Source organism: Mesorhizobium sp. WSM4810, from assembly GCF_055811235.1.
The window spans coordinates 224,457-339,799 of sequence record NZ_JBVVQV010000002.1 but is presented as its reverse complement, the minus strand read 5'-3'; the positions used below and the strand labels follow the sequence as shown (position 1 = coordinate 339,799).

The 115,343-nt window shown below is 63.6% G+C and carries 94 protein-coding genes and 5 pseudogenes (2 of these 99 cut by a window edge); 41 read left to right on the top strand and 58 right to left on the bottom strand.

The window, feature by feature from the left end:
• Window positions 1-133: the start of an Lrp/AsnC family transcriptional regulator gene (locus AC0L3O_RS04355; protein ID WP_023800168.1), read on the bottom strand. 407 nt of this gene lie to the left of the window's left edge; 133 of the gene's 540 nt are visible here — the first part of the coding sequence; it begins with the start codon at window positions 131-133; the stop codon falls past the left edge of the window.
• A gap of 48 nt (window positions 134-181) precedes the next feature.
• Here AC0L3O_RS04355 and AC0L3O_RS04350 point away from each other — a divergent pair, with 48 nt between their 5' ends.
• Together AC0L3O_RS04350 and AC0L3O_RS04345 are read left to right on the top strand one after the other, a co-directional pair.
• Complete coding sequence (locus AC0L3O_RS04350; protein WP_473534892.1) at window positions 182-1,360, top strand: MFS transporter; 1,179 nt, start codon at window positions 182-184, stop codon at window positions 1,358-1,360.
• A 119-nt stretch (window positions 1,361-1,479) separates the two neighbouring features.
• The gene (locus AC0L3O_RS04345) at window positions 1,480-1,905 is read left to right on the top strand and encodes a GNAT family N-acetyltransferase (protein WP_236370212.1); all 426 of its coding nucleotides are present in this window, start codon (window positions 1,480-1,482) and stop codon (window positions 1,903-1,905) included.
• Here AC0L3O_RS04345 and AC0L3O_RS04340 read toward each other — a convergent pair whose 3' ends face one another.
• From AC0L3O_RS04340 to murQ, 3 genes and pseudogenes are all read right to left on the bottom strand, one after another.
• The gene (locus tag AC0L3O_RS04340) at window positions 1,906-3,021 is read right to left on the bottom strand and encodes an anhydro-N-acetylmuramic acid kinase (protein WP_473615018.1); all 1,116 of its coding nucleotides are present in this window, start codon (window positions 3,019-3,021) and stop codon (window positions 1,906-1,908) included. It abuts the gene before it with no gap.
• A gap of 9 nt (window positions 3,022-3,030) precedes the next feature.
• Window positions 3,031-3,160: pseudogene (locus tag AC0L3O_RS04335) on the bottom strand (esterase); the annotation flags it as partial.
• A 33-nt stretch (window positions 3,161-3,193) separates the two neighbouring features.
• On the bottom strand, window positions 3,194-4,117 hold the full coding sequence (gene murQ, locus AC0L3O_RS04330) for an N-acetylmuramic acid 6-phosphate etherase (RefSeq protein WP_473534891.1): 924 nt from the start codon (window positions 4,115-4,117) through the stop codon (window positions 3,194-3,196).
• 170 nt (window positions 4,118-4,287) lie between these two features.
• On the opposite strand from murQ, the gene AC0L3O_RS04325 reads away from it, so the two are divergent.
• Window positions 4,288-5,397, top strand: a complete 1,110-nt coding sequence (locus AC0L3O_RS04325) for a carbohydrate kinase (RefSeq protein WP_023800173.1) — start codon at window positions 4,288-4,290, stop codon at window positions 5,395-5,397.
• Between the two features lie 31 nt (window positions 5,398-5,428).
• Window positions 5,429-6,355 (top strand): pseudouridine-5'-phosphate glycosidase, encoded by a 927-nt coding sequence (locus AC0L3O_RS04320; protein ID WP_473614898.1) that lies wholly within the window; start codon window positions 5,429-5,431, stop codon window positions 6,353-6,355.
• A gap of 84 nt (window positions 6,356-6,439) precedes the next feature.
• Here the strand turns inward: AC0L3O_RS04320 and AC0L3O_RS04315 are convergent, their stop codons facing one another.
• The 5 genes from AC0L3O_RS04315 to AC0L3O_RS04295 are packed head-to-tail and all read right to left on the bottom strand — an operon-like array spanning window position 6,440 to window position 13,867.
• The gene (locus AC0L3O_RS04315; RefSeq protein WP_473534889.1) at window positions 6,440-7,681 is read right to left on the bottom strand and encodes a VWA domain-containing protein; all 1,242 of its coding nucleotides are present in this window, start codon (window positions 7,679-7,681) and stop codon (window positions 6,440-6,442) included.
• Complete coding sequence (locus AC0L3O_RS04310) at window positions 7,674-9,932, bottom strand: DUF5682 family protein (protein ID WP_473614896.1); 2,259 nt, start codon at window positions 9,930-9,932, stop codon at window positions 7,674-7,676. The genes AC0L3O_RS04315 and AC0L3O_RS04310 overlap by 8 nt, the downstream gene beginning before the upstream one ends.
• 6 nt (window positions 9,933-9,938) lie before the next feature.
• Window positions 9,939-11,018 (bottom strand): ATP-binding protein, encoded by a 1,080-nt coding sequence (locus AC0L3O_RS04305; protein ID WP_473534887.1) that lies wholly within the window; start codon window positions 11,016-11,018, stop codon window positions 9,939-9,941.
• An 18-nt stretch (window positions 11,019-11,036) separates the two neighbouring features.
• Entirely contained in the window at window positions 11,037-12,482 is a 1,446-nt protein-coding gene (locus AC0L3O_RS04300; protein WP_473614895.1) for a DUF5691 domain-containing protein, read from the bottom strand.
• Window positions 12,479-13,867 (bottom strand): SWIM zinc finger family protein, encoded by a 1,389-nt coding sequence (locus AC0L3O_RS04295; protein ID WP_473614894.1) that lies wholly within the window; start codon window positions 13,865-13,867, stop codon window positions 12,479-12,481. Before AC0L3O_RS04295 ends, AC0L3O_RS04300 begins: the two co-directional genes overlap by 4 nt.
• A gap of 467 nt (window positions 13,868-14,334) precedes the next feature.
• Between AC0L3O_RS04295 and AC0L3O_RS04290 the strand changes: the two genes are divergently transcribed.
• From AC0L3O_RS04290 to AC0L3O_RS04245, 10 genes are all read left to right on the top strand, one after another.
• Window positions 14,335-15,309 (top strand): sugar-binding transcriptional regulator, encoded by a 975-nt coding sequence (locus tag AC0L3O_RS04290; RefSeq protein ID WP_027152561.1) that lies wholly within the window; start codon window positions 14,335-14,337, stop codon window positions 15,307-15,309.
• A 44-nt stretch (window positions 15,310-15,353) separates the two neighbouring features.
• A complete protein-coding gene (locus AC0L3O_RS04285) occupies window positions 15,354-16,799 on the top strand; it encodes an ABC transporter substrate-binding protein (RefSeq protein ID WP_128167495.1) in 1,446 nt (481 codons plus the stop codon).
• A gap of 198 nt (window positions 16,800-16,997) precedes the next feature.
• Entirely contained in the window at window positions 16,998-17,921 is a 924-nt protein-coding gene (locus AC0L3O_RS04280; RefSeq protein ID WP_473534882.1) for a carbohydrate ABC transporter permease, read from the top strand.
• Window positions 17,922-17,930: 9 nt separating this feature from the next.
• Window positions 17,931-18,788, top strand: a complete 858-nt coding sequence (locus tag AC0L3O_RS04275) for a carbohydrate ABC transporter permease (protein ID WP_023800184.1) — start codon at window positions 17,931-17,933, stop codon at window positions 18,786-18,788.
• Window positions 18,789-18,793: 5 nt separating this feature from the next.
• The gene (locus AC0L3O_RS04270) at window positions 18,794-19,912 is read left to right on the top strand and encodes an ABC transporter ATP-binding protein (RefSeq protein ID WP_027152564.1); all 1,119 of its coding nucleotides are present in this window, start codon (window positions 18,794-18,796) and stop codon (window positions 19,910-19,912) included.
• Window positions 19,909-21,033: an ABC transporter ATP-binding protein gene (locus tag AC0L3O_RS04265; RefSeq protein WP_473534881.1), complete on the top strand. Its 1,125-nt coding sequence runs from the start codon at window positions 19,909-19,911 to the stop codon at window positions 21,031-21,033. The genes AC0L3O_RS04270 and AC0L3O_RS04265 overlap by 4 nt, the downstream gene beginning before the upstream one ends.
• Window positions 21,033-22,586: an FGGY family carbohydrate kinase gene (locus tag AC0L3O_RS04260; protein ID WP_473534880.1), complete on the top strand. Its 1,554-nt coding sequence runs from the start codon at window positions 21,033-21,035 to the stop codon at window positions 22,584-22,586. Before AC0L3O_RS04265 ends, AC0L3O_RS04260 begins: the two co-directional genes overlap by 1 nt.
• Before the next feature lie 10 nt (window positions 22,587-22,596).
• On the top strand, window positions 22,597-23,637 hold the full coding sequence (locus AC0L3O_RS04255) for a 2-hydroxyacid dehydrogenase (RefSeq protein WP_473534879.1): 1,041 nt from the start codon (window positions 22,597-22,599) through the stop codon (window positions 23,635-23,637).
• Between the two features lie 49 nt (window positions 23,638-23,686).
• Complete coding sequence (locus AC0L3O_RS04250; RefSeq protein ID WP_473534878.1) at window positions 23,687-25,204, top strand: glycerol-3-phosphate dehydrogenase; 1,518 nt, start codon at window positions 23,687-23,689, stop codon at window positions 25,202-25,204.
• Window positions 25,204-26,157, top strand: coding sequence for a sugar phosphate isomerase/epimerase family protein (locus tag AC0L3O_RS04245; protein WP_473534877.1), 954 nt, complete (start codon window positions 25,204-25,206; stop codon window positions 26,155-26,157). Before AC0L3O_RS04250 ends, AC0L3O_RS04245 begins: the two co-directional genes overlap by 1 nt.
• A gap of 285 nt (window positions 26,158-26,442) precedes the next feature.
• Here AC0L3O_RS04245 and fba read toward each other — a convergent pair whose 3' ends face one another.
• Window positions 26,443-27,507, bottom strand: a complete 1,065-nt coding sequence (gene fba, locus AC0L3O_RS04240) for a class II fructose-bisphosphate aldolase (protein ID WP_473534876.1) — start codon at window positions 27,505-27,507, stop codon at window positions 26,443-26,445.
• 291 nt (window positions 27,508-27,798) lie between these two features.
• On the opposite strand from fba, the gene AC0L3O_RS04235 reads away from it, so the two are divergent.
• The 4 genes from AC0L3O_RS04235 to derI all read left to right on the top strand — a co-directional run bounded on the left by AC0L3O_RS04235 (window position 27,799) and on the right by derI (window position 30,063).
• Complete coding sequence (locus AC0L3O_RS04235; protein ID WP_473534875.1) at window positions 27,799-28,566, top strand: DeoR/GlpR family DNA-binding transcription regulator; 768 nt, start codon at window positions 27,799-27,801, stop codon at window positions 28,564-28,566.
• Window positions 28,567-28,645: 79 nt separating this feature from the next.
• Window positions 28,646-29,431: a triose-phosphate isomerase gene (locus AC0L3O_RS04230; RefSeq protein ID WP_473478680.1), complete on the top strand. Its 786-nt coding sequence runs from the start codon at window positions 28,646-28,648 to the stop codon at window positions 29,429-29,431.
• Between the two features lie 3 nt (window positions 29,432-29,434).
• The gene (locus tag AC0L3O_RS04225) at window positions 29,435-29,623 is read left to right on the top strand and encodes a hypothetical protein (protein ID WP_473614892.1); all 189 of its coding nucleotides are present in this window, start codon (window positions 29,435-29,437) and stop codon (window positions 29,621-29,623) included.
• On the top strand, window positions 29,620-30,063 hold the full coding sequence (derI, locus tag AC0L3O_RS04220; RefSeq protein ID WP_473614891.1) for a D-erythrulose-4-phosphate isomerase: 444 nt from the start codon (window positions 29,620-29,622) through the stop codon (window positions 30,061-30,063). Before AC0L3O_RS04225 ends, derI begins: the two co-directional genes overlap by 4 nt.
• 112 nt (window positions 30,064-30,175) lie before the next feature.
• Here derI and dhaL read toward each other — a convergent pair whose 3' ends face one another.
• From dhaL to oiaX, 8 genes and pseudogenes are all read right to left on the bottom strand, one after another.
• Window positions 30,176-30,814 carry a dihydroxyacetone kinase subunit DhaL gene (gene dhaL, locus AC0L3O_RS04215; RefSeq protein ID WP_473614889.1) on the bottom strand — a complete coding sequence of 213 codons (639 nt, stop codon included), beginning with the start codon at window positions 30,812-30,814 and terminating at the stop codon, window positions 30,176-30,178.
• A gap of 12 nt (window positions 30,815-30,826) precedes the next feature.
• Window positions 30,827-31,834 carry a dihydroxyacetone kinase subunit DhaK gene (locus AC0L3O_RS04210; protein WP_473614888.1) on the bottom strand — a complete coding sequence of 336 codons (1,008 nt, stop codon included), beginning with the start codon at window positions 31,832-31,834 and terminating at the stop codon, window positions 30,827-30,829.
• A 173-nt stretch (window positions 31,835-32,007) separates the two neighbouring features.
• On the bottom strand, window positions 32,008-34,293 hold the full coding sequence (locus AC0L3O_RS04205) for a xanthine dehydrogenase family protein molybdopterin-binding subunit (RefSeq protein ID WP_473615016.1): 2,286 nt from the start codon (window positions 34,291-34,293) through the stop codon (window positions 32,008-32,010).
• A 9-nt stretch (window positions 34,294-34,302) separates the two neighbouring features.
• Complete coding sequence (locus AC0L3O_RS04200; protein ID WP_473614887.1) at window positions 34,303-35,289, bottom strand: FAD binding domain-containing protein; 987 nt, start codon at window positions 35,287-35,289, stop codon at window positions 34,303-34,305.
• Window positions 35,290-35,292: 3 nt separating this feature from the next.
• Window positions 35,293-35,944 (bottom strand): annotated as a pseudogene (locus tag AC0L3O_RS04195) (2Fe-2S iron-sulfur cluster-binding protein).
• Window positions 35,945-36,034: 90 nt separating this feature from the next.
• Window positions 36,035-36,919: a helix-turn-helix domain-containing protein gene (locus AC0L3O_RS04190; RefSeq protein ID WP_473614885.1), complete on the bottom strand. Its 885-nt coding sequence runs from the start codon at window positions 36,917-36,919 to the stop codon at window positions 36,035-36,037.
• Between the two features lie 168 nt (window positions 36,920-37,087).
• Entirely contained in the window at window positions 37,088-38,422 is a 1,335-nt protein-coding gene (locus AC0L3O_RS04185; protein ID WP_473614884.1) for a four-carbon acid sugar kinase family protein, read from the bottom strand.
• A 4-nt stretch (window positions 38,423-38,426) separates the two neighbouring features.
• Window positions 38,427-39,677 (bottom strand): 3-oxo-isoapionate-4-phosphate decarboxylase OiaX, encoded by a 1,251-nt coding sequence (oiaX, locus tag AC0L3O_RS04180; RefSeq protein ID WP_473614883.1) that lies wholly within the window; start codon window positions 39,675-39,677, stop codon window positions 38,427-38,429.
• Between the two features lie 141 nt (window positions 39,678-39,818).
• Between oiaX and AC0L3O_RS04175 the strand changes: the two genes are divergently transcribed.
• Complete coding sequence (locus tag AC0L3O_RS04175) at window positions 39,819-40,532, top strand: transcriptional regulator NanR (protein ID WP_473614881.1); 714 nt, start codon at window positions 39,819-39,821, stop codon at window positions 40,530-40,532.
• A 1-nt stretch (window position 40,533) separates the two neighbouring features.
• On the opposite strand, the gene apnL is transcribed toward AC0L3O_RS04175, so the two are convergent.
• The 6 genes from apnL to AC0L3O_RS04145 all read right to left on the bottom strand — a co-directional run bounded on the left by apnL (window position 40,534) and on the right by AC0L3O_RS04145 (window position 47,725).
• Window positions 40,534-42,372 carry a D-apionate lactonase gene (gene apnL, locus AC0L3O_RS04170; protein ID WP_473614880.1) on the bottom strand — a complete coding sequence of 613 codons (1,839 nt, stop codon included), beginning with the start codon at window positions 42,370-42,372 and terminating at the stop codon, window positions 40,534-40,536.
• On the bottom strand, window positions 42,369-43,403 hold the full coding sequence (locus tag AC0L3O_RS04165; protein WP_473614879.1) for a Gfo/Idh/MocA family protein: 1,035 nt from the start codon (window positions 43,401-43,403) through the stop codon (window positions 42,369-42,371). The genes apnL and AC0L3O_RS04165 overlap by 4 nt, the downstream gene beginning before the upstream one ends.
• A 3-nt stretch (window positions 43,404-43,406) precedes the next feature.
• The gene (locus AC0L3O_RS04160) at window positions 43,407-44,471 is read right to left on the bottom strand and encodes an ABC transporter permease (RefSeq protein ID WP_473530867.1); all 1,065 of its coding nucleotides are present in this window, start codon (window positions 44,469-44,471) and stop codon (window positions 43,407-43,409) included.
• On the bottom strand, window positions 44,464-46,020 hold the full coding sequence (locus tag AC0L3O_RS04155; protein WP_473614877.1) for a sugar ABC transporter ATP-binding protein: 1,557 nt from the start codon (window positions 46,018-46,020) through the stop codon (window positions 44,464-44,466). Before AC0L3O_RS04155 ends, AC0L3O_RS04160 begins: the two co-directional genes overlap by 8 nt.
• Window positions 46,017-46,691, bottom strand: a complete 675-nt coding sequence (locus AC0L3O_RS04150) for a DUF2291 family protein (RefSeq protein ID WP_473614876.1) — start codon at window positions 46,689-46,691, stop codon at window positions 46,017-46,019. The genes AC0L3O_RS04155 and AC0L3O_RS04150 overlap by 4 nt, the downstream gene beginning before the upstream one ends.
• 92 nt (window positions 46,692-46,783) lie before the next feature.
• Window positions 46,784-47,725 (bottom strand): D-ribose ABC transporter substrate-binding protein, encoded by a 942-nt coding sequence (locus tag AC0L3O_RS04145; RefSeq protein WP_128167474.1) that lies wholly within the window; start codon window positions 47,723-47,725, stop codon window positions 46,784-46,786.
• A gap of 519 nt (window positions 47,726-48,244) precedes the next feature.
• Here AC0L3O_RS04145 and AC0L3O_RS04140 point away from each other — a divergent pair.
• The 3 genes and pseudogenes from AC0L3O_RS04140 to AC0L3O_RS04130 form a co-directional block, all read left to right on the top strand.
• Window positions 48,245-48,610 (top strand): annotated as a pseudogene (locus AC0L3O_RS04140) (polysaccharide biosynthesis/export family protein); the annotation flags it as partial.
• A 606-nt stretch (window positions 48,611-49,216) separates the two neighbouring features.
• Window positions 49,217-49,996 (top strand): hypothetical protein, encoded by a 780-nt coding sequence (locus AC0L3O_RS04135; protein WP_473615022.1) that lies wholly within the window; start codon window positions 49,217-49,219, stop codon window positions 49,994-49,996.
• Window positions 49,997-50,057: 61 nt separating this feature from the next.
• Entirely contained in the window at window positions 50,058-50,816 is a 759-nt protein-coding gene (locus tag AC0L3O_RS04130) for a hypothetical protein (protein ID WP_473614874.1), read from the top strand.
• Between the two features lie 52 nt (window positions 50,817-50,868).
• Here AC0L3O_RS04130 and AC0L3O_RS04125 read toward each other — a convergent pair whose 3' ends face one another.
• The 3 genes from AC0L3O_RS04125 to mtnK all read right to left on the bottom strand — a co-directional run bounded on the left by AC0L3O_RS04125 (window position 50,869) and on the right by mtnK (window position 54,286).
• Window positions 50,869-51,696 (bottom strand): phosphogluconate dehydrogenase C-terminal domain-containing protein, encoded by an 828-nt coding sequence (locus tag AC0L3O_RS04125; protein WP_023800214.1) that lies wholly within the window; start codon window positions 51,694-51,696, stop codon window positions 50,869-50,871.
• Between the two features lie 227 nt (window positions 51,697-51,923).
• A complete protein-coding gene (mtnA, locus tag AC0L3O_RS04120; protein ID WP_473614873.1) occupies window positions 51,924-53,018 on the bottom strand; it encodes an S-methyl-5-thioribose-1-phosphate isomerase in 1,095 nt (364 codons plus the stop codon).
• Window positions 53,015-54,286, bottom strand: a complete 1,272-nt coding sequence (mtnK, locus tag AC0L3O_RS04115; protein WP_473614872.1) for an S-methyl-5-thioribose kinase — start codon at window positions 54,284-54,286, stop codon at window positions 53,015-53,017. Before mtnK ends, mtnA begins: the two co-directional genes overlap by 4 nt.
• A 135-nt stretch (window positions 54,287-54,421) precedes the next feature.
• On the opposite strand from mtnK, the gene AC0L3O_RS04110 reads away from it, so the two are divergent.
• From AC0L3O_RS04110 to AC0L3O_RS04100, 3 genes are all read left to right on the top strand, one after another.
• Window positions 54,422-55,948 (top strand): sugar ABC transporter ATP-binding protein, encoded by a 1,527-nt coding sequence (locus AC0L3O_RS04110; protein ID WP_473614871.1) that lies wholly within the window; start codon window positions 54,422-54,424, stop codon window positions 55,946-55,948.
• A gap of 22 nt (window positions 55,949-55,970) precedes the next feature.
• Entirely contained in the window at window positions 55,971-56,990 is a 1,020-nt protein-coding gene (locus AC0L3O_RS04105) for an ABC transporter permease (RefSeq protein ID WP_419696149.1), read from the top strand.
• 61 nt (window positions 56,991-57,051) lie between these two features.
• Entirely contained in the window at window positions 57,052-58,107 is a 1,056-nt protein-coding gene (locus AC0L3O_RS04100; RefSeq protein ID WP_123146924.1) for a substrate-binding domain-containing protein, read from the top strand.
• An 87-nt stretch (window positions 58,108-58,194) separates the two neighbouring features.
• Here AC0L3O_RS04100 and AC0L3O_RS04095 read toward each other — a convergent pair whose 3' ends face one another.
• From AC0L3O_RS04095 to AC0L3O_RS04080, 4 genes are all read right to left on the bottom strand, one after another.
• Window positions 58,195-58,338, bottom strand: a complete 144-nt coding sequence (locus AC0L3O_RS04095; protein WP_473614869.1) for a type II toxin-antitoxin system RelE/ParE family toxin — start codon at window positions 58,336-58,338, stop codon at window positions 58,195-58,197.
• A 137-nt stretch (window positions 58,339-58,475) separates the two neighbouring features.
• Window positions 58,476-58,736 (bottom strand): type II toxin-antitoxin system ParD family antitoxin, encoded by a 261-nt coding sequence (locus AC0L3O_RS04090; protein ID WP_413468400.1) that lies wholly within the window; start codon window positions 58,734-58,736, stop codon window positions 58,476-58,478.
• A 104-nt stretch (window positions 58,737-58,840) separates the two neighbouring features.
• Complete coding sequence (locus AC0L3O_RS04085) at window positions 58,841-60,895, bottom strand: bifunctional aldolase/short-chain dehydrogenase (protein ID WP_473614868.1); 2,055 nt, start codon at window positions 60,893-60,895, stop codon at window positions 58,841-58,843.
• A gap of 80 nt (window positions 60,896-60,975) precedes the next feature.
• Window positions 60,976-61,941, bottom strand: a complete 966-nt coding sequence (locus AC0L3O_RS04080) for a sugar-binding transcriptional regulator (protein ID WP_287182949.1) — start codon at window positions 61,939-61,941, stop codon at window positions 60,976-60,978.
• Between the two features lie 281 nt (window positions 61,942-62,222).
• Here AC0L3O_RS04080 and AC0L3O_RS04075 point away from each other — a divergent pair, with 281 nt between their 5' ends.
• Entirely contained in the window at window positions 62,223-63,860 is a 1,638-nt protein-coding gene (locus tag AC0L3O_RS04075; RefSeq protein ID WP_473614866.1) for an acyl-CoA synthetase, read from the top strand.
• 158 nt (window positions 63,861-64,018) lie between these two features.
• Here the strand turns inward: AC0L3O_RS04075 and AC0L3O_RS04070 are convergent.
• Window positions 64,019-64,209 (bottom strand): annotated as a pseudogene (locus tag AC0L3O_RS04070) (VOC family protein); the annotation flags it as partial.
• Between the two features lie 134 nt (window positions 64,210-64,343).
• On the opposite strand from AC0L3O_RS04070, the gene AC0L3O_RS04065 reads away from it, so the two are divergent.
• Together AC0L3O_RS04065 and AC0L3O_RS04060 are read left to right on the top strand one after the other, a co-directional pair.
• Window positions 64,344-65,912: an MFS transporter gene (locus tag AC0L3O_RS04065; protein WP_473614865.1), complete on the top strand. Its 1,569-nt coding sequence runs from the start codon at window positions 64,344-64,346 to the stop codon at window positions 65,910-65,912.
• 37 nt (window positions 65,913-65,949) lie between these two features.
• A pseudogene (locus AC0L3O_RS04060) lies at window positions 65,950-66,375 on the top strand (DUF417 family protein); the annotation flags it as partial.
• 210 nt (window positions 66,376-66,585) lie between these two features.
• Here AC0L3O_RS04060 and AC0L3O_RS04055 read toward each other — a convergent pair.
• Both AC0L3O_RS04055 and AC0L3O_RS04050 read right to left on the bottom strand, forming a co-directional pair.
• A complete protein-coding gene (locus AC0L3O_RS04055; protein WP_473614864.1) occupies window positions 66,586-67,479 on the bottom strand; it encodes a PhzF family phenazine biosynthesis protein in 894 nt (297 codons plus the stop codon).
• Between the two features lie 70 nt (window positions 67,480-67,549).
• The gene (locus tag AC0L3O_RS04050; RefSeq protein WP_473614863.1) at window positions 67,550-67,903 is read right to left on the bottom strand and encodes a VOC family protein; all 354 of its coding nucleotides are present in this window, start codon (window positions 67,901-67,903) and stop codon (window positions 67,550-67,552) included.
• 227 nt (window positions 67,904-68,130) lie between these two features.
• Here AC0L3O_RS04050 and AC0L3O_RS04045 point away from each other — a divergent pair, with 227 nt between their 5' ends.
• From AC0L3O_RS04045 to AC0L3O_RS04030, 4 genes are all read left to right on the top strand, one after another.
• Window positions 68,131-68,739, top strand: a complete 609-nt coding sequence (locus tag AC0L3O_RS04045; RefSeq protein WP_128167597.1) for a TetR/AcrR family transcriptional regulator — start codon at window positions 68,131-68,133, stop codon at window positions 68,737-68,739.
• 73 nt (window positions 68,740-68,812) lie between these two features.
• Entirely contained in the window at window positions 68,813-69,952 is a 1,140-nt protein-coding gene (locus AC0L3O_RS04040; protein WP_473615015.1) for an efflux RND transporter periplasmic adaptor subunit, read from the top strand.
• Window positions 69,953-70,200: 248 nt separating this feature from the next.
• Entirely contained in the window at window positions 70,201-73,368 is a 3,168-nt protein-coding gene (locus AC0L3O_RS04035) for an efflux RND transporter permease subunit (RefSeq protein WP_473614861.1), read from the top strand.
• A 256-nt stretch (window positions 73,369-73,624) separates the two neighbouring features.
• Window positions 73,625-75,118 (top strand): aldehyde dehydrogenase family protein, encoded by a 1,494-nt coding sequence (locus AC0L3O_RS04030; protein WP_473614860.1) that lies wholly within the window; start codon window positions 73,625-73,627, stop codon window positions 75,116-75,118.
• A gap of 113 nt (window positions 75,119-75,231) precedes the next feature.
• Here the strand turns inward: AC0L3O_RS04030 and AC0L3O_RS04025 are convergent, their stop codons facing one another.
• From AC0L3O_RS04025 to AC0L3O_RS03970, 12 genes are all read right to left on the bottom strand, one after another.
• Window positions 75,232-76,941 carry an APC family permease gene (locus AC0L3O_RS04025; RefSeq protein ID WP_473534861.1) on the bottom strand — a complete coding sequence of 570 codons (1,710 nt, stop codon included), beginning with the start codon at window positions 76,939-76,941 and terminating at the stop codon, window positions 75,232-75,234.
• A 362-nt stretch (window positions 76,942-77,303) separates the two neighbouring features.
• Window positions 77,304-79,673, bottom strand: coding sequence for a DUF1989 domain-containing protein (locus AC0L3O_RS04020; RefSeq protein ID WP_473615013.1), 2,370 nt, complete (start codon window positions 79,671-79,673; stop codon window positions 77,304-77,306).
• A 264-nt stretch (window positions 79,674-79,937) separates the two neighbouring features.
• On the bottom strand, window positions 79,938-80,567 hold the full coding sequence (locus tag AC0L3O_RS04015) for a sarcosine oxidase subunit gamma (RefSeq protein WP_128167458.1): 630 nt from the start codon (window positions 80,565-80,567) through the stop codon (window positions 79,938-79,940).
• Window positions 80,560-83,538, bottom strand: coding sequence for a sarcosine oxidase subunit alpha (locus AC0L3O_RS04010; protein WP_473615012.1), 2,979 nt, complete (start codon window positions 83,536-83,538; stop codon window positions 80,560-80,562). The genes AC0L3O_RS04015 and AC0L3O_RS04010 overlap by 8 nt, the downstream gene beginning before the upstream one ends.
• Before the next feature lie 354 nt (window positions 83,539-83,892).
• Window positions 83,893-84,168: a sarcosine oxidase subunit delta gene (locus tag AC0L3O_RS04005; protein ID WP_128167769.1), complete on the bottom strand. Its 276-nt coding sequence runs from the start codon at window positions 84,166-84,168 to the stop codon at window positions 83,893-83,895.
• 16 nt (window positions 84,169-84,184) lie between these two features.
• The gene (locus tag AC0L3O_RS04000) at window positions 84,185-85,438 is read right to left on the bottom strand and encodes a sarcosine oxidase subunit beta family protein (protein ID WP_128167768.1); all 1,254 of its coding nucleotides are present in this window, start codon (window positions 85,436-85,438) and stop codon (window positions 84,185-84,187) included.
• Window positions 85,439-85,530: 92 nt separating this feature from the next.
• The gene (gene glnT, locus AC0L3O_RS03995; protein ID WP_128167767.1) at window positions 85,531-86,838 is read right to left on the bottom strand and encodes a type III glutamate--ammonia ligase; all 1,308 of its coding nucleotides are present in this window, start codon (window positions 86,836-86,838) and stop codon (window positions 85,531-85,533) included.
• 37 nt (window positions 86,839-86,875) lie between these two features.
• The gene (locus AC0L3O_RS03990; protein WP_128171957.1) at window positions 86,876-88,204 is read right to left on the bottom strand and encodes an FMN-binding glutamate synthase family protein; all 1,329 of its coding nucleotides are present in this window, start codon (window positions 88,202-88,204) and stop codon (window positions 86,876-86,878) included.
• A gap of 6 nt (window positions 88,205-88,210) precedes the next feature.
• Window positions 88,211-88,942 carry a GltB/FmdC/FwdC-like GXGXG domain-containing protein gene (locus AC0L3O_RS03985; RefSeq protein WP_287226137.1) on the bottom strand — a complete coding sequence of 244 codons (732 nt, stop codon included), beginning with the start codon at window positions 88,940-88,942 and terminating at the stop codon, window positions 88,211-88,213.
• Window positions 88,943-88,946: 4 nt separating this feature from the next.
• Window positions 88,947-89,843, bottom strand: coding sequence for a class II glutamine amidotransferase (locus AC0L3O_RS03980; protein WP_287226135.1), 897 nt, complete (start codon window positions 89,841-89,843; stop codon window positions 88,947-88,949).
• 132 nt (window positions 89,844-89,975) lie between these two features.
• Window positions 89,976-90,194 (bottom strand): hypothetical protein, encoded by a 219-nt coding sequence (locus tag AC0L3O_RS03975; RefSeq protein WP_473533938.1) that lies wholly within the window; start codon window positions 90,192-90,194, stop codon window positions 89,976-89,978.
• A gap of 37 nt (window positions 90,195-90,231) precedes the next feature.
• Entirely contained in the window at window positions 90,232-91,629 is a 1,398-nt protein-coding gene (locus tag AC0L3O_RS03970; RefSeq protein WP_287226131.1) for an ammonium transporter, read from the bottom strand.
• A gap of 165 nt (window positions 91,630-91,794) precedes the next feature.
• Between AC0L3O_RS03970 and AC0L3O_RS03965 the strand changes: the two genes are divergently transcribed.
• From AC0L3O_RS03965 to AC0L3O_RS03940, 6 genes are all read left to right on the top strand, one after another.
• Window positions 91,795-92,928, top strand: a complete 1,134-nt coding sequence (locus tag AC0L3O_RS03965) for an aminomethyl transferase family protein (protein ID WP_287226129.1) — start codon at window positions 91,795-91,797, stop codon at window positions 92,926-92,928.
• 14 nt (window positions 92,929-92,942) lie between these two features.
• A complete protein-coding gene (locus AC0L3O_RS03960) occupies window positions 92,943-93,539 on the top strand; it encodes a dimethylamine monooxygenase subunit DmmA family protein (protein WP_287226126.1) in 597 nt (198 codons plus the stop codon).
• Window positions 93,536-94,501 carry a PDR/VanB family oxidoreductase gene (locus AC0L3O_RS03955; protein WP_473614858.1) on the top strand — a complete coding sequence of 322 codons (966 nt, stop codon included), beginning with the start codon at window positions 93,536-93,538 and terminating at the stop codon, window positions 94,499-94,501. Before AC0L3O_RS03960 ends, AC0L3O_RS03955 begins: the two co-directional genes overlap by 4 nt.
• A 9-nt stretch (window positions 94,502-94,510) precedes the next feature.
• Window positions 94,511-95,551: a heme-dependent oxidative N-demethylase family protein gene (locus AC0L3O_RS03950; RefSeq protein WP_287226122.1), complete on the top strand. Its 1,041-nt coding sequence runs from the start codon at window positions 94,511-94,513 to the stop codon at window positions 95,549-95,551.
• Between the two features lie 133 nt (window positions 95,552-95,684).
• Window positions 95,685-96,431, top strand: a complete 747-nt coding sequence (locus tag AC0L3O_RS03945) for an SDR family oxidoreductase (protein ID WP_128167759.1) — start codon at window positions 95,685-95,687, stop codon at window positions 96,429-96,431.
• A 37-nt stretch (window positions 96,432-96,468) separates the two neighbouring features.
• A complete protein-coding gene (locus AC0L3O_RS03940) occupies window positions 96,469-97,503 on the top strand; it encodes an RNA polymerase subunit sigma-70 (protein WP_287226120.1) in 1,035 nt (344 codons plus the stop codon).
• Window positions 97,504-97,809: 306 nt separating this feature from the next.
• Here AC0L3O_RS03940 and AC0L3O_RS03935 read toward each other — a convergent pair whose 3' ends face one another.
• The gene (locus tag AC0L3O_RS03935) at window positions 97,810-98,520 is read right to left on the bottom strand and encodes a helix-turn-helix domain-containing protein (RefSeq protein ID WP_473533937.1); all 711 of its coding nucleotides are present in this window, start codon (window positions 98,518-98,520) and stop codon (window positions 97,810-97,812) included.
• Window positions 98,521-98,771: 251 nt separating this feature from the next.
• On the opposite strand from AC0L3O_RS03935, the gene AC0L3O_RS03930 reads away from it, so the two are divergent.
• Complete coding sequence (locus tag AC0L3O_RS03930) at window positions 98,772-100,130, top strand: NAD(P)-binding domain-containing protein (protein ID WP_287226114.1); 1,359 nt, start codon at window positions 98,772-98,774, stop codon at window positions 100,128-100,130.
• Window positions 100,131-100,165: 35 nt separating this feature from the next.
• Here AC0L3O_RS03930 and AC0L3O_RS03925 read toward each other — a convergent pair whose 3' ends face one another.
• The 5 genes from AC0L3O_RS03925 to AC0L3O_RS03905 all read right to left on the bottom strand — a co-directional run bounded on the left by AC0L3O_RS03925 (window position 100,166) and on the right by AC0L3O_RS03905 (window position 106,655).
• Window positions 100,166-101,191, bottom strand: coding sequence for a serine hydrolase domain-containing protein (locus tag AC0L3O_RS03925; RefSeq protein WP_287226112.1), 1,026 nt, complete (start codon window positions 101,189-101,191; stop codon window positions 100,166-100,168).
• 307 nt (window positions 101,192-101,498) lie between these two features.
• Complete coding sequence (locus tag AC0L3O_RS03920; RefSeq protein WP_473614857.1) at window positions 101,499-102,401, bottom strand: dienelactone hydrolase family protein; 903 nt, start codon at window positions 102,399-102,401, stop codon at window positions 101,499-101,501.
• 139 nt (window positions 102,402-102,540) lie between these two features.
• Window positions 102,541-104,523: an ABC transporter permease gene (locus tag AC0L3O_RS03915; RefSeq protein WP_287226108.1), complete on the bottom strand. Its 1,983-nt coding sequence runs from the start codon at window positions 104,521-104,523 to the stop codon at window positions 102,541-102,543.
• Window positions 104,520-105,605 (bottom strand): quaternary amine ABC transporter ATP-binding protein, encoded by a 1,086-nt coding sequence (locus tag AC0L3O_RS03910; RefSeq protein WP_287226105.1) that lies wholly within the window; start codon window positions 105,603-105,605, stop codon window positions 104,520-104,522. The genes AC0L3O_RS03915 and AC0L3O_RS03910 overlap by 4 nt, the downstream gene beginning before the upstream one ends.
• Window positions 105,606-105,680: 75 nt before the next feature.
• A complete protein-coding gene (locus AC0L3O_RS03905) occupies window positions 105,681-106,655 on the bottom strand; it encodes an ABC transporter substrate-binding protein (RefSeq protein WP_128167754.1) in 975 nt (324 codons plus the stop codon).
• Between the two features lie 83 nt (window positions 106,656-106,738).
• Between AC0L3O_RS03905 and AC0L3O_RS03900 the strand changes: the two genes are divergently transcribed.
• Entirely contained in the window at window positions 106,739-106,861 is a 123-nt protein-coding gene (locus AC0L3O_RS03900; RefSeq protein ID WP_268931792.1) for a hypothetical protein, read from the top strand.
• Between the two features lie 226 nt (window positions 106,862-107,087).
• Here the strand turns inward: AC0L3O_RS03900 and AC0L3O_RS03895 are convergent, their stop codons facing one another.
• The 5 genes from AC0L3O_RS03895 to AC0L3O_RS03875 all read right to left on the bottom strand — a co-directional run bounded on the left by AC0L3O_RS03895 (window position 107,088) and on the right by AC0L3O_RS03875 (window position 112,419).
• A complete protein-coding gene (locus tag AC0L3O_RS03895; RefSeq protein ID WP_473533934.1) occupies window positions 107,088-107,870 on the bottom strand; it encodes an SDR family oxidoreductase in 783 nt (260 codons plus the stop codon).
• 8 nt (window positions 107,871-107,878) lie between these two features.
• Window positions 107,879-108,643, bottom strand: a complete 765-nt coding sequence (locus AC0L3O_RS03890; protein ID WP_473533933.1) for an SDR family oxidoreductase — start codon at window positions 108,641-108,643, stop codon at window positions 107,879-107,881.
• Window positions 108,644-108,778: 135 nt separating this feature from the next.
• Complete coding sequence (locus tag AC0L3O_RS03885) at window positions 108,779-110,287, bottom strand: sugar ABC transporter ATP-binding protein (RefSeq protein ID WP_473614856.1); 1,509 nt, start codon at window positions 110,285-110,287, stop codon at window positions 108,779-108,781.
• Between the two features lie 50 nt (window positions 110,288-110,337).
• Entirely contained in the window at window positions 110,338-111,276 is a 939-nt protein-coding gene (locus AC0L3O_RS03880) for a sugar ABC transporter substrate-binding protein (RefSeq protein ID WP_128171972.1), read from the bottom strand.
• A gap of 132 nt (window positions 111,277-111,408) precedes the next feature.
• Window positions 111,409-112,419, bottom strand: a complete 1,011-nt coding sequence (locus tag AC0L3O_RS03875; RefSeq protein ID WP_128171973.1) for an ABC transporter permease — start codon at window positions 112,417-112,419, stop codon at window positions 111,409-111,411.
• Window positions 112,420-112,852: 433 nt separating this feature from the next.
• On the opposite strand from AC0L3O_RS03875, the gene AC0L3O_RS03870 reads away from it, so the two are divergent.
• The gene (locus tag AC0L3O_RS03870; RefSeq protein ID WP_473533931.1) at window positions 112,853-113,815 is read left to right on the top strand and encodes a sugar-binding transcriptional regulator; all 963 of its coding nucleotides are present in this window, start codon (window positions 112,853-112,855) and stop codon (window positions 113,813-113,815) included.
• Here the strand turns inward: AC0L3O_RS03870 and AC0L3O_RS03865 are convergent.
• Window positions 113,812-115,343, bottom strand: partial view of a xylulokinase gene (locus AC0L3O_RS03865; protein ID WP_473614854.1) — the 3' portion only. The gene runs 10 nt beyond the window's last position; only the last 1,532 of its 1,542 coding nucleotides appear in the window; its start codon lies beyond the right edge, outside the window; its stop codon occupies window positions 113,812-113,814. The two genes, AC0L3O_RS03870 and AC0L3O_RS03865, sit on opposite strands and share 4 nt — an antisense overlap.

The window sequence follows — 115,343 nt, the reverse complement described above, 5'->3', positions numbered from 1 at the left end:
CGACACGATCACCGAGCTCGGCATAGCTGACCGTGGCGTCGTCGACCAGAACGCCTAATATCTTTCGGTCGGTTGCGTCGACATCGCGGGCAGCAGGCCTGTTCTGCAGAATGCCATCTGTTTCTTCATCCATGGTGAAATTCCTTATTGATACAGAATTTAATACGGCGATTATTGCCATATGTCGAACAGTGATCAAGTCGCAACATTCACGGCAAGGCCGCCTATCCCGGCGCTCGCCTATCTCTTGACCGGATGCATCGCGGTGATCGGCTCGAACTCGCTGGTTCTCGGTCCGATAGCGCCGGCGGTGGCCGCATCGTTTGCGACGAGCGTGCCGGCCGTCATGATCGCGTCCGCTGCGTTCGGGCTTGGAACGTCGGCAAGCGCCCTGTTCCTGGCCCGCCATATCGATCGGCTCGGCGCCCGCCCCATGCTGCAAGGGGCGTTGCTGCTGCTGGCGGTCGCGCTTCTCGCCAGCGCCGCCGCGCCGACGGTAACGACGCTGGTTGCAGCCCAGCTTCTCGCCGGCATCGCCGCCGGTATCGCCATGCCGGCAATCTACGCCAGCGCCGCTGCGATCGCGCCGCCTGGCCGCGAAAGTGGAACTATCGGTGTCGTGCTGACCGGATGGACCCTGAGCATGGTCGCCGGCGTCTCATTGTCGGCGGTGCTTGCCGATCTGGTGCATTGGCGCGCCGTTTTCGCAGCGGTTGCGGTGCTTGCGGCGCTCGCGTTGACCGGCCTTACGCTGACGTCGTTGAGCGATGTCAGGAAAAGCGGCCCGGCGCCGACGCCGCTCGGCGCCTTGGCCGTTCCCGGCATAGTGCCGCTCCTGGTCGCCTGCGGCGCCTTCATGACCGCATTCTACGGCGTCTATGGGTATCTTGGCGATCACCTTCACAATGGCTTGGGACGGCCGGTCAGCGCCAACGGCTTGGCGGCGCTCGCTTATGGCGCCGGCTTTGGCATGGCGGCACTGCTTGACGGCGTGATCGATCGGCTTGGCGCGCGACGTGTCATGCCGTTCGCCTATCTCCTCGTCGCGGCCGTCTATGTCGCGCTGGCCGCGGCAGGCAGTAGTTTCCATCTGACCATCGCGATGGTCGCGCTCTGGGGCCTTGCCAATCATTTCGGGCTGAACGTCCTGGTGATGCGCCTCTCGGCGCTCGATCCGGCGCGGCGCGGCACGATCATGGGCCTGAACAGCGCAGTGACCTATCTCGCGGTGTTTGTCGGCACCACCGCCTTCGGACCGCTCTATTCCAGCTTCGGCTTTGCGGCATCGGCAATGGTCGCCGCGCTGCTCATGCTGGTTGCCGCTGCGGCGGCGGCGTGGCATTCGCCGCGGCCCGTGTAGTCGCGGAGCCACGCGGCGGCAGCGCTTGCGCTCCCCGCCTTTCCTTCGATAAATGCAAAATGAAAGTGCCACAAAGCTCTGTATACGGGTATCCGGCTGTGAGCCTGTCTGGACAAGCGATGAACATGACGCTTGAAACCACCGCCGACCCTTCGCCGAAAGAACTCGCTTTTCTCGGGGAGCGGCTCAGCGCGTTCAACGACAGCGAAGTCGGTCCGGCCAACAGGAAGGTGCTCGCCGTGTTCGTGCGCGATGAGCACCGAGCGGTTGTCGGCGGCATCTCGGGATACACCGCCTGGGGCTGGCTCTATGTGCAGTGGCTGTGGGTTGATGAGCGGCTGCGCGGCCAGCGCATGGCCGGCAGGATGCTGGACGCAGCCGAACAGGAGGCCGTCGCACGCGGCTGTCATGGCGCCTTGATCGACACCTTCAATCCCCAGGCGGCCAAGGCCTATGAGCGTCAGGGATATCGGCCGTTCGGCGTGCTTCCCGATTTTCCCGCCGGTCGCAGCCGCGTCTTCCTGCAGAAGAAACTGCTGGCTTGATCAGCCGGCAAGGCGTCCGCCGCGCATCGGCTGCGGCACACCGGTGGTGGTCGGAAAACTGATCGGCAGGCCCCTGAGCACGCGAACCGCCAGGAAGGCAAAGCACTCCGCCTCGACCGCGTCACCCTTCCAGCCGAGCGCCTCCGCCGGCACCGCTTCGACGCCGGCGCGGCTGGCGAGCATGGCCATGATCGTCGGGTTGTGGCGGCCGCCGCCGCTGACCACCAGCCGCTTCGGCCGGTGCGGCAGGAGGTCGAGCGCCTTGCCGACGGCCGCAGCGGTGAAGGCCGTCAGCAGTGCGGCACCATCCTCAGCGTTCATCCCGTCCGCCATGGCTGCGCCGAAATCGAACCGGTCAAGCGACTTTGGATAGGGCTTGGCCAGGTAGGGATGCTGCAGGAGCTTGGCCAGCCGGTCTTCGTCGACGGTGCCGGTCCGCGCCAGCGCGCCGTCGCGATCCATGTCGCCCAGCCCTTTCGCCTTGATGAAATCGTTAAGCGGCGCATTGGCCGGTCCGGTGTCGAAGGCGACGACATTGTCCTTGCCGTCCCACCAGGTGATGTTGGCGACGCCGCCGAGATTGAGCACCGCCGTGTCGCCGCTGATATCGGCATCGCGCAGCAGCGCGGCGTGATAGGCGGCCGACAGCGGCGCCCCCTGCCCGCCGGCGCGCATGTCGGCCGAACGGAAATCATAGGCGACCTTGGTCCCCAGTATGGCATGCATCAAAGCCCCATCGCCGAGCTGGCGGGTCTGGCCGAGCCGGCCGGTTTGCGGGGCGCGATGCAGCACGGTCTGGCCATGGAAGCCGACGACGCCAATATCGGCCATCGTCAGCCCGTAGCTTTCGACCAGATCCCTGACGGCTGCCGACTGGGCGCGCGTCAGCGCTTCTTCGGCTTCGCGAAAGATCGCCGGTTCCGGTCCGGCAAAATTCCACGCCCTGGCCTGATCCAGCGTCTCCTCCAGCAGCGTCCGGATCGATCCGGGGTAGGGCGCCAGTGTGTAGGTGCCGAAATCCGCGATCCGCTCGCCGTCGGTCTTGATCAGCGCAACATCGATATTGCCGTCCAGCACGGTGCCGGTCATCAACCCGACGGCCCAGATTTTCGCAATCATCATTTGTTAGGCTCCGTTGGCGCGATCGCCTACCGGTGGGCGAATCTCGATAATCCCGCTGTCGAAATGATGTGTCGGATGGATCCGTTTGGGGAGCAAGGTCTCCCATGCCCCTGCCTTTGTCGAAGTCGATCCATCCTGGATACTGGTATACCGGTATCCAGACAGCTCACGCCGTCTTTTCGCCGATCGCCTTTCGCAAAAACCCGCCCGCATTGTCGAGCGCCTTGCGCGCCTCTTCGATGCCCAGCCCGGTGATTGTCACCAGTATCGCCAGCTTGACGTCTTTGCCGGTCTGGTCGAGCGCCCGTCGTGCCTGCTGCGCTGTGCAGCCGGTGGTCTGCATCACGATCCCGACCGCCCTGGCGACGAGCTTCTTGTTGCTGGGATTGAGGTCGACCATCAGGTTCTGGTAGCTCTTGCCGCTCCGGATCATGCTGGCTGTCGTCAGCATGTTGAGAACCAGCTTTTGCGCGGTTCCCGACTTCAACCGGGTCGAGCCGGCGAGAACCTCGGGGCCGACAAGCGGAGAGATGGCAATGTCGGCAATGCCGGCAATGACTGACCTGGGGTTGCAGGAAAGTGCCACCGTCGTTGCTCCCACCTGCCTTGCATAGGTCAAGCCGCCAATGACGTAGGGTGTGCGGCCGCTGACCGCGATGCCGACCACCACATCGTCGGCGGTCAACTTGATGCCCTGCAGTGCCTTGATGCCTTGTTGCGGATCATCCTCGGCGCCTTCCACAGCCCGCACCAGCGCATTCGGGCCGCCGGCGATCAGGCCGAGCACCATGCCCTCGGGCACGCCAAATGTCGGCGGACACTCCGAGGCGTCGAGAACCCCCAGCCGGCCGCTCGTGCCGGCGCCCATATAGACAAGCCGCGCGCCTTTTTGAAACGCACCAACGATCCGGTCTACCGCGGCAGCAATTTGCGGAATGACCTTCTCGACGGCGGCCGGAACGCCGCTGTCCTCGTCATTGATCATGCGCAGGATATCGATGGTCGGCAGCAGGTCGATATCCATCGTCCTCGGGTTCCGATCCTCGGAAACCAGCCGCTCCAGCTCCGCCATCAACTCCTGTTCGTTCATCCGCCTGCTTTCAAACTTCTTGCCATCGGCAACAAGTAATGTGATGCGGCGCCGGGCGTTGACCAGTACCAGAGACTGGCATCGACAGGCTCGTCAGCCAAACAAATGTTGACAACATCATCTGTTGTTGATCAAAGTTCAGCATGAATTGCGCGGACCGGGGTGAGGCGATGGACGACCTTGGAGCACAGGAACAGGCAGTGCTGGATCTCATTGCGGCGAACCCGTTCGCCGGCCAGCAGGATATAGCGACCGCGCTCGGCATTGCCCGCTCGACCGTCGCGGCCCACATCGTGCAGCTCGTCAACAAGGGCTACATTCTTGGCCGCGGCTATGTCTTGCCGGCGTCCAAGCGCATGATCTGCATCGGCGGCGCCGTCCTCGACCGCAAGTACCACGCCAGGAAGGATCTGATCTTCGGGACGTCGAACCCGGTCGCCGGCTACCGCAGCTTCGGCGGCGTCGCCCGCAACGTCGCCGAGAACCTTGTCCGCCTCGGCGTCGACATAAGCTTCGTTTCGATTGTCGGCGACGACGAGACCGGCCGCTCGCTGGTGCGGCATCTGCGCGACCTCGGCGCCGACGTCAGCCAGGTCATCACCACCACGGAGCGGCCGACGGCGGAATATGCGGCTATCCTCGATCTCAACAACGATCTCGTGCTCGGCATCGCCGACATGGAGATCTTCGATCTGTTTTCGCCCTCCTGTCTCGACCGTTTCTGGCCGCATCTGGCTTCGGCGAATTGGGTGTTCATCGACTGCAACCTGCCGGCCGCGACGATCGCGGCGCTGATGTCACGCAAGCAGGGCGCACGCTTCAAGCTCGCCGTCGACACGGTGTCGTCGCCGAAATCGGCGCGCCTGCCGAAGGACCTGACCGGCATCGACCTTTTATTCACCAACCATGACGAGGCCAATACGATGCTTGGCATCACCGATGCCGACAAGCGGCTGAAGCCGAAAGAGGCAGCGGCGGCGCTGCGCGCGGCCGGCGCCAGCGGGGTGATCGTGACCATGGGCGCGCACGGATTTGCGGTCGCGACCGAAGGCGGCGTGGCAACGATGCGTTCCGTCCCGGCCCGCGCCGTCGACATCACCGGAGCCGGCGACGCAATGATTGCCGGCACCCTGTACAAGGTGCTTTCGGGCGATCCCGTGCTCGACTCGGCGCGCACCGGGGCGTTGCTCGCCACGCTGACCACCGAGAGCGAATCCAGCGTCCATCCCGATCTGTCGCCGCGCTTCCTCACCGCCGGCATGTACCGCATTCCCGCCTGAAAGCCAGACGACCCCTGAAAGCGAAATGACGATGAAACCTTCCCTTCTCCACCTGAACGACGAAGTCGCGGCAGCACTTCGTGAAGGCCGCGCGGTGGTGGCGCTGGAATCGACGATCATCACCCACGGCATGCCCTATCCAGCCAATCTGGAGACTGCCCGCGGCGTCGAGACCGTGGTGCGCGAGAATGGCGCCGTGCCCGCCACCATCGCGGTGGTCGCCGGCAAGATCAAGGTCGGGCTCGACGACCGCGAGCTGGAGCAGCTGGCAGCGGCAAAGGACGTGGTCAAGGCGTCCGGGCGCGACCTCGCCGCCATTATGGTGGGCGGCGGCTCGGCCGGAACCACGGTTTCGGCGACGATGCGGATCGCTGCATTGGCGGGCATCGGTATTTTCGCGACCGGCGGCGTCGGCGGCGTGCATCGCGGCGCCGAAGCCAGTTTCGATATCTCGGCCGACCTGACCGAACTCGGCCAGACCGGCACGACCGTCGTCTGCGCCGGCGTGAAATCGATCCTCGATATTGCAAAAACGCTGGAATATCTGGAGACCCAGCGCGTGCCGGTGATTGCCTACCAGAGCGACGACTTTCCGGCTTTTTATACGCGCTCCAGCGGACTTAAAGCCGATCACCGCCTCGATACGCCGCAGGACATTGCGCAGGCCATGCTGCTGCACGAGCAGATCGGCTCGGGCACAGGCATCCTCGTCGCCAATCCAATTCCGCAACTGGATGCGCTCGATCCAGCCTTCATCGATGACACGATCGCCGCGGCGGTGGCGGAAGCCGAAAAACGCGGCATCGGTCGCAAGGAACTGACGCCGTTCCTGCTCGCCCGCATCAACGAGCTTTCGCAGGGCCGCAGCCTGAAGGCCAACATCGCGCTGGTCCGCAACAACGCGGCGCTCGCTGCCCGCATTGCCGTGGCGCATGCGGGATTGAAGGACATGAAATAGCGGAACTGCCGGCCACAATCGCTGACCTGTCCAGCCGCTTTCCAGCCGCGACAGGGAGTTCGGCAACCCTCTGGAACATGGGGCTCAGTCGTCCGCCCTGGGCGCCTCGGTCTCGGCGCGAACCAGCTTGATGTCGGCTCCCGCCGCCCAGGCGCCGATATCCTCGCGGCGCAATGCCGCCGCCATCATGTCTGGAAACAAATCCGGCGTGCAGGCGAAGACCGGAATGCCAAGTGCGGCAACCGAACCTGCCATTGCCGGATCATAGCCGGGCCGGCCTTGGTCGGTCAGTGCCAGAAGCACGACGACATTGACGCCGGATCGAACCAGCGCCGCCAGCCGCCGCAGCAATTCCTGGCCATTGCCGCCCTCGTAGAGGTCGGTGACCAGCACCAGATGCGACTTGGTTGGCCGCTCGATACGGTCGGCGCAATAGGCGACGGCCTGGTTGATATCGGTGCCGCCGCCGAGCTGCACGCCGAACAGCACTTCGACGGGATCGCTGAGTTCTTCGGTAAGGTCGACGATGGCCGTATCGAAACAGACGAGCTTGGTGCGCACGACCGGCAGCGAGGCCATCACTGCCGCGAAGATCGAGGCGTAGACGACCGAGCTTGCCATCGAGCCGGACTGGTCGACGCAGAGAACGACTTCGTCAAGGTCGACTAGCCGACGCTGCTTGCGCATGAAACCAACCAGCTTCTCCGGCACGATAGTTTTGTGCTCGGGCTGGTAGTGGCGAAGGTTCGCCGAGATGGTGCGCTGCCAGTTGATATCGCGCGCACGCGGACGTTTGGTGCGCTTCGATCGGTCGAGCGCGCCGCGTATCGCCTCGGCGGTCTTCTGCTCCAGCTTCTGCATCAGCTTGGCGACGATGTCGGCGATGATCGTGCGGGCGATGTCCTTGGTCTTGGCCGGCATGACTGAACGCAGTGAAATCAGGTCGGCGACCAGGTTGACGTCCGCCTCGATCGCCTTGAGGAACTCCGGCTCCATCAGCATCTGCTTCAGGTCCAGCCGTTCGAAAGCGTCCTTCTGGACGATCTGAACGACCTGCGCGGGAAAGAAGGAGCGAATGTCCCCCATCCATTGCGCAACGCGCGGTGCCGAGCGGCCAAGCCCGCCACGCCGCTTGCGCGGGTCACTGGCCGCCGCGCTGGCACCATCGCCGTAGAGAGCATCGAGTGCCGCCGAAAGTCGTTTGTCGTCGCTGGAAAGTGCCGCCGACGCCTCGTCATCGGCGCCGATCGCCAGGCGCCAGCGGCGCTCCCCTCCGGCATCGGCCGTGCGTGGGCCGGGCCCGTTCATTTCGCCCTCGTCATCCATTGCCGTTTCCTCCCATGAGCAATGGTCCAAGCCGTTCCAGGTGTCGGCGCCATGCCTCGCCGCCGTCCGGCGTCGGCGTCAGGCCAGCCGGCAAGCGCGCGGCGCGGCCGAGAATCGCTTCGATCAGCCGCCGGCGCTCCATGCTGTCCAGATTGGAAAAGACGCGGCGCAGCAACGGCAGGTGCGCGATGAAAGCATCTTCGTCGAGAGATTTGAGCCAGGAATCGACCGCGCTGCGGAGACCTTCGTCATAGATCAGCCGTTGACCAGCTGTGCTGAAGAAGCCCTCGAAGAACCCCGCCGCCTCGGCGACTGGCGTGCCCGGCGACAGGCGTCGCCCGAGCAGCTCGGCTGCGGCTTCGGCGGACAGGCGGCCGGCCTCGTAGAGCAGGTGCGCGGCGCATCCGGCCAATAGCGCCGTCGCCCGCGACCCCTCGAGAACGGCAGCCAGCCCGTTGCGCCATCCGTTCAGCACGTCTTCCCCCGGCTCCACCAGCCTGATCGCCTCATCGGCCTTGCGCATCGCTCTTACCAGCGTCGCGGCGGCCTGCTCATCCAGGTCGCGTGCCGCATAGGGAAGTGCGATCGCACCTTCGACGATCAGCCGCTCCATGAGGCCGGAAAGCCGGTTCGTCTCGGTTTTGCGCGCCTCGCCGTAGCGGATGATGTCGGCGAGCGGCGGCACCGAGGCCAGAATCTCCAGGCATTCGCTGCTGCGCGCCGCGCGCGCCTCCAGGGCCGCGAGACCGGCGGTCGATGCTTCCGACAGGCCTGCCGTGATGGCGCCCTGGACCAGTGCCGCAAGCGTATCGAGGGTTGCTGCGGCTTGGATGATCTGTATCAGGCGGCCGTTGGCAGCCTTTTCGATGGTCGGCCCGTAGATCAGGTTCTCCACCAGGCGAACGGCATATTCCGGCTCCCAGGCCAGGGTCCACCGCTCGCGGAACGTGCCACGGCTGCGACCGGCGTCCGTCAACTTGCCCCAATGCACACCAAGCACGTTCAGCCGATGCAGCAATGTCGAACGAAACAGCCCGCTGTCGCTTCGCAGGTCGACGGATAGTTCCCGCTCCAGCGCTTCAGGTTTCAGCCGCGCCGCCTTCTGGTTGCGCTGCAGATCCTCGATCAACGGCGCCAACGGCGTGTCGGGTGGAATTTCGCCGACGTCCGCACCTAGAAGCAGCTCGGCCTCGACCACGGCCCACAGCAACGCTTCGCCGTTGAACAGAGCCGCAATTGCGGCGTCGCGCAATTCCTCAAACCCGGGTTTCGGCCGCTCGCGAATCGCGGCGAGCGTGCGGGCGAGCCGCTCCGCTTCGATCAGCGAAGCGGTCGAGACCAGGTGACCCTTCACCCGCAGCACCGCTGCAATCATTGCAAGCCACAAGGTTGCTGCATCGCGCCGGCCGCGCGTGCGCCAGAGATGCTTGCACCAGCCGGGTGCGACGACGCCCGCGCCATAGCCGTAGCCCAGCGCCAGACGCGGTCCCGTCCACGGCGCCCATGTCATCGTGCTCTTGCGTCTCGCAATCCCCTTAAGCAGGGCTTGATCGTTTTTCTGCATGTGTGTCGCCTGCAGTGCCGGCACATGCCACGCCCCGCAGACGACGGCGATAGGTCCGTCGAATTCCTTGCGCGCCGCAGCGATTTCGAGCCGCATATGCGCTTCGCGCTGGGCCTCGAACTGCGCGATCGAGCCTTCACCATCCCTCAGCGTTATCATCGCGTCGGAGATGGCGGCGAATATGGGGCCTGGTTCCGGATTCTGCTCGATGATGTCCGACCACCAGCTTTCGCCATCCTCATAGCCGGCGGCGCGGGCCAGCGTGCCTATCGGATCACGCCGATGCGGAGCCACATCATCACGCTTGCTTGACTCCTTCGCATCGTCAGCATCGACTTTTTCCGCGCCGTCGACCGCCGCTTCCGAGAAGCGCGCCGACGACGGCAGGTCGATGAAGCGCAACGCCGCCTTGTTGTCCACGGCCCAAAGGACCGCCTGATATTCCGGCGAGAACTCGGCGAATGGCCAGAAGCTTGTCGAAGCCGGATCCTCCTCCGAATAGCAAAGCAGTGCTACCGGCGGCTGCATCTCCGGGCGGGCCAGCAACGGCAGCAGCGCGGAGGCATCGATAGGCCCCTCGATCAGCACGGCGACCGGCTGCAAATCCTGCAATGCCTGCACAAGGCTGTCGGCGGAGCCCGGCCCGTGATGGCGTATGCCGAAATAGGCGACGTCGCTGTGCCCCATGACGCGTCAGATCGCTGCGTTCAAGGCCGCATAGTAGCCCGCATAGTCAGGCCGCTTCTTGAGCACTGTTTCCAGATATTCCTCAAGCACTGCCTTGTCCTGTACCGGGTCTTTAACGATCGCGCCGACAAGGCTGGCGGCGAGACCTTCGGCGCCGAGCTTGCCGCTGTCGAACCACGCCGCTTGGCTCAGCCCGCCAACCATCGTCGCGATCGCCTCGGCGGTCGACAGCGAGCCCGAGGGCGTCTTCAGCGTCACCTTGCCGTCGGCGGTCGCACCGGACCGCAATTCACGGAAGATGGTCAATACCCGGGCTATCTCCTCGCCGACATTTTTCGGCACCGGCAGGTCGAGCCCGCCGGCCATCTCGTCGACCCGCTTGGAGACGATCGCCACCTCTTCAGCCATGTCTTCCGGCAATGGCAGCACCACGACATTGAAGCGACGCTTGAGTGCCGAGGAGAGTTCATTCACACCCTTGTCCCGATTGTTTGCCGTGGCAATGACGTTGAAGCCGCGCTGGGCATAGATCGATGTGTTCAATTCCGGGATCGGCATCATCTTTTCGGAAAGTACGGTGATCAGCGTGTCCTGCACATCCGAGCCCATGCGCGTCAGTTCCTCGAGCCGGCAGAGCTTGCCGGTCTGCATGGCGCGGTACAGCGGCGTCGGCACCAATGCTTCCTGGCTCGGGCCCTTTGCCAGAAGTTGCGCATAGTTCCAGCCATAGCGGATCTGGTTCTCGTCGGTGCCGGCCGTGCACTGCACGATCAGCGTCGAGTCGCCCATGATGGCGGCGGCCAGATGTTCCGACACCCAGGATTTGGCCGTGCCGGGAACGCCGAGCAGCAACAATGCGCGGTCGGTGGCGAGCGTTGCCACCGCGGTCTCCATCAGTCGGCGGCGACCGACATATTTTGGCGTTACCGGCGTGCCGTCACCGGCCTTCCCGCCCAGCAGATAAGTCAGCACAGCTTGTGGCGAGAGGCTCCAGCCGGCAGGCTTTTGCCTGTCGTCACCGCGCGCCAGCGCCTGCAATTCAGAGGCATAGGCCTGCTCGACCGGGAGACGGATGGCAGCGTTCATGTGAATTCTCCGGATTGATCATGTGTCGGTTCTAGACTGATGTTCGGCCAGCGCCGCGTTGAGACGCAGGACACTGAGTGATGGGGCTGCGGGCGGCATGCCGGCTGCGACGACCTCGTCGATCAATTTTGCTGCCGTGGTCGCCGTGGCAAGGAAGCCGATCGTTTCCAGTATATCGTCGGCGCCTCGGCGCATGGCGTCGTCGTTTCCCGCAACGGCGGACCCCAGCGCCGCAACAGCCGACCCATTCGAAAGATCGCCCCATTCCAGCCAGCCAGCATCAATGCCTTCCGCCAGATTGATCGCGTTGAGGTAATTCGCTTGCTTGAGGATCAGCCGGACGAGGGCTCGTTTTCTGCGACTGTCCAGGCGCGGCGTGAGGTGCAGTACGAACAGCGCTGGCTTGCCGCCATCGGCGACAAGTGCGTCGGCCATATGCGTCACCGCGGCGTCGCTCCCCGAAGCGGCGACCATTCGTGCGATCAGGATGTCGGCATTGTTGTCGGCGCCGAATTGCCAGGCGCCTATGAACTCAGGTTCGGTAGCACTGAACCGCGCGGCCAGGTCGACGAGATTGCAGGTCTCGAACAATTCGGCGCGACGCGTTTCCTGCGCCGGCGATTTCAACTTCGCCGGCGTGTAGATGCTGCGGCGGCGGATGAAGCCGGATTTGCCTTCGCTGATGAAAGCGGCGAGTTCAGCTGCGGGATCACCCGGTCCGCCATCGTCTGAACGGCCGTGCTCTCCCAACCTTGCCAGCAGCCGGCCAGCCAGTTCGCGCACCTTGCCGGACCTGTCGGCGGAAAGGCTTTTAAGGAACGGCGCGTCCTCAGGATTCAGGCCGAAGCGCATGAGTTCGACGAGCGCAAGCCTGACCTCGGCGGGCTCGCCCGACGCCTTGGCCTCGATCAGCAGTCGAGCCGAAGCCGGTTCACTGCGGCGCATGTCTGCCAGCGCGATGCGTCGCGCGGCGGGATAGAACTCATCCCAATTTTCCGCCGTCAGTTTCTCTTGCGGGGCATGTCTCTCCCCGTCCACGCTTGCTTGCCAGTCGATCCAGGGGGCGTAGACGTCCGGACTGTTCTGATCCGACGCGACGGGCATCCAGTCCATCGGATGGAGCACAAAGCCGCGGCTGGCGACAAGCGTCACCACGCGCGTCTTGCGTCGCGCGTCGACCGCATGTTTCAGAGCGGCTCTCAACAGCGGCCGCAACCGCTCCGGCAGCATCGGGAGCGCAAGCCTGGGCAGCGGCGGCCGGCGCTTGAGCGTCTTCGGCGCCGCCGGCCGCAGGGCGACGTCGAGCGCTTGTGCTGCGATTGCCAGGAGCCGGCGCTCCTGCTCGTCGGGACTTGCACCGCCGGCGATCGTCTTCCAGGCGGTCGGAGCCAGATCGAAGGTGGCTCCGCCGGTGATCCAGCAATCGCGCATTGTCGCCAGGCCTGTTTGCTCGCCCTCGTTCACGACAGGTCAAGCCTCCCGAATCCGCTTTGAGCCGCCAGAAGGTCAAGCCGGGCGCCATCCCAGAGCGCTGCCGTGGCCGCAAGGTCGAGGCCGAGCAATGTTTGATTGACAGCGCCTGCGATCGGCAAGGCGATCCCTTGCGGATCATCCGCGGCCTGCCACCAGCCTGTGCCGCGGTCATCGACCAGGATCGCACCAGGCGGCAGTATGAGAGGACAATCGGTAATCCAAGGCGCAGCATCCTGATAGGAAGCATGCGTGGCGAGTGGGTCCTTTGCAGCGCCAAAGCTGAAATCAGGCCACGCGCCGGACGTCACTTCACCCATGCGTTCTGCCACCAGTGCGCGCAGCGGCTTGCGTGATGGATAGAAGACCAGCCGGGCATCGAAACGATCGCCCGGCGCAAAAGCGTTGGACCGGCGTCCGGCAGAAGCCGGAAAATAATCGAGCAGCACGGCAAATTGCGGGGTAGCGCACTTCAGATCGAGCAGCCAGGTCGAATGGCTGACGAGACCGTCACGGCGGCTCTCGATCTTCTCGCCCAGAACCTCCCAGAAGCTTTCGACCTGTCTTGCATCCGGATTGGCCAGAACCTGTTCGCGGGTTTCAGAGGTCGATACGAGGCGCTTCAGCTCTGGGTCGTCGGGCGACGCCCGCCATGCCTTGGCCAGCAGCACAAGCTTGCCAAGCTCACGGATCGCCGCATCCGGTTTTTCTTCGCTGCGCAGCGCCATCAGCCGCGAAGGGATCTCGTCGATGCGACCGGCAAGCGCGGTTGCCTTCATGTCGACCAGCCGCGCGGCAATCCGGCGGCAACGGTCGCCGCTGCCGTCGACAAACCCGGAAAGACCAAGCCGCAACTGGTCGGCGATCCATTGATCGAGTTCATCGAGCGCCGCCGACACTGCTTGTCGTGTGTCTTCCGCCCGCTTGCGCTGCGCAGCCTCACGACGCTCCACCGCCGCACCGTCTTCGACGGCGGCGCTGTCGTCCGTCCGTGCAGCCTCATCAATGCTTTTGGCTGCCACACCTTCTATCGGTTGCGCTGGCGGTGGCGTCGTCTTCCTGCGCCGGCCAAGCCAGTCATTCACCCATTCAGGCGAGGATTCAGCGGCTGCAAAACTGGCTGGCGCGGTGGCGGCAATCCACATCAGCGCCAGCGTGTGCTTGCACGGGAATTTTCGCGACGGGCAGGTGCATTTGTAGCCGTGATCGCCGGTGTCGACCACCACCCGATATGGATTGGAGCCGGAGCCCTGGCATTCACCCCAGATGAGCGCCTGGGGCTCATGCTTTTCGAGCCGCGGCCAGTTCGATCGTTTGGTCAGCTTGGAGGCGGCGCTCAGCGACGCCTGATCGGGAGCAAGCGCCTCAATGGTCTTCAAATCGAATTCCAAGCCGCGCCCCTCGTGACTCGAACCAAACACCTGTCGCCAGGATAGATAGCCGTTCGTGAAGAATTATTGTAGCTCTCGCAATGTGAAGATCGATACTTCTCGGCCCCTGTCCTCCTTGCCCGAATTCGCCTGATCCGCAAGCGAGCTCCACCGCCATTCGGCGGGCAGAGCATTTTCAGCAAATCGGCGGTTGGCGTCGGTCAGCCCAGTTATGCGCTCATTGAACGGGAGCAGGCCTTTGCGGCCATGCAACTGGTTCGCTTGGAGCGAGCCGTTCAGCCTTTGCCCTTCAGGTCGACAGGCATGGCATTTCAGACTGGCACCGCCCTGCACGATGGCTGCTTCAGCAGGCCTTTTTTTGCCCTCTCAAGGTGATTTGAACGCTGCGACGCTTGACTCCTGCGACACCTTGTGAAAAATTTTGCATCACCTGATAAAAATATCTTAGGGCGGAAATGGTTGGTTTTGGAAACGGCCTCCTGCGCGACGATGAAACCAGTATGGCGACGCGCGCCGCCTGGCTCCATTATGCTGGCGGGCTGACCCAGTCGGAGGTTGCCAAGCGGCTTGGCCTGACCAGCCTCAAGGCGCATCGCCTTATCACCAAGGCCAATCAGGAAGGGCTGGTCAAAGTCTATATCGACGGCGAAGTGTCGGAATGCGTCGCGCTTGAAGACGATTTGTCCAGCCGCTACGGCCTCGATTATTGCGAGGTCGTTCCCGACTTCGATGGCGAGGACTTGCCGCTCAAGGCGCTCGGCATCGCCGGCGCGCAGTTCCTCAAGCGTGAGATCGAACGCGGCGAGGATACGCTGATCGGCGTCGGCCATGGCCGCACGCTCGCCGCCTGCGTCGAATATCTGCCGCGCATATCGGCCGAAAAGACCCGATTCGTCTCATTGCTCGGCGGCCTGACGCGCAAGTTCTCGGCCAATCCGCACGACGTCATTCACCGCCTGGCCGAACGGACCGGCGCCGAAGCCTATGTGATGCCGGTGCCGATGTTCGCCAACACGGTCGAGGATCGAACCGTGCTGCTTGGGCAGAAGGGCATCAGCGAGGTTTTTGATCTCGGCAAGGCCGCCGACCTGCTCATCGCCGGCATCGGCACTGCCGAGCGCGAGGCCTCGCTGGTCGCTACCGGAATGATCGAGAAGGGCGAAATGGAGGAGATCCGACGCAACGGCGGTGTCGGCGAACTGCTCGGCCATTTCTTCGACGATGCTGGAAAGGCGGTCGAGACGACGCTTTCCAACCGCGCGCTGGCGCTGGCGCGCGAAGACATCAGCAATCGCAGGATTGTCGCCGTTGCCGGCGGCAAGGTGAAGGTTCGTGCCATCAAATCGGTGTTGGAGGGCCGCTATCTCAAGGGCCTGGTCACCGATGAGCGGACGGCGCGAAAACTCGTGGAGCAGACGCCGGTCGGGTAGCCGGCAGCCATTCGATTGAAACTACCCTGTGGAGGAGAAGACAAATGCATGAGAAAGAAAAAGACCTGATCGACGCGTTCCTGCGCGGACAAGTCGATCGTCGTGGGCTGATCAAGGGCCTTGGCGCGATGGGCCTTGCCGCCGGCACGGCCGGAACGCTGCTCAACCTGGGGCAGACCCGTGCGCTGGCGGCGGATTTCGACTGGCAGGCGCACAAGGGCAAGACCATCAAGCTCTTGCTCAACAAGCATCCTTACGCGGATGCGATGATCGCCAACCTTGAAAACTTCAAGAAGTTGACCGGCATGGAAGTCGTCTACGACGTCTTCCCGGAGGATGTCTATTTCGACAAGGTCACCGCTGCGCTGTCGGCCAGCTCGCCTGAATACGATGCCTTCATGACCGGCGCCTACATGACCTGGACCTATGGCCCGGCCGGCTGGATCACCGACCTTAACGAGTGGATCAAGGATCCGACCAAGACCAACGTGAACTATGCCTGGGACGACTTCCTGCCCGGTGTCAGGAAGTCCTGTGCCTGGAACGGTCAGCCCGGCGGCGTGCTCGGTTCCGACGACGCCAAGCAGTGGTGCATTCCGTGGGGCTTCGAACAGAACAACATCACCTACAACAAGGGCATGTTCGACAAGGTCGGGGTCAGCGTTCCCGGCAATATGGACGAGATGGTCGCTACGGCGGCCAAGCTCACCAAGGATGTCGGCGGCGGCGTCTACGGCATCGGCGTGCGCGGCTCGCGCTCCTGGGCGACGATCCATCCCGGCTTCCTGTCGGCCTATGCCAACTTTGACCAGAAGGACCTGAACGTCTCGGCTGACGGCAAATTGTCGGCCGCGATGAACACCGCCGAATCCAAGGCCTTCCACAAGCAGTGGGTCCAGATGATCCAGGAGAGCGGCCCCAAGGACTGGTCGACCTACACCTGGTATCAGGTCGGCACCGACCTTGGCGCCGGCGCCTCGGCGATGATCTTCGACGCCGACATCCTCGGCTACTTCATGAACGGCGGCGACAACAAGATGGCCGGCAAGCTCGCCTTCTCTGCCTTCAAGGCCAATCCCGCCGCCAAGGCTCCGACGCCCAACATCTGGATCTGGTCGCTGTCGATGTCCAATTTCTCGAAGGACAAGGACGCCACTTGGTACTTCATGCAATGGGCATCAGGGCCCGAGCATGCACTGTTCGGTGCGACTGAGATGGACTTCGTCAATCCGGTGCGTCAGTCGGTCTGGAACGACCAGATGTTCCGCGAGAAGCTGAACAAGAGCTATCCGGGTTATGTCGAGATGTTCGACGTTTCGGCGCCCGGCGCCAGCATCAAGTTCACCCCGCAGCCGCTGTTCTTCGATCTGACCACCGAATGGGCGGCGACGCTGCAGAAGATGGTGGCCAAGGAAGTGCCGGTCGACGAAGGCCTCGACATGCTGGCCAGCAGCGTCGACGGCCAGCTCAAGGAAGCCGGGCTCGGCTGAGTCCTGGCGGCCGGCCGGCCCGCTGCTGCGGGCCAGCCGGCCATTCCACTGCGAAGCGGCGCCTGGAGCATCGGACCCAAATCGGTTTTGGGAAATTCCGATGTTCAAACAACGGCGGTGCCGCCACTCGCCCAACCGGCCGCCTAGCTCCCTGGGCGGCCGGCAGGGCGAAGCAACAGAGATGACGGGTGAGCCACGATGACTACGGCGACAATGCAAAGAAACAGGCCTTCCGGCTTCAGGATCAGCAAGAAAGTGCTGCCCTATGTGCTCAGCCTGCCGGCCTTGCTCGTCTGCATCGGCATCCTGATCCCGTTCTTCACGTCGGTCGTCTACTCGTTCCAGCGCTACCGGCTGAGCCAGCCCTGGGCGCGGCAGTTCAACTGGGGCGACAACTACATCTCGTTTTTCACCGACCCGAGGTTCTGGAACACGCTGGAGATATCGCTGCTCTATGCCGGCATCACCGTGCTGCTTGAACTGCTTCTCGGTCTCGGCATCGCCATGCTGCTGCAGAAGCGCTCGACGCTGAACAACTTCATCTCGATCATGCTGTTGATGCCGCTGATGACGGCGCCGGCGCTTGCCGCGCTGATGTGGAAGCTGATGACCAATCCCGGCTTTGGCGTGCTGAGCTACCTCGCCAGCCTGATCGGATTGCAGGATTTCCGCTGGGCTTCGTCGCCGTCGACCGCGCTTTTCACGGTGGTGCTTGTCGATGTCTGGGTCTACACGCCCTTCATCATGATCCTGCTGCTTGCCGGCCTGCGCAGCCTGCCAACGCAGCCCTTCGAGGCGGCGGCACTTGACGGCGTGCCGCGGAGTTTTGTGTTCTTCCGCATCACCTTGCCGATGCTGACGCCCTACATCCTGACGGCGACGCTGTTTCGCCTGCTGGATTCCATCCAGCAGTTCGACATCATCTATGCCATGACCCAGGGCGGTCCGGGCGACACGCTGACCGTCTTCCAGGTCGAGGCCTATCTCAATTTCTTCCAGTCGACCAATGTCGGCCGCTCGGCGGCGCTGATGATCATCCTGTGGGCGATCACCTATTTCCTCTCCAACATCTTCATCAAGAACTGGCTGCGGCTGCGCGAACGCGCCCGCGGCCTGGCATAGGAGGCCGGGATGGAACACACCTCGCTTCTCGAACGCATCCTGCGTGGCATAGCGCTGACGCTGGTCGTGATCTTCTTCATGTTCCCGATCGTCTGGATCCTCATGATGTCCTTCCAGACCAACGAGACCATCCTGCGGATTCCGCCGCAGCTTGTCTTCAAGCCGACGCTGGCCAACTACACCGCGCTGATCACCGGCAAGCTGACCACGGCGGCCGGCACGCTCGACATCGCCTTCATGCGCAACCTGTGGAATTCGGTGTTCCTGTCGGTCACCTCGGTCGCCGTCGCGCTGCTGCTCGGCGTCCCCGCCGCTTACGCCTTTGCCCGGCACAAATTCCGCGGCTCGGAGGACATCGCCTTCACGCTGCTGTCGTTCCGGTTCGCGCCGGCGCTGCTGGTGCTGCTGCCGCTCACCCTCTATTTCCAGAAGCTTGGACTGGCCAACACCTATATCGGGCTGATCTGGGTCTATCAGCTGATCTGCCTGCCGCTGATCCTGTGGATCGTGCGCGGCTATTTTGAGGACATCCCGGCCGATATCGAATATGCCTATCGCATCGCTGGCCATTCCTGGTTCGCCACCTTCCGCAAGATCGCGCTGCCGCTCGCCGGCCCCGGCATCGCGGCTGCCGGCCTGCTCGCCTTCATCTTCGCCTGGAACAATTTCATCTTCGCGCTCGTGCTCGCTTCGGCCGACAAGCAGCCGGTGACGGTCGGCGCGCTCGCCTTCATCACCTCCTCCGGCATCCAGTACGGCCAGATCTCGGCAGCGATCGTGCTGTCGATCACGCCGACGCTGGCGCTCGCCCTTTACGCGCAGCGCTATCTCGTCGAAGGCCTGTCGCTCGGCGCGGTGAAAGGATAGCTTCGATGGCCAGCCTCGAATTGCGAAATGTCGTCAAGCGCTACAAGAGCCAGACTGTGCTCGACAATCTGTCGTTGAGCGTCGCGGACGGCGAAACCCTGGTCCTGTTCGGACCGTCCGGCGCCGGCAAGACGGTGCTGCTGCGGCTCGTCGCCGGCGTCATCGACCCTGATGAGGGAAAAATCTTCATCGGCGGCGAGGACATGACCGATCTTGACGCCGAGTTCCGCGGCGTCGGCATGGCATTCCAGAATTTCGCGCTGTTTCCGCACATGACCGCCTTCGACAACATCGCCACGCCGCTTCAGGCCAAGCGATCGTCGCAAAGCGCGATGAAGGCGGGTGTCGAGAGCGTCGCCAAGCTGCTGAAGATCGGCCACGTGCTCAGCCATAAGCCACGGGCGCTGTCCAACGGCCAGAAGCAACGCACCGCGCTCGCCCGCGCTCTGGTCGGCTCGCCGCCGGTGCTGCTACTCGACGACCCGCTGCGCAACGTCGATGCCAAACTGCGCTTCGAAATGCGGCTCGAACTGCCGAGGCTGCTGGCAGATCGCGGTGCGACCGTCGTCTACGTCACCCAGGACTACAAGGAGGCCATGGCGCTCGGCGATCGCATCGCGGTGATGTCGCAAGGCGTCATCAAGCAGCTCGGCACGCCCGAGCAGATCTATCGCGAGCCGGCCAACATCGAGATCGCGCGGCTGTTCGGCGATCCGACAATCAACCTGCTCGACGTCAAGCCGTCGCGCGATGCCAAGGGCATCTATGTCGGTCTGTCGAATGTCCAGGTCCATCTGACCGGCGCCTATGACGCCACGGTCGGCCGCGATTGCGTGATCGGCTTGCGGCCCGAAGCGCTGCGCTTCGTCGACGAAGGAACACCCGCGGCCATTCCGGTGACCGTCGAGGCGGAGACGCCGCTCAACGAAAAGATCGTCACGCTGGTGCGCACCGTGCGCGGTCGCGAAATCCTGGTCTCCCGGCCGGCCGGAACAGCGGGTCAAACCGAGGGCAGGGCCCATATCGCCGTCGACGGCAAAAGCGCCCTGCTGTTCGATCGTGCCAGTGGCGACCGTATCGGCTCGAAAAACGTCGTCAATTTGCGCAGCGGAGAAGCGGCATGAGCCAGAGCGCACTCACCATTTCCGGCGTCGACAAATTCTACGGCCCGATCGACCGAGGTGTGCACGCCGTTCAGAATCTGACGATGGAAATCGACAAGGGCGAGATCGTCGCACTGCTCGGCTCGTCTGGCTGCGGCAAGACTTCGACATTGCGCATGATCGCCGGCTTCGAAGAGGTCTCGCGCGGCAGCATTTCGGTTGCCGGCCGCAAGGTGCACACGCTGCCGCCGGTCAGGCGCAATGTGGCGATGGCGTTCGAGGGCTATTCGCTGTATCCGCCGCTGACCGTGCGCGAGAACATGGCGTTTGCACTGAAGGCGGCCAGGCTGCCGAAAAGTCAGGTCGACGCGAAAGTTGCCAGCATCGCCAAGCTGCTCGAGATCGAGGACATTCTTGAGCGCTATCCGAGTTCCATCTCCGGCGGCCAGCAGCAGCGCGCCAGCCTCGGCCGGGCACTGATCCGCGAGGCCGACCTGCATCTGCTGGACGAACCGATGGGCCAGCTCGAGCCGCAGCTTCGCGCGGTGCTGCGCGGCCGCATCAAGCACTTCATCAAGGAGCGCGGCTTGACCGCGATCCTGGTCACTCACGACCAGACCGAGGCCAATGCATTGGCCGACCGGATCGCGGTGATGGAAGGCGGCGTGCTGCAGCAGTTCGATACGCCCAATATGCTCAAGCAGCGGCCGGCCAACCTGTTCACCGGCACGTTCGTCGGCGAGCCGCCGATGAATGTCTTCGAGGCCTATGTCGGCACGGCCGCCGACAAGATCAATCTGCGGCTGCCCGACGGGCTTTCACTCGACTATGACAAGGACGCGTTCAGCGGCTCGGTTCGCGACGAATTGCTCAAACGGCAGCGGGTCGTCATCGGTGTCAGGCCCTATGCGGTTCGCCGCTCGAAGGACGGCGTGCCGGCGACGGTTTCGGCCAACCAATGGCTCGGCGACCAGACCCATATCGCGGCGGATTTCGCCGGCGGCTCGCTGGTCCTGGTCGAACATGACCGGACCCGGCTGGAGCTTGGCGCGCCGATCAACATCAGCATCGATCCGAAAAATCTGCACGTCTTCGATCAGTCCAGCGGCATGGCCATTTCGCACGGCATGGAGCTTGCCTGATGCGGGATGTGCTAATCGGCATCGACGCCGGCACGTCTGTCATCAAATCCGTCGCCTTCGACACGGCGGGCCGGCAGCTCGCGGCCGCGGCGGTACCGAACCGGTACGAGACCTTGCCGGGCGGCGGCGCCGAGCAGGATCTGGCACGCACCTGGACCGATACGGCGACCACATTGCGACAGCTTGCCGACAAGGTGCCGGACCTCGCCAGCCGCATCATTGCGATCGCGGTGACCGGGCAGGGCGACGGCACCTGGCTGATCGACAAGGACGGTGAGCCGGTCGCCAAGGGCTGGCTGTGGCTCGACGCGCGCGCTGCCGCCATCGTCGAGGAGATCCGCGCGCGCCCCGATGACCGGCTTCGTTTCGAAAAGACCGGCAGCGGGCTCGCGGCCTGCCAGCAGGGGCCGCAGCTTGCCTTCATGAAGCGCAACGCGCCTGACAGGCTTGCCGGCGCCGCGACAGCGTTCCATTGCAAGGACTGGCTCTATTTCAACCTGACCGGCGAACGCGCCACCGATCCTTCCGAGGGCACCTTCACCTTTGGCGACTTTCGCACCCGCGGCTATTGCGACGAGGTGCTTGAGGTGCTCGGCGTCGCCGACCTCAGGCATCTGCTGCCGCCGATCGTCGACGGCACCAGGCATAGCGCCGGCCTGTCGGCGGCGGCTGCCAAAGCGACCGGGCTGCTTTCCGGTACGCCGGTGGTACTGGCCTATGTCGACGTGGCCTGCACCGCGCTCGGCGCCGGCCTGCTCGACCGCGAGCGCAAGCCTGGCTGCTCGATCATCGGCTCCACCGGCATGCATATGCGGCTTGCTCAGACGCCGGACGAGGTGCTGCTCAACGAGGCCAGGACCGGCTACACGATGACGATGCCGGCGCCCGGCGTCTTTGCGCAGATGCAGTCGAACATGGCAGCGACGCTCAACATCGATTGGATCCTTAGCCTCGCCTCCGGCATACTCGCCTCGCAAGGCATCACCCGCAGCAATGGCGAGATGATCGCGCTGGTCGACGAATGGATATCGTCATCGGAGCCGGCCTCGCTGCTCTATCAGCCCTATGTGTCGGAGGCCGGCGAGCGCGGGCCGTTCGTCGATGCCAATGCCAGGGCCGGTTTCGTCGGCATTTCGTCGCGGCACGGTTATGCCGATATGGTTCGCGCTGTTTTTGAGGGGCTGGCATTCGCGTCGCGCGATTGCTACGCCGCCATGGGGCCGTTGCCGAGCGAAATCCGGCTGACCGGCGGCGCGGCCAGAAGCCCGGCTCTGCGCAAGATCCTCGGCGCTGTCGTCGGCGCCGACATTCGCACCAGCCAACGCGAGGAAGCCGGTGCGGCGGGCGCCGCGATGATCGCTGCGGTCTGCGTCGGCCAATACAGTTCGATGGACGAATGCGTCGGCGAATGGGTCACGCCGCTGCTGGGCGCGACGGAACCGAGCGACCGAAAACTTGCCGCGATCTATGAGCGGGCGGTTCCGTCCTACACATTGGCGCATGAGGCGCTGCGGCCGGTCTGGCGGTCGATGGCCGCGTCCAGGGCAAACTGAGAAGTCGAGCATGCGTAAGAAGATTGCAATCATTGGCGACCGCTTCATGCTTCCCGAGGTCTTTCGCGAGAAAATCGAGAAGGCCTGCGGCGACAATCTCGACATCCGCACCCTTGAGGCGGCCTGGCCCGACGAGCCGATGGAATTCGGCAATGCGGCGCTCGGCCTCGACAAGGTGAAGGAGTATTTTGGCGATCCGGACGAGGTGGTCGATTTCATTGGCGACGCCGAGATATTCGTCACCCAGCTTGCGCCGCTGTCCGAGACCATGATGCAGCGTCTGCCTGCGCTGAAGCTGGTTGCGGTCTCGCGCGGCGGCCCGATCAACATCGACATGGTTGCCGCCAGGGCCCACGGCATCACCGTCGTCAATGTGCCCGGCCGCAATGCAAGTGCTGTGGCCGAATTCACCATCGGTGCGATCCTTGCCGAGACGCGGCTGATCCGGGTCGGGCACGAGGCCTTGCGCAAAGGGGAATGGCGCGGCGATCTCTACCGGGCCGACCGTACCGGCCGCGAGCTCAACGAAATGAGCGTCGGCGTCATCGGCTACGGCAATATCGGCACCAAGGTTGTCCGCCTGCTGCGCGCCTTCGGCTGCCGCATCCTGGTCACCGATCCCTATGTGCAACTGAGCGCCGAAGACCGCAATGACGGCGTCGAACTGGTCGCGCTCGAAGATCTCCTGTCCCGCTCCGATGTGGTCACGCTTCATCCCCGGGTGACCGAGGAAACCCGCGGCCTCATCAACAAGGACATCATCGCTCGGATGAAGCCGGGGGTGATCTTCGTCAACACCGCGCGCGGGCCGCTGGTCGATTACGACGCGCTTTACGATGCGCTGGTCTCAGGCCATATCGGCAGCGCCATGCTGGAGACGTTCGCGGTCGAGCCGGTGCCTGCCGACTGGCCGCTGCTGCAGCTTCCGAATGTCACCTTGACGCCGCATATCGCCGGCGCTTCCGTGCGCACGGTGACCTATGCGGCCGAGCAAGCGGCCGAAGAGGTGCGCCGCTTCATCGTCGGGCTCCCGCCGGTCAACCCGTGCTGAAGGTCGCGGCAGCCATGAAACGCAATCCAGGCATAGAGGATCCGGCGAGATGAGCGGCGCCACTGAAATCGTCGATCTGTTCGTCATCGGCGGTGGCGTCAATGGCGCCGGCATCGCGCGCGACGCAGTCGGCCGCGGGCTTTCCGTCATCCTGTGCGAAAAAGACGATCTCGCCGAAGGCACCAGTTCGCGATCGGGAAAGCTCGTCCATGGCGGCCTGCGCTATCTCGAATACTACGAATTCCGGCTGGTGCGCGAGGCGCTGATCGAACGCGAAGTGCTGCTTGAATCGGCGCCGCATATCATCTGGCCGATGCGCTTCGTGCTGCCGCACAGCCCGGACGACCGGCCGGCCTGGCTGGTCCGGCTCGGTCTGTTCCTCTACGATCATCTTGGCGGCCGCAAGCGGCTGCCGGGCACCCGCACGCTCAACCTGCGCACCGCGCCCGAAGGCGCACCGATCAAGGATGCGTTCAAGCGCGGTTTCGAATATTCCGATTGCTGGGTCGACGACGCCCGTCTCGTCGTCATCAATGCGCTCGACGCTGCGGAACAGGGAGCCAGGATCTTCACCCGGACCGCCTGCACCGCCGCCCACCGTGAAAACGGCCTGTGGTCGGTCGAGATGCGCGACAGCCGAACCGGCGTCAGGACCACGGTTCGGGCGCGTGCGCTGATCAACGCCGCCGGTCCCTGGGTCAACGACATCATCAACCGCGTGGCTGGCCAGAACTCCAAGCGGAATGTCCGGCTGGTCAAGGGCAGCCACATCGTCGTGCCGAAATTCTGGGAAGGGCGGCAGGCCTATCTGGTCCAGAACAGCGACAAGCGCGTGATCTTCATCAATCCCTACCAGAACGATCTGGCCCTGATCGGCACCACCGATATTCCCTATGAGGGGCGGCCGGAAGACGTGGCGGCGGATGCCAGCGAGGTCGACTACCTGATCAAGGTGGTCAACCGCTACTTCAAGCGCGAACTTGCCCGCGACGATGTCATCTACTCGTTCTCGGGCGTCAGGCCGCTCTATGACGACAACTCCGACAATCCGAGCGCGGTGACGCGCGACTATATTTTCGAACTCGACGCATCATCCGGGCAGGCGCCGCTGCTCTCCGTCTTCGGCGGCAAGATCACCACCTTCCGCAAGCTGGCCGAGCATGCGCTGGACCGGATCGCACCTTTCTTTCCGAAAATGGGCAAGCCGTGGACGTCGAAAGGCTACCTGCCGGGTGGTGATATCGCCAACGCCGATTTCGAGCAGTTCCTCGGCGATCTCGGCCGTGAATTTCCCTGGATGCCGGCATCGCTGGTCAAACACTATGGCCGGCTCTACGGCACTAGGACGCGCGTTGTGGTCGGTGCGTCCAGGTCGCTCACCGAACTGGGCCGGTGCTTCGGCAAGGATTTTTTCGAACGCGAAGCCAGTTATTTGTTCGAGCATGAATGGGCGCTGACCGCTGCCGATATTCTCGAACGGCGCACCAAGCACGGCCTGCATCTGTCCGCCGCGGAAAGAGCCGCCTTCGAGGACTGGTGCGTTGGCCGACTGGTGAGGGCAGGCTGATGACTTTTACGCTTTCCCTAAACACCAATCCGCTGGTCAACCGTTTTGCCGAACCGGACGATCTGATCGACGCGATCGCCTACGACATCGGCATCCGGGACGTGCAGCTCACGCATGAATTCGTCAATCCCGGCTGGCCGGCGGCGACGATCTCGAAATTCGTCCGCCTGTTCCGCACGGCGCTCGACCGCACCGGCGTGCGCGTGACGTCCGGGATGACCGGCCCTTACGGGCGGCTCAACCATTTCGGCCATCCCGACGCCGACGTGCGCCGCTACTACGTCGATTGGTTCAAGACCTTTGCCGACATTTCGGCCGAGCTCGGCGCCAGCGGCATGGGCACGCAGTTCGCGATCTTCACGCACCGGGATTTTGACGATCCCGAGCGTCGCGCGCGGCTTTTCGACATCGCGCTGGAATGCTGGCGCGACGTCGCCGAGCACGCCAGGGCGGCCGGTTTGACCTATCTGTTCTGGGAGCCGATGTCGGTCGGCCGCGAATTCGGCCATACGATCGAGTGCTGCCGGTCCCTGCACAACGAGATCGAAGCGGCCGGCATGGCCATCCCGCTGAAGATGATGGTCGATATCGACCATGGCGACGTCACCTCGAGCAATCCGGACGACATCAACCCCTATGCCTGGGCCGAAGCCTTTCCCACGGTATCGCCGATCATCCACATCAAGCAGTCGTCGATGAACAAGGGCGGCCATTGGCCGTTCATCGCCGCCTACAACAAGGACGGCCGCATCACACCGGAAAAATTGTTGGAGACGGTTCGCCGCGGCGGCGGCGTCGACAACGAGATCTGCCTCGAACTGTCGTTCCGCGAACGCGAGCCGGTCGACCACCAGGTCGTCGCGATGATCCGCGAGTCGGTCGATTATTGGGCGCCGTTTATCGAGACCGGCAGGGCGGCGATTTTGCCGCGAACAGGATCGCTTCAGGTTTGAAGCCGTCCTCGACTGGATTATCCACGTTCGCGCTGCCCCTCACCTGCCTGCCGGCATCCTCTCCCCGTATAGGGACGGGGAGAGGGGAGCTGTCGTCGCCGGTTTCGCCAATCGCCGGCGCAGCAAGCACAGCGCCGACGTTGCGGCCAGCCCCTTCTCCCCGTCACTATACGGGGAGAAGTGCCCGGCAGGGCGATGAGGGGCAGCGCCGACTCCGACAATTGGTCGTCTCCAGCACTGTAGAAGCCTCAACGACTATACTGTGCTCATGCCTGCCTCAACACGTCAGCCGAACTTCGGGTCGAGACTGCCCGACTTGTAGCGCTTGGCCATTTCCGAGACCGGCAGCGGCTTGATCTTGGGGGCGTTGCCGGCGGTGCCGAACTGCTCGAAGCGCTCTTTGCACAGCTTCCTCATCGCGGCCATTGCCGGCATCAGATATTTGCGCGGGTCGAACTCGCTCGGGTTCTCGGTCAGCACCTTGCGGATCGCTCCGGTCAGCGCCATGCGGTTGTCGGTGTCGATGTTGATCTTGCGCACGCCGTGCTTGATGCCGCGCTGGATCTCCTCGACCGGCACACCCCATGTCGGCTTCATCTGGCCGCCATATTTGTTGATGATCTCCTGCAGTTCTTCCGGCACCGAGGATGAGCCGTGCATAACCAGGTGCATGTTCGGCAGGCGGCGGTGGATCTCCTCGATCACGTTCATGGCGAGCACCGCGCCGTCCGGCTTGCGCGAGAACTTGTAGGCGCCGTGGCTGGTGCCCATGGCGACGGCCAGCGCATCGACATGCGTGTCCTTGACGAACTGCACCGCCTGCTCCGGATCGGTCAGCAGTTGGTCGTGGCTGACGGTGCCCTCGACGCCGTGGCCGTCTTCCTGTTCGCCGCCGCCCATCTCCAGGGATCCGAGAACGCCGATCTCGCCTTCCACCGACACGCCGCCCCAATGCGCCATGTCGACGACGCGCCGCGTGATGCCGGAATTATAGTCGTAATCGGCCGGCGACTTGCCGTCCTCCTTCAGCGATCCGTCCATCATCACCGAGGTGAAGCCGTGCTGGATCGCGGTCACGCAGGTGGCTTCGTTGTTGCCATGGTCGAGATGCATGCAGACCGGGATATCGGGATGGATCTCGACCAGCGCGTCGATCAGCTTGGCCAGCACGACGTCGTTGGCATAGGCGCGGGCGCCGCGGCTCGCCTGCAGGATGACAGGCGATTTGGTCTCCTTGGCCGCCTCCATGATGGCAAGGCCCTGTTCCATATTGTTCATGTTGAAGGCAGGCACGCCATAGCCGTGTTCGGCGGCATGGTCGAGCAATTGTCTCAATGTGATGCGAGCCACCCAATGGTCTCCCGTATTTGGTTTCAAGCCTATGGTTTGCGAGCTGTCCGGTCGTCATTCAGCCCATTGATGCTTCTGGCCGGATTTCCGGAGAACCGCAACCTCTGGCCATGCCGGCGAGAGCAATTCTTGTTACAAGGCAGCGATCAGAAGCAAGGAATATCCCAAGGAAATGTAACACCATCACAAAAAACTTGGCATGTATGCGATTTTATCTGCTATAATAGCTTCTATCAGCCGTTTCTGCCACGGCGGACGCGGCGACGCGAATTAAAGGAAACAGGCTGGACGATGAAGAGCGACGGCCGGCGGCAAGGCATCATGGATTTTCTGATGGACACCGGCACGGCCAGTGTCGATGACCTTGCCTCGCGCTTCGGCGTGTCGAAGATGACCGTCCATCGCGACCTCGACGAGCTCGAGGAAAGCGGCTTCCTGCGCAAGATACGCGGCGGCGCCTCGATTCAGCCGAGCGGCCTGTTCGAAAGTGATTTCCGCTACCGTCAGAAGCAGGCCGCCGAGGAGAAGCAGCGCCTGGCGGTTGCCGCCGTGGCTGTCATCGAACCGGGCCAGACGGTGATCATCGACGACGGCTCGACGGCGGGCGGCATTGCGCGCCACCTTGCGGATCTGCGCCCGATGACCGTGATCTCCAACAATCTGGCCGTGATACAGGATCTGGCCGGCGTTGCCGGTATCACCCTGATCGCGCTCGGCGGCCAGTACAGCAAGAAATTCCACGGTTTCTTCGGCCTGCTTGCCGAGGACACGCTGAGATCGTTGCGCGCCGATGTCGCCTTCCTGTCGTCGTCCGCCATCCACGGCGTTTCCGCCTTCCACCAGGACCAGGAAGTGGTCCATACCAAGCGGTTGATGATGGCCGCGGCCGCCCGCAAATATCTGCTGGTCGATCACGGCAAGTTCGGCCGCACCGCCCTGCATTTCCTGACCGATCTCAAGGCGTTCGACGCCGTCTTCACCGGTCGAGAACTGGGACCGCAGATGCGCGAGGCGCTGGATGGCGCCGGCGTTTCGCTGACACTGGTCGAGAAGGACTAGACCATGATCCCGAAAAGTGGGAACCGGTTTTCGGGATCATGGTCAAAGAAGAAGATAGAGCCCCATCCCGCCTCGCGGGATGGAACAGGCTCTAGAAGGAGGACGCGTGGCTTACTGGGTCGGCACAAGCTGGAAAATGAACAAGACGCTTGCAGAAGCGACTGACTTTGCCAGGGCGCTGGCGGGGTTCGTCCCCGGTTTCAACGACCGTATCCAGCCCTTCGTCATCCCGCCCTTCACGGCGGTCCGCGAGGTCAAGAAAGCGCTGGCATCGACGCGGATCAAGGTCGGTGCCCAGAACATGCACTGGGCCGACGCCGGCGCCTGGACCGGCGAGATCTCGCCGGTGATGCTGACGGACTGCGGGCTCGATCTCGTCGAGCTCGGCCATAGCGAACGGCGCGAGCATTTCGGCGAGACCGACAATACGGTTGGTCTCAAGACCGCAGCGGCGGTGAAGCACGGGTTGGTGCCGCTCATTTGCGTCGGCGAGACATTGGCGCAACGCAACAGCGGCCAGGCCGATGCGGTGCTGGCCTTGCAGGTGCACGGCGCGCTGCAATACCTCGAAGGCCAGGCCAAGGCGGCGACGATCCTGTTTGCTTACGAACCGGTCTGGGCGATCGGCGACAAGGGCATTCCGGCAAGTGCCGACTACGCCGACAGGCAGCAGGCGCTGATCAAGAAGATCGCCGGCGATCTTCTGCCGGCCATGCCGCCGGTGCTTTATGGCGGCAGCGTCAATCCGCAAAATGCCGCCGAGCTGATCGGCCAGCCTCATATCGACGGACTGTTCATCGGCCGCTCCGCCTGGCAGGCGGAAGGCTATATCGACATCCTCGAACGCGCCTCGGCGGCGATCTAGAGCATGATCCCGAAAAGTGGAATCCGGTTTTTCGGAAAAGATCATGCTCAAACAAAAGATAGCATGATCCCGAAAAGGGGAATCCGGTTTTCGGAAAAAGATCATGCCCAACAAAAGTTAGAGCCCCATCCCGATGCCATCGGGATGGAACAGGCTCCAGAGCAATCGAACAGGAAAGGACAGAAAAAATGAAAATAGCCATTGGGGCCGACAGCGCCGGCAAGCCGCTGCTCGACGTCATTGCCGCTCACCTGGCCACCAAGCCCGGCCTCTCCGTCAGCGACATCAGCCAGGCCGGCTACTATGCCGACCTGTCGCAGAAGCTCGCCCAGACCATCCTCGACGGCGAAAACGATCGCGGCATCTTGTTTTGCGGCACCGGCATCGGCGTTTCCATCTCGGCCAACAAGGTGCCCGGCATTCGCGCCGCACTCACCCATGACACCTATTCGGCGGAGCGCGCGGCGAAATCCAACAATGCCCAGATCATCACCATGGGCGCCCGCGTTATCGGCCCGGAACTGGCCAAGTCGATCGTCGATGCCTGGCTCGCATCGGAGTTCGACGAAAACGGGCCATCGGCCGGTAATGTCCAGGCGATCGACAGGCTCGACGCGGCGAAGCTGGGCTAATGCATGTCGCCCAAAAGCATGCCCTCGGGCGTGAACCGAGGGTGCGCAGCGGTTTTGGGATAACGACATGTATAAAACAGGAGCTTAAGCGCGTCGCATTGATGCGATGCGCTTAAGCCAGGCTTTTTCGCATCGCGGCGATAACGGTGACCGCCGACGCCGCGCCGGGGTCGATGTGTCCGAGCGACCGCTCGCCGAGCCGCGACGAGCGGCCCTTCGCGGCGATCATGTCCTTGGTCGCCTCGGCGCCCCGTCCGGCTGCTTCGAGGGCGGCTGCCAGGCTTTCGGACAGGGTCTTGCCGGCGACATGGGCAGCGGCCGCGGCTTGCGCCGCCGGCAGCCAGGCGTCGACCATCGTCTTTTCGCCGATCTCCGCCTTGCCGCGATCCTGGATGCCTTGCGCCATCGCCTGGAACAGGGCGACGACATCGGCGCCCGCCAAGGTCGCCTTGCCCTTGACGGCAGCCGCACCACGCATGAAGGCCGTCGCGTAGAGCGGGCCCGACGAGGCGCCGACGGCGTTGAGGAACGACTTCGCCGCAGTGTTGAGGAGAACAGTCGGCTCGGTCGCCGTGAGCTCCAGCGGCGCCAGCGCATCGCGCACCGCCCCAAAGCCGAGCGCCATGGCGATGCCATGATCGGCGTCGCCGATGACCCCGTCGAGCTGACAGAGCCTGTCCTTGTCGGCTTCGATCGCCACCGCGATCGCATCGAACATTCTTTTCAGATCGGCTGCATCGATGGATGTCATGGATGCACCCTTTCAGCCGGCGCGGAACATGGCGCAGTCGCAAGGATGGTCGAGCATCGTCTGCAATTCGGCGTCGAGATGCATCAGCGTCACCGAGGAGCCGGCCATTTCGAGCGAGGTGCAATAATTGCCGACCCAGGTCGCGTGAACTGACACGCCGATGTCATCGAGCCGCTGTTTGACGCGCCGGTTCATGATGTAGAGCTCCATCAGCGGCGTCGAGCCGAGCGAATTGATGAGCACGGCGACCTTGTCGCCGCGTGCCGGCGCCATCTCGTCGACGATCTTGTCCAGCATCTCGTCGGTGATCTCGTCGGCGGTTTTCAATTTTCCGCGGGCGATGCCCGGCTCGCCATGGATGCCCATGCCGATCTCCATCTCATCCGGTCCGATCTCAAAATTCGGCCGGCGGGTCTGCGGCAGCGAACAGGGCGACAGCGCCACGCCCATGGTGAAGGTGTGATCATTGGCCTTCCTGGCGATACGCTCGCATTCGTCGAATGACAGCATCCGCTCGCAGGCGGCACCGGCGGCCTTGAAGATGAAGAAATTGCCGGCGACACCACGGCGCTTTTGCCTCTGGTCGCGCGGCGCCGATGCCACGTCGTCGGTGGTCAGCACGGTGCGCACTTCGATGTCATCCATCGCCGCCATCTCTGCGGCCATGTCGAAGTTCATCACGTCGCCGGCATAGTTGCCATACATGAACAGCACGCCGGCGCCGCCACTGGCCGCCTTGGCGCATTCAAGGATCGGGTCCGGCGGCGGCGAGGCAAAGACATTGCCGATCGCCGCCGCGTCGGCCAGCCCCTTGCCGACGAAACCGAGGAAGGTCGGCTCGTGGCCGGAGCCGCCGCCGATGACGAGGCCGACCTTGCCCTGGCGAGGTCCATCGCGGGCGATGATCGAGCGTGGGCTGCCCTCCATGCTTTTGAGATGGCGGGGATGCGCGGCCAGAATGCCCTCCAGCATCTCGTCGACAGTGCGGTTGCCGTCGTTGATGATCTTCTTGGTCTGCACCGGCAGCCTCCCGATTTCGGTAATTTCGCAGATAGTACAGCGTGTTACCGGAATTTCCACCCGGGGAGGGAGATTTCACGCGGCAATATGTTCCGGCGCGGCCAGTACCTGCACGCAGGGATTGGCAGCCGCTTTGTCCTTGAGCTTGAAATGCCCGAACAAGACTTGCCGCGTCAAATGGCGATCACCGGCAAGGCAGGCAGCAGCTTGTCCAGGGTGATGGGAAAGTCACGCACCCGCACGCCGGTCGCGTTATAGATGGCGTTGGCAACAGCTGCCCCCGCACCGCAGACGCCGAGTTCGCCGATCCCCTTCGCGCCGAATGGATTGGCCTTGTCGTCATGTTCCTCGAGGAAGACGACCTCCATCTCGGGGACGTCGCCGTTGATCGGGACGTGATACTCGGCAAGATCGTGATTGACGAAGTGGCCGTAGCGCCGGTCGAGCACCGTCTGCTCCATCAGCGCCGCACCGATCCCCCAGGTCATGCCGCCGATGATTTGCGAGCGCGCGGTCTTGGGGTTGAGGATACGGCCGGCGCCCATCACCGCCAGCATCCGGCGCATGCGGATCTCACCGGTATCGCAATCGACAGCGACCTCGGCGAAATGCGCGCCATATGAATGCTGCGAGTAAGCCTTGTATGACGGGGTGGCAGCGCCGGCGGCCACGGAACCCTCGGCCTCGAACCCGTCGGGAGCGATCCGTCGGACGAGGTCGGCCAGGCTTGCCGACCGCTGGCCGACGCTGATCTCGCCGTCAGCAAAGCTCGCCTCGGCGGCATTGGCGCCGCGCAACGGTGAGGCTTCGCTCGACTGCGCCGCCTCCAATATCCGTTCCCTAAGGACGTTGCAGGCGTTGTGCAGCGCCGACCCTGCGCTGGCCGCACCCCAGGACCCTCCGGAGCCGGCGGTACGCGGGAAGCGGCTGTCGCCAAGCTCCACTTTGATGGACGAGATCGGCACGCCGAGGCTGTCCGCGGCGATCTGGGTCAGGATCGTATAAGTGCCCGTCCCGATATCGGTCATGTCGAGCCGCGCCGTCACCCGACCGTCGCCGTCGATCGCAACCCGCGCCGTCGCCGCGCCGATGTAGTTCGGACGGATCGCCGCCGCCATGCCGTAGCCGATGAGCTTGCGGCCCTCTCGGGCGCGGCCCGGCGTCGGGTTTCTCCGTTCCCAACCGAAACGGCGGGCGCCTTCCTCCATGCAGGCGACGAGGTTGCGGGTGGAGAACGGCACACCGCGCTCGGGATCCTGGACCGGCTCATTGCGGATCCTGAGCTCGATCGGGTCCAGTCCGAGCCGCTCGGCGAGTTCATCCATGGCGCATTCGAAGGCCAGCATGCCGGGCGCTTCGCCGGGCGAGCGCATCCATTCGCCGCGGTTGATATCCAGCGGAACCAGGCGATGCCGAGTGACACGGTTCGGCGCCGCATAGAGCGAGCGGCCAAAAACTGCCGTTTGCTCGCAGTACTCCTCGAAGCTGGACGTTGCCGACCAGACGTCGTGCGCGATCCCGGTGAGCCGCCCGTCAGTGTCCGCGCTGAGACGCACCTGTTGGATCATCTCTGCGCGATGACCGGCATTGGCGAACATCTGTTGTCGCGTCAGCGCGATCTTGACGGGACGCTGCAGGACCTGCGCTGCAAGCGCGGCCAGGATCGTATCGGCATGGGCAATCAGCTTGGAGCCGAAGCCGCCGCCGATGAACGGGCTGATGATGCGCACGCGCTCGGGCGGGATGCGAAGCGTGCTGGCGACCCCCGCCCGGAAATTCGCCAGGGTTTGCGCCGATGTATGGATCGTCAGCTCGTTGCCTGACCAGGCGGCGAGCGTCGCATGGGGCTCCATCGGATTGTGATGTTCGAAGGGCGTCCGGTAAGTGGCATCGACCTTGACCGGAGCCGCGGCAAAGGCGCTCTCGAAGTCGCCGATCACGCTGTCGGTCTCAAAGCCGGCATTGGTCCGCTTTGGTGCGTAGGCGTCGGCCACATGTCCCGACAGATCGTAGAGGCCCGGCTCCTCGTCGTAGCGCACTTTGATGAGGCCGGCGGCAGCACGTGCCGCCTCGAACGTCTCCTCAACGACCAGCGCGACGGGCTCGTCGTAATAGCGCACCCGCTCGCTGTTGAGCGCGGGCCGGGCGCGCGTGAAGACCTCCGGCACCGTCGGCGTGACCGCCGGGCCGAAATCCGGCTGTGCCGGCGCATTCCGGTGCGTCATGACGAGCAGCACTGCCGGCGCCCGTTCGGCTTCGGCCGTGTCGATCTCGGCAATGCGCCCCTTGGCGACGGCAGCGCCGAGAATATAGCCAAAGGCTGTACCCTCCAGCGTATTCTCGTAGGCGTAGGTGGCATCGCCTCTCACCTTGAGCGGACCATCGATGCGATCGAATGGACGCCCGATGATGCCGCTGCGTGTTTCGCGAGGACGGTTTGAGGTCTTCGTCTCTGTCATCATGTCACCTCATGCACTCTCGGCGGCAGCAGCGAGCGTGTGCCGCATCGTCCGTTTCGCCAGCGGGATCTTGAAATCATTGCCGCCATATCCGACGGCTCCGGCGAGCGCGGCTTCGGCCGAGTCGGTAAAGGCGCCGTCGGACGCCGCCGCTCCAGCGAGGGTGCGCTCTGCCTCCGTCGCGCGCCAGGGCTTGGCGGCCACGCCGCCCATGGCGATCCGAGCGCTTTGGATACGATCGCCGCTTTTCTCGACGACTGCCGCCACCGATACCAGCGCGAAGGCGTAGGAGGCACGGTCGCGCACCTTGCGGTAAACCTGCCGGCCGGGCGGTGGCGGCGGCAGGGTGACGGCGGCGATCATCTCGCCGTGGTCGAGCACGGTTTCCACATGCGGCGTCGCCTCGGGCAATCGATGGAGATCGCCAATCGGGATCGTGCGGGTCCCGCCGCCGGGCGATATGGTCTCGATCCTGGCGTCGAGCCCGGCCATGGCGACCGCCATGTCGGAGGGATGGACCGCGATGCAGGCCTGGCTGGCGCCGAGCACGGCGTGCATGCGATTGAAGCCCTGCAGCGCCGCGCAGCCCGAACCTTGCTCGCGCTTGTTGCAAGGCATGCTGCGGTCGTAGAAGTAGGGGCAGCGCGTGCGCTGCAGGAGATTGCCGCTGGTCGAGGCCTTGTTGCGTATCTGGCCGGATGCTCCCGCCAGCAGCGCTTGCGTGAGCATCGGGTAGCGCGATCTCACCCGCGGATCGGCGGCAAGATCGCTGTTGCGGACCTGGGCGCCGACCCGCAGCCCACCCGCCGCCGTCTCCTCGATTCGATCGAGCGGCAGCCGGCTGATGTCGACGAGATGCGCAGGGCGCTCGATCTCGAGCTTCATCAGGTCGAGCAGGTTGGTGCCACCGCTGATGAACTTGGCGCCCGGCCGCTCCGCGACCGCGGCGGCTGCCTGCTCGGCACTTGCCGCACGTTCATAAGTGAAGGACTGCATTGCTCACGCCCCCTCTGCCGCGTCGCGGATTGCAGCGACAATGTTCGGATAAGCGGCACAACGGCAGATGTTGCCGCTCATCCGCTCGCGGATCTCGGCATCGGTGAGGGCGACGGAAACCGCTGCCACGTCGGCGCTCGCATGGCTCGGCCAGCCGGCCCTGGCCTCGCCCAGCATAGCGACCGCCGAGCAGATCTGGCCCGGCGTGCAGTAGCCGCACTGGAAGCCGTCGCGGGCAACGAAGGCGGCCTGCACCGGATGCAGCCGGTCGCCCTCGGCCAGGCCCTCGACCGTGGTGATCTCGTCGCCTTCATGCATTGCCGCAAGCGTCAGGCAGGAATTGATCCGGCGCCCATCGACCAGCACCGTGCATGCGCCGCACTGGCCGTGGTCGCAGCCCTTCTTCGAGCCGGTGAGGCCGAGATGGTTGCGCAGCGCGTCGAGCAGCGTCGTCCGCGGGTCGAGTTCGACGGCAAAATCCTTCGCGTTGATCCGCAGGGACATCGGCATCGTCGGCGCCGGCGTCGGCGATGCGGCCGCCGCAACGGCGCCGGCCGGCTCCGCGTATACCGGTAGCCAGCAGCACGCCGGTCGCCACCCCGCCCTCCAGAACCGTTCGACGAGTCGGCCCGCTCCTTGTGTCTGTTTTGGCCATGCATGATCTCCCAGTCGCAGTTCTGTCACTCATCGACCTTGGAGGTGGGAAGGCGCGCGGCGGCTTTCTTTCAAGAAACCGGCGGCAATATCAGGATTCCGGAGAAGAATTCACCCGATAGGCCCGAGGCGTCATGCCCCTGAGACGCCGGAAGGTCGTGGTGAAGTGGCTCTGGCTTGAAAAGCCGAGCCGAAAGGCAATGCTGCCGATCGACAAACCCGTTTCGCGCAGCAGTATCTCGGCTCGCCGCACGCGTTCCTCGATCACATAGGCATAGGGTGCAAGCCCGGTCGTCGCCTTGAATCGGCGTGCAAAACTGTCGACGGCCATGCCCGCGACGGCTGCCAACTCGCTTAGCGAAACGTCGGCATTCATATGGGCATCGATGTAAGCCTGAACTCGACCAAGCGCGCGACGGCTGAGACAGCCGTGACGCACTGACGGGTGTTGCTCCCGGTTCAGGGTGGCCACGCGGAGGCTGACCAGGGCGACCAGATGCTCGATATAGGCGGTGTCCGGCTTGTGGCCGAGTGCCATCTCGTCGCGAAGCGAACTCAGCAGCGTGGCGATCACCACGTCTTTCCTGTTCACCAGGATCGGCAGGTCTCTCAGGCGTTCGCAGCCGGGAAGCCTGATATCGGGATCGATCCACAGGGCTGAGTAGGAGAGGTCTACATCGCGATAGAAGCCCTGCCGCTCGGCGCCTGCGGGGACGAAGGTGAGGGCTCCGGGACGGTCCATTCCGTCGTACAGCGATTTTGCCTCGTGCCGGATAGATATATGGGAAGTTCCGCCTTCTTCGGTCAGCACGATCAGATGATGAGGGGCTGTCCAGCGCAGCTCCGCCTCGCGGCACGCCCACCGCCGGTTGTCGAAAACGATCGAGGAGCTTCCCCATGACGCGGTTTGCAGGGGCTCCGACTTCTCCCCCTGGCTGCGAACCCGTCCGTCTCCAAGCAATGGTCTGAATGACATCGCGGCATCCCGCTGGTTCATTCGCGGAGCCGTGATCCAGCCCCGCTTGAGCGTTTACGCCGCCCCGCCGCTGCGCGTACGGCGCCTTATGTGGGGCAGGCATCTGGCGTTGGTAACCGCGCCGTGTTCAAGAAGTCGTGAGATCAGCCAAATCCAGCGCGCCTGCTGTCACCCGCTGAGCCCATCGCGGATGGCGCAGAAATAGCGATCGGTACCGACTTGCCCGCCCTTGAGTGCAATCTCCAGTCCGTCGATCGCCTTGACGCGCGAGTGGGCGACGCAAAGCGGCGAGCCCGGCGAGGCGGGCAGCGGCATCCTGACTGTCAGCGCATCGACGCCCATCTGGCCGAGCGCATGGCTCGACGTATCGCCGCCGGCAATGACCACGCGCTGCAATTTCTGTTCGATCGTCAGCTCGCGAAGAAGTTCGCCGAGGCCGCGGCCAAGCTTGTGGCGGGCGCCTTCCTGCCGATCGATTTCGGCGCCCCGATCGGCTGCGGGACCGAGGGCGGTGTAGAGGACGACGCTGCGACCGGCTTCGAGGCTGGCACGCCCGCTTGCTGCCGCGCGCGCAATCGCATCGCTGGAGGCCTCGGAAACCAGTTCGACAGGGTCCACCGCGACGCCGTCGAAACCGTCCGTCAAAGCATGCCGGATCTGTCGTTCCGTCGTCGGCGAGCAGCTGCCCGATACCACTGCGATCCGGTCGGCCGCACCCGGCGGCGAAAAGCTGGGCTCGGCACGGACGGTCCGGTTGGCGGCCCATTCGGCCAGCAGCGCATATTCGATGCCCGAAGAGCCGACGACGAATGTGCGGCCCGGCCGGCGAACGCGCCATATCTCCTTGCCGGCAAGCGCCTGACTTTCGGGGCTGTCGACATCCAACAGCACGATGTTGGTGCCATCGGCGAGCAAGCGATCGAACGCTTTCGACCGGGACGCCGACTGCAGCGTCGCCAGGTCGACCAGTCCCGAGGTGAGGTCCGTCTGGCGCGACAGATGGATCAGCAGGTCGCATTCATCCATCGGCGTGGTCGGGTGGCGGCTCATTACGGGATGGCGGTCGATACGGAAATATTGTTCGCGGTAGGCAGCAAACAGATGGCCGAAGGCAGTATAGCGCTTGAGCTGCGGCGCGCCGACCACCAGCGGCACGCTGTCCTGGCTGAAAACCGAGCGGCCGATCTCGATGGCCCGGCCGATGCTGCCGATCGTCGGGCTGGAATCGAAGGTCGAGCAGACCTTGTAGTGGCAGATCTCGGCGTTCAGGGTCTTCAGCCAGGCGAAGGCGCGGTTGAGGTGCATGTCCATCCACTGCGGCGTCTCGCTTCGGCTGGTGCCGGCCAGGCCGATGGCACGGCAATGACCGAACTGCGAAAGCATGGCCTCGTCCGGCTGACGCATGAACAGCACGGTCGGCACACCGCCGAGCTCGAGCGCCTCCATGACGTCGGTCGAGCCGGTGAGATCATCGCCATAATAGCTCAGAAGCAGGCTTTGCATGGCGTCAGGCCGCTTTGCCGTCGCCGAATTTCTCGATCGACCGCGCCAGTTCCGGGTGGCTCAGGGCGAAGTCCGCCAACGGTACGCCATCGACGGCCGCCTGCCAGGCTTGCTGCACGGCGCGTACGCCGGCGCCCGGTCCGTCAGGATGGCTGACGATGCCGCCGCCGCAGAGATACAGAAGATCGACCGTTCGGCCGGTTCGCCGGTAGGTTTCGGGGGCTTGTCCACCCCATTGGCCGGAGCCGGCGACCGGCAGCGCGCAATCCTCCGGCGAAAAGATCGGCGTGGTCACCGCCTCGAAGGAACTGATGAAGGACCAGTCCGGCTCCCAGTATTTCGAGGCGATGCCGTTGATCTGGAACTGGTCGACGCCGAGCAGCCGCCAGAACTGCTGCCAGACCTTGAAGTCCATGCCCAGACCGGGGTGGCGGGTGAGGATATCCCAGCCGTTGCGGTGGGCATGGAGCACCAGGCTGGAGCGCTTTCTCAGGTAAGCCATGCCGCCGAAGCCGACGGAATTGATGTTGACCACGGCGCAATTGCCGCCGGCCTTCGCCACCAGATCATGGTTGCGCATCATCTCGTCCGGATCGGCGTGCGAGATGCCAAAGGCATACATCACCTTTTTGCCGGTCTTCTGCTCATGGTCGAGGACGAGCGGCATGATCGCCTTCACCCGTTCCGACAGCGGCGAATAGGCCGGGCTCATCAACTTCTCGTCGTCCTTGATGAAATCGACGCCGGCGTCGATCAGCTCACCGACCATTTCGGCCGTCTCGTGCGGGCGCAGCCCAAGCGCCGGCTTGACGATCGTTCCGATGATCGGGCGATCCCTGACGCCGGTCAGCCTGCGACTGCCGGCGACACCGAATTGCGGACCCGGATGCGCACCCCGGTATTCCTCTGGCAGCTTCATATCGACGACGCGAATGCCGGACAGGCCCTTGATCGAAAAGGCGCCGCCAATGGCGATGGTCATCAATGCCGAAAGATCGGTGCCGATGGCATCAAGCGGAAATGCGATGTCGACATCCGCCCGCTTGAAGGGCCCGTCGCCGGCTTCGGGAAGGGACGGGCGATCGGCGTCCGGCAGAGGCCGTATCGCCAATACGCGCGCCGCCACCCGGGCCTTGAGCTCCTCGGTCTCGCCGGCCAGCGCGACGAAGGTTCCGGTCGACTGGTCGCTGGCGATCCTGGCCGCCAGCGCCTCGATGCTGCCTGGGGTTTCGATGCGATAGGTGAGGGTGATCATAGTCCGAAAAAAGTTCCCTGATCTTCGAAATCTGGTATAATGAGTACATAAGTATTGCAAGCGATATCCTGCTCGGCCGAGCATTCCGAGATTCGTGATGACGATGCTAAACAGAACCGGTCAAGGGAGTGATTCGCGACGATGAACCGTTCGGAGCCGATCGTCCGGCGCAAACTTTCCGACGAAGTGTTTTTGCGACTGAAGCGCTTGATCACCAGCGGCGAATTGCAGCCGGGCGACGACATGCCGTCGGAGCGCGAGTTGATGGAGCGCTTCGCGGTCGGCAGGCCGGCGATCCGCGAGGCGATGCAGGCGTTGAGCAATATGGGCCTTGTCGCGATCTCGCATGGCGAGCGGGCGAAGGTGCTTCAGCTGACCGCCAAGTCGATCATCAAGCAGGTCGACGGCGCCGCCAAGATCATCCTGTCGTCATCGAAGGACACGCTGGAGCACCTCAAGAGCGCCCGCATCTTCTTCGAGCGCGGCATGGTCAGGGAAGCCGCCGAAAAGGCCACCGCCGCGGACGTGCAGCGGTTGCGGGCAACCGTTGCCGAACAGCGGAGCTTTCGCGGCGATTCCGAAGCCTTCATATCCGCCGATATGAAGTTTCATACCCAGATCGCGGCCATATCCGGCAACCCGATCTATGTCGCGGTCAGCGAAGCGATGCTTGGCTGGCTGAAGGAATATCACACCGAGATGCTGATCTGGAGCGGCAAGGAAAATTTCACGCTGACCGAGCACGAAGAGATCATCGGCCGCATCGAGCAGAAGGACGCGGACGGCGCCGAGAAGGCGATGATCAAGCACCTTGAGCGTTCACGCGCGCTCTATGTGATGAATTCCGGCAGCTGATTCACCCGATCCGGGTGACCGCGTAAGGCGTCATCACAAGGCGGCGTCGTTCGAACCCGGAAATATCAACCGTCACTTCGCTCGCCGTCAGGTTCGCCAGCCACATGATGGTCTGGCACGCGGCAGAACGGCCGGCCAGCGTGAGCACCCGCGTCTCATCGCTCGTCCTCGCCGCCACTTGTCTGAAGCCGGCCAGTTCGCAAAGCCCCTGCACGGCCTGGAAGATCGGCCGGGGTTCACCTTCGCCGACAGGTTCCCCGGATGCCGCCAGCACGCCGAACGGTCCGCTGAAGCTGGACAGCGTGAGCATCTCCAGCCCGGCCGGCGCGACCCGCGCGCCATAGCCGATCGTCCATGCTGCCGCGAACAGCCCGGCATGGCGCGGATCCCGGTCGGCCATGGCGATGCGCTGATTGTGCGGATTGGCCTTGGTCGCGCCGCCATAGGGGTTCTGCCGCATGGCGATGGTCGATGGGCCGATCCGGTAGGGTTTTGCTCCGAAGATCGCTCGCGCCGATCGGGTGATGAACGGCAGCGCCTCCAGCGACTGCATGACGCTGAGATCGTTGGCGGCGTGCACGATCGGGCAGGTGCAGTGGCTTACGAAATCGAGCAGATCGGCGGGAACGCGCTTGCGGTTGAGTTCGGTGAAATAGCTGAACATGCCGCCGCCGAGGCGGATGTCGGGAAAGGCGCGGCGCGCCGCGGCATAGATATCTTCAAGCGGCGGACATTCAGGCCATGCGCTGCCCGGCGGCGTCGACTGCCGGTCGACCGAAGGCGAGACGGCAATAGCCGAGAGTTTCAGCCCGGCCTGACGCACCATGCCGGCGACGCCTGAGAGCTCGGCATCGAGATCGCCAACGCAGGAAACGACGCATTCGAGCGTCGTCTCGACCGGGTAGGCTGCGGCGAGCCGGGCAAAGGACTGCAAGGCGTCGAGGCCATGGCCCCGCGTTGGATCGTAATGGAACATCAGCTGCTGCGGGCCGAGCGCGGACAGTGTCGGCAGGTTTGCCAGCGCCGTCTCGACCTCGTCCGGATAGATGATCACGCCGATATCCGGCAGCAGCGGTCCGGTTTCGCCGAGTTCGACTCGGACCGGCTCGGCTGCTGCTGCGGCAGCCGGCACCCTGCCGTCGCCGGTCACACGCAGCCTGATCGTCTGGCGCACAGTCTGGCCGGCGGGCAGCATGTAGGGCCAAGGCAGCGCCAGCGGCCGGACATAGGTCTTGTAGGACGCGTCCGACCAATTGCGCTGGTCCTCCATCTCGAACGCATCGCCTTCCATCCGGCATTCCGCGGTGACGCCGGGCCGGACCTCATGCGTGATCGCCCGCAGATCCTTGAAAGGCTGCCAGGAGTCGATCAGCTCAGGAAGTTTCGTTGCGACGACGCTGCCGTCGGTGTGCTCGACAGTGACCGGACTGCCGGCCAGGCCGGCGATTGGATGCAGGATGCAGAAGCCGCAGCGATTGGTCTCGAAAGCGTTTTCGGGAAGCGCGCTCACGTCGAAAACCAGCTGGCCGTCGGCGGAACCTTTGATCGTCGCGCGAAAGTTGAGCCGGCTTTCTCCCGGCCCGACACAGCTTGCCGAATAGCTGACGAAGAAAGTGTCGGCATCTTGGTCGATAGTCAGGTCCGCAAGCGTCGGCTCGTAAGTGCCCCAGTCGCGATCCCTGACGATATAGGCTATGGCGCGCAGCACTTCGATGCCGCCATGGCGGATGGTGCGCAGATTGCCGTTGACGAAGTCGGCGCTGAGTGCGCCGGCGCGCAGCCTGACCGGCTCGGCCTGGACCGCGCGCGTGCCATAGAGGGGGAAGGCGTCGGCGGTCATCTCAGCAGCGTGTCGATCTGCACCGGCTCACGGCTCGCAGCACTCGCATAGGCGGCCTCGACCAGCGCCAAGGTCTTGAGATTGTCGGCGCCCGAGGTTGCCGGCTCGGTTTTGCTCGCCAAGCAGGCGACCCAGTGCTTTTGGATGGCGACGACGCTTTCCTGGATGTTGTGCCACGGCCGCGATGCCCAGGGCAGCAGCGGCGGCGAGACGTCGCTGACCGCCGTTCCGTTCCTGCCGGTGATGGTGAGCCGGTAATCCTGCTCGAGCCGGATCGTGCCGTCGCTGCCGTCGATCTCGACCAGCGTCTGCGGAAACGGCTCGGTCGCGAGCTTGGTCGCATAGCTGCAGTCGACCACGGACGTTGCGCCGCTCTTGTGGTCCATCAGCATGGTAGCGACGTCCTCGCCGGCAATGTTGGGGTTGATGCGAGCGGTTCGGGTCGTGATCGTCGAAACGTCGCCCAGCAGGAAGCGGGCTATGTCGAGACTGTGGATGCCGAGGTCTTCGATGATGAAGCGCTTTCCCGTCGCCAGATAGGGCTGCCCGGAAAACACGTCATAGGCCGAGCGGAACGAGATCCGGCCGAAGAAGGGCGTGCCGATGTCGCCGCTGTCGAGAACGGCGCGCACCGCCTGGATCGGCGACTGCCAGCGAAAATTTTCATGCACCATCAACGCCACGCCGGCATCGGCGCATGCCCTGACCATGGCCTTGGCGTCGGCAAGCGACGGCGCGAATGGTTTTTGGCAGATCGCCGGAACGCGGTTCTGTGCCGTCATCTCGACAAGCGAACGATGGCTCGGCGCGGTGGTGGCGATATCGACGAAATCCAGGCTTTCGCCGGCAAACAGTGCCGCCGCGTCGACGTAGCGCCGCACGATGCCGAACTGGTCGCCGACCACCCTAAGCCGTTCCGGGTCGCGGTCGCAGATGGCGACGATCGAGGCGCCTTCGATGTCGCGCCAGGCATGCATCTGGTTGACGGCGAAGAAGCCGCAGCCGATCAGCGCTCCTCGCAGTTCCGCCACGGGTCAGCCCGCCTTTGCCATCTGCATCAGCGTCACCCGGCTCTGCAGCCGGCGCTGCGCCTGGTCGACGACGACGGCGACGATGATGACGAGGCCCTTGATCACCATCTGCCAGAACGAGCTCACCCCCATCATCACCAGCCCGTCGGAAAGGATGCCGATGACGAAGGCGCCGACGATGGTGCCGCCGATCGTGCCGCGGCCACCCGACATCGAGGTGCCGCCGAGCACCGCCGCGGCGATGGCGTTGAGCTCGAAGCTTTCGCCGGTCGCCGGATGCGAGGCCATCAGTTCGGAGGAGATGATCAGCCCGACGACCGCCGCGCAGAAGCCGGAGAACATGTAGACGAACATCTTCACCATATTGACCCTGACGCCCGAAATCCGCGCCGCCCGTTCGTTGCCGCCGACGGCGAAGATGTGGCGGCCGAGCGGGGTGTATTTGGCCAGATAGGCCGCCCCAACTGCTACGACGACAAGAATCCATATCGAGACCGGCAGGCCGAGCAGCCGGCCGGCGCCGAGGAAGCCGAATCCGGTCGTGCCCAGATCGGGCTTGCCGACGAGGTTCGGAAAGGTGCGGCCATCGGACGACAGCAGCGCCAGGCCGCGCGCGACATAGAGCACGCCGAGCGTGGCGATGAACGGAGCGACATTCAGCCTAGTGATCAGCAATCCGTTGACGGCGCCGATCAAAATGCCGATCGCCAGCGTGATCAGTGCGATCTCGAAGACGTTGAAATAGATCGTATAGCCGACCTGCAGGTCGATGCCGTTGAGCACGAGATAGCCGGCGACCATGCCGCACAGGCCGACAATCGAGCCGACCGAGAGGTCGATGCCGCCGGTGATGATGACGAAGGTCATGCCCATGGCGAGGAAGGCGTTCAGCGCGACGTGCTTCGACATCAGGATCAGGTTGGCGGCCGACAGGAAATTCGGCGCCGCGATCGAGAAGAAGATCAGGACGGCGATCAACGCAATGAACGTCCGCGCCTTCATCAGCGTCAGCAGCACGGAGCCGCTCGAGGCGGAGGCAACCGAAGCCTTGGCTGGGATGTCAGTCATGGGCGTGGCTCTCCATGTGCGGGACCGGCCCGTGGCCAAGCGCCGATGCGGCGACAAGTGCCGCCTCCGTCGCCTCGGCGCGATCGAACATGCCGGTCAGTTTTCCGTTGCTCATCACCGCGATCCGGTCGGACAGCGCCATCACCTCGTCGAGATCGGAGGTGGCGAACAGAATGCCCAGCCCGTCGCGGGACAGTTTGCGCATGGTGCGAAAGACGTCGGCCTTGGCGCCGACATCGATGCCGCGGCTTGGTTCGTCCATCAACAGCACCTTCGGTCCGGTGAGCAGCGCCTTACCGATCACCACCTTCTGCTGGTTGCCGCCCGACAGCGACGAGACCTCCTGCGCCGGATCGGCGACCTTGATCGCCAGTTCCCGCACCATCTGCGTCACCGCCTCGTTTTCCTTGGCGCCGCTGATATGGAACAGGCGCACAAACCGCGACAGGCTGGCCAGCGTCAGATTGCTGGCGACAGAGAGGATCGACACCAGACCTTCGCGCTGGCGATCCTCGGGGATCAGCGCCAGCCCGCGCCGGATGCGCCGCGTGGTGTCGCGTTCCCTGACCTTCTTGCCGGCAATGAAGATCGCCCCCGTGGCATGGCCGTGGCGCCCCATAATGCAGTCGAACAGCTCGCTGCGTCCGGCGCCCATCAGGCCGTATATGCCGAGGATCTCGCCGGCACGCAGCGACAGCGAGACATGATCGACCGCAAGCCCGCCGGTCACGCGCGGCAGGCAGATGTCCTCGGCGCGGAAGATCTCTTCGCCCGGAACATGGCCGTCGGGCTTGGCAAAATCCTTGGCGTCGGAGCCGATCATCTGCCGCACGATCCATTGCGTGTCGACGTTTTTCATCTTCTCCTGGCCGGTGATGCGGCCGTCGCGCAGCACGGTGATGTAGTCGCCGATGCGGATCAGCTCCTCGAGCCGGTGCGAGATGTAGACGACCGCCACGCCGCGCGCCTTGAGGTCGGCGATCACCTTGAACAGGATCTCGACTTCCGCCGCACTCAGCGCCGAGGTCGGTTCGTCCATGATCAGAACGCGCGCATCGAGCGAAACCGCCTTGGCGATCTCGACCAGCTGCTGCTGGCCGATGCGCAAATCCTCGACCAGCATGTCGGGCCGGATGCCGGCTTGCAGGCGCTCGAGAAATTCCGCCGCGCGGCGCTCCTGTTCCCGGCTGTCGATCTTGCGGAACCGGTTGGTTATCTCTCGGGTGGCGAAAATGTTTTCGGCGACCGTCAGATTGCCGAACAGGTTCAGCTCCTGGAACACCATGCCGATGCCGCGGTTCACCGCGTCGCCGGATGAGGAGAAGGAAACCGCTTCGCCCTCCAGGAGAATGCGGCCGAGCGTCGGCTGTTCGACGCCGGCGATGATCTTCATCAGCGTCGATTTGCCGGCGCCGTTTTCGCCGACCAGCACGTTGACCGCGCCCTTGCGCACTTCGAAATTCGCGCGCTTGACCGCGACTGTCCCCGAATAGACCTTGGAGACGTCTTCCAGCTTCAGGATGACATCATGATCGCCGGCGGCAGTCATGGCTTCGGCCCCACCTCTGCCTCCGCCGGGGTCACCAGCGGCAGGTCCTGGCCGCTGCCCATGACATAAGCGCCGACAACCCTGGCGCTGCGGCCCTCCAGCGCTTCGCGCGGCAGCTTGGAGAGCACCGTCTTGTCGGCATGGATGTTGAACGCCTTGCCGAACTGGGCGAAGTCGATCTGGTTGGTGAAATCGTTGAACTGGATGAAGTCGAGGCTGTCGCGCAGCGCAGTGCCACGCATCGCCGGTCCGATCTGCACCCGCGCATCCGCCTTGCCGTCACCGTCGGCATCGACGTCCATGGTTGCCGCGCGTGACTGGGTGTTCGCCGCAACAATCTTGCCTTCGAGGCGAACCGCGAAGGTCCACGGCGAATTCGCCTGCTTCTTCGGATTGCCATACTTGGCGCCGGCAGCCGCAGGATCGGCTTTCGCCAGGGCGTGAACCTCGGGAAACGATCCGGCCTTCTGCTGGAGATAGGGCACCATTTTGGCAGCCCAGATATCGCCGACCATCTTGTCCGCATTGAAGGCCGGTGCATTGCCGCGATCTTCCGCGGACGGTGTCGGCAGGATCTTGCAGGCAGTCAGGCTGCTGCCAAATATCACGGCCAGGGTCGGCCAAGCGAGGGTCGGCCAGGCAACGGTCGGCCAAGTCAGCTTTTTCAACATGTCGGCTTGTTCGGCATGGCGGTCAGGGCACCCGGGAAATGAAGCAAGGGACGAGCCGGAAGCTCGTCCCTTGCGATTGATGTCACACCGGCTCAGTTGGTCAGCGCGAAGGTTTCCAGCTTGGCGGCATTGTCGCCATTGATCAGGACGCAGTCCATCAGCTGCTTTTCCTCGGCCGGAGACTTCTTGTTCTTGATGAAGTCGTTGGCCTGCTCGACTGCCATCTGAGCCTGCGCATAGGCCGGCTGCAGGACCGTGGCCTTGATGCCGCCAGAGGCGATCGAGTCGCGCACGTCGTTCGATCCGTCGAAGCCGACGACGATGACGTCCTTGCGGCCGGCGGCGGCAAGGGCGGCATGGGCGCCCATCGCCATCGTATCGTTGCCGGAGATCACGCCCTTGATGTCCGGGTTGGCCTGGAGGATCGATTCCATCTTGGCATAGGCCTCGGTCTGGCTCCAGTTGGCCGATTGCTGCGCCACCATCTTCAGGTCCGGATAGTCGTCGATGACGTCGTGATAGCCCTTGGAGCGGATGCCGGCATTGGTGTCGGATTCTTTGCCGACCAGCTCGACGTAATTGCCTTTCTCGCCCATCAGCTTGACGAATTCCTGTGCGCCAAGCTGGGCGCCCTGGTAGTTGTTGGAGACGATCTGCGCGACGGCGACGCCGGTGGCGTTGATCTCGCGATCGATCAGGAACGACGGAACGCCCGCGTCCTTGGCCTTCTGCACGGCGGCGACCGAGGCGTCGGCGCCGGCATTGTCGAGGATGATCGCCTTGGCGCCGCGGCCGATCGCCGTGTCGATCAGCTCGGACTGCTTGTTGGCGTCGTCGTCATGGACCAGCACCAGCGTTTCATAGCCGAGTTCCTTGGCCTTGGCTTCCGCGCCGACGGCTTCGGCCTTGAAGAATGGGTTGTCGTGCGAGGGCGTGATGATGGCAATGAGATCCGCCGCGTAGGCGGGTGCGGCGGTGCCCAGCGCCAGCATGCCGGCAAAAGCCGCAAGTGTCATTCTGCGAGTGAGTTTCATGATTTCCTCCCATTTGAAAAAGCCTGTGCTTGCGCGGCCCAGGCTGAAATGCAGTCCAGTTTGTCAGGCGGATCGCATCCGATGTCGCGGGACCGGGTCATTTGCCGGCTCACCTGGGCGGATAATCCGGTTCGGTTCCGTTCTCAGCCTGCCCCTCCACCTGCCGCCTGCCCAGTTTTCAGCCCGGCCTCGGCTGGCCAAAGCCATTCCAACAGCTAGGGCAACTGGTATAATGAGTCAACCACAAATTCAGATGATATGTATCTGATGAGCAGCAAGCCTCTGAGAGTCATCCCACCAACAGCGATACTTCGTTCCTACGATGCCCCTGCTGCTGGTCAGCCGGAGAACCACCGCCTTAAGGGGTACTTCTAAGCCTTATTCGGTGCTGAGGGGTACGCGCAGGCTTTGCTAGTGTCGCGTCGTGGTTGTGGAATTTCTCCGCGACCCCAGCCTGCGCGCGGTTTTTCTAATGAAATCCGTTCGCGGCAAGGGTCGCGTTGCCGGTGAGGTTCAGCTATGACTTTTGTGCAGAGTTTGAGGCCGCCATCCTGCAGCCCCGCGCCAAGCTTTGCTGACCGACGGCATTCGGCTTCATTGCGTGGCATGTGCGGCAGGAGCTGCAGCGCCATGCCGTGCCTCATTTCGTTGTGTATCATCCTGCTGCTGGGATCTGCGGCACACGGTCGGCCAAAGGCTGACGACAGACTTGCTCCGCGAGACACGATCGAACTGCACGTTTGGCAATGGACTGCCTTGCGCGACGGCGTTCTGGAAGCGCTGCAGCTCAACCATAGTTTCACCATCGACTCGACTGGCACGCTTGACCTTCCCTTGATCGGGAGCATTGCCGCGGCAGGTCTGCGTGAGGAGGAGCTGGCAAAGCTGATTTCCGATCGCTTGCAAGCCAGGAGCGGCCGTCAGGAACGGGCTGACATAACCGTCAAACTGATACAAAGTTCGTCTTCTGACCTCACGGCTTCGGTGGAGGTCAAACAGGAAGCCCCCGAACCGCCAGCGGACGCAGCCAGCGACGGCTCTTCGGCCGTGGCTTCGCAACGCGCCGGTGTCGAGAACGGCCAGGCCGAGGCGCAACCGGGCGTGCAAACTCTGCAAGGGGCATTGCTGAATGAGCTGTCCGCCGCTCGCATGAAAATTGCGGCAGCGCGCGCGGAGGCACTTGCGGCTCGCCAGACTGCTCGCAACGATGCCGCGCGACACAATCAGAACCTTGCGACGGCGCGTCAACGGGCCGACGCCTTGGTGCGGGAACTCGATGCGATGCGGACTGACCGCGGTACGCTGGAACAAAAGCTCTTTGCGGCGCTGAGGGAAGTCGACGCGCTCAGGAAGAGCGTGCAGCCGGCTCGCGGTGACCCAGCTCGCGCTGACGATGACGGCCGCGACTTGGCGGCGGCGCGAGCCGAATTGGCCGTGATGCAGCGCGGCGCCCGCGATGCCAGCGCGCAGACGCGTGCGGCAGCCGACATGATGGCTGAACAAGCACAGGCGCTAAAACAACAGCGGCGACGAGCCGAAGAGCTCGCGCTCGATCTGGAAGTGGCGCAAAGCCAAGTGAAAGGCTTGAAGGCCAAAGCCACTCTCGCCGATCACGAGAAGGCCGCCATGCTTGAAGCGCGTCACTCCATGGCGGCCTCTGCGGCAGAGGCGCAGCGGGCGCTTGATGAGGAGCGGCACAAGGCTGAGCGCTTCGAACGCGAACTCATCGCGGCGCGCCAGACCATCGACGCGCTTAAGACAAGCGCGGATCTGGCTGCGGCTGCGCGCACCGACGCCATCAGGGAACGACAGGTTGCCGAGGCGGCTTTGAAGCGAGCTGGCGACGCACTCGAACTGGAGCGCGAACGGGCAGATTCAGCTGCTCGTGATCGCGACAGCGCCCGGCGGGAACGCGACGCGGCAAGGCAGGAAGCGAGCCGCGTCTCGATGGAGCTGAGCGTGGCGTTGGAGCAGGAGCGCGACAAGGCCGTCCGCCTGGCCCGCGAGCTCAGCGCCGCTCGAAAGGCGATTGACGTTGAAAAGGCCCGGGATGAGCGTCGCAGCGAGCGTATCAACCGCGTTCCGAAAGCGCGTGCCGTCGCAGCTTCGCGTGCAGATGTGTCCGTGCGCTCGCGACCAGCCCGTCAATCGGGGTTGCGGGAAAACCACAAAGTGAAGGCCAAAAAACCATCGCGACCTGTTCTGGTGGCGACCATCGCGCTTCCCGACGCGTTGCTCCCAACGCGACCGCCGAAGCTCGGCGCTCCCTAGCGGGGGCTGATCGTGAAGGGCATTTCGGTGGCCGAATACATGCCGCAGGAGGAATATGGTGATGAACAAATACGTCGCAGCCGCATTGACCGTCGCGATCGCAATTTGCCCTGCCGCGGCTCTTGAGGCGGGGCTTGGCGGCAAACTTGGCGGTGTCGGGGTCGGTGCTGGCCTTAGCGCCGGCCCGAAAGGCGCCTCGGTGGCGGGCGGCTCGAGCGTCGACGGAGTAGGGGGAGCAAGCCTTGGCGGATCGCTCGGCGCGGGCAAGGGATCGTTCGGTGCCGGACTTGGCGTCAGCGGCAACCTCGGCGGCGCAAGCGGCGGCCTGTCGACAGGTGTCGGGGTGGGCGACCCTTCGTCCGCATCGGGCACCGCTCCAGGAGGTAAGCCAGGCAACCCGGCGCTGGGCGCTGGGCAAGCCGCGAGCAGCAATGCCGGGATCACGCCAGCCACCACCAAGGCCAAGGCTGCGAGTCAATTCGCCATCCTGCCCCGCAAGCTCAGGCCTTCCGGAACTGGTCGCAACGCGTCGGCGCGGATCACCTATGGCTATCCGTTTATGGCGCCACTGAAAGCCAAATCCGGTATCCCACCAGCTGTGGTGCGCGCCTGCCGCACGGCGATCGCGTCGGCCGCGACGCCGCTTGGCGCCGTGCTTGTTCACGCGGTAAGCGCGGGCCCGTTGCAGCAACGTCGGGGCGCGCTCACGGCGCCGATCGAGGTGCGCATACACTATGCAAGACAAGGCGGCGTCGAGGTTCGGCAGGCGCGAGTCGGCTGTCGCCTCGATGCGGCGGGCAGGGTCACCGCGGTGACATAGGACGCGCCTATACCTTCTTCTACGAGAGGAGAAGGAAAGGCGGCTCCCGCCTTCAGGTGATGCGCTGGATGCTCGCTGCAATCTCTTCCGGCTCGAAGACCCGCTTCCAGTCCTCGCGCATCAGCACCGGCTTGCCGAACTCGATGGCCTTGTTGCAGGCGTCGGAGAACACGCCCTTGGTCTCCCCGAAGATGACGGCGCCGAGCACATTCATGTGGCCAAGCAGGAAGTCGAGCGCGGCCTGCTGGTCGACTCCGCGCGCGACGACCTCGTCGACCGCTTCCTTCATGACCACCAGCAGCGAAGCGCAGACGGTCTCCGAAAGGCCCGGCTCGAGCAGCGCCATCTGGTCGACCGTGACGCGATGCGACCGCATCACCGGTGCCCAGATGATCTTGGCGATCGCTTCGCCCTTGGCGAAATCCGCCTCCGGTCCCTGCATCAGCGCGCTGACCATATGCTGCTTGGCCTTGACGCCGCCGAAATAGTCCTTCTTGGCCGCCATGTCGGTCTCGTCGTTGAAGATAGGCGGATGGCAGGGATGGGTGACGAAATAGGTCAGGTCCGGCCGCTTCGGCAAATGGCCGGCGAAAGGCGCTGCGGCGTCGAGCACGACCACCATGGTGCCGGACGCAAGCTTGCCCTCGATGCTGGCCGCGACCTTGCCGATATGGGTGTCGGGAACCGCCAGGATAACCACCTCGGCGCCGTTCAGGGCTTCATCGGCGCTGACCGCGTCGATGCCCAGCCCGGTCTTTAGCCGCTCGCGGCCGGCGTCGCTGACCTCGACATGGCGTAGGATGTAAGGAGAGCCGCGAAAATTGGTCGACAGGCGGTAACCCATTTTGCCGCCGGCACCAAACAGCGCAATCGTTGTCATCCAGCCGTGCTCCTGATCTCCAACGATGGCCCTGCCGATCGTCAGCTTAGTAACTGGTATAATCACACTACCATGGATTGGCAACCCGTTTGGGACGAACGCGTTCACGAGAGCCAATTCCGTAGTCCCGCGCCGTCGGCTGCGCTAGCTGGTGGCGGCCCGGCGAGCCGTCAGTCTTGATGTTTAGGGTCCGCTGCCAACCGTTTCAGCAGTATTCGGGAGCAGGATTATCCCCGCCCGGGAAACATCGCCTTCAAGCCCTCCCGCGAAGCCCTGGCGACGCCGCGTTCGGTGATCAATCCGGTGACCAGCCGCGCCGGCGTCACGTCGAAGGCCGGGTTTGCCGCGGGCGTCGTCTCCGGCGAGATGCGGACCTGCGCAATCTCGCCACTCGCGGTCTTGCCCCAGACCAGTGAGACCTCGTCGCTGGAACGCTGTTCGATCGGGATTTCGGCCAGCCCGTCACCCACCGTCCAGTCGATGGTTGGCGACGGCAGCGCGACATAGAACGGCACGTCGTTGTCGGCGGCGGCCAGCGCCTTCAGATAGGTGCCGATCTTGTTGCAGACATCGCCGTCGGCGGTGGTGCGGTCGGTGCCGACGATGACCGTGTCGATCTGGCCGCGCTGCATCAGATGGCCGCCGGCATTGTCGACGATCAGCGTATGCGGCACGCCGTGGCCGGCCATCTCCCATGCGGTCAACTGGGCGCCCTGGTTGCGCGGGCGGGTTTCATCGACATAGACATGAACGGGAATGCCGGCTTCCGTTGCCAGATAGATCGGCGCCGTGGCGGTGCCGTAGTCGACGGTGGCCAACCAGCCGGCATTGCAGTGGGTCAGGATGTTGACCGGCTCGCCCGGTTTTTTGCGTGCTGCGATTTCCCTGATGATTTCAAGCCCGTTGACGCCGATCGCGCGGTTGAGGCCGACATCCTCGTCGGCGATTTCGCCGGCGCGCCGGTAAGCCGCCTCGGCGCGCTGTCCAGATGGAAGCGGCCGCAAGAAATTGCGCATCTCATCGAGCGCCCAGCGCAGATTGATCGCGGTCGGGCGGGTTTCGTGCAAGACCTCCCAGACGCCGTCGAGTGCCGCATCGGATGGGTCGTCGGCCATCTGCATGGCGACGCCATAGGCCGCGGTGACGCCGATCAGCGGCGCGCCGCGCACCCACATGTCGCGGATCGCCGTGGCAATGCCGGCAACGGTGCCGACTTTTTCGACGCGGAAATCATGCGGCAGCCAGCGCTGGTCGATGATCTCCACCGAACGGCCGTCGTCGCTCAGCCAGATGGTGCGATAGTGGCGGTCGCCGACGTTCAAATCCTGTTCTCCCGTTCGATCAGTGCGGCCAATTTGTTGACCTCGTCGATGCTGTGGATCTGGCGCCGGTTGACGGCGATATGACGGCCGAATTTCAGCGCCTTTGCCTCACATGTGGCGCGCAGGTCGGCGTCGGCAATGGTCTCGAAATCGGCATTGTGCGCGAGGCCCAGAATGCGCCTGTGCACCTCGACGCCGGCAAAGCCCAGCATGTCGGTCCACACCTGATGCAGCATGTGGTCGAGCGCCTGCTCGGCGCCGAGCCTGTCGCCCTGATCCTCGAACAGGCTTTGCTGATAGAGCATGCCGGTGCGCTCGGTTCGCCACAGATGCGAGAACTCGCTGCGGAACACCGACCATGTCTCGACCGTCACGTCGAGCAGATAGGCGCGCATGGCGTCGCGCTTTCCGTTCTGCTCGTGGCCATGCTGCGAGAAGAACGCCATCCAGAAATTGGCGAGCAGCATGCCGACGTCGAAGGCGATCGGGCCGTAGAACGCGAATTCGGGATCGATCATCCGCGTTTCTGTCTCGGTGACCATGATCGAGCCGGAATGCAGGTCGCCGTGCAGCAGCGTCTCTGCATTGGCCGCAAAAATGTGCTTCAGCCGCTGCGCCTCGACCTTGAGGTCGCGGTCGGCGCGCAGCTCTGCGACGACGCTGTCGAGTTGCGGGCTCGTATGCCGGTTCATCCTGGCGTCGAAATACGGGTCCGAGAACACCAGGTTCTCGGTAATGTCGCAGAGCGCGACATTGTCGGCGAACAGCGCCAGATCGGCCTTGCGATCCCTGGTCGCCATATGCAGGTCGGAGCCGCGAAACAGGGTGCGGGCCATGAACAGGCCGATGTCTCTGGCGATGTTGGGCAGTTGCCGGCCCTCGATCAGCGCCCGCCGCAGGATGATGTGCGGCGACAGATATTCCATGATGATCAGCGCCTGGCCTTCGTCGAAGTGATGGATTGCCGGCACCGAGCCGGGTGCTCTCGCGTCTTGCCGCGTCAGCGCGTGATATTCGAAGAAGGAGCGTTTCAGCGGCAGCGGCCAGCTGTCGCCGACCAGGCGGACATAGGGTAGGGCCTGCTTGACGACGGCCGCACCCGTGGCGCCCTCGACGATGAACACCAGGTTCAGATTGCCGTCGCCGACCTCGCGGACCTTCCAGCGGCTTGTATCTTTGCCGATATGCGAACACAGGGCATCGTTGGCGCCGAGGCGTGCTGCCAGGGTGTCGACCGACAGTGCTTCGAACGGCAATTTCTGCGTCATCCTCACCTCCCGCATATGCACTCGCATCATAGTGGAGCCATGGCGGTCGGGCCAAGCTAGGAAGCTCTCTGGCAATTGTCAACCGTGTTGACAATTGCCGGAACAGCTCCTAGCGTCATGGTCAGGGAGGAACGAATGGGCAATGATGCCGTGTTCCGCGTGGACGGCCTGAGGAAATCCTTCGGCCACATCGAGGTGCTTGGCGGCGTCTCGCTCGAATTGCATGCCGGCGAAGTGACCGTGCTGATGGGCGCCAACGGCGCCGGCAAATCCACTCTGGTCAAGATCATCAGCGGCGTCTACGAGCGCGGCGGCGGCACGATGAGCCTCGCCGGCCAAGACTTCGCGCCAAATACCCCGGCCGAGGCGATCCGCGCCGGCGTCGTCACCGTTCATCAGAACATCAATGACGGTGTCGTAGCCGACCTCGACGTCGCCACCAATTTGACGCTGGACAGGCTGAGCGGCAGCGGCGCGCCGACCTTGTTCAATCCGGGCCGGGTGAGTCGCGAGGCAAAGGCGGTTGCCGACCGCATGGAGCTGGCCATCGACCTGAGAGCCCGGATCAGCGATCTCTCGCTGGCCGACCGCCAGATGGTGGCGATAGCCCGCGCCATGGCGCATCAGCCGAGAGTGCTGATCCTCGATGAGCCGACGTCCTCTCTGTCCAGCGCCGAGGCCGACCGGCTTTTCGCGCTGCTCGACAGGCTGTGCGAGCACGGCGTCGCAATCCTCTACATCTCGCACCGCATGTCGGACATCAGGCGGCTTGCCGACCGGATCGTCTCGATGCGCGACGGCGTCATCTCAGGCGTTTTCGACCGCAAGCCGCTCGACTATGAAGGCGCGGTCAACGCCATGCTCGGCCGCAAGATGCACCTCGACCGGATCGTCGCCAGGAATTCGGCCAAGCCTGTCCTGACTATCGACGGGTTGCGCATTGCGCAAGGCGCCAGGACGATCTCGCTGACGCTCGGCGACGGCGAAGTCGTTGCCATCACCGGCCTCGTCGGCGTCGGCAAGACCGCGCTCGCCGAGACACTGTTTGGCGTGCGCAAGCCGCTGTCCGGCACTATGGTGCTGAACGGGAAACCCTATGCACCGGGGTCGACGGGCGAAGCGATCGCTGCCGGCGTGTTTCTCGTCGCCAAGGACCGGGGTGAAAACGGGATCGTCGGCGACTTCAACATCCAGGAAAATATCAGCCTGCCGTTCCACAAGCGGATGTCGCGTTTGGGCGTGCTCAAGCGCCGCATCGAGCGCGCCACCGCCCGCCGGCAGATCCAGGAGCTGGGCATCGTCTGCCGCTCGGAGAAGGACGAAATGTCGGCGCTTTCCGGCGGCAACCAGCAGAAGGTGATGGTCGCCCGCTGGATGTCGCAGGCCGCAAAACTGTTCATCCTGGACGAGCCGTTTCAGGGCGTCGACATTTCGGCCAGGCGCGATATCGCCGCCAAGCTGCGGGCGAGCGCGAACGGCCGTGCGACGCTGCTGTTCGTTACCGAGCTCGACGAAGCGCTGGAGACCGCCGACCGCATCCTGGTGATGTCGGAGCAGACAATCGTTGGCGAACATCGCAATGCCGACATCGACCTCGAGCGCCTGCTGGCCGAAGTGGCGGGTGGGCCGTCGCACAGCGTAGCGCAAAGGGTGGGCAGATAATGGGACGTGGAATGGAGGGGGCATGAGTTCGGGTTGGGTAAGGATGGCAGCCGCGCGCGACTATGCCATCCGCTATGGCTTCATCGTTCTGCTGTTCGGGTTGATTGCCTATTTCGCCGTCGCCGCCGATGGCTTCGTCTCGCCGCAGAGCGCCGTCTTCATCTTTCAGTCCGTCGCCATCACCGGCGTGCTGGCGCTCGGCGTCACCGCCACCCTGGTCGTCGGCGGCTTCGACCTGTCGATCGGCTCCGTCGCCACCAGCGCCATGATGGCAGCCGCCTATGTAATGGTGGTGCTGGAGCAGAACGCTGTCGTCGCGGTTGTCGCCTGTCTCGCGATCGGCGTCATCGTCGGCCTCATCAATGGCTGGCTGATCGTCTATATGCGCGTGCCGGATCTCCTGGCGACGCTCGGCATGATGTTCCTGCTCGTCGGTTTGCAGCGCATCCCGACCGAGGGCCGCTCGATCGCCACCGGTATGACGATGCCCGACGGCTCGGTCGCCAACGGCACGTTCGGCGCCGCCTTCCTGGCGCTCGGCCGCCACCGCTTCGATTTCTTCATCCCCAACCTCATCCCGGTTTCGGTGGTCGTCCTGCTCGTGCTTGCAGTGATGATCTGGTTCTTTCTCGAATACACCCGTTTCGGACGCATGATGTATGCGGTCGGCAGCAACCAACGGGCTGCCGAGCTCGCCGGCGCGCCTGTCAAGGCATACAAAATCTGGGCCTACGTTATTTCAGGGGTTTTTGCCTCGATCGGCGGCATTTTGCTCGCTGCCCGGCTTGGACGCGGTGACATCGCCTCGGGTAATAATCTCCTGCTCGATGCTGTAGCGGCGGCGCTCATCGGCTACGCGGTCCTCGGCGCCGCCAAGCCGAACGCCTTCGGCACGGCCGTCGGTGCGGTGTTTGTCGGCGTGCTGCTGCAGGGCCTGACGATGATGAACGCGCCCTACTACACGCAGGATTTCATCAAGGGCTTGGTTCTCGTGGTTGCCCTTGTCTTCACCTTCGCCCTTTCCGATAGGGGCAAGAGATAGGATTTCGACAGATAGGATTTCGACCGGCTGAAATTTGAGTTCAACAAGTGGAGGAAACAACATGAAGATCACAAGAAGACTTTTGGGGAAGGCAGCACTCGGGCTTGCCGGCGCCGCGCTGCTGATGCAGGTCCCGGCGATGGCGCAGGACAAGCCGGCGCCGTTCGACAAACCCGGCGCCGTCAAGATCGCGCTGGTCCGCTATCTCTCGACCGGTGACTTCTTCCAGGCCTATCTTTCCGGTGTCGAAGCGCAGGCCAAGGCGCTTGGCGTCGATCTGCGCGTCCTCGACAGCCGTCAGGATGCAGCCCTTCAGGCAGACATGGTCGACCAGGCCATCGCGCTCGGCGTTCAGGGCATCATCATCCAGCACGGCTTGACGGAATCGATGAAGGAAGCCGCCCAGCGCGCGGTCGACGCCGGCATCAAGGTCGTCGCCTTCGACGTCAATGTCGAAAACCCCAAGATACCGCAGATCGAGCAGTCCGACCGCGACCTCGCGCGCCTCGCGCTCGAACAGGCGGTCAAGGACAATGGCGAGAGCTGGAAGGCCGGCTACGTCTATGTCGCCGGCATCGCGCCGCTCGACCGCCGCAACGAGACCTGGGTCGACTTCAAGAAGAAATATGCGGGCATCAACGAGGCTGCGATGTTCGGCACGCTCGACAATCCGATCGCCAATTCCGTCGCCAACCAGGCCCGCTCGGTGCTGTCGGCCAACCCCGACATCAAGGTGATGTTCGCGCCCTACGACGAATTCGCCAAGGGCGTGAAGATCGCCGTCGACGAGGCCGGTCTGTCCCAGGACATCAAGATCTATTCGGCCGACATCTCGACCTCCGACATCGCCGCAATGCGCGAGCCCGACAGCGCCTGGGCGGCAACAGCCGCCACCAATCCGGCTGTCGTCGGCCAGGTTTCGGTGCGCGCCCTGGCTCAGCTTTTGGCCGGCGAAGACCCCGGCCATAACGTCATCGTGCCGCCGACGCTGATCACCCAGAAGGACCTGATCGACAAGGACATCAAGAACATGGAAGACCTCTCGGCCAAGCTGCCGCAGTTCGCTCATGCCGATGTCGCGATGCCGGCCTGGATGCCGAACCCCAACGCCAAATAAGCGTTCCATCGCAGGCGCAAGGGAAGAGCGGCTCGCCGACGGGCCGCTCTTTCCAGGTCTGAATGCCTGCTCCGTCAGGCTCGTGGTTTACAGCCAGTGCTCCGGATCGCGCATCCAGTGGACGATCGCCACGACCAGGATGCCTTCCAGCTGCGGTTCGTAGATGACGATGTAGCGGCCCTCGATGAGCACGCGGGCCGTCACACTCAACTCTGGCCTGGCTGTGCCCATCTTGGGGTGCTCCGCCGCCAGTTCCAGTTTGTCAAAAAATGCGCATGAGCAGCTTGTCGGCTGCCTTTTCATTCTCGATTGCGATAGTGTGCCAAATATCCCGCAAATCCTGCGAGGCGCGCGGCGTGAGCCGATATCTAGCCACGGGCGCGGCGTTCTGCCTTCAAACCGCGTATGAACTCGGCGGGTTCGACTTCCACCGGCTTGCCGCTGGCCATGCCGTCGGCATAGGCCCGCTTCAAGTGTTCCAACTCCAAGGCGCGCAATTCCTCGCGCTGTTCCCACAGGCGCAGAGCGTCGCGGACAATCTCGCTGTTAGAGGCATATCCCCCGCCTTCGACAGCGCTTTGCAGGCGGGCCGCCTGTTGCGGGGTGAGGGATATGGTAAGGGTGCGCATGGGTTGGGTTTTCATGCTTGGCCTTGTATCATATCTCACAAGATCTAACAATCTTTGTTAGGATCTCCGGTGATCTCCCACCGCGAGAATGGCAAAGTTTCAAGCTACCGCAGCGCTGCCGCAATGTTGCCGCCATCCACCGTCGTCACATTGGCGGTGGTGCGCTCTGCCAGCGCCTGATGCAGGAAGGCCTGGGCGACGTCTTCGGCCGTCACTTCCTGCCCGAGCAGATTGCCCGCCATATATTCCTTTTCCGATACCCCGCGGGCGCTCGAACGGCTGGCGATCATCGCGTCGGTCAACAGCCCGGAACGGATGCGGTCGGCATTGACGGCATTGGAGCGGATGCCGTGGGCGCCGTAGTCGACAGCATACTGCCTGGACAGGAAAAGCGTCGCCGCCTTTGGCATGCCATAGGCGCCGAACTTCGGACCCGGATTGATCGCCTGCTTGGAGGTGTTGAACAAAAGCACGCCGCCGGTGCCCTGCTCGAGCATGATGCGCACTGCGTTTTGCGCCGCCGACTGGTGGGCGAAGAAATTGAGCTCGAAGCTCTTGCGCAAAGTGGCGTCGTCGAGTTCGCCGATCCTGCCTTCCCAGGCCGCACCGGCATTCGAGACGAGGATGTCGAGGCCACCGTAGACGGCAACGGCCTTGTCGAAGGCAGCGCGCATCTGTGCCGGGTCGGTGATGTCGGCGCCGACGCCGATCGAACCGTTGCCGGCCTTTTTTGCCGCCTCCGTCGCCCTTGCCGCGTCGAGATCGACGACGACGGCATGAGCGCCATTGTCGGCGAACAGCTTTGCCGTGGCGGCGCCGATCGCGCCGGCGCCGCCGGTGACCAGCACAATTTGGCCGGTCAGCGGCTTCGGCTTGTTGGCGGCGAGCTTGGCCTGTTCCAGCGACCAGTATTCGAGCGGGAACAGGTCGGCCTTGGACAGTGGATGGAAATCGCCGATTGCTTCGGCGCAGCGCACCGCCTCGATCCACATTTTACCGACGTCGGAGGCAATCTTCGCGTCCTTCAGCGTGCGGCCATGGCCGAACATGCCGAGCCCCGGCACCAGCGTCAGGCGCGGCATCTGGTCGAGCATAGTCCGCTTCACGTCGTCGAGCGCGTCGTTGGTCTCGAAGTAGGCGCGATAGTCCCTGGCGAAGTTTTCGACATGCTGGCGAATGACGGATTTGTAGTCGCCGATCTTGTCTGCGTCGGGCGCCGGCAGCGCCATCGGTCCGGTCTTGATGCGGATCGACAGGTCGGGCGTCGACACGCCGCGCCCGGCATAGTCGGCAATTTTTGCCGAATTGATGAAATCGACAATCGCGTCCGAGGTGCGGAAATCGCTGATCATGCGGTCGAAGCGGCCTTCCCCGCGCGCCACCGCCACCGCGCCGCGCAGCATCGGCGCAATCTCCGCAGGCTTCGCCAGCCTGGCCGGCAAGGCAGCTTTTTCGATGTGCGGCTTGCCGTGGCTGGCGATGAAATCCTCGGCGAGGTTCACATAATGGATCATCCGGTCGTAAGCCTGCTTGGCATCGTCGCCGAAGGTGAAAATGCCATGCTTGTCGAGGATCAGGCCTTCGACCGTCGGGTCGGCGTCAAAGACATCGGCAGCCGCCTTCGCCAGGTCGAAGCCCGGCATGATGTAGGGCACGAACCCCATCTTGTTGCCGAAGACCTTCTTGCTCAGCGCCTCGCTATCGTCCTGGTCGACAATGGCGAGGATGGCGGTCGAGTGCGTATGGTCGACGAATTTATGCGGCAGGAAGGCGTGCAGCAGCGTCTCGACCGAAGGGTTCGGCGAAGACGGATCGATCAGGTTCACCCGCTGCAGCGCCACCATGTCTTCGTCGGAGAGTTTTTTGAGCGACCGCGCCTTGAGCAGCGCGCCGAGCTTGACCGCCGGCAGGCCCTGCGGCTCGATGACGCCCATGTCCCAGCCGCTGCCCTTGACGCAGAGCACGTCCCATTCGTCGCCGACGAGATCGATGGCCGTTGTCTTGCACGATGTGTTGCCGCCGCCATGCAGGACAAGCCGCGGTTCGCCGCCCAGGAGCCTGGTCGTGTAGACGCGCAGCGCCAGGTCGCGGGCCACGCCCTTCATTGCATAGTCGGCAACCAGCTTTTCCGCGTCGCCGTCATTCCACAGGTTCTTCATGTTCGCTTCGTCCGGTTGTTTTGTTGTGAAACAGGAATGCCGCGACGCCTTGATGACAATGCGTCCGCGGCTTGTGTTCTCTAGGCGACCTTTTCTGCTGCCGGTCCGGCATGGTCGAGCAGCCGTCGCGCCATCCGGGCGCCGACCACCAGATGCGTGCATAGCCCACCCGCGATCGCCGCCACCAGCGGTCCGAACTTGCTGTCCTCCTGCACCACCACGAGGCGCTTTTCAATCTTGCGCAGCGATGACAGCTCCGCCGAAATGATCCGCCTGTTGTAGCTGCAGTCGAGCGCCTTGCCTTGCGCGTCGATGATCTGACCGGCGATGACGCCGGCAGCCCCGGCACGACGCAGCACCTCCATTTCGCTGGCAGTCAGCGCGCCGCATTTGACGACATGGCTGTCGGCGTCGACGGTGCCGACCGAGTAAAGCGCCAGATTGCACGCACTGATGCCCGACAACTGCTCGCGGATCACCGGCTCGTCGCGCAGGCCGCGCGCCAGTTCCTCTGTCGTCAGCACCAGCGGCGCATAGAAATTGAGTCCCTTGGCATTGAGCCGGCGGGCGATTTCCATGGTGCATTGGTCGGGGCGGTAGGAATAGGGGGCTCCCAGATTGCCGCAGAGCTGCACCACCGTGACATCCTGCAGATCGGCATAGGACATGATGTCGGCGATCGTATAGATGGTCCTTCCCCAGGCGACGCCGATGCGATCGCCCTTCTTGATCAGTTCGAGAAAGACGCTGGCCGCCAGCACCGCGATGTCGGTCGACGGATCGGCGACATGGCCGTTTTCCGGCGCTATCCAGACGGCATCGAGCTTCAATGCGTCTTCGAGTTTGCGCGCCATGACGTCGTCGGTGAAAAGCTGGGTCGAGGTCGAGATGTTGACGATGCCGGTCTCGCGCGCTTTGCGCAGATACATAGCGACCGAGGCTCGGGAAATCTTGAGCTGGCTGGCGACCTGGTCCTGGCGCAAGCCGTGGGCATAATAGAGCCAGGCGGCCTTATGGATAAGCTGTTCTGCTGGTCGGATCGCCATGCCATCTCCTCGCTGACATTGTTCACGGCTGTCGACAAAAGTCAAACTGGGCAAAGGCAAACGACGCCTTTCGCCCGCTGAATCTACATCATACCTTGTGCCAAATGCGCTCTATCGTGGCATGGTGACGGGCCGGAAGCCTGTGGGGTAGAAGGTCTCGATCAGACATTACAGCGCCGCGCGTCCTTTCGGACGCGCAAAGGACGCTGTAACACTTTAGATCTTGCGCATGCCCCGAAAATCGATTCCGATTTTGGGGACATGCGCCATGGGAGGACGGGATGGGCAATCCGTACGAACAGGATCTCGGCAGGAATCCAGCCAACCACCAGCCGCTGACGCCGCTCAGCTATCTGGAGCGGGCGGCAAGGACCTTTCCCGCCCATGTCGCGATCATCCATGGTCGCCAGCGCACGACCTATCGCGATTTCTGGCGGCGGTCGCTGAAGCTTGCTTCGGCGCTCTCCAGGCGCGGCATCGGCAAGGGCGACACCGTAACCGTCATGCTGTCCAACACCCCGCCGATGCTGGAAGCGCATTTCGGCGTGCCGATCACCAAGGCGGTGCTGCATTCGCTCAACACCCGTCTCGATGCCGCCGTCATCGCCTTCCAGCTCGACCATGCCGAAACCAAGGTGCTGGTCGTCGATCGCGAGTTTGCAAATGTCGTCAGCGAGGCGCTGGCGCTGGCCAGGGTAAAACCGCTGGTCATCGACTATGACGATCCCGAACACGCCACTGATGCCCCTTATCCCAAGGGCGAGCGGATCGGCTCGCTCGACTACGAGACCTTCGTCGCGGGCGGCGACGAGGATTTCGCCTGGTCGATGCCGGACGAAGAATGGGATGCGATCTCGCTCAACTACACCTCCGGCACGACAGGCAATCCCAAGGGCGTCGTCTATCACCATCGCGGTGCAGCGCTGATGGCCTATGCCAACACCATCCATGCCGGCATGGGCAAGCATGCGGTCTATCTGTGGACGCTGCCGATGTTCCACTGCAACGGCTGGTGCTTTCCGTGGACGCTGGCCGTGCAGGCCGGCACCCATGTCTGCCTGCGCTGGGTGCGGCCGAAGCCGATCTACGACGCCATCGCCGACCACGGCGTCACCCATCTGTGCGGTGCGCCGGTGGTGATGTCAGTGCTGATCAACGCCAGCGACGAGGACAAGCGGCAATTTCCGCAGACGGTCACCTTCAACACCGCCGCGGCACCGCCGCCGGAAGCGGTGCTGTCGGGCATGGCCGATGCGGGTTTTGCCGTCACCCACCTCTATGGCCTGACCGAGACCTATGGCCCGGCGGTCGTCAACGAATGGCAGGGCGAGTGGGATGGGCTGGAGAAGGGACAGAAGGCGGCGAGGAAGGCCAGGCAAGGTGTGCGCTATGCCGCGCTCGAGGATCTGACGGTGATGGACCCCGAGACGATGGAGGAGACGCCGGCCGACGGCGAGACGATCGGCGAGGTCATGTTCCGCGGCAACATCGTCATGAAGGGCTATCTGAAGAACCGCAAGGCGAGCGACGAGGCCTTCGCCGGCGGCTGGTTCCACTCGGGCGACCTCGGCGTCATGCATCCCGACGGCTACATCCAGCTCAAGGACCGCTCCAAGGACATCATCATTTCCGGCGGCGAGAACATCTCCTCGATCGAAGTCGAGGAGGCGCTCTACAAGCATACCGCCGTCGCCTCCTGCGGCGTCGTCGCGAGGCCCGACGACAAATGGGGCGAGGTGCCGATCGCCTATGTCGAGCTGAAGCCGGGCAGGACGGCGACCGAGGCCGAGATCATCGATCACTGCCGCGCGCTGCTCGCCCGCTTCAAAATGCCGAAAGCGGTGATCTTCGCCGAAATCCCGAAGACCTCGACCGGCAAGATCCAGAAGTTCCGGCTCAGGGAGATGGCCAAGGGGTAGGTGGATCAGGACCGTCGGCGTCACGACGGTGCAGAGCGTTTGATGGCAGCAGGACAGAGGGGGGCGCGAAGGATCACGACAGATCAGAATTTAGCCTGAGCCGCCGCTCATGCCGGGAACCGGCAATTGGGCCCGTTCAGTATTGCGAACAATTTTTTTTACCGAAGATGCGAGAGCACGTTGAGCAGCTTGCCGGTCGGGTCGGCAATGAAGAAGCGTCTTACCCCCACGGTTCGTCGGTCAAATCATAGACCACTCTGCAACCGATCTCGTTCGCGCGCAGATAAACCGCGTCGACATTGTCGACCTCGATCGACAGATCAGCCACCGGGGTGCCTGAGCCGCACTCAACAACGTGCCTTGCAGCAGCTGGATCGGCTGAACGGAGCAAAAAGATCGCTCTGTGTCGGATCGAGCGCCTCGCGATCGTCCTCGATAAAGAACCGACTCGACGAAAGAAGATCTAGCAGGAGGAGCATTCTAATGGAGAACGCGGAGCGGAGCCCCAGGGCTACACGGCGCGAATGGATGGGGCTCGCGGTTATCGCGCTGCCTTGCCTGCTCTATTCCATGGACCTGACGGTCTTGAATTTGGCTGTGCCGCGGTTGAGCGCAGACTTGAGGCCTTCGAGTTCGCAACTTCTGTGGATCGTGGACATTTATGGCTTTCTGCTTGCCGGATGCCTGATCACGATGGGCACGCTGGGCGACCGCATCGGCCGCCGCAGACTGCTTTTGATCGGCGCGGTGACATTTGCAATTGCTTCGGTCTTCGCGGCGTTCTCCACAAGCGCCGAAATGTTGATCGTCTCGCGTGCGCTGCTCGGGATTGCCGCGGCCACGCTTGCGCCGTCCACCCTCTCGTTGATCCGCAACATGTTCCTCGATCCGAGGGAGCGCACGGTTGCGATCGGCGTCTGGATCGCCAGCTTCTCCGCGGGCGCTGCCATCGGCCCGCTGGTCGGGGGCATCCTGCTGAGCTATTTCTGGTGGGGTTCCGTGTTCCTCGTGGCCGTACCGGTCATGGTCGCGCTGCTGGTGTTCGGTCCGATGGTCCTGCCCGAGTATCGCGATCCAGAAGCGGGTCGGCTCGACATCTTGAGCGCCGCGCTGTCACTTGTCGCGGTGCTTTCGGTGATCTACGGCATCAAGGAAATCGCCGAACATGGATTCGGCTTGGAGGCGGCCTTCGCCATTGTCTTCGGCGTGGCTGTCGGCGCGGTTTTCGTCTTGCGTCAACCACGGCTGAAAAATCCCCTGGTCGATCTGCGGCTCTTTCGCTCGCGCGCCTTCAGCGCTTCATTGGCGGTCAACGTTCTCGGCTTCTTCGTGGCGTTCGGCTCGTTTCTCTTCATCGCGCAATATCTGCAACTGGTGCTCGGGATGGGACCCTTTGTAGCGGGCCTGTGGACGGTGCCTTCCGCCGTCGCTTTCATCGCCGGTTCGATGCTGACGCCAATCGCGGTCGGTAAGGCTCGCCCGGGCTATGTGATGGCTGCCGGCCTAGCGCTCGCGGCAGTGGGATTTCTCATTCTCACCCGCAGTGGCGGCCGAGCCGATCTCGCGGTCATCGTCACAGGCTACAGCGTCTTCTCCCTGGGCCTCGCACCAGTGTTCACTTTGGCCACCGACCTCATCGTGGGCACCGTTGAACCCGGGCAAGCCGGTGCGGCCTCCGGCCTCGCGGAAACCAGCAGTGAGTTGGGCGGCGCGCTCGGCATCGCGATCCTTGGCAGCATCGTCACCGCCATCTATCGCGGCGGCGTGACCGGGATGGTCGCCTACGGGATGTCCGAACAGGAAATCAGCGTTGCCAAGGACACGCTTGGAGGCGCCGTCGCAGTTGCAATCGCCTTGCCGGAGACGCTCGGTTCCGACCTACTCGGCAAAGCGCGGGAGGCGTTCACTCAGGCATTCCAGATGACTGCCGGCATCTGCGCGTTGGTGGCGCTAGCTGCGGCCATCCTTGCGGGGGTCCTGTTGCAAAAAGTGCGGGGGCAGTCTGAGGCTGGGCAGCAGCCAGCAAAAGCTGCGACATCAACCGACGCCTGAGGCTTAAGCACGACACGGAACATGAGGAGGGAACCCCATGTCGATTCTCAGACCATCAGAGCCTGGAGGTCAAGATGAGACCCTTTCTCGGCCATGGTCGCGAAAGGCCGCCGCGGTCAGCAAAGCCGGGTGGATCGTCGCCCTGACTGGGGTGATATTGCCGCTTCTCATGATCGGCGGGATGAAATTCACGGCCGTTGAGATCGAGGCGTTGAGGCCGCTGATCGGCGGTACGCCTTGGCTCGCCTGGGTGTATCCGGTATTTGGTGAAGCCGGTGCCTCTTCTGTGCTTGGTGTCGTCGAGATCGCGACCGCGCTTCTCCTGATTGCCTGCCCTTGGTCGGCGCGCGCCGGTGTCGCCGGCGGGGCATTGGCCGCCCTGATTTTCCTGATCACCTGTTCGATCATGGTTGCCCTGCCGATCTGGGAGCCAACGCTGGGCTTTCCCGGTCAGTTCCTGATCAAGGACATTGCGCTGCTCGGCATCGCGCTTGTCATACTGGGCGAAAGCCTGAACAGATTAACAAATCGGGCACCTAAGCGGATCCAAGTCGAAGCGAGTGGCAGAACCACGTCATCCCGCCTACCCGCGCCAAAGGCGGGGCCCCATCTGCTACGAACTTGTGGGACGGGCATAAGTACGGTGCCTGCGCGCCATCTGACTCACCTTCGACTAGATCGAAAACGCCCCGCTCGCCACCACGATGCCGCGTCCAGACACGCTCACCGAGCCGGCATCGACATCGACCTCGATGATGCTGGTACGTCCGAGCGCCGTGCCTTGCTCGACCTTGATTACGCCGGGCTGCGCAACACCGTGTGCAACCAGATGTGCGGCGAGCGGACCAGCCGCCGTACCGGTTGCCGGATCCTCGGCAATGCCGACAGTCGGGTTGAAAAACCGTGCATACGCTGTGCTTCCCCGCAGTGGCGGATCAAGTGAGAAGACGTAGCAGCCTTCCCCGCCGACCTCGTTGAGCAGGTCGAAAAGCTGTTTGGCGTCAGGCGAAATCCGGTCGACGGCTTGGCGATCGCGGATTGGCACCAGGAGATGGGCAGCACCGGTCGAGACCACCTGGCAAGGCACGACGTCCGTTATTTCTTCAGTATTTAAGCCAAGTGCCGCGGCAAGGGCGCCAGGATTTGAGATCTGCCGGCCGGCCACTGGGGCTTCTTGCCGCATAATGATCTTTTCGAGTTTTCCCTGGCTTTGCCAGATGGCCAATGGATATACCAAGTCGCCGATCTGTTGGTGAAACCATGTCGGGCCATCGCCCAACTCGAGCCGCCCGGCCGCAGCGAGCCACCACCAGGCCCCTAGCGTGTTGTGGCCGCCTGCGCCGAAAACCTCCACGCCTTTCGGCGTGAAAGAGCGCAATTTCCAATCGGCGTCCGCCCGGGTCGCCGGTAGGACAAAAGTGGTCTCGGACTGGTTGAACTCACGGGCAATGTTCTGCATCAGCTCGAGCGCCAACTCGTCACCGCCATCAACCACCGCAAGGGAATTGCCGGTCAGCGGCTCTACCGCGAAGACATCGACGAAATGAAATGGAATTGTTCTGCTCATGGTTTTTCCTCCGAGAACCGCAATTGGGCCCGTTCAGTTTGCAGAACAATCTCTACCGAAAGAACAATCTCTACCGAACATGCGAGAGCACGTTGACTAGCTTGCCGGTCGGGTCGGCAATGAAGAAGCGTCTTACCCCCCACGGTTCGTCGGTCAAATCATAGACCACTCTGCAACCGATCTCGTTCGCGCGAAGATAAACCGCATCGACATTGTCGACCTCGATCGACAGATCAGGCACCGGGGTGCCTGAGCCGCCCTCGCTGGCGATGCTGATCTGGGGGACGGTGGTTTCGCTGGACGCCAGCGTGACGAGCCAGCCGTGATCCATGACGGCATCGAGCCCGAACAAATCGGTATAGAACTTCCGAACATCCGGAATGCTGTCAGTTGCGATATTCGAGACAATGCGCAGCACGGTCATTCCATGTCTCCTTCACAGCTTGGCGTATCTCCACAGCTTCGATGATAACGCATTGCTGCGCTGCGGGGACCCGCAGCAGGCTTCGTTAACGCTGTTCACGCCTAGGTTGTATCAAAGGATGTCACCGGTCGTCCAGAAAGGTAACATCACCTGTTGACAGGGGGGGAATTTCGAATTACGAGTGACGAAATTCAAAATTCGTCACTCGTAAGAGCTAATGATACATGATGCATGACACCCTCGACACGACGGCTGATCTGGTCCGGCAGGAGAATGTCGCGCGCATCCTCGATTGCGCAGAGCGGCTGTTCCGCCACTACGGCTACGGCAAGACCAATGTCGCCGACATAGCCCGTGAACTCGGCATGTCGACGGCCAACATCTACCGTTTCTTCGCCTCCAAGGTCGAAATCCACCAGGCCGTTTGCGGCCGTATGCTCGCTACCTGCTACCAACTGACCTACGACGCCTGCCATAGTCCCGGAACGGCCAGCGAAAGGCTGCGCCGCTACGTGCAAACGCATTATCAGTGGACCCGCGACACCATGCTCGACCAGGAGAAGGTGCACGAAATGGTCGTCGTCGCCATCGAGCGCGATTGGCATGTCATCGAGAAGCATATCGACAGGATCCGCGGCTTGGTCGAGGAGGTGATCCGCGAGGGAATCGCGGCCGGCGAGTTTGCCGACCAGGACCCGGAAGTCGCTTCGCGGTGTTTCGGCGCCTCTATCATCACCCTGTGTCACCCGCAGATGGTCGCCCAGTGCCTTGCCAAGAACAACCGGGCGATGCCGGACGAGCTTATCGAGTTTGCCATCAGGGCCTTGAAGAAATGACCGGCGGCGTCCGCCGGCGTCGACAATCCATCTCCAGTTCGGGAGTACGCAAGTGTCTTTGTCCAAATCCATCATGAACAGGCTGCCGGCCATTGGTCCGGCTCTGGTCGTCGTCGCGGCGCTTGGGCTCGCCGGTTGCTCGCAAGAAAAAGTGGAAGTCAAGGACATCGTCCGGCCGGTCAAGGTCGTCGAGATCGCCAAGGCGAACAATACCCGTGAGCTCTCCTACTCCGGATCGGTGCGTGCCCGCACCGAGATGAATCTCGGCTTCCGCATCAACGGCAAGATCACCGAGCGCCTGGTCGACATCGGCCAGCGCGTCAAGCCGGGCGACGTTCTGGCCCGCATCGATCCCGCCGACTACGACCTTTCGGTCAACAGCGCCGAGGCCAGCCTCGAGGCCGCCGAGCGGCAGGTCGAGACAACGGGCCTTGCCCGCCGTCGTGCCGAACAGCTGTTTGCCAAGAAGTTCTCCTCGAAATCGCAGCTCGAACAGGCGACGCTCAGCTATGATCAGGCGGTCGCCACCCGCAATTCCGCCCGTTCAGCGCTTGACCAGGCGAAGAACCAGGTTCTCTACACCGACCTCAAGGCGGACAGGAATGGCATCGTCACGTCAGTCACCGCCGATGTCGGTCAGGTGGTCGGCTCCGGCACGCCGGTTGTGACCGTTGCCGTCGATGGCGAAAAGGAAGTGCTGATCGCCGTGCCGGAAACGGATATCGCCCAGTTCAAGCCGGGCAAGGACGTCAAGGCAAGCTTCTGGTCCGACGAAGCGCTGACGCTCGACGGCAAGGTCCGTGAAGTCGCCGGCAGTGCCGATCAGCAGTCGCGTACCTTTGCCGTTCGCGTCAGCCTGCCCAACGATCCGCGCGTGCTTCTCGGCATGACGGCGAATATCGAGGCTTCGGCCGCCAACAACAGCCTGCAAAGCGTATCGATCCCGTTGAGCGCGCTGGCGCAAAAGGACGGCCAGCAGATCGTCTGGACCGTGGACCGCAGCGGCGAGACCGTCCATGCGCGTCCGATCAAGGTCGCCGAGTTCACCGCCGACGGCGTGCATGTTGCCGAAGGGTTAAAACCCGGCGATGTCGTCGTTGCGGCGGGCACGCAATTCATGACCGAAAATCTGAAGGTCAAGCTGGCCGGCGATGCGGTGCAGCAGTCCGCATCGGCGGACGATGATGGCGGGGCCATGAAGCGCGTGCGCTGACGGCCAGGCATAAAACGGCTTTTCCTCGCATCGGCGCAAGCCGCGAGGTCAAGCGGTTCACGGTTTCCGGGCGGCAGGTGCCCGATTGTCGAGACGTCAGGTCGATGTACCCCCCGACATCGGTCCTGGCGCCCCACCGCGATGAGTGTCTCTCCGCTCGGAAAGCCTCGCCGCCCGGAAGCCACCATAAGAAGCTCCGTGGGCATGCCATGTGCGTGCGCTGACGATCGGACAGATGGACTGGCGCTATGACCACCGACACCACCGACACCCATGAAAAAAGGCCCTTCAATCTTTCGCGCTGGGCGATCGGGCACCCGAGCATTGCGCGGTTCCTGTTCGGCCTGATCATTGTTGCCGGCGCGCTCGGCCTGATGCGCATGGGCCAGAAGGAAGACCCGGATTTCACCTTCCGCGTCATGGTTGTCCAGGCGGTCTGGCCCGGTGCCTCGATCCAGGAGATGGAGGACCAGGTCGTCAATAAGATCGAGCGCAAGCTGCAGGAAACGCCGCATCTCGATTTCGTCCGCTCCTACACGCGCGCCGGCAGCGCCATCATCACCCTGCAGGTGGAAGGCGACACCAATCCGACTGAGGTCGCGGATGCCTTTTACCAGGTGCGCAAGAAGGTCGGCGATATCGCCAATGAGCTGCCCCAGGGGCTGCTTGGGCCTTACTTCAACGACGAATTCGGCGACACTTTCATCACTCTGCATTCGATCAGCGGCGATGGCTACAGCTATCCCGAACTGAAGAAACTGGCCATCCAGGCGCGTGACATGCTGCTGACGACGCCCGGCGTCGAGAAGGCGGTGATCATCGGCGACCAGCCGGAAAAGCTCTATATCGACGTTTCGTCCAAGGTGCTTGCCGAGCGCGGCCTGACACTCACCGATCTGCAGAACGCGATCAACGGCCAGAACAATGTCGATCCGGCAGGCTCGGTCGATACCGGCCAGCGCTCGGTGCGCATCTCGGTCGAGGGCAGCGTGACCGAGGCGGCCGACATCCGCGAGCTTCGCCTGCGCGCCGGCAATCAGGTGACGCGCCTCGGCGACATCGCAACCGTGAGCCAAGGTCTCGAGGATCCCTATCAGCGCAAATACCGCTTCAACGGCCACGACAGCGTCCAGGTCGGCGTCGTCATGGCCAAGGGTTTTAACGTCACCGATGTCGGCAAGGAGGTCGAGGCTACCTATCACCGCTTCGAAGAGGCCTTGCCTTACGGGGTTTCGGTCGATCAGATCGCCGACCAGCCGGAAGTCGTGCGGGACGCGGTGGGCGAGTTCATGACGGCGCTCGGCGAGGCGCTGCTGATCGTGCTTGTCGTTTCGTTCCTGACGATCGGCTGGCGTTCGGGCCTGGTGATCGCGATCACCATTCCGCTCGTTCTGGCCGCGACCTTCGCCATCATGTACGAGATCGGCATCGATCTGCAGCGCATTTCGCTTGGCGCGCTGATCATCGCGCTCGGCCTGCTTGTCGACGATGCGATGATCGTCGTCGAAATGATGGAACGCAAGCTCGAGGAAGGAATGGTCAAGATCGAGGCGGCGAGCTTCGCTTACACCTCGACGGCCTTTCCGATGCTGACCGGCACGCTGATCACCACCGCCGGCTTCATCCCGGTCGGCTTCGCGGCTTCGACGGCCGGCGAATATGTGCGCACGCTGTTCTACGTCGTCGGCATCGCGCTGGTCGTCTCCTGGTTCGTGGCGGTCTATTTCACGCCGTGGCTTGGTCATATGATCCTCAAGCAGCGAAAACACGCCGGCAGCCATCACGATGTCTTCGACACGCGCTTTTATCGCCGGCTTCGCGCCACCGTCAGCTGGTCCGTGCGCCACCGCATCATCGTGCTGGTCATGACGCTGGTGACCTTCGTCACCAGCCTGTGGGCGTTCCAGTTCATCCCGCAGAATTTCTTCCCGCAGTCGTCGCGCCCGGAAATCCTTGTCGACCTCTGGCTGCCGGAAGGCACCAGCATCAAGGAAGTCGAGACGCAGGCCAAGGCGCTCGAAACCAGGATGATGGACGACAAGGACAAGCGCTTCATCGCCACCTATATCGGCGAGGGCGCGCCGCGCTTCTTCCTGCCGCTCGACCAGCAGCTTCGCAATCCGAACTTTGCCCAGCTTCTGGTGATGGCCAATGACGAACCGGCCCGCGAGCGGCTGATCGCCAAGCTGCGCACCATTCTGGCCGAGGATTTTCCGTCCGTCCGTGCCAAGGTCGACCGCCTGTTCCTTGGGCCGCCCACCGGCTGGCCGGTGCAGATGCGCGTCATGGGCCCGGATCGCCAGGAGGTGCGCCGCATCGCCGACGAGGTGAAGGCGAAGTTCCAGGCAAATCCGCTGCTCGGCGCCGTCCACGACGACTGGCTGGAGCCGGTGCCGGAGATGAAGCTGGTGATCGACCAGGATCGCGCCCGTGCGCTCGGCGTCACCTCGCAGCGCATCCGCCAGATGCTGCAGGCGACCATGTCGGGAGCGCCGCTCGATGATTTCCGCGACGGCGAGGAGACGGTTTCGATCGTCGCCCGCGAGCCGGAGGCAAGTCGCCACCTGCTGTCGGCGGTCGACTCGATCTCTGTCCCGACGGATTTCGGTGGCTTCGTGCCGCTGTCGCAGGTCGCCAAGGTCGTCCCGGTGCTGGAGCAAGGCGTCGAATGGCGGCGCGACCGCCTGCCGACCATCAGCGTGCGCGCCACGCTGCCGGACGGCGTGCAGTCGAACGATGTCGTCATGAAGATGTACAGCGAGATGCAGGGCCTGCGCGACGGTCTGGCGCCCGGCTACAACATCGAGATCCAGGGCGGCGCCGAGGATTCGGCCGAAAGCCAGGCCTCGATTGCAGCGAAAGCTCCAATCATGCTGGCCGTCATCGTCGTGCTGCTAATGATCCAGCTGCAGCACTTCGGCAAGGCGATGCTGGTGCTGGCGACCGGTCCGCTCGGCATCATCGGTGCTGCGGCGGCACTTTTGATCAGTGGCGCGCCGTTCGGCTTCGTCGCCATTCTCGGCGTCATCGCGCTGCTTGGCATCATCATGCGCAACTCGATCATCTTGGTCGACCAGATCGACCAGGACATCGCAGCCGGCATGGAACGCTCGGAGGCCATCATCGGCTCGGCAGTCCGCCGTTTCCGGCCGATCATGCTGACGGCGCTGACGGCGGTCCTGGCACTGATCCCGATCTCGCGCGGCGTCTTCTGGGGTCCGCTCGCCTATGCCATGATGGGCGGCATCCTCGTTGCCACGGTGCTGACCATCCTCGTCCTTCCGGCAGGCTATGCCTTGTTCTTCGGCCGGGAGCGCAAGAAGGTCGAGGACGCGGCGCCGGCCGCCGAGCCGGCCGCCGAGCCGAAACTGGCGGAAAACGATGACCAGCCGCAACTGCCCCTGGCGGCCGAATAGGGTCGAGGCAATCGCGCAGGTTGGCGCCGCCCCTCATCTGGCTGCCGCCATCTTCTCCCCGTATAGTGACGGGGAGAAGGACGCCTTCGCAAAGGATTTCGCCAATATCCAGCGCTGCAAAAAAAGCGCCGAGCGTGCGGCCAGCCCCTTCTCCCCGTCACTATACGGGGAGAAGTGCCCGGCAGGCTGATGAGGAGCGGCGCCGACATCGATAATTAATCTCAAGTGAGGCTACTGCGCGCCGGAGGAGGACGTCATGACCATAGCTCAGGCACCGGTGGCGCTGCGCCGGCCGATCGACGGACGCCACCGCAAAATGTTCGTCGATGGGGCCTGGGTCGACGCCCGCTCGGGCAGGACCATGGAGACCCGCAATCCGGCCACCGGCGCGGTCATTGCCACGGTGCCGCGCGGCGACCGCCAGGATGTCGAGCTGGCGGTGGCCGCAGCGCGCAGGGCCTTCGACGGGCCGTGGAGCCGGTGCAAGCCCTATGAGCGGCAGGTGCTGCTGCTCAGGATCGCCGATCTCTTCGAAAAGCACTGGGAGGAGATCAGCCGCTCGGACACGACCGACATGGGCATGCCGATCGTGCGCACCCTGGCCAACCGCAACCGCGTCATCGGCATGCTGCGCTATTACGCCGGCATGGCGACGTCCCTGCACGGCGAGACGATCGAGAACTCGCTGCCGGGCGAAATCGTCTCCTTCACGCGCAAGGAGCCGGTCGGCGTCGTCGGCGCCATCATCCCGTGGAACGCCCCGACGGCGGCTTCGATCTGGAAGATCGGACCGGCGCTGGCGACCGGCTGCACGGTGGTGCTGAAACCGTCGGAAGAGGCGCCGCTGACGCCGCTTCTGATCGCAGACCTCATGAACGAGGCCGGCGTTCCCCCAGGCGTCGTCAACATCGTGACCGGCACCGGCGCCGAGGCAGGCGCCGCACTTGCCGAGCATATGGGCGTCGACAAGATCGTCTTCACCGGCTCGACGGCAACCGGCCAGTCGATCGTCCGCGCCTCGGCCGGGAACCTCAAGCGCGTCTCGCTGGAGCTTGGCGGCAAGTCGCCGGTCATCGTCTGCGCCGACGCCGATCTCGACAAGGCGGTGCCGGTGGCGGCGATGTCGGTGTTCGCCAATTCCGGCCAGATCTGCATCGCCGGCTCGCGCCTGTTCGTCGAACGCTCCGTCCATGATGAATTCATCGAGCGGCTGGCGGCCTATGCCAAGGGTCTTAGGATCGGCGATGGCATCGATCCGGCGACCGAGATCGGCCCGCTCGTCTCCGAAAAGCAGCTGCAACGGGTCGCCTCGTATCTCCAGGCCGGCACGGCGGAGGGCGCGACCCTCGTCACCGGCGGTGAACGCCTCATGGAAGGTGCGCTGGCCGCCGGCAATTTCGTCGCGCCGACCGTCTTTGCCGGCGTTTCGGACGACATGAGGATCGCGCGCGAGGAGATCTTCGGGCCGGTGATTTCGGCGCTGCCGTTCGATACGCTCGATGAGGCGGTCGAGCGCGCCAACAACACGCCCTACGGTCTTGCTGCCGGGGTCTTCACCCGCAACATCGCCATCGCCCACCAGCTATCGCGAAAAATCCGTGCCGGCTCAGTCTGGGTGAACACCTATCACGCCATCGATCCGGCCGTGCCCTTCGGCGGCTACAAGATGAGCGGCTACGGCCGCGAGGGCGGTGCCGAGCACCTCGACGAGTATCTCAACACCAAGGGCGTGTTCATCAAGATCGATTGAGCGATCCGCCGAATAGGCCCTGAAACGAAAAACCCGCCTCGGCGGCGGGTAATCATCGGCACGAACATGCGGGGATCAAGCGCGCATCGCGCGCTTGATCCCTTCAGGCGGGGTCAGATGACGAACAGCCAGTTGGCGAGCAGCATCACCACGACGCCGGCGATCAGCGTCAGGTAGGGCAGGATTCCCGCCTTTCTGACCGCGAGATCCGACGACGTCATGCCAAGGTCAGCCAGCATATGGTCGGGGAACTTTCCCTTGTCCTGGATGTAATGCCTGAAGCAGAACACCGGGATGATGAGGGCAGCCGTGATCAGTCCTGCCCACAGCGCCATCGGGTTCCAGACCTTTGCCCCGGCGCCCATGAAGATCATGTTGACATAGGCAAAGATGGCGCCGAGGCCGAGCAGCCAGCTCGGCGCGCGCCATGGCCGCGCGATATGGCCATTGTCGATGCGGTGGATCCAGCCGGCGTTGAGGTTGAGGAAGTTGAAGATGATGTAGCCGCAATTCGACACGGCGAGGATGAAGAAGAAACTCGTCGCGTCGGCCGAGGCGATGGCCAGCACGGCCAGGTTGAAGATCAGGTCGGTCCACATCGCCCGCGTCGGGGCGCCGTGCTCGTTGACATGGCTGAGATAGCGGGGCAGCCAGCCATCGACGGAGCCTTGGTAAAGCGTGCGCGAGGACCCCGCCATCGCCGTCATGATGCACAGCACCAGTGCCAGGATCATCAGCATCACCAGCAGGCTATGGATGAGCTGTCCGCCGCCGACCATGCCGGCCAAGGCATCGGCAACACCGGAGCCGTCGACGATCGGGGTGGCCAGCATGCCGTTCAAGCCGAGCACGCCCTGGAAGGTGAACGGCACCAGGATGAACAGCAGCATGCACAGCAGGCCGGAATAGAAGATCGCCTTGAAGGTGTCCGTGCCGGGATTCTTGAACTCGGACGTGTAACAGACGGTTGTCTCGAAACCGTAGGTCGACCAGGCGGCGATGAACATGCCGCCGAGAACGAGCGTCCAGCCGGCGATGTTCCACGCCCCGGGCTCCGGCGCGTAGGCGGCCGCCAGCGGCACCAGTGGCGAAAAATTCGCCCAGTCGATCTGGCCGGTGACGATCGGCACGACGCCGACGATCAGCATCGGGATGATCACGAACAGGCCGATATATTTCTGCACGTTGGCCGTGCCCAGGATGCCGCGATGCTGGATCGAGAAGATGATCAGCATCAGCACCGCGCCGATGAAGAAGGTGGCGTTGAAGGTGAAAGAGACCGGCCCCAACGTGTGACTGTAGAGCGTCCAGTTGCGGATCGCCGGCGTCGCGGCCGCGCTCACCGCCGTGATGGCGTCGGCGGCACTCGCCCCAGTATTAGCCGCGATATAGGCAAGGACTTCCGGCGAGGTGTCGGTAAACAGCGGCACCGGCGCCAGCGCGTTGAGGATATAGGCGGCGGCGATAGAGCAGCCGAGCGACAGCACCGGCGACCAGGCGAACCAGTTGCACCACACTGAAAGCGGCGCGATGAACTTGGAATAACGCAGCCAGGCGGTGGCGCCATAGATCGAGGCGCCGCCGGACTTGTTCGGGAACAGGCCAGCGATTTCCGCATAGGTGAAGGATTGCAGGAAGCCCATGATCATGGACACGGTCCAGATCAGGAAGGCCAGCTTCCCGGTCGTGCCGGCAATGCCGCCGATCGAAAACAGCACAAGGGCGGGAACGCCGCTTGCCACCCAGAAGGCACCGCGCCAATCGATGTTCCGGTGCAGCTTCCCTTCGGCAGCCGGCACCAGGGCAGAGACTATCGTGCTCATTTGCGTGAATTCCCCATTTTGATGTTCCCCATCGGCGACAGTCGACATTTCGCGATGCGTCACCGACGCACGCGTTGAACGACCTCAGGCGTTTTCCGCTCAGTAGTATTTTTTTCTTGGGAGTGAAGATCGACGCGTCACGCTTTCACGTCAAGCGTTTTTGTGAAGCTGTGCACATCGCAGATGTGGGACACGCTCTTGCCTTCTCCCCTTGTGGGAGAAGGTGACCTCGCGAAGCGAGGTCGGATGAGGGGTGATCCAGCTTGGCACCGACAGCATTCCGTCCAACATCACTCTTCCGTCTCGGCGCTGCGCGCCGATCCACCCTCTTCCACAGGGGGAGAAGGCAAGGGATGCTGCCGTCAGGAACGCGGTCTGGTCTTTTGCGGGTCGTAGTGCGCGAAGGCGACGACGCGCGCCGGCAGCCGCTTGCTGTGGCCGTCGAGCTTGCCGATCTCGACTTCGGTACCAATGGCGGAATGGGTAACGTCAAGCCTGGCCAGCGCGATGTTCTTGTTGAGCACGGGCGAGCGCATGCTCGAAGTGACCTCGCCGATCTGGGCGCGGCCGACATGGACGCAATCGCCATGGCCGACCGCGACATTGGCGTCGATGTCGAGGCCGACCAGTTTCTTCTGCGGGTTTTCCTTGCGCCGGATCAGCGCCTCGCGGCCGATGAAATCGTCGGTCTTGCTCTTCAGCGGCACGGTGAAGCCGATGCCGGCCTCGAACGGGTCGGTCTGGTCGGAAAATTCATAGCCGGCAAAGATCAGCCCGGCCTCGATGCGCACCATGTCGAGCGCCAGCAGTCCCATCGGCTTCAAGCCGTGCGGCTGGCCGGCCTCCCAGATGGCGTCGAACACCTTCTCGGCGTCGCGGGGATGGCACCAGATCTCGTAGCCGAGTTCGCCGGTGTAGCCGGTACGCGAGACGACGATTGGAATGCCGTTGCCGCCGCCGATGCGGGCGACGGCGAAACGGAACCATTCGAGCTCCTCGATCGACGGCTGCAGCGGCGAAGTCCAGATGATCTCCTTCAGGATGTCGCGGCTCTTCGGTCCCTGCACGGCGACATTGTGCATCTGGTCGGTCGACGAGCGCACCAGCACGTTGAGGCCGAGGCTCGTCGCCGTGTCGCGCAGCCATTCGCCGGACAGATCGTCGCCGCCGACCCAGCGGAAATTGTCCTTGCCGAGCCTGAGCAGCGTGCCGTCGTCGATCATGCCGCCATGCTCGTAGCACATGGCGGAATAGACGACCTGGCCGACGCCGAGTTTTTTGATGTCGCGGGTCAGCGTGTATTGCAGCAGCGCTTCGGAATCCGGGCCGGTGACCTCGAATTTGCGCAGCGGCGACAGGTCCATGATCACGGCATCCCGCCGGCAGGCCCAGTATTCGTCGATAGGGCCCTCTTTTGCGAAGGAATTGGCCAGCCAATAACCCCTGTACTCGACGAAGTTGCGGGTGTGCTTGGCAAAGCTCGAATGAAATGATGTCTCGCGGGTCATTTTCGGTTCCGAATCGGGCGTCATGCGTCTCGCGATCGCTCGCGAGAATTTATGCTTACCGGAATAGGTCCGCACATGGATGTCGGTCAGGTTCCAGCCATTGGCCGGCGTCGTGTCGTCGGGACAGGCGGACGACACGCAAACGATGTCGGTAAGCGCCCGCAGCAGCACATAGTCGCCCGGCCGCGACCATGGCTCGTCCGACACCATGACGCCGTGCGCGTCGATCGCCGTGTTGAAGAAGAAATTGATCGCCATCCAGCCCGCGCGAGGAGTTACACCCTTGTCGGAAAGCGCACGGTTGAAATTCTCCGAGCAGTTGGGATGACCGGGATAGCCGATGTCGTCGTAATATTTGGCGGCGCAAGCGAGCGCGAACGCATCGTGCCGGCCGCAGGTGTCCTGCACCACCTCGACCAGCGGCTCCATGTCCTGGTCGTAATATTTCGAATGCAGGCCTGGCATCGGATAGCTCGAACCCATCAGCGTGCGGGTCGTCGTCACGTCGAGCGGATGGTCGCGTCCCTTGTCGAGCTTGCGCGCCGAAAAGCACTGGAAGTCGGTGCATTGCCGCCCGTCGACATCGATGATCTGCAGATAGTCACCCGCCCTGACGAAGTAGGCTTCCGCGGTCGCCGAATGGACGCGCAAATCGAGCACCGGGTCGGCCAGCGGGTCGCCAAGCCTGGACTTCGCCGCCGGACGGATCGTGGCGCGGCGCACGATGACGCCGAGCGGCGTTGCAGTGTCGTGGCCGTCGACCGGCATCGGCCCGCCCGGGGCGGCGATCAGCATCGAGGCGTCGCGCGCGACGGCAAAACCCTGTTCGGTGCCGGCAGGGGTGGCGCCGCCGAAGATGCGAGCCGCCTTTGGCTGATCGAGCTGCACCTGGCGTCGCTCGAGCCCCCGGCGCAAGGACGCGAGGCTGTCGTCGCCATTGGCCAGCAACGCCTTGGTGCCGGCGGCATTGCTGTTCGATTTCTCGCCGAAAATGCCGGCATCAGTCACGCCGCTCTTGTCCCATGCCAAGAGCTCGCAGGCTTGGCCGCCTTCGACGTTGCGTACGATGATGGTATCGCCGGCCTCGACATCGATGAGCACCGCGCCATTGCCTTGAACGGAATAGCGCTCCATGCCGGCGGGCAGCGCGATCTCGCCGGGCCGCAGGATTAGGCTCGGTCGAGGCGGTCCGGCAGCGACGGCGGGGTAGGGCGACTGGCTCATCTCGACCCGGGTCTCAAGAAACAAGTTTGCCTGTCCGTAAAATTATTTTATCAGCAAGAATAGCAGTGCGTGTCGGTTTGGCAAGGCGAAGGTGGTGGGGCTCCCCCTTCTCCCCTTGTGGGAGAAGGTGGCCGAGCGAAGCTCGGTCGGATGAGGGGTGCTCCAGCTTGGCATCGGCCGCACTCCGTCCAACACCCCTCAACCGTCTTGGCGCTGCGCGCCAATCCACCTTCTCCCACAAGGGGAGAAGGGAAGAGGCAACCGCTACCCCAACTCCTCGGAATACCCGATGTCGACGCCATACTCGGCGGCTGCGTCGAGCATCGTGTGCCACAGGCTTTCGGCGAAACTTGCAAACACCAGAAGATTGAACACCGGCTGCCCGTCCGGCCGATCATTGCCACGCCAGAGATTGACGCCGGTGTGGTCGATCGATGTGGTGGCAGCGGCGTCGATCGGAAACGCCGTCGGGTGCAGATCGATCGATGACAATTTCGCCAGCATGGCGCGCGCCTTGGCTCCCGAGACGCTGATCAGGGCGCGCGCATGCGATTGGTCCGACAGCGAGGCGGATTGCGAGAACGCCTGTCTCAAAATGTCCATCACGTGCTTGCCGCCTTTGGACAGGACGAGGAACTGGTCCGGTCCCGACCAGATGAGCGCAGCGTCCGCAGCTTGCACCGCCTTGGGCGCGTCCGGAGCCGCCATGCCGAAGCGGGCTTTGGCGGCGTTTGCCAGTTCCGCCCCTTTGCCGCGCCGCGCCATCACCTGGATCAGGTCGAAATTGCGAACTTCACTGAGGGAAATGCCCGACGCGACGTCGCGCGCGCCATGGGCGCCCACGACAAGTGCGTGCTCCAGCGGACTGCGAGAAAGCCACGAAAACTCAGCCACGCTGGCGCCCTCCATCCGGATCGTAGAAGACGGGATTGCACAGCTCGACATCATAGTCTTCACCGCGCAGCGGGTCATGCGCATGGACGATCTCGCCGATGCGCTCGCGGCCGCGCTCGACAAGCGCCAGCCCGATCCACTGGTCAAGCGTCGGCGAGAAACAGACCGAGGTGACATAGCCCTGGTCGTTGGCGGAACCCGGTACCTCGGCTTTCGGAATGATATGCGCGCCGGAGCGCAGGCGGCGCGCTCTGTCCGTCGGCTTGATGCCGACCACGACCTGCCGGTCCGGTGCGACCAGCGCCTCGCGTCCGGCCATGACGCGGCCGATAAAATCCTTTTTGGTCGACATCATCTTGCCCAAGCCGAGATCGGCCGCGGTCGTCGTGCCGTTCAGCTCGGGCCCGGCGACATGGCCCTTTTCGATGCGCATGACGCCAAGCGCCTCGGTGCCATAGGGTGTGGCGCCGAATTGTTTGCCGGCTATCATCAGGTTGCGCACCAGCGCGTCGCCGTAGCAGGTCGGAACGGAGATCTCGAACGCCATCTCGCCGGAGAACGAAATGCGGAACAGCCGCGCCCCGATGCCGCCGCGAAGGGATACCTCCCGCGCGCCCATGAATGGAAAGCCCTCGTTCGAAAGGTCCTCTGAATCATCAACGATCTGTTTCAGCAACTCCCGTGCGCTCGGCCCGGCGATCGAGAATTGCGCCCACTGGTCGGAGACTGACGTAAGTTGCACGTCGAATTGAGGAAACAGCACCTGCCGGCAGAATTCGAGATGCTGCATCACCGGCCCGGCCTTGGCGGTCGTGGTGGTCAGGAAATAGTGGTCCTCGGCCAACCGCGACGTGGTGCCGTCGTCGTAGACCATGCCGTCCTCGCGCAGCATCAGCCCGTAGCGGGCTTTTCCCACAGCAAGGTTGGAGAAAGTGTTGATGTAGACGCGGTCGAGGAAGGCGCCGGCATCCGGTCCGTGCACGTCGATTTTGCCGAGCGTCGAGACGTCGCAAAAACCGACACCGCCGCGCACCGCCTTGACCTCGCGGGTGACCGTTTCCAGCCAGTCCTTCTCGCCGGCGCGCGGATACCATTGCGCGCGCTTCCACAAGCCGGTGTCGACGAACACCGCGCCCTGTTCGGCTGCCCAGTGATGCGACGGCGTCAGCCTTGTCGCATGGAAGTTTTCGTCGCGATGATGGCCGGCAAACGCGCCGATGGCGACCGGCACATAGGGCGGACGGTAGATCGTCGTGCCGGTCTCGGGAAGGGATTTTCCTGACAGCGCCGCCATGATCGCGAGGCCGGCGACATTCGAGGTCTTGCCCTGGTCGGTCGCCATGCCGAGCGTCGTATAGCGCTTGAGGTGCTCGACCGACTCAAAGCCTTCGCGCTGCGCCAGTTCGATGTCCGCAGCGGTGACGTCATGCTGGTAGTCGACAAAGGCTTTGCCTTTGCCGGCAATATGCCAGAGCGGGGTCAGCGAAAAAGCTTCGTCTTCGGCGACTGGCGGAGCGCCGGCATTGCCGCTGTGTCCGGCACTCTGCGCTGCCGCCGCACCGGCGGCGAATCCCTGGCGCAGGCAGGCGCCGAGCCCAAAAGCGCCGTTGGCGGCACCGGCGGCCACCATGCCGGGAGGCGCGCCGTCCGGCACGAAGGCGGATATGTCGTCCTGCCATTTCGGCCGGCCGCGATGGTAGGAAGTCAGCCCGACCGCCGGGTTCCAGCCGCCGGAAACGGCAAGCCCGTCGGCTTCGACCTCGGCGCGTGCGCCGCCGGCGAGCGCCACCGAGATTTTCCTGACACCGTCCTTGCCGCCGTCCACCCCGCTGACGAAACCGTTCAAAACGGCAAAGCCGGCCTTGGCGGCAAGCGCGCGATGCGCGGCCGATACGTCCGGACGCGCATCGACAACGGCAGCGATCTGCAATCCGGCGTCGAGTGCCGCCTCGACCGTGCGCCAGCCATCCTCATTGTTGGTGAACAGCGCAATCCTCTTCGCCGGGGTTGCCGCATAGCGCGCGATATAGGTCCGCATCGCCGAAGCCATCATCACGCCGGGCGTGTCGTTGCCGGCAAAAACGATCGGCCGTTCGATGGCGCCGGCGGCAACAATCGAGCGCTTTGCCACGATCCGCCACAGCCGCTGGCGCACCTGATGCTCTGGCGGGGAGGGCAGGTGGTCGTTGACCCGCTCGATCGCGCCATAGGTGCCGCCATCATAGACGCCGAACAGCGTCGTGCGGGTCATGATGCGGACGTCCGGCAGCGAGGCGAGCTCGGCCAGCGTGCGCGAAATCCATTCGGCTGCGGGCACCCCGTCGATCGTGCCGCCGTCGGCAAGCAGGCGGCCGCCAAGCGCAAAATCTTCCTCGCACAGGATGACGCGGGCACCAGATCGGCCGGCGGCAAGTGCTGCCGCCAGCCCGGCTGGGCCGGAACCGGCGATCAGCACGTCGCAATGCGCCCACGTCTTGTCGTAATGATCAGGATCGGCAACGCCCGCGGCGCGGCCGAGACCCGCGGCGCGGCGGATCGCCGGCTCGTAGACCGCTTCCCAGAATTTTGCCGGCCACATGAAGGTCTTGTAGTAGAAGCCGGCGACGAAGATCGGTGAGAACAGCTGGTTGACCGCCATCAGATCGTGGCGCAGCGACGGCCAGCGGTTCTGGCTGGCGGCTTCCAGACCGTCATAAAGCTCGGCGGTGGTCGCCTTGGTGTTGGGCTCGCGCCGGGCTCCGGTGCGCAGCTCGACCAGTGCGTTGGGTTCTTCCGAGCCCGCGGTCAGGATGCCGCGCGGCCGGTGGTATTTGAACGAGCGGCCGACCAGCTTGACGCCATTGGCGATCAGCGCCGAGGCAAGCGTGTCGCCCTGGAAGCCGGCAAAGGTTTTGCTGTCGAAGCGAAAGTTCAGCGGCGCCGAGCGGTCGATGAGACCGCCCGATGTGAGACGATGGGGCTGGCTGGTGATCACGGTTGCCGGCCTTCATGCAGGAGCGTCGCGCTGCCCCTAACCCTCCCCCTTGTGGGGAGGGTCGCTGCGAAGCAGCGGGGTGGGGGTGCGGCGCCGGGGGCGCCCCCCCCCCCCCCGCGGGCCCGCCCCCCCCCCCCCGCGGGGGGGGGGGGGGGGGGGGGGGGGGGGGGGGGGGGGGGGGGGGGCGGCGCCCCCCCGCGGGCGCGGGGGGGGGGGGGGGGGGGCGCGGCCCCCCGGGGGGGGGGCCCCCCGCGGCGCCGACCCCCACCCGGACCTGCGGTCCGACCTCCCCACAAGGGGGAGGTAGGGGCCTCGCGTTCTTCGCGGCAGCGCTGAGCTGGCTAAGAATACTCATTTTGCCACCTGCCTTGCACCCACGCCCGCCGCCGGCTCGACCGAGGAGATCTCGTGCGTCAGCGTGTTGCGGGTGATCTTCAGCCAGGCCCGGCAGCCGCCGCCATGGTACCAATGTTCGCTGGTCTCGCCGGCAATGTTGTCGCGTAAATAGACATAGTCGAAGACCTCGTCTTCCGAGGCGCCGGCAGCCGGCCGCAGCGGCTTGGCGTCGCCGAGACAGGTGAACTCGCCGAGTTCGCGTTCGCCGCAGAAGGGACAGACAATACGCATGCTTTTCGGACCGTCCTCAGTGCAGGTTCGGTTGGGCGCCGACGCCCTTTTCATCGATCATCGCGCCCCGCCGGAACCGGTCGAGGCGGAAGCGCGCCGCCTCCTTGTGCAGTTCGTCGCGGGCCAGAAGATGGGCAAAGACAAGGCCGGAGCCGGGCGTCGCCTTGAAGCCGCCATAGCACCAGCCGGCATTGAGATAGAGCCCGTCCACCGGCGTCTTGTCGATGATCGGCGAGCCGTCCATCGACATGTCCATGATGCCGCCCCATTGGCGCAACAGGCGCACGCGACCGATCATCGGCATCAGCGCCATGCCGCCCTCGCAGACGTCTTCCATCACAGGCATGTTGCCGCGCTGGGCATAGGAATTGTAGCCGTCTATATCGCCGCCGAAGACCAGCCCGCCCTTGTCCGACTGGCTGACATAGAAATGGCCGGCGCCGAAGGTCATGACATTGGGGATCAGCGGCTTGATCGCCTCGGAAACGAAGGCCTGCAGCACATGGCTCTCGATCGGCAGCCGCAGGCCAGCCAACGCCGCGACGCGCGACGAACTGCCGGCGACGGCCATGCCGACCTTGCCGGCGCCGATTGCGCCGCGCGATGTCTCGACGCCGGTCACCTTGCCGTTGGCGTCGCGCCCAAAGCCGGTCACCTCGCAGTTCTGGATGATGTCGACGCCGAGCGCGCTCGCCGCATGGGCGTAGCCCCAGACCACGGCGTCGTGGCGTGCCGTGCCGCCGCGCCGCTGCAGCAGGCCGCCTTGCACGGGAAAGCGGGCATTGTCGAAGTTCAGGAACGGCATCATCTTCTTGACCGCGGCAAGGTCGAGCAGTTCGGCATCGATGCCGTTGATGCGCATCGTGTTGCCGCGCCGCGCATAGGCGTCGCGCTGCGCATCGGAATGGTAAAGGTTGATGACGCCGCGCTGGCTGACCATCGTGTTGTAGTTGAGGTCCTGCTCCATCCGCTCCCAGAGCTTCATCGACAGCTCGTAGAAGCCGGTATTGCCGGGCAGCCCGTAATTGGAGCGGATGATGGTGGTGTTGCGGCCGGCATTGCCGGAGCCGATCCAGCCCTTTTCGAGCACGGCGACATTCCTGATGCCGTATTCGCTGGCGAGGAACCATGCCGTCGCCAGGCCGTGGCCGCCGCCGCCGATGATCACCACGTCGTAGCGGTCCTTCGGGCTGGCGTCGCGCCAGGTGCGCTGCCAATTCTTGTGACCGGAAAATGCCGCACGGGCGAGGGAGAAGATCGAGTATTTCATGACTCTATTCCGAGGTCGCTCGCGCCGCGCAGGACCATTCTTGACGCATCGGAATCGTCCGAAAACCGCTTCACACTTTTCGGTCCGATGCTCTAGATATCCAGCGTGTGGTCGCGCTCCCACTGGGTGAAGTGGGAAGCATAGGAATTCCATTCCTGATGCTTCAGCTTTAGATAAGCCGACGAGAATTCCTCACCCAGCGCCGCCTTGAGCGATTTGTCGTTGTCGAACTCGCGCAATGCATCGAGCAGGTTGAGCGGCAGCTTCGGCGCGCCCTCCACCGTATGCCCGAACTGGTACATGTCGATGTCGTAGCGCTTGCCGGGATCGGCCTTCGAGCGGATGCCGTCGAGGCCGGCGGCGATGATGACCGCCTGCAGCAGATAAGGGTTTGCCGCGCCGTCGGGCAGGCGCAGCTCGAAGCGTCCGGGGCCGGGCACGCGCACCATATGGGTGCGGTTGTTGCCGGTCCAGGTCACCGAGTTCGGCGCCCAGGTGGCGCCCGAAATGGTGCGCGGCGCATTGATGCGCTTGTAGGAATTGACGGTCGGGTTGGTGATCGCGGCAAGCGCCGAGGCATGCTTCATGATGCCGCCGAGAAAATTCCTGCCCTTCGCCGACAGGCCGAGCTCCATGGCGTTGTCGGCAAAGACATTGGTCTTGCCGTCCTTGTCCCACACCGAGATATGGGCGTGGCAGCCATTGCCGGTCAGGCCCGGGAATGGTTTTGGCATGAAGGTGGCGCGCAGGCCGTGCTTTTCCGCAACGGACCTCACCATGAACTTGAAGAAGGAATGCTTGTCGGCGGTCGCCAGCGCATCGTCGAAGGCCCAGTTCATCTCGAACTGGCCGTTGGCGTCCTCATGGTCGTTCTGGTAGGCGCCCCAGCCGAGCGCCAGCATGTGGTCGCAGATCTCGGCGATGACATCATAGCGCCGCATCACCGCCTGCTGGTCGTAGCAGGGCTTTGACGCCGTGTCGTATTCGTCGGAAATCGTGTTGCCGTCCGGCGAGATCAGGAAGAATTCGGCCTCGACGCCGGTCTTGACATGCATGCCGTCGCCCGCCGCCTCGTCAATCAGCCGCTTCAGCGTGTTGCGCGGCGCCTGGGCGACCGTTTTTTCGTCCATCATGCAATTGGCGGCAATCCAGGCGACTTCCGGCTTCCACGGCAGCTGGATGACCGAATCCGGATCCGGCACGGCCAGCATGTCTGGATGCGCCGGCGTCAGGTCGAGCCAGGTGGCAAAGCCGGCAAAGCCGGCGCCGTCCTTCTGCATGTCGGCGATGGCCTGCGCCGGCACCAGCTTGGCGCGCTGTCCACCGAACAGGTCGGTGTAGGAAATCATGAAATATTTGACGCCGTTCCCTTTGGCGAAGGCGGCGAGATCGTTCCCCATTATAGTTCCTCGCTTATTGGTATTTGGTAGTTTGGTATCAGAAGCCGTTCTTCCCCGGTATCCAGTTGGTGCCGGCCAGCGGCACGCCGGCCATGGCGGCGGCTTCGATCGTCAGCGCGACGAGATCCTCGGGCTCGAGATTGTGCAGGCTGTTCTTGCCGCAGGCGCGGGCGATCGTCTGCGCCTCCAGCGTCATCACCTTGAGATAATTGGCCAGCCGTCGCCCGGCCGCTATCGGATCGAGCCGTTTCATCAGCTCGGGGTCCTGCGTGGTGATGCCGGCCGGATCGCGGCCCTCGTGCCAGTCGTCATAGGCGCCGGCGGTGGTGCCGAGCTCGTTGTACTCCGCCTCCCAGCGCGGATCGTTGTCGCCGAGCGCGACAAGTGCGGCGGTGCCGATCGACACCGCGTCGACGCCGAGCGCCAGCGCCTTGGCGACATCGGCGCCGTTGCGGATGCCGCCGGAGATGATCAGCTGCACCTTGCGATGCATGCCGAGATCCTGCAGTGCCTGCACCGCCGGCCGGATGCAGGCAAGCGTCGGCTGGCCGACATTCTCGATGAACACTTCCTGGGTTGCGGCGGTGCCGCCCTGCATGCCGTCGATCACGACGACATCGGCGCCTGATTTCACCGCAAGGGCTGTATCGTAATAGGGCCGCGCGCCGCCGACCTTGACGTAGATCGGCTTTTCCCAGTCGGTGATTTCACGCAGTTCCAGGATCTTGATTTCGAGATCGTCGGGCCCGGTCCAGTCGGGATGGCGTGAGGCTGAGCGCTGGTCGATACCCTTGGGCAGCGTGCGCATTTCGGCGACACGGTCGGAGATCTTCTGGCCAAGCAGCATGCCGCCGCCACCGGGCTTGGCACCCTGGCCGACGACGATCTCGATCGCATCCGCCCGGCGCAAGTCGCGCGGGTTCATGCCGTAGCGCGACGGCAGGTACTGGTAGACCAGCGTCTTGGAATGGCCGCGCTCTTCCTCGGTCATGCCGCCGTCGCCGGTCGTCGTCGAGGTGCCGGACAGCGTCGCGCCGCGGCCGAGCGCTTCCTTGGCCGGGCCGGACAGCGAGCCAAAACTCATGCCGGCAATGGTGATCGGGATTTTCAGCTCGATCGGCTTTTTCGCATGGCGCGAGCCCAGCACGACACTGGTGTCGCAGCGCTCGCGATAGCCTTCAAGCGGATAGCGCGAGATCGAGGCGCCGAGCACAAGCAGGTCGTCGAAATGCGGCAGCCTGCGCTTGGCGCCGGCGCCGCGGATATCATAGATGCCGGTCGCAGCGGCGCGACGGATCTCGGAAAGCGTGTAGTCGTCGAAGGTCGCGGATTTGCGCGGCGTCGTCGGCGGGTTGCGATAGGTCATTGAGCCTCAATACGCCTCGGCGTTGTCAATGTTGAAATTGTAGAGGGTGCGCGCCGAGCCGTAACGCGTGAACTCCGCCGCCTTGACGCCGGTCACCCCGGCGCGGTCGAGCAGGTCCTGCAGCAATGCCAGATGCTCGGGCCGCATCTCCTTGGCGATGCAGTCGGCGCCGAGGCTGCCGACCTTGCCGCGCACGAACAGCCGCGCCTCGTAGATGGAATCGCCGAGCGCATCGCCGGCATCGCCCAGCACCACCAGATTGCCGGACTGCGCCATGAAGGCCGACATATGGCCGATATTGCCGTGGACGACGATGTCGATGCCCTTCATCGAGATGCCGCAGCGCGACGACGCGTTGCCCTCGATGACCAGCAGCCCGCCCCTGCCGGTGGCGCCGGCATATTGGCTGGCGTCGCCTTTGACCGTTATCGAGCCCGACATCATGTTTTCGCCGACGCCGGGTCCGGCCGAGCCATGCACCGTGATGGCGCTGCCGTCGTTCATGCCGCCGCAATAATAGCCGACGCTGCCGCGGACATCGACGGTAACCGGCTGGTCGACGCCGACCGCCACCGAATGGCTGCCTTTCGGATTGAGCACTTCCAAGGCGGTCTGGTTCGAACCGGGAGGCAAATCGTGAAGCGCCTGGTTGAGCTCGCGCAGCGGAATCTCGGCCAGGTCGAACACCCCTGATGCATGGCTCTGGTCGAGTGCCTTGGAGACGTTGATTGCCGGCATGAACTCAATGCTCCCAGAAATAGACGGTTGCAGGCTCGGGTTCCCAGACCCTCGCATTGTCGATGCCGGGCAGTTTGGTCAGCGCACGATACTCCGAGCCGAAGGCGACGTATTGGTCGGTCTCGGCCATGACGGCAGGCTTGCAGGCGATCGGATCGCGCACCACGCCGAAGCCGTTCTTGGTGCCGACGACGAAGGTGAAGAAGCCGTCGAGGTCGCTCAGCGTGCCTTCCAGCGCCTCGCCGAGATTCTTGCCATGCGCCATCTGCGAGGAGAGGTAGGCGGCCGCGACTTCGGTGTCGTTCTCGGTCTCGAATTTCATGCCTTCGCGGATCAGCTCGCGGCGGACATTGTTGTGATTGGAAAGCGAGCCATTATGCACCAGGCATTGGTCGGCGCCGGTCGAGAACGGATGCGCCCCCATCGTCGTCACCGCCGATTCCGTCGCCATGCGAGTATGGCCGATGCCGTGCGTGCCGGTCATGCTGCGCACGTCGAAGCGATCGACCACCGTTTCGGGCAAGCCGACTTCCTTGTAGATTTCGACGACCTCGCCGGCGCCCATGATGCGGATGTCGGGGCGCAGCGCCTGGATCGCCTCGCGCATTTCGTCGATCTTGGCAGGCGCGGTCCTGACCACTGCATGCGTCGATTTCACTGCGATGCTTACCGGCGCTCCGATCGCCTTGGCGAGTTCGGCGTCAAGGTTGCGGAAATCCTGCTCCGGTTTTGCCGACTGCATGGTGATCTTGGCCTCGTTGCCGGATGGCGTGCCATAGATGGCGATGCCGGCACTGTCGGGACCGCGATCGCTGAGCGAGATCAGCATCTCCGAAAGCATCGAGCCGAGCTGGGGCTCGAGCGACTTGTCCTTCAAAAACAATCCGACGATTCCGCACATGTCAGGCTCCCGCGGTAAGCTATGATTTCGGTGCTACCAGCTTCATAAATAGAATTCAACTCATATGAAAGTTTTTTTCATGCTGGACAAGTCGTCCGGCGCAAATGACGCGCCAGACGACCTTATTCCGGTCTAATGGCGATCGATCGCCTTTCTGGTCTCCTCGCCGCTGCGATCCACCGCCACATCGGCCTCGATCTCAGCGTTCTCCTGGCGCGTCTGGAGGACGTGCCACCCGATCCAGAAGGCGAGGCCGACGATCACCATCACCACTTCAGAACCCTGGAAAGGGTAGATCGCGCCGACGTCCTTGAGGTCCACGGCCCAGCTTTCCATTCCATTGGTCGACATTGCGGTTCTCCCTGTCGTTTGACTACCTGTCGGTTGACTATTTGATCATGGCCTTTTCGGCGGTTCCCAGTTCGCGGACCGACCCCTCGAACGCATGGTTGAGGGCAAAGTCGACGCCCTCGAGTTCGACCTTCTTCGGTACACGCAGGAGGTTCATGCTGTTGAGGATCTTGCAGACGACGAAGGTGGGGACGAAGCCGAGCACGAACATCAGCACCGCACCAGCGAAATTGCCGAGCGGGTTGATGTGCGCGAAGCCCTCATAGGGCGAGGACGGCTGTCCCCACAGCATGAAGCCCGCCACCACGACCCCGAGAAAGCCGCCATAACCGTGCACCGCAACGGCGCCGACCGCATCATCGATCTTGAAGCGGCGCTCGACGAAATAGTGCAGCTTGTAGCAGATGCTCGGGACGATCGCGCCGATCAGCATCGCCTGGATCGGGTGATAGAGGTCGTTGCCGGCAGACGCCGAGATGATGCCGCAAAGCCCCATAGAGAACGTCCAGAAAGGGTCGCCTTTCGAGACGATGTAGCCGGCCAGCATACCGCCCGACAGCGACATCAAGAAGTTGAAGGTGACCGCCGAGAGCGTGGTCGGCGCGAGATAGATATTGGTCGCCGTCCAGGTCTCGCCGGTGATCTGGCCGGCAATCGTGGCCGGGCTGATCAGCGGAATGTTGCACGCGGCATAGAAGCCCCAGAAGCCGGTGAAGATCAGGAACAGGCCGATCGTGACCAGCCAGACATTATGGGGCGGGATGTCGCGGGCCGTGCCGTCGGGCCTGAATTTGCCGATGCGCGGCCCAAGCACGATGAGAAAGGCGAGCGCCGCTCCGCCGGCGATTGCGTGCACGACGCCCGATGCATAGGCGTCGTGATAGCCCCACAATTTCACCATCCAGCCTTGCGGATGCCAGCCCCAGGACGCGTCGAGGATCCACAGGACCGAGCCGATCAGCACCGCGACGATCCAGAACGCGCCAGAGCGCGCGCGCTCTATGATCGAGCCCGAGATGATCGACGCCGTCGTGATGGAAAACAGCAGAAAGGCGCCCCAGAACACGCCGTTGAGGCGATGCCACAGCGCCGCGTCGGTAGGGGTGACCCCCGTCTCGCCCGGATTGACACCGGAGAGATGGGTGCCCATCAGCGGATTCCATGGTTCGGCAAATGGCGCCGTGACAAGTCCGCCGGCGATGCCCGGCCCGTTGGGGAAGCCGAAATAGATCCACCAGCCAAAAAAATAGAAGGTGATCGTGACGAGCGGAATCGCCATCGCGTTTTTCATCAGCGTTTTCAGATGATTGCGCCGACGCGACACGCCGACCTCGTACATGCAGAACCCGACATGGATCAGGAACATCATGACGATGGTCACCCAGTAATAGAACTCCGTGAAAATGGTCGTTAGAGCGTTGAGATTCCCTTCCATTGCATGTTCCCTCCGTTCAGTTGCGTTCCTTGCCTCTCAGTAAAACTTTTTGCATCTTAGTATTGCGCGCTTTTGGAGTTTTGAGTCAATATGGCCCGGACCGTCGCATGGCCTCAGTGCCCTTGAGCGGCGAACGCCGGCAATCTTGTGAGGAGAAGCAAGTCCATGACCGCATCCTGGAGATTTTCGACCTTGGCGGATCGCCATCGTACGCTCGGTTCGAAGCTCGAAGACTGGAGCGGGATGGGCACTGCCTGGACCTACGACAAGGACGCCGACGAGGAGTACATCGCCATCCGCACCAAGGCCGGGCTGATGGACGTGTCGGGCCTCAAGAAGGTCCACATCACCGGGCCGCATGCCTCGCACCTGATCGACCTCGCCACGACGCGCGACGTCGAGAAAATATATCCCGGCAAGTCGGCTTATGCCTGCATGCTCAACGAGGCCGGCAAGTTCACCGACGACTGCATTCTCTACCGCACCGGTCCGAATGCCTGGATGGTCGTGCATGGTTCGGGCACCGGCCATGAGGAATTGCAGCGCGCCGCCATGGGCCGCGATGTCTCGCTGCGCTTTGACGACAATCTGCACGACCTTTCGCTGCAGGGACCGATATCAGTCGACTACCTGGCCAAGCATGTGCCTGGCATACGCGACCTCGCCTATTTCCATCACATGCAGACCCGGCTGTTCGGTCTTCCGGTGATGATCTCACGCACCGGCTACACCGGCGAACGCGGCTACGAGATCTTCTGCCGTGGCCAGGATGCCGGCACGATCTGGGACACCATCCTCGACGAGGGCAAGAGCGCCGGCATCATCCCGTGCCGGTTCACCACGCTCGATATGCTGCGCGTCGAGAGCTACCTCCTGTTCTACCCCTACGACAATTCGCAGAAATATCCGTTCGAGAACGAAGGCCCCGGCGACACGCTGTGGGAACTCGGCCTCGATTTTACCGTCAGCCCCGGCAAGACAGGGTTTCGCGGCGCCGAGGAGCACTACCGCCTCAAGGGCAAGGAACGCTTCAAGATCTTCGGCGTGCTGCTCGAAGGCAAGGAGCCGGCCGACGAGGGCGCACCGGTCTATCGCGACGGCAAAAGGGTCGGCGTGGTGACCTGCGCCATGTATTCGCCGCTGGTCCAGAAATCGATGGGCATTGCCCGGCTCGATGTCGATTGTGCCGTCCAGGGCACCAGGCTCGAGATCCGCAACCAGAGCGGCGCCATCAGCGCAACGGCCGAGCCGCTTCCATTCGACGATCCGAAGAAGACCAAGCGCACGGCAAAAGGCTAAGGCATACTGGGAGGATGGCAGCGAAAAGCATCATCAGCCGGCCGGTCTACGGAACCCTGTCGCCGCAGCCCGGCAAGCACCATCTTTTCGTGGCCGATGCAGACGGCGCGCTGGCGATAACGGACTTGGCCCCCAAGGCGCCCGACGGTTTTTTTGCCGATGCCCATATTATTTTCATCCCCGGCAATGAGGGCCAGCATGTCGCCGCGCTCGAAGCGCTGAAGCCGGCGCAGTTCTACCAAGGACCTTCCTTCGCCAGCGCCCTGCCGCGGCTGAAGCAGACGCTGGCCAACGCGCATATGGGCCTGCGCCTCTATCTCGCCGGCACCGAGGGGCTGATCGGCCAGGCGATGCAGGCGGCGCTCGAAGCCGGCATCGACCACACCTCGATCCAGACCGAGCATCGCGGCTCGCTGGCGCGCCGCGTTCAATGCGTCCATTGCAAGGGCATCACCGAAAACGTGACGACGCAGCCAGCGACCTGTTCGCATTGTGGCCTGCTTCTTCTGGTACGCGATCACTATTCCAGGCGCCTCGCCGCATTCCAGGGCGTCTGCATCAATGCGGAAGACCGCAGCGAAATTCCTCCGGCGGAGGAGATCTTTCGATGAGCACCGGCACCACCAAGCTTGACGTCGTCGTGAGCGATGTCGTCCCGGTCAACGAACTTGTCACGCGCTTCCATTTCCGCCGGCGCGACGGGCAGCTTTTGCCGACATTCTCCGGCGGCGCCCATGTTGTGGTGGAGATGCGCGACGGCGAGCGGACCAGGCTCAATCCCTATTCGCTGATGGGCTCGCCGCTTGACACGCGCGAGTACACCATCTCGGTGCGCCGCGACGATGCTGGCCGCGGTGGCTCGCTGTTCATGCACAGGCATGTCAGGCCCGGCATGGAGATGGTGATCAGCTACCCCGTCAATCTGTTCTCGCTCGACCTGCGCGCCAGGAAGCACCTGATGCTGGCCGGCGGCATCGGCATCACGCCTTTCATGGCGCAGACCGCGCAGCTGGCAGCGGAAGGCGGCAATTTCGAGCTGCATTACACCTGCCGCACCGCCTCGCTCGGCACCTATGCCGATGTGCTTAGAGAACGCTACGACCGCCGCGTCAGGCTCTATCACGACGACCGCGACGAGCGGATCGAGCTCGACCGGCTGCTGTCGTCGCAGCCGCTTGGCACGCATCTCTACGTCTGCGGCCCGTCGGGCATGATCGGCTGGGTGCGTGACCGCGCCGCTGCCTTGGGCTGGCCGACGGAGACCGTGCATTTCGAGCATTTCGCCGCTCCGCAGCCCGGCGCGCCGTTCGACGTGACGCTGGCCCTGAGCGGCAAGTCGATCCGTGTCGGCGAGCAGCAGAGCCTGCTCGAAGCGATCGAGGCCGCCGGCGTCGATCCGCCCTATCTCTGCCGCGGCGGCGTCTGCGGCCAGTGCGAGACCAATGTCATCGCGCATGACGGCAACTTCATCCACATCGACCACTGGCTGAGCGACGAAGAGCACCGTTGCGGCAAGAAGATCATGCCTTGCGTCTCGCGCTTCGAGGGCAGGTCGCTGGTTCTGGAAAGATAGGAGGCGAGCTTGGGCATCACCTTTCGTAACGAAACGTTCCGTAACGATTTCACCTTCAGGAACAGCCCGGAGCACATCAGGCGGTTCCCGTTCCCGTTCCACGAGGACAGCTACATGTATGCGGTCAACATCGAGCCGCACGTCGTCGGACCGAAGGGCAGCGCGCTCGAAAACCTGATCGACGTCGACGAGCACTATGTCGCCGAGATGCAGGACCGCGCGCTGGTGCTGGCGGAAGACCCGCTGCGCTGCCAGTCACTGCCGCACATGACGCTGGCCGGCTGGGACCTGCTCGAACTTCTGATGGAACAGCAGGCGCTGGGCTATCCCGAGCATTTCACGCTGACGCGCGACGGCGACAAATGGCGCTGGATCAACCGGCCGCTCGGCATCGACGACAGCTTCACCTTCGGCGATGTCTCGACGCTGCCCTACGGGCCGATGGAATACATCACGCGGCAAAGCCAGGGCGATTTCTGCATCCTCGACCAGCGCGACGGCAATCTGTGGATGGATGCCGGCATGGTCACCACCCAGGCCGACTGGTCGCTGGATTTCGACATCGGCATGAACTTCTTCGAATGGCACGCGCCGGTGCCGCTGGCGCATGAGAAGGGGATTTTCACCCGGGCGCTAAAATTCCTCACCAACATCCAGCAGGGCAAGCCGGCGCGGCGGCTGAACTGGACGATGACCATCAATCCGCGCCTCGACACCAGTCCGGAAAATTACCACAAATGGGGTCCGGACCGGGCGACGGTGACGCCCGAAAACGTCGGCGACAAGGTCCATCTGCGTGTCGAATTGCAGAGCTTCTGGCGGCTGCCGCGCTCGAACGGCATCGTCTTCCCGATCCGCTGTTATCTCATCAAAATGGACGAGCTGGTGACCCAGCCGAAATGGGCGCGGCGCCTGCACCGCGTCATCCGCGACCTTCCCGAAGAGCTCGCCAATTACAAAGGCCTGACACGCTACCGCGCGACGCTGGTCGAATGGCTGTCGAAGCTGGACGACGGCAGCCCGACATCGCCCGGCTTCGGGCCGGATTAAGGAGGCTTGCACCGGCGCTTCCGATCACCTGAGAAGATTTTTGACCCCGCACCGATGATTTCAGACCGCCTGCGCTGTCCTTATCAATGGGCGTGCCTGGATGGTCCAGCTGCCCGGATAGCAAGGTGGGTCCATGAGATTGTTACAAGGTCAGAATGTCGTCGTCGTTGGAGGAAGCCGTGGTGTCGGCCGCTCGATCGTAGAAGCCGCCCTCAGCGAGGGGGCGACGGTCCTCGCAGTCGCCCGCAGCGAACAGACCCTGGCGGAATTTGCCCGGGAGACTTCGGGCGTGAAGACGTTCGCGGTCGATGCAACTGTGGACATCGCTCCCGATCAGGTCTTCGCCGCGCTGGAACCGGACGTCCTGGTGATATGCGCAGGTGCTCTTGCCCCCTCCGCGCCCCTACATGAACAGAACTGGGAGGCGTTCTCCGCAAACTGGGAAACGGACGTCAAGGCGTCGTTTCTGTTTTGCAAGGCCGCGCTTCGGCGTCCGCTCAAACCGGGCGCCCGGGTTGTTCTGATCTCCAGCGGCGCGGCTCTGACCGGGGGGCCACCGAATTCCGGCGGCTATGCCGGGGCAAAACGCATGCAGATGTTCCTGGCCGGTCATAGCCAGAAGGAATCGGATCGGCGCGGCCTCGACCTGCGCTTCATGGCGCTTGCGCCTATGCGCATCATGCCAGGGACCGGCGTGGGCGACGCCGGCATCGAGAGCATTTCGGCCTATAGGGGCGTCCGGCCCATGGAGTTCATCGCGGGCATCCTCGACATGCAGACGCCGGCCGACGTCGGACGGGCGGTGGTGGCACTCGCCACCCAACAATCGCAAGGATGTTCCTTCGCAGTGAGCGCGAGCGGACTTGCGCCGGCCGCCTGAGACGCGCGTAATGCAAACTCAAAATTGCCGGATCCGCATGACAGACTCGCAGGCACCTCTCAAGCCGGTACGTGAGCCGGGCCAGCCGATCCTCGATCGGCTGGCCTTCGAACAGTTCACGGCTGCCCATCGCCGGGAGCTCAAGCTCCATTGCTATCGCATGATGGGCTCGCTGCACGAGGCGGACGACCTTGTCCAGGACACGCTTCTGCGCGCCTGGCGCGCAAGATCGGAGTTCGATGGGCGGGGTTCGGTTCGCGGTTGGCTCTACACGATCGCGACCAACTCTTGCCTCAACGCGCTCAAGGCCAGGTCGAGGGCGAATCGCATTCTCCAGCAGCCCGAACGGCCGGCTTCCCACGGGATGGCCACAGGCGGCCCTGCAGCCGAGGTCACCTGGTTGGAGCCTTACCCGGACGCAGAGCTACCGGGCCGCGCTGATGGTGAGCCGGGTCCGGAAGCGCGCTACGAGACCCGCGAAGCCGTCCAACTCGCTTTCGTCGCCGCGATCCAGGATCTGCCGCCCAGGCAGCGCGCCGCTCTACTGCTTTCCGACGTGCTGGGCTGGTCGGCTGTCGAAACGGCGGGATTGCTGGGCGGGTCGACGGTTTCGATCAACAGCGCATTGCAGCGGGCCCGCATAACCCTTGCGGCGCGATATCCCCAAGGACGTCCCATCCATCGATCGAAGCCCAACCCCGACGAAGGCCTGCTGCTCGAACGTTACATGCGAGCCTGGGAGGCCGCCAATCTCGACAGCCTGATCGAACTCCTGCGGGAGGACGCCACCTATCGCATGCCGCCCTGGCAGGAATGGTATCGTGGACGCGCGGCGATCCGCAGTTTCCTCGAGACCATCTGGGGCAATTTTTCGGGCTTCCGCACCGTAGCCATTGGAGCCAATGCCCAGCCGGCAGTCGGGGTCTATTCCCGCAGCCAGAATGACCCTGCCTGGCGAGCCCATTCGCTGCATGTGATCGAGCCCGCCGAGGGCGGTATCGCGGCTCTGACGATCTATGTGCCACCGCTCGGCCCCAGTTTGTTTGCGGCCTTCGGCCTGCCGCCATCCTAAAGCGCGTCGCATTTGACCGGCCCCATGCGACGCGCTTTAGGTTGTTGTTTCATGCATGTCGATATCGCAAAACCGCTGCACACTTTTGCGCGACATGCATTAGAGCAATTCCAGGAAAAGCGTGAAACGGTTTTCCCGGAAAAGCGCATAGCGCTTTCCCTAGGGAATTGCGCATAAACAAAGAGATAGAGCGGTTCGGCGTTTCCGTGAAACGATGAACCGCTCTAGTCTGGACCTGTAACATTCCATCCGGCCGCTTCGCGGCCACGGGCTCAATGAGGGGACTTCGCTTGCGTCCGAACCCTCTCACCCTGCGCTGCCCTGCGGATAACAGATGATCGAGAGATAGCGCATCGGCAGGACTGTCAGCACCTCCGGCCCGTGCGGCGCGTCGGCGTCGAAGAACAGGCTGTCGCCGGGCTTCATCGGGTAGAGGTTGCTGCCGTGCCGGTAGGTGACCTCGCCTTCGAGCATGTAGAGGAACTCCATGCCTTCGTGCTGAAAAGTCGGAAACACATCGGAATCCTCGGTCAGCGTGATGAGATAGGGTTCGACGACGACGCCACTGGTGTTGGAGCCGATATGGCCGAGCAGATTGTACTGGTGGCCGGCGCGCGTGCCGCGGCGCTCGACGTCGAGGCCTTCGCCGGCCCTGACGAAGACGGCGCTGCGCTCTTCCTCGAAGCGGCGGAAGAAGGCGGTGACCGGAACGCCGAGCGCCCGCGACAGCGCCTGCAAGGTGGTCAGCGACGGCGAGGTGATGCCGTTTTCGATCTTCGACAGCATGCCAAGCGAAATGTCGGTGGCAGCGGCAAGATCGGCAACAGTGATGCCGAGTTTTTTGCGAAACGCCCGCACCTCGCGGCCGATCGCGACCTCGAGCACCTTTTCGCGGGTGTCGCGAACGGCGTGCGGGTCCTGGCTTAGTGGCGTCCGGATCGTTGCCACGCCCTTCGGCGATGGCTTGGCCTTGGAAGGGGCTGCCCCATTCCTGGAATTGAAAGCTTTTTTCGCCATGTCGCCACCCCGGGTTCTGCGGATTTATTTCACTCGGGGTGAACATATTCGGTGCGGGTACCTGAGCGCAACTGCGAAGGCACTTTGTCGAACAGCGTGCTCTCCGATTTTTCCGCCGTCAGCGGTTTTGCCCAGAATCCGATCTGGTGCACGTGGTTTCAGCAGAAGGCCTGTTGACAGCATCGAAGGGGCAATTACTGTCCTGTCAGTGAAATTTGTTTCGTTAGGGAAATGAGACCGGGAGGCTCGCAATGAAAAGTCGTGTTGCCGTCATCGGAGCCGGACCGTCCGGCATGGCCCAGCTTCGAGCCTTCAAGTCGGCAGCCGACAACGGCGCGGATATTCCGGAAATCGTCTGCTTCGAAAAGCAGTCCGACTGGGGCGGCCTGTGGAACTACACCTGGCGCACCGGCCTCGACGAGCATGGCGACCCGGTGCACGGCTCGATGTACCGGTACCTCTGGTCGAACGGGCCGAAGGAATGCCTCGAATTCGCCGACTACACCTTCGAGGAGCACTTTGGCCGGCCGATCGGCTCCTACCCGCCGCGCGCCGTGCTGTGGGACTACATCAAGGGTCGCGTCGAAAAATCCGACGTGCGCCAATGGGTGCGCTTCAACAGCCCGGTGCGCATGGTGACCTTCTCCGACGCGACGAAAAAGTTCACCGTCACCGCGCATGACCGCAGCAACGACGTCACCTATTCGGAGGAGTTCGACAACGTCGTCGTCGCCTCGGGGCATTTCTCCGTGCCCAACGTCCCCTATTTCGAGGGTTTTTCGAGCTTCAATGGCCGCATCCTGCACAGCCATGATTTCCGCGACGCCATGGAATTCAGGGATAAGGACATCCTGATCATCGGCCGCTCCTATTCGGCCGAGGACATCGGCTCGCAATGCTACAAATACGGCGCCAAATCGATCACCTCCAGCTACCGCTCGAAGCCGATGGGCTTCAAATGGCCTGACAACTGGAAGGAAGTGCCGCTGCTGCAGAAGGTCGTCGGCAAAACCGCGCAGTTCAAGGACGGCAGCACCAGGGATGTCGACGCCATCATCCTGTGCACCGGCTATCTCCACTCGTTCCCATTCCTGACCGAAGATCTGAAGCTCAAGACCGCCAACCGCATGTGGCCGGACGGGCTCTATGAGGGCGTCGTCTGGGAGAGGAACCCGCAGCTGTTCTATATCGGCATGCAGGACCAGTTCTACACGTTCAACATGTTCGACGCGCAGGCCTGGTTCGCGCGCGACGTCATCATGGGCCGCATAAAACTGCCTTCGGCCGAGGCGATGGCCGAACACGGCAGGAACTGGCGGGCGCGTGAGGAAACGCTGGAAGACGCCGAGCAGATGATCTGGTTCCAGGGCGACTACACCAGGGAGTTGATGGAGCAGACCGATTATCCGGGCTTCGACGTCGAGGCCGTCAATCAGACCTTCATGGAATGGGAGCACCACAAGGCGCAAGACATCATGGGTTTCCGCGACCACGCCTACCGCTCGCTGATGACCGGCACGATGGCGCCGCTGCACCATACGCCCTGGCTGCAGGCGATGGACGATTCAATGGAATCCTATCTCGAGGTGAAAGGCGTCGCGGCGGAGTAGCGGCTTCTTCACCACACAGCTTTGCGCGACATGCGTCAGTTGCTGCGCGCCTCGCGCATCTCTTTCGTCGCTTCAATGATCCGGCCGAGCAGGGCATGGAGATCGTCGCGGTGGCCGCTGCGGCCGGCGGGGCCGTTTTCGTCCGAAGTCATGACCACGGTCAACGCGCGCCCGGGCACAACATAGACCATCTGCCCGCCATACCCCCACCCGTAGAAGACCGCTTCGCCCGCGATCTGGCGGATGAACCAACCATAGCCGTAACCGTCACCGGTGAAACGCGAGGCGGTGCGTGGCTGCCAGGAGAGCTTGATCCAATCGGCCGGCACGAGTTGCCGTCCGCCGCGGCTCATCCCGCCGCTGCGGTAGAGCTCGCCAAAGGCCAGCAGCGAGCGCGGGCTCATGGCCATCTGGTTGCCGCCGAGATAGATGCCCTGTGGGTCGCGGTCCCAGGCGGTGATGGAAAAGCCCTGCTGCGGCCCGAGCCATTCGCGCGCCAGTTCCAGGGTCGAGCGGCCGGTCCGCCGCGTCAGGATCGCCGAAAGGAGATGGGTCGAGCCGGTGGAATATAGCATGGTGCCGCCCGGATCGTCGTCGAAGGGCATGGCGAGCGCTGCCCGCACCCAGTTGTCGCTTGCCACCCAGCGCCCGTAGTTTGGGCCGGAGGTCCGTCCGAGCCCTGCCTGCATGGAAAGCAGATGACCGATCGTCACCTGCTGGAGCCGCGGATCGGCGTTCGCCGGCAGGTCGGCCTGAAGAAGCGGAGCGATCTTCTGGTCAGTGCCTTTGAGCACGCGCTTGTCGATGGCGATGCCGACAAGCGCCGAGATGATCGACTTGGAGGCGGATTTTATGTTGGCAGGACGTGCCGGAGAGTGGCCGCGATAGCCGCGCTCCGCCACGACCGCGCCCTCATGCGCGATGGCAACCGTGCGCAGCGGCGTCAGGCGCTCGGCCTCGTCAAGCAGCTTTCCAAGCCGCTGCTCCAGGCCGTCGGCAGCGTGAGCAGCGACGGAAAGGATGAGGAGAAAGGCGAGAATCACGGTGGGACGCTTCAGCATGAAGCCAGCTTGGGATGCATTTTGGGCAAGACGAAGGTGGGGCGGCGGGCAAAGACGCCTGCCTAGATGGGGTATCGATGGATGTTTTCGAAGACTTCGTGCTCGCGTCGGTGCGAGATTAGACAAACATTACCTCAAAATTTAGTCCGGTCATGGAGAGCGCACCAATTGCCGCGCCGCTTCGTGAAAGAGGCCCATTTCCGCCAGTCTGATTGGTTTAAGGGCGCTTGGGCTGACGACGCGATCTACGCGGTGTTATCCAATTGCCAGCCGTAGTTGCCGATCTTCGTTGAATGAGAGAATGCCGTCATGGCCCCTTCATTTGCTTATCGAGGAAGGCAAACGTGTCCTTCGCCGACTGTTCGGTCACCTCTGCGCTGTATTGATACACGATCTCCTGGCCATAGACGCCGCGTATGCGCTCCCCCGCGCTGCCCAATTCCCGATGATCCCAAACATGTGTCGCATGGTAGACGATGTGTTCGACCGGATCCCCCTGCGCCTTCCGTTCTTCGAGCAGCGTCTTGCAGCCGTTCATCGGCGGTCCGCCCTGCGTGTCCTGGTCGCCTATTTCAACCAGCAAAGGTATGACGATCTTTTCCGGAATGAAGTGCATGTCGACGGGATGCGGCATTCCCGGCATCAGCAAGTTCGCGAAAAGACAAACCGGGTAAACCGAGACGATAGCGCGAAATGGCTCGGTTCCATCCGGTCGCGACCGCCTCGATCCCGCGGCGGCGAGTCCTGTCATCGCGCCTTGCGAAAAACCCATCAGAGCGACGCGAGCGGGATCGACGAAATGCTGCCGACGGAGGTGGTTGGCAGCATCAAACGCATCCTTCAGGAGCCGAGAAGCAGGGATGGCCAAGGGCCGGACACAGTTGTCGTCGACTCCGCGCGGAGCCAGCGGATCAATGACGAGCGCCGCGTACCCGTGCTCGACGGCACGCCGCGCCCAATCGAACGTGTTCGAAGTGTAGAGATGTCCATAGCAGGTGGGCATGATGACGAGCGCCGGAAAAGGGCCCTCGCCAACAGGCTTGAACATCATGCTTTCGCGTCCGGCCGCAAGGTCCCGCGTCTGATCCGGAAGCGTCAAATCCGCGCTGTTAAAAGGCACGGCAAACTCATCGAACTGATCATCAGATCCAGCAGCAGTTGTCGCCAGCACAACCGCGATTGCGGTAGCAGCTAAGGATGGAAGAGACATCGTTCAGCCTTTCTAACTCTGGAACGATTACGCCGACGCTTGCGAGCCTTTCGTTTCTTTGGCAGTCCGGCTTTGGCAAGGTCGGCGAGTTCGCCTTCGAGAATCGCTGGAGAACGAGCCCTCTCGCCTCTATCTCCGGCTATCCCAGCTTTGCCCGTGCCTTGGCCGTCCAGGCGTTGAACAGCCGGTCGGCGACGATGCCGATGAAGGCGATGGCGAGGCCCGCGACGATGCCGCGGCCGGAATCGGCCTTGGACAGCGCGATGAACACCTCCTGGCCGAGATCGCGCGTGCCGACCATGGCGCAGATGATGATCATCGCCAGCGCCATCAGGATGGTCTGGTTGACGCCGAGCATGATCTCAGGCAGCGCCAGCGGCAGTTGCACGCGCAGGAACGTCTGGCGCTTGGTGCAGCCCGACACCTTTGCCGCCTCGATCAGTGCCGGTGGCACCTGCCTGAGGCCGTGATTGGTGTAGCGGATGGCCGGCACCACGGCGAAGGCGACGGTCGCGATCATCGCCGTCACGTCGCCGACTCTGAATAGCATCACCACCGGAATGATGAAGCAGAACGACGGCAGCACCTGCAGCGTGTCGATAACAGGGGTGACGATCTTCTCGACACGGTCGCTGCGCGATGCCATCAGCCCGATCGGAATTCCGATCAGGCAGGCGATGAAGGCCGAGATGCCGCAGAGGTAGACCGTCGCCATGGTCTTTTCCCAGAGGCCGGTCACCGCGCAGAAGACGGTCAGCGCCGCGACCAGGGCAGCGAGGCGCAAGCCGCCGAGCTGGTAGCCGGCAAGGCCGAGCAGGAACACCGCGCCCAGCCACGGAAAACCCTCGCAGAAGGCGCGCACCGGGTTCAGCACATTGAGGATCAGCGCCACGCGGAAGGCTTCGATCGTGTCGAAGAAGTTGATCGTGATCCAGCTCACCGCTGTCTTCCACATCGGCGCGGTGGTGAAGGTGATCGCCTTCGGCACCGCGGCGAAGGCCGGCACGAACAGACCAAGCAGTGTCGTGACGGCAAGGATGGCGACGGCCAGCGTCAGATTGGGGTAGCGCCGCCAGAAGCTCGGGCTGACCTCCTGATAGACATGGCCCTTCGCGTGATTGCGCGCGATCGCCTGGCTCAGCCGGTCGAGCGCGATTGCCAGCGCCACTATGGCAAGGCCGGCTTCCATCGCCTCGCCGACCTTCAGCGCCCTGAGCGCCAACAGCACGTCGTAGCCGAGGCCGCCGGCGCCGATCATCGAAGCGATGATCACCATATTGAGCGCCAGCATGATGACCTGGTTGACGCCGACCATCAATGTCGGACGCGCCGAAGGCAGCAGCACGCGCCACAGTTTCTGGCGCGCCGTGCAGCCGGCCATCTCGCTGAAATCGTCGATTTCGGACGGCACCCGCGACAGCCCCAGCATCGTCGCGCGCACCATCGGCGGCGTCGCAAAAATGGCCGTCGCGATCATCGCCGAAACCGGACTGTTGCCGAACAGAAGAAGCATCGGGATCAGATAGGCGAAGGTCGGGATGGTCTGCATCAGGTCGAGGGCAGGGGAGATCAGCAGCCTCTCCGCCCATGGCTTGCGCCACGCCCAGATGCCGACGAACAATCCGCTGACGATGCAGAACGGCACGGCGATGGAGATCAGCCCGAGCGTCAGCATTGCGCTGGTCCACTGGCCGAACAGCGCGATGTAGAGGAAACAGCCGCCGACCAGCGCGGCGAGCTTCCAGCCGCCGGCGGCACGTCCGGCCAGGAATGCGGCGATGCAGACACCGACCCAGGACAGACGCGGCAGGACGAGCATGTCGGCGCCATGGCCGATCTTGAAATTCTTGGCGAGCAGACCGAGCGCAAAATCGAGCGGCACACCGAGCGCCGCGGTGATCGAGCGCGTCAGCCAGGAAAAGTTCGACTTTATCAGGCTCATCAGCGCGCTGACCCAGTCGGCGACCGGAACGACTGCGCTGGCCGGATAATTGACCGCCCAGGGCAGTCTGTCCTGCAGCAGGAACACGGCAAGCACGGCTGCAAGGGCGCAGGCCCAGACCACCAGCCAGAGCTGAACCGGCCGCGATCTCGCTTCGCTGGCGCTTGCCGTCACTGTCATGCGTTGGCCCCGGAACGCTCGATGCCGGCCAGAAGATCGATCACCGCTTGCGGCGTGACTTCGCCGATCGGCTTGCCGGTGCCGTTGACGACGGCGAACGGCTTGCCGGCCGAGACGATATCAGCCGAAAAACTCGATATCTTGGCATCCGGCGCGACCACGCCGCCATGCTCGGCGCCGGCGCAGGCGCGCATCAGGCTTCGCGCCGAGATCACCTTGGCGCGGTCGACGTCGCGGGTGAACTCGGCGACATAGTCGGTCGCCGGGTTGACCACCAGCTGTTCCGGGGTGCCGATCTGGATGACCTCGCCGTCCTTCATGATGGCGATGCGGTCGGCCAGCCGGATGGCTTCGTCGAAATCATGGGTGATGAAGACGATGGTCTTGTGCAGCATGGTCTGCAGCCGCATCAATTCGTCTTGCATCTCGCGGCGGATCAGCGGATCGAGCGCCGAAAACGGCTCGTCGAGAAACCAGATTTCCGGCTTGGTGGCGAGGCTGCGGGCGATGCCGACACGCTGCTGCTGGCCGCCGGAAAGCTCACGCGGATAGAAATGCTCGCGGCCGCGCAGGCCGACAAGCTCGATCACTTCGCGCGCGCGCTTCTCGCGCGTCGGCCGGTCCTGCCCTTGTATGCCCAGTGGAAAGGCGATGTTCTCCAGCACATTCAGATGCGGCAGCAGGGCGAAATTCTGGAACACCATGCCCATGCGGTGGCGCCGCAGCTCGATCAGAGCGGCATCGGAGATTTTGAGGAGATCCTTGCCCTCGAACTCGACCTTGCCATGCGTCGGCTCGACCAGCCGCGACATGCAGCGCACCAGCGTCGACTTGCCCGACCCCGAAAGCCCCATGATGATGAAGATCTCGCCCTGGAGGATTTCGAGGTCGACGGCGCGCACCGCGCCGACCAGCCCGGCCGCGGCGACCTCCGCCATGCTGGCCTTGCCGTCGCGCTGGCGGATGAAATTGGCCGCGTTCGCGCCGAACAGCTTCCAGACGTTGCGGCAGGCGAGCTTTATCGGGCGGGCATCCATTGGCGTGCCTGCCGCTTGCAGCACCTGTTCAGTCGTATCGGCCATGCCGTCGTCCTTCTGGAATATGGGATAGAGACCCGGCCATGAATGACCGGATCTCGCAGTTTCCAGTTGGAGCGATCACTCGGCCCAGGCTTTCCAGTCGGCTTCGTGGGCGGCGATCCAGGCGGCGGCGACGTCTTCCGGCGTCTTGCCTTCGAGATCGATCTGGCCGCTCATCTTGTTGAGCTCGTCGGTGTCGATCGTGTAGTTCTTCGCGACCTTGTAGGCGACCGGCCATTTGTCCTTCATGCCGGCCCAGGAATATTTCCAGATCTCGCCATGCGGCTTGCCGCAGTCATACTTTGCCTCGGGGTTCACGCCCCATTTCGGGTCGGTGTAGCATTCCGGCGTATAGTCGGGGAATTCGACCCATTCGCCCTTGTATTTGGCCGGCGCCCAATGCGGCGAATAGACCCACAGCATGATCGGCGCCTTGCGCTGATAGGCCGAATCCAGCTCAGCGAACATCGCCGCGTCGGTGCCGGCATGGATGACGGTGAAGGGCAGCTTCAGCGCCGCGGCACGCTCGTCGTCAAAACCTTCCCATGTCACCGGGCCGCCGAGATAGCGGCCGTTCGGCGCCGTTTCGGCGGTCGAGAAGGCCTCGGCGCATTTCGGGTCCTTCAGCGCCTCCCAGTTCGGCAGGCCCGGGCATTTTTCCTTCATGTATTCAGGATACCACCATTCCTCCTTGGCTTTGGGCCCGAGCGGGCCGAGGCGTTCGGTCTGCCCGGTCGCATCCGAGGCCTTCATGGCTTCGCCGGCCGTCGTGTCCCAGAATTCCATGGCGACAGCGAGATCGCCATTGGTAAGGCCGGTGGTCAGGCTGGAGAGATAATCGGCCGTCGGGTACTCGACCGTGTATCCCAGCTTTTCAAGAATGCCGCCGAGGATCTTTGCGTTCAGATTGACGCTGGTCCAGTCGAACAGCGCGATCTTGATAGGGTCGTTCGATTCTGGCGCCGCCGCTTGGGCCGAAGGCGTCAGTGCACTTGCCGCGGCAAGTGTTAAGGCTCCCATTGATAATCTCGAAATCAAACTCCGAAGTGACATGCCTGTGCTCCTGTCAAGCTCTGGTGGAAGTTATCGTTCGTTCCCTTCTTGCGTCTTTTTGATTGTGTTGGAAAAGCTGGTCGTTGCGCAAGTCCATTGGCAGCAAATTGCTGTCGGCGCTGAAGTCGGCGCAGACGGGAATGATGCCCAATTCGATGAAGAGGTCGTGCGACCGCGTCATGGCTGCCGTGCTGCCGAAGCAGTGATCCGCGGATCGATCGCCGCTCTTGCGGCGCCGTCAAGCTTGCGAGCCATCAAGGTCCCATGCTGTCGGCTCTCGGCAGTCGCCGAAGCCATTTTCATGGGATGAAATTATATATACCAACATTCATGTCGCGCAACGACTAACGCGGCGCGAATCGCGCAATTCGGCTGCAGTTTCGCCGCCTGCCGATTATATCAGCAGATTGACGCGTGAACCCGCCGCGTTGCTCACGACATGATCAGGCCGCCATCGACATTGATTGTCTGGCCGGTGATGTAGGCGGCGTCGCTGCTGGCCAGGAAGCTGACCAGACCCGAAACATCCTCGCCGCTGCCGGCGCGGCCCATCGGGATGTTCTTCACCCATTCTGCCATCAACTCGCCGGGCTTGTAGTCGCCCATCAGTCTGCCCCATGCGGCGTCGTTGTAGGCCCACATGTCGGTGTCGATGATGCCGGGGCAGATCGCGTTGACGGTGATCTTCTCCTTGGCCACTTCCTTGGCGAGGCTCTGGGTGATGCCGACGACGCCGAATTTCGAGGCAGCATAGTGCGGCGTGTAGATGAAACCCTGGCGCGCCTGGCCGGAAGCGGTGTTGATCAGCCGGCCGCCGTCGCCATGCTTGCGGATGCGCGCGATCGCCTCCTGGCAGCACAGGAACACGCCCTTGGTGTTGACCGCCATCACCTTGTCCCATTCGGCCTCGGTCATCGCCTCGATCCTGGCGATGGTGATGACGCCGGCATTCTGCACGGAGATGTCGACGCGGCCGAACTGCTGTTCGGCCAGATCATAGAGGGCGGCGACCTCGTCCTTCCTGGTCACGTCCATGCGCAGCGATGCCACCTTGGCGCCTTCCGCCTTCAGTCCGGCGGCGACCTCTTCGACGCGCGCGTCGATGGCGCTGACGACGACAGCCGCCCCCTCAGCCGCGAAGCGCCGGGCTATGGCTGCACCGATGCCGCCGCTGGCGCCGGTGATGACCGCCGTCTTTCCCTCGAACCGCTTCATTTTCTCTCCTACCAGCAGACGAAGCCGCCATCGACGATCAAGTCGATGCCGGTGACGAAACTCGAGGCGCGGCTGGCCAGGAACACGGTCGGGCCGACCATCTCTTCCGGCGCCGCCATCCGCCCCATCGGCGTGTCGCGCTCGAAGATCCTGACCTGGTCGGCGACCTCCGGCCGCTTGTTCATCGGCGTCAGCGTGTAGCCGGGGCTGACGACGTTGACGCGCAGGCCGCGATCGGCCCATTCCATGGCGAGACTCCTGGACATGTGGATGACGGCGGCCTTCGACGAATTATAGTGCGCCTGGGTCAGGCCGCGGTTGACGATCGAGCCCGACATCGAGGCGATGTTGATGATCGAACCCTTGCGCCGCGTCAGCATTACGCGCGCTTCGGCCTGGCAGGACAGGAACACGCCGCTGACATTGACGTCGTAGAGCTTCTGCCATTTCTCCAGCGACAGCGTCTCGGCCGGCTCGGCCCCGGCGACGCCAGCATTGTTGACGGCGATGGTCAGCGGGCCGAGTTCCTTCTCCGCGCGTTCGATCGCCGCTGCCAAATCGGCCTCTGACGTCACCGTGCCGGTCAGCACCAATGCCTTGCGGCCGAGCGCCGAGATCCTGTGCGCGGTCTCGTCCAGCCCGCCCTTCGAGGTATGGCCAAAACAGGCGATATCGGCGCCGGCTTCGGCCAGGCCGATGGCGATTGCTTGCCCGATGCCGCTGCCGGCGCCGGTGACGAGGGCAACGTCCCCCTGAAGATCGAATAGTTTCATCGAAAATGTTTTCCTGTTGAGCCGCCGGTGCTGCCCTGGGAAGGAAGGGGCGCCAGTCCTGGCTGGCGCCCCGCGCGGTCCGGTGCCTGGGAGGATACCACCTGCTGCGCTCTATTCCGATCCTTTATGCCGCCCTCAGCTTGTGGCGAGCTCCATGACGGCGACGTTGCTCGCTTCGCTGCGGTCTAGAATGCCACGCTGCCGGCCACGGCTCAGCACCAGCACGCGATGCGACAGGCCGAGCACTTCCTCAAGGTCGGAGCTCACCACCACCACCGCCATGCCGGAGCGGGCGAGTTCGGCGATGACATCGTAGATCGCGGCGCGCGCGCCGACGTCGATGCCGCGTGTCGGCTCGTCCAGGATGAACACCTTGGGCGGCCGTGAGATCCATTTGGCGATGATCACCTTCTGCTGGTTGCCGCCGGAAAGCTTGCTGATCGCCTGGTTAGGCCGGCCCTTGACGCCGAGCCGGCCGATGCCGGCCTCGGCGAATTTCTGCACCGCCTTGGGAAACACCCAGCCATTCGGCGCGACATGGTCGAAATTGCCGATCGCCAGATTCTCGCCGATGGTCTGGTCGAGCACCACGCCTTGCGCCTTGCGGTCTTCCGGCACCAGCACGACGCCGGCCTTGATCGCCGCCGCCGGGCCAGTGAGGTGCACCGGTTTGCCGGCGATACGCACCGACCCCGAGGAAATCGGATCGGCGCCGGCGATCGCCCGCACCAGTTCGGTGCGGCCGGCGCCGATCAGGCCGGCGATGCCAAGGATTTCGCCGGCCCTTACCGAGAAGCTGACATTCTGAAAGCTACGTTCCGGCGAGGACAGATTCTCGACCTCGAGCAACGCCTCGCTGCCCGGTTCCGACAGCGGCGGGAACATCCGCTCGACGCTGCGGCCGACCATCTGCTCGACGATCGCGCGCACCGGAATGTCGGCGCGCTCGTGGCGGGCGACAATGCGCCCGTCGCGCATCACCACGACGCGGTCGGCGATCTCGGCGACCTCGTCCAGCCGGTGGCTGATATAGATGAAGGACATGCCTTCCGCCTTGAGCTTGCGGATCTGCTTGAACAACAGCTCCGTTTCCTCGCTGCCAAGTGCCGCTGTCGGTTCGTCGAAGATCAGAAGCTCGGCATTGAGCGTCAGTGCCTTGGCGATCTCGACCTGCTGCTGTGCGGCGATACGCAGCGTGCCCACCTTGCGTTCCGGCGAGACATCGAGGCCGAGCCGCTTCAGTTGGGCCGATGCCCGCGCATTCATGGCCGCGCGGTCGATGCGGCCGCCGCGCATCAGCAGGCGCCCGACATAGACGTTCTCGGCAACCGACAGGTCCGGCAGCAGCTTCAGTTCCTGGTGGATCATGCCGACGCCGGCGTCAATGGCCGCGGCGGGAGAGGCGGGGGAATACGGCTTCCCCCGCCATGTGATGCTGCCGGCATCGGGCTTGGTCGACCCGGCGATGATGTTGGAAACGGTGGACTTGCCGGCGCCATTTTCTCCAAGCAGCGCCACGACCTCTCCCGGCCGCACTTCGAAGCTCGCATCGGCCAGGACCTGCACCGGCCCGTAGCTCTTGCAGAGGCTGCTGACGAAGAGCCCCAGATGCGGGGTCTGCGTATGGCTGGGATCCAGGGACATCGTTCCGCTCATCAACTGCCGGACTCTTTTGGGATCAGGGATGCCTGATACTAAGGATGCTTGGCGATGAACTGATCGACATTGTCCTTGGTGGTCAGCGTCGCATCCTGCAGCTGTTCTGCGGGAACGGTTTCGCCGGCCACCAGCTTGATCGCCGCATCGACCGAAAGCCGGCCCATGCCTTGCGTCTGCTGCGTCGCAGTCACGTCGAAGACGCCGCCTTTCAGTGCCTTGAGCGCCGCCACGTCGCCGTCGAAACCGGCGATCCAGACCTTGTGGCCGGGATTGGCGACCTTGACCGCCTGCGCGGCACCGAGCGCCAGCGCATCGGCCTGGCCGATGACGATCGACACGTCGGGATGCGACTGCAACAGGTCCTGCGTCAGCTTGAAGCCCTCGTCCTGGTGCCAGCCTTCGCTCCACAGCTCGCCGACCACCTTGATGTCGGGATAGGCGCTCAGCGCTTCGCCGCAGCCCTTCGACCGGTCGACCTCGGGCGTCGTGCCTTTCTGGCCATGGATGATGATCAACTCACCCTTGCCGCCGGCCTGCTTGGCGATGTAGTCGCAAACCGCCTTGGCCGATGCCACGCTGTTGGTGGCGATGAAGGTGTCGCCGGGGGCGCCCTCAGCGTTGCGGTCGACATTGATGACCGGGATGCCGGCCGCCTTGGCCGTCTTGGTCGGCACGGTGGCGGCGGTGGCGCCGGCCGGGATGTAGATCAGCGCATCGATGTTCTGCGTGATCAGGTCCTGCACCTGGCTGACCTGGGTCGCCGAATCGCCCTTGGCGTCGACGGTGACGATCTCGATGCCCTTTTCCTTGCCATAGGCCTCGACGGACTGCTTGATCTGGTTGAAGAAGTCGGCCTGCAGGTTGGCGACGGCGAGACCAAGCTTCTTGGCCTCCTTGGCCGAGGCCATCTCGGACAGTCCGAGCAGCGGAATGACGGCCGCGGCAGCAAGCAGCAATGAACGTTTGGTCAGCATGTGTTTCCTCCGTTGATGTTCAATCTGTCCCGCCGGCGCATCACGGCGCCCCTTGGCCGAACAACTCCCAGTTTCGGATCACCGATCCGTTTTCGCCCGGACATCCGGGTGAATCTCATTGCGCCCCACTCTTCATTGCGCTCTGCGCCGCCATGTATCCGTGGCCACCGCCAGCGCGATCACCACGCCGATCACCACCTGCTGGATGAAGGGCGACACGCCAAGCAGGTTCAGCCCGTTGCGCAGCACGCCGATGATGAGCACGCCGATGGCGGTGCCGCCGATCGAGCCGACGCCGCCCGACAGGCTGGCGCCGCCGATCACCACCGCCGCGATCGTGTCCAGCTCGTAGCCGAAGCCGGAACTCGGCTGGACGGAATCAAGCCGTGCCGCAAGCACGATGCCGGCGAGCCCCGCCAGAACGCCGCAGACGGCGTAGACCCAGTTGGTCAGCGACTTGACCGGTATGCCGGACAGCCTGGCGACCTCGGCGCTGCCGCCGATCGCGTAGAGGCTGCGGCCGGTCGCGCGATAGTTCAGGAAGATCGCGAAGATGATGGCCAGAACGATCATCAAGCCGACGGTGACCGACAGGAAGCCGAAATGGCGGATGATCGACAGGCTGGTGAACCAGTCGGGGAAGCCGATGATCTGCGAGCCGTCGGTGATCATGTTGGCAAGACCGCGGGCCACCGACATCATCGCCAGCGTGGCGATGAAGGGCGGCAGTCTGGTGACGGTCACGAGCAGGCCTGAAACCAGCCCGCAAAGCCCAGCAACGACAAGCGCTGTGACGATGCCGGCAGGCATGCCGAGATTGAGGTGGTCGGGATGGGCGACGAAGCCCATCACCATGGCGGCGAGCGCCAGCACGGAACCGACGGACAGGTCGATGCCACCGATCAGGATGACCAGCGTCATGCCGATCGCCATGATGCCGAGCACGGTGACCTGGTCGAGCACGTTGAGGATGTTGCGGACAGTCAGAAACGTGTCGGTGGTCAGCGACAGAGCAAGGCACAGCAGCACCAGCCCGATTAGCGGTCCCATGGTTCCGGCGAACAGGGCCGAAAGCTTCGCGCCCGCCGCGGCCTGTGCATTTGGGCCGGCCTTCAACTCGCTTGCACCGTTGCTCACAGCCATTTTGTCTCCTCCATCAGCGCTCCGGCGATACGTCGTCGGCTCACTCTTGTTCACTAGGCACCTCCCTGTGAACAATTTATCTTTGATATGCAATTTTGTTCAGCTAAACTGTTCGTCGGAAAATTGTCAAGGCCCGCCGCATCATTCCACGCCGGTTTGCGCCGCCAGCCGGTTTGCCGTACGAAAGGGCATGAAATGCCGCGTTTTCAGGTCCGGTCTCATCCTGCGGATTCATGTCGGCTGCTTGAGCAGGGCAGGACGGCCAAGACGAAGTAAATGTTGACCATTTTGGCTTTCACTCACGTTGTAGAGGTATCCTGTCGATGTCCTGAATCTCGAATCCCGGGCATGCAGAATAATTTCGCGTCGCTTGGTCGGATAACGCCATTTGAATGGCATTTAAGGATTCGGACGACCGCGGGAGGGCAAAAAGATGGCGATGACAGAGAATGACAAGGCCTCGCGCTTCCCGGATGCCGAGCTGAAGGCCCGTGCCGCGTGGCACTATTATATCGAGGGTCTGACGCAGGAGAGGATTTCGGAGATCCTCGGCATCGGCCGCATCAAGGTGCATCGCATCCTGTCCGCCGCGCGTGAGGAGGGCGTCGTCCAGTTCCGCATCCGTGACAGCGTCGTCGAATGCTTGGTGCTGGAAGAGGCTCTGAAGCAGCGTTTTGGGCTCAGCCAGGCCGTTGTGGTGCCGTCGGCCGCCGACCGAAGCAACGCGCCGCTGATGATCGGCCATGCCGCGGGCGCCTATCTGGCCGACAATGTGAATGCCGGCGATGTCATCGCGCTGGGCTGGGGGCGCACGCTGAAGTTCGCCATCAGTGAATTGCCGCGGCGGCCGATCGCCAGGACGACGGTGGTTTCCATGCTGGGCGGCCTCACCCATGCCCAGCCGCTCAACCCGACCGAAAGCGCCTGGGAATTCGCCGAAAAGATCGGCGCCGAGTGCTTTCTGCTGCCGGTGCCGGTCTATGCCGACAGGCCGGAGCAGCGCGAAGCCTTCATGAGCCAGCGCAGCGTTCAGGACGTCGTCTTCCGCGCGCGCCGGGCAAACATCGCCGTGCTCAGCGTCGGATCGTTTTCCACTGACAGCCCGATCGCCAATTACGGCTTCATCAAGCCCAGCGAACTCGAAGAGCTTCAGGCGGCCGGCGCAGTTGGCGATATTTTATGCCATTTCATCGACGCCGACGGCCGGCTCGTCGACCATGAGGTCAACCGCCGGGTCTGCGCCTATCCGCTGCAGGACCTGTCGGACATCCCGGCCATCATCCTGGTTTCGGGAGGGCAGGAAAAAATCGCCATCATGCGGGCGGCGCTTGCCAACACCAGGATATCGGTTCTGATCACCGACGAGGACGCCGCCAAGGGCCTGCTCAACCGCTAAACCTGCCCGACTTCACCGAGCCGCACATGGGTCTCGCGCGTCGCCTGATAGAGGTCGCGGTAGATTGCCTTGCGCACACGGTAACCGGAGACCAGCCCGTCGACGGGGTCGACATGCTGGGTCGGCGGCGCGGCCATCGCCTCAGCCGCCGTTTCAGGCGAGGCAAACCATCCGATAGCGGAAGCCGCCAGCATGGCGGCGCCGAGCGCTGCGGCTTCGTTGACCGGCGAGACGGAGAGCGGCCGCTCGAGCACGCTTGCCATGATCCGCATCAGCAGGGCGCAGTTGGTGCCGCCGCCGGCGGCGATCATCGCAGCCGGTTTGCCGCCGGCCAGAGTTTCCGCCGCCTGCGTTTGCGCCGCTTGGGTTTCGGCCGCTTGAGTTTCCATTGCCTCGCTGGCGATGGCCTGCTCGAAGGCGATGCCTTCCAGAACCGCTCGAAAAAGGTGCTTCGGCTCATGGTCGAGCGACAGGCCGACAATGGCGCCGCGCGCCGCGCCGTCCCAATAGGGGCTCATGACACCGGCCCAATACGGCATGACGAGCAGGCCCTCGCTGCCGGCGGCAACGTCGACCGCTGCTTTCTCCAGCGCTGCAGCCGACGGCGAGCCGGTGGTGCGAACGATCCAGTCGACCAGTTGCATGCCCGAGCGCAGCACGGTCTCCAGCATGAAGCCCGAGCCGGTCGGCGAGACCAGCGTTCGAAACGCGTCCGAAGTCGTGATCCCATGGGAGTAACAGCCGCTGACGATGCCCGAGCCGAGCGACAGGTAGTTTTTGCCGTCGCCATAGACGCCCATGCCAAGGCCCATCGCCTGGCCGTCGCCGGCGCCGGCGACAACAGGCGTGCCGGCCTTCAACCCGATCAGCCGGGCCACGCTTTCGCCAAGCCCGCCGCAGATCGCGCCGGGCGCGACCAGTCGCGGCAACTGGTCCGGGCGCAGCCCCGCGGCCTCGACGAGCTGAGGGTGCCAAGTGCCATTCTTGACGTCGAGCAGCCCGAGCGGATCCGCACTTGCCGTGCTGGTGACCAGACGTCCGGTCAGCCGGTGGAGGAAGAAGCCATGCACGTCGACAAGTGCGGCTGCGTCATCAAGCGTTTGCGGCTGGTGCTCGGCAAGCCAGGCGATCGCATAGAGCGCGGGCGTCGGGTCCGGCGGTTTGCCGCTCCAGTCGCGGATCGTCTCGCGGCCGAGCTCCGCCGAAAGCCTGATGACTTGCGGGCGCGCCCGCTCGTCCAGCCACAGGATCGCCGGAATAAGCGGCTTGCCGGCATGATCGATCAGCGTAAATGTCTCGCGCTGGTGGGCGATGGCGATCGCCGCCACCCGGGCAGCGCCAACCGCCTCAGCGACCTGCTTCAAGGCGCCGAGCAGCGCGGTCCACCAATGTTCGGCATCCTGCTCGAAATGGCCGGGCCTGGGATTTGAAAGCGGATAGGCTTCGCGCGCCTGGAACAGCTCCTTGCCGTCGCGCGTGAAGGCAATCGCTTTCACGGCCGTGGTCGAGGCGTCGATCCCGATTACGA

Bases quoted from the DNA above. Each gene is read 5' to 3' on its own strand.
- AC0L3O_RS04350 (WP_473534892.1), top strand. From the start codon at position 182: ATGTCGAACAGTGATCAAGTCGCAACATTCACGGCAAGGCCGCCTATC.
- AC0L3O_RS04345 (WP_236370212.1), top strand. From the start codon at position 1,480: ATGAACATGACGCTTGAAACCACCGCCGACCCTTCGCCGAAAGAACTC.
- murQ (WP_473534891.1), bottom strand. From the start codon at position 4,117: ATGAACGAACAGGAGTTGATGGCGGAGCTGGAGCGGCTGGTTTCCGAG.
- AC0L3O_RS04325 (WP_023800173.1), top strand. From the start codon at position 4,288: ATGGACGACCTTGGAGCACAGGAACAGGCAGTGCTGGATCTCATTGCG.
- AC0L3O_RS04320 (WP_473614898.1), top strand. From the start codon at position 5,429: ATGAAACCTTCCCTTCTCCACCTGAACGACGAAGTCGCGGCAGCACTT.
- AC0L3O_RS04315 (WP_473534889.1), bottom strand. From the start codon at position 7,681: ATGGATGACGAGGGCGAAATGAACGGGCCCGGCCCACGCACGGCCGAT.
- AC0L3O_RS04310 (WP_473614896.1), bottom strand. From the start codon at position 9,932: ATGGGGCACAGCGACGTCGCCTATTTCGGCATACGCCATCACGGGCCG.
- AC0L3O_RS04305 (WP_473534887.1), bottom strand. From the start codon at position 11,018: ATGAACGCTGCCATCCGTCTCCCGGTCGAGCAGGCCTATGCCTCTGAA.
- AC0L3O_RS04290 (WP_027152561.1), top strand. From the start codon at position 14,335: ATGGTTGGTTTTGGAAACGGCCTCCTGCGCGACGATGAAACCAGTATG.
- AC0L3O_RS04285 (WP_128167495.1), top strand. From the start codon at position 15,354: ATGCATGAGAAAGAAAAAGACCTGATCGACGCGTTCCTGCGCGGACAA.
- AC0L3O_RS04280 (WP_473534882.1), top strand. From the start codon at position 16,998: ATGACTACGGCGACAATGCAAAGAAACAGGCCTTCCGGCTTCAGGATC.
- AC0L3O_RS04275 (WP_023800184.1), top strand. From the start codon at position 17,931: ATGGAACACACCTCGCTTCTCGAACGCATCCTGCGTGGCATAGCGCTG.
- AC0L3O_RS04270 (WP_027152564.1), top strand. From the start codon at position 18,794: ATGGCCAGCCTCGAATTGCGAAATGTCGTCAAGCGCTACAAGAGCCAG.
- AC0L3O_RS04265 (WP_473534881.1), top strand. From the start codon at position 19,909: ATGAGCCAGAGCGCACTCACCATTTCCGGCGTCGACAAATTCTACGGC.
- AC0L3O_RS04260 (WP_473534880.1), top strand. From the start codon at position 21,033: ATGCGGGATGTGCTAATCGGCATCGACGCCGGCACGTCTGTCATCAAA.
- AC0L3O_RS04255 (WP_473534879.1), top strand. From the start codon at position 22,597: ATGCGTAAGAAGATTGCAATCATTGGCGACCGCTTCATGCTTCCCGAG.
- AC0L3O_RS04250 (WP_473534878.1), top strand. From the start codon at position 23,687: ATGAGCGGCGCCACTGAAATCGTCGATCTGTTCGTCATCGGCGGTGGC.
- AC0L3O_RS04245 (WP_473534877.1), top strand. From the start codon at position 25,204: ATGACTTTTACGCTTTCCCTAAACACCAATCCGCTGGTCAACCGTTTT.
- AC0L3O_RS04235 (WP_473534875.1), top strand. From the start codon at position 27,799: ATGAAGAGCGACGGCCGGCGGCAAGGCATCATGGATTTTCTGATGGAC.
- AC0L3O_RS04230 (WP_473478680.1), top strand. From the start codon at position 28,646: ATGGAACAGGCTCTAGAAGGAGGACGCGTGGCTTACTGGGTCGGCACA.
- AC0L3O_RS04225 (WP_473614892.1), top strand. From the start codon at position 29,435: ATGATCCCGAAAAGTGGAATCCGGTTTTTCGGAAAAGATCATGCTCAA.
- derI (WP_473614891.1), top strand. From the start codon at position 29,620: ATGAAAATAGCCATTGGGGCCGACAGCGCCGGCAAGCCGCTGCTCGAC.
- dhaL (WP_473614889.1), bottom strand. From the start codon at position 30,814: ATGACATCCATCGATGCAGCCGATCTGAAAAGAATGTTCGATGCGATC.
- AC0L3O_RS04205 (WP_473615016.1), bottom strand. From the start codon at position 34,293: ATGACAGAGACGAAGACCTCAAACCGTCCTCGCGAAACACGCAGCGGC.
- AC0L3O_RS04200 (WP_473614887.1), bottom strand. From the start codon at position 35,289: ATGCAGTCCTTCACTTATGAACGTGCGGCAAGTGCCGAGCAGGCAGCC.
- AC0L3O_RS04190 (WP_473614885.1), bottom strand. From the start codon at position 36,919: ATGTCATTCAGACCATTGCTTGGAGACGGACGGGTTCGCAGCCAGGGG.
- AC0L3O_RS04185 (WP_473614884.1), bottom strand. From the start codon at position 38,422: ATGCAAAGCCTGCTTCTGAGCTATTATGGCGATGATCTCACCGGCTCG.
- oiaX (WP_473614883.1), bottom strand. From the start codon at position 39,677: ATGATCACCCTCACCTATCGCATCGAAACCCCAGGCAGCATCGAGGCG.
- AC0L3O_RS04175 (WP_473614881.1), top strand. From the start codon at position 39,819: ATGAACCGTTCGGAGCCGATCGTCCGGCGCAAACTTTCCGACGAAGTG.
- apnL (WP_473614880.1), bottom strand. From the start codon at position 42,372: ATGACCGCCGACGCCTTCCCCCTCTATGGCACGCGCGCGGTCCAGGCC.
- AC0L3O_RS04160 (WP_473530867.1), bottom strand. From the start codon at position 44,471: ATGACTGACATCCCAGCCAAGGCTTCGGTTGCCTCCGCCTCGAGCGGC.
- AC0L3O_RS04155 (WP_473614877.1), bottom strand. From the start codon at position 46,020: ATGACTGCCGCCGGCGATCATGATGTCATCCTGAAGCTGGAAGACGTC.
- AC0L3O_RS04150 (WP_473614876.1), bottom strand. From the start codon at position 46,691: ATGTTGAAAAAGCTGACTTGGCCGACCGTTGCCTGGCCGACCCTCGCT.
- AC0L3O_RS04145 (WP_128167474.1), bottom strand. From the start codon at position 47,725: ATGAAACTCACTCGCAGAATGACACTTGCGGCTTTTGCCGGCATGCTG.
- AC0L3O_RS04135 (WP_473615022.1), top strand. From the start codon at position 49,217: ATGGCTGAACAAGCACAGGCGCTAAAACAACAGCGGCGACGAGCCGAA.
- AC0L3O_RS04130 (WP_473614874.1), top strand. From the start codon at position 50,058: ATGAACAAATACGTCGCAGCCGCATTGACCGTCGCGATCGCAATTTGC.
- AC0L3O_RS04125 (WP_023800214.1), bottom strand. From the start codon at position 51,696: ATGACAACGATTGCGCTGTTTGGTGCCGGCGGCAAAATGGGTTACCGC.
- mtnK (WP_473614872.1), bottom strand. From the start codon at position 54,286: ATGACGCAGAAATTGCCGTTCGAAGCACTGTCGGTCGACACCCTGGCA.
- AC0L3O_RS04110 (WP_473614871.1), top strand. From the start codon at position 54,422: ATGGGCAATGATGCCGTGTTCCGCGTGGACGGCCTGAGGAAATCCTTC.
- AC0L3O_RS04105 (WP_419696149.1), top strand. From the start codon at position 55,971: ATGAGTTCGGGTTGGGTAAGGATGGCAGCCGCGCGCGACTATGCCATC.
- AC0L3O_RS04100 (WP_123146924.1), top strand. From the start codon at position 57,052: ATGAAGATCACAAGAAGACTTTTGGGGAAGGCAGCACTCGGGCTTGCC.
- AC0L3O_RS04095 (WP_473614869.1), bottom strand. From the start codon at position 58,338: ATGGGCACAGCCAGGCCAGAGTTGAGTGTGACGGCCCGCGTGCTCATC.
- AC0L3O_RS04090 (WP_413468400.1), bottom strand. From the start codon at position 58,736: ATGCGCACCCTTACCATATCCCTCACCCCGCAACAGGCGGCCCGCCTG.
- AC0L3O_RS04085 (WP_473614868.1), bottom strand. From the start codon at position 60,895: ATGAAGAACCTGTGGAATGACGGCGACGCGGAAAAGCTGGTTGCCGAC.
- AC0L3O_RS04080 (WP_287182949.1), bottom strand. From the start codon at position 61,941: ATGGCGATCCGACCAGCAGAACAGCTTATCCATAAGGCCGCCTGGCTC.
- AC0L3O_RS04075 (WP_473614866.1), top strand. From the start codon at position 62,223: ATGGGCAATCCGTACGAACAGGATCTCGGCAGGAATCCAGCCAACCAC.
- AC0L3O_RS04065 (WP_473614865.1), top strand. From the start codon at position 64,344: ATGGAGAACGCGGAGCGGAGCCCCAGGGCTACACGGCGCGAATGGATG.
- AC0L3O_RS04055 (WP_473614864.1), bottom strand. From the start codon at position 67,479: ATGAGCAGAACAATTCCATTTCATTTCGTCGATGTCTTCGCGGTAGAG.
- AC0L3O_RS04050 (WP_473614863.1), bottom strand. From the start codon at position 67,903: ATGACCGTGCTGCGCATTGTCTCGAATATCGCAACTGACAGCATTCCG.
- AC0L3O_RS04045 (WP_128167597.1), top strand. From the start codon at position 68,131: ATGCATGACACCCTCGACACGACGGCTGATCTGGTCCGGCAGGAGAAT.
- AC0L3O_RS04040 (WP_473615015.1), top strand. From the start codon at position 68,813: ATGAACAGGCTGCCGGCCATTGGTCCGGCTCTGGTCGTCGTCGCGGCG.
- AC0L3O_RS04035 (WP_473614861.1), top strand. From the start codon at position 70,201: ATGACCACCGACACCACCGACACCCATGAAAAAAGGCCCTTCAATCTT.
- AC0L3O_RS04030 (WP_473614860.1), top strand. From the start codon at position 73,625: ATGACCATAGCTCAGGCACCGGTGGCGCTGCGCCGGCCGATCGACGGA.
- AC0L3O_RS04025 (WP_473534861.1), bottom strand. From the start codon at position 76,941: ATGAGCACGATAGTCTCTGCCCTGGTGCCGGCTGCCGAAGGGAAGCTG.
- AC0L3O_RS04020 (WP_473615013.1), bottom strand. From the start codon at position 79,673: ATGAGCCAGTCGCCCTACCCCGCCGTCGCTGCCGGACCGCCTCGACCG.
- AC0L3O_RS04005 (WP_128167769.1), bottom strand. From the start codon at position 84,168: ATGCGTATTGTCTGTCCCTTCTGCGGCGAACGCGAACTCGGCGAGTTC.
- AC0L3O_RS04000 (WP_128167768.1), bottom strand. From the start codon at position 85,438: ATGAAATACTCGATCTTCTCCCTCGCCCGTGCGGCATTTTCCGGTCAC.
- glnT (WP_128167767.1), bottom strand. From the start codon at position 86,838: ATGGGGAACGATCTCGCCGCCTTCGCCAAAGGGAACGGCGTCAAATAT.
- AC0L3O_RS03990 (WP_128171957.1), bottom strand. From the start codon at position 88,204: ATGACCTATCGCAACCCGCCGACGACGCCGCGCAAATCCGCGACCTTC.
- AC0L3O_RS03985 (WP_287226137.1), bottom strand. From the start codon at position 88,942: ATGCCGGCAATCAACGTCTCCAAGGCACTCGACCAGAGCCATGCATCA.
- AC0L3O_RS03980 (WP_287226135.1), bottom strand. From the start codon at position 89,843: ATGTGCGGAATCGTCGGATTGTTTTTGAAGGACAAGTCGCTCGAGCCC.
- AC0L3O_RS03975 (WP_473533938.1), bottom strand. From the start codon at position 90,194: ATGTCGACCAATGGAATGGAAAGCTGGGCCGTGGACCTCAAGGACGTC.
- AC0L3O_RS03970 (WP_287226131.1), bottom strand. From the start codon at position 91,629: ATGGAAGGGAATCTCAACGCTCTAACGACCATTTTCACGGAGTTCTAT.
- AC0L3O_RS03965 (WP_287226129.1), top strand. From the start codon at position 91,795: ATGACCGCATCCTGGAGATTTTCGACCTTGGCGGATCGCCATCGTACG.
- AC0L3O_RS03960 (WP_287226126.1), top strand. From the start codon at position 92,943: ATGGCAGCGAAAAGCATCATCAGCCGGCCGGTCTACGGAACCCTGTCG.
- AC0L3O_RS03955 (WP_473614858.1), top strand. From the start codon at position 93,536: ATGAGCACCGGCACCACCAAGCTTGACGTCGTCGTGAGCGATGTCGTC.
- AC0L3O_RS03945 (WP_128167759.1), top strand. From the start codon at position 95,685: ATGAGATTGTTACAAGGTCAGAATGTCGTCGTCGTTGGAGGAAGCCGT.
- AC0L3O_RS03940 (WP_287226120.1), top strand. From the start codon at position 96,469: ATGACAGACTCGCAGGCACCTCTCAAGCCGGTACGTGAGCCGGGCCAG.
- AC0L3O_RS03935 (WP_473533937.1), bottom strand. From the start codon at position 98,520: ATGGCGAAAAAAGCTTTCAATTCCAGGAATGGGGCAGCCCCTTCCAAG.
- AC0L3O_RS03930 (WP_287226114.1), top strand. From the start codon at position 98,772: ATGAAAAGTCGTGTTGCCGTCATCGGAGCCGGACCGTCCGGCATGGCC.
- AC0L3O_RS03925 (WP_287226112.1), bottom strand. From the start codon at position 101,191: ATGCTGAAGCGTCCCACCGTGATTCTCGCCTTTCTCCTCATCCTTTCC.
- AC0L3O_RS03920 (WP_473614857.1), bottom strand. From the start codon at position 102,401: ATGTCTCTTCCATCCTTAGCTGCTACCGCAATCGCGGTTGTGCTGGCG.
- AC0L3O_RS03915 (WP_287226108.1), bottom strand. From the start codon at position 104,523: ATGACAGTGACGGCAAGCGCCAGCGAAGCGAGATCGCGGCCGGTTCAG.
- AC0L3O_RS03910 (WP_287226105.1), bottom strand. From the start codon at position 105,605: ATGGCCGATACGACTGAACAGGTGCTGCAAGCGGCAGGCACGCCAATG.
- AC0L3O_RS03905 (WP_128167754.1), bottom strand. From the start codon at position 106,655: ATGTCACTTCGGAGTTTGATTTCGAGATTATCAATGGGAGCCTTAACA.
- AC0L3O_RS03895 (WP_473533934.1), bottom strand. From the start codon at position 107,870: ATGAAGCGGTTCGAGGGAAAGACGGCGGTCATCACCGGCGCCAGCGGC.
- AC0L3O_RS03890 (WP_473533933.1), bottom strand. From the start codon at position 108,643: ATGAAACTATTCGATCTTCAGGGGGACGTTGCCCTCGTCACCGGCGCC.
- AC0L3O_RS03885 (WP_473614856.1), bottom strand. From the start codon at position 110,287: ATGTCCCTGGATCCCAGCCATACGCAGACCCCGCATCTGGGGCTCTTC.
- AC0L3O_RS03880 (WP_128171972.1), bottom strand. From the start codon at position 111,276: ATGCTGACCAAACGTTCATTGCTGCTTGCTGCCGCGGCCGTCATTCCG.
- AC0L3O_RS03875 (WP_128171973.1), bottom strand. From the start codon at position 112,419: ATGGCTGTGAGCAACGGTGCAAGCGAGTTGAAGGCCGGCCCAAATGCA.
- AC0L3O_RS03870 (WP_473533931.1), top strand. From the start codon at position 112,853: ATGGCGATGACAGAGAATGACAAGGCCTCGCGCTTCCCGGATGCCGAG.